This window comes from Psychrobacter sp. UBA6739, from assembly GCF_002453835.1.
GTDB classification, from domain to species: domain Bacteria; phylum Pseudomonadota; class Gammaproteobacteria; order Pseudomonadales; family Moraxellaceae; genus Psychrobacter; species Psychrobacter immobilis_A.
Window position 1 is genome coordinate 24,473 of the sequence record NZ_DKHR01000053.1, and the last position, 85,530, is coordinate 110,002.

At 42.6% G+C, this 85,530-nt stretch carries 69 protein-coding genes, 3 tRNA genes and 1 pseudogene; 38 read left to right on the plus strand and 35 right to left on the minus strand.

Features of this window, described 5'->3' with window-relative positions:
* Nucleotides 1-44 precede the first annotated feature (44 nt).
* The 5 genes from B2575_RS11245 to B2575_RS11265 all read right to left on the minus strand — a co-directional run bounded on the left by B2575_RS11245 (nt 45) and on the right by B2575_RS11265 (nt 6,220).
* The gene (locus B2575_RS11245; protein WP_296242094.1) at nt 45-1,460 is read right to left on the minus strand and encodes an FAD-binding oxidoreductase; all 1,416 of its coding nucleotides are present in this window, start codon (nt 1,458-1,460) and stop codon (nt 45-47) included.
* A gap of 185 nt (nt 1,461-1,645) precedes the next feature.
* Nucleotides 1,646-3,307: an ABC1 kinase family protein gene (locus tag B2575_RS11250; RefSeq protein WP_296242095.1), complete on the minus strand. Its 1,662-nt coding sequence runs from the start codon at nt 3,305-3,307 to the stop codon at nt 1,646-1,648.
* A 137-nt stretch (nt 3,308-3,444) separates the two neighbouring features.
* Nucleotides 3,445-4,149 carry a ubiquinone biosynthesis accessory factor UbiJ gene (locus B2575_RS11255; protein ID WP_201605006.1) on the minus strand — a complete coding sequence of 235 codons (705 nt, stop codon included), beginning with the start codon at nt 4,147-4,149 and terminating at the stop codon, nt 3,445-3,447.
* Nucleotides 4,150-4,267: 118 nt separating this feature from the next.
* The gene (ubiE, locus tag B2575_RS11260) at nt 4,268-5,428 is read right to left on the minus strand and encodes a bifunctional demethylmenaquinone methyltransferase/2-methoxy-6-polyprenyl-1,4-benzoquinol methylase UbiE (protein WP_045451207.1); all 1,161 of its coding nucleotides are present in this window, start codon (nt 5,426-5,428) and stop codon (nt 4,268-4,270) included.
* Nucleotides 5,429-5,509: 81 nt separating this feature from the next.
* A complete protein-coding gene (locus B2575_RS11265; RefSeq protein ID WP_296242097.1) occupies nt 5,510-6,220 on the minus strand; it encodes an FFLEELY motif protein in 711 nt (236 codons plus the stop codon).
* Nucleotides 6,221-6,473: 253 nt separating this feature from the next.
* Between B2575_RS11265 and B2575_RS11270 the strand changes: the two genes are divergently transcribed.
* The gene (locus B2575_RS11270; RefSeq protein WP_296242099.1) at nt 6,474-8,102 is read left to right on the plus strand and encodes an ATPase; all 1,629 of its coding nucleotides are present in this window, start codon (nt 6,474-6,476) and stop codon (nt 8,100-8,102) included.
* A gap of 608 nt (nt 8,103-8,710) precedes the next feature.
* Entirely contained in the window at nt 8,711-10,318 is a 1,608-nt protein-coding gene (locus B2575_RS11275; RefSeq protein ID WP_045448242.1) for an inorganic phosphate transporter, read from the plus strand.
* A 120-nt stretch (nt 10,319-10,438) separates the two neighbouring features.
* Here the strand turns inward: B2575_RS11275 and B2575_RS11280 are convergent, their stop codons facing one another.
* Nucleotides 10,439-12,082, minus strand: a complete 1,644-nt coding sequence (locus B2575_RS11280; protein ID WP_413786955.1) for an aminotransferase class I/II-fold pyridoxal phosphate-dependent enzyme — start codon at nt 12,080-12,082, stop codon at nt 10,439-10,441.
* A gap of 649 nt (nt 12,083-12,731) precedes the next feature.
* Here B2575_RS11280 and msrB point away from each other — a divergent pair.
* The 4 genes from msrB (at nt 12,732) to B2575_RS11300 (ending at nt 14,302) form a co-directional block, all read left to right on the plus strand.
* Entirely contained in the window at nt 12,732-13,157 is a 426-nt protein-coding gene (gene msrB / locus B2575_RS11285) for a peptide-methionine (R)-S-oxide reductase MsrB (RefSeq protein WP_045451213.1), read from the plus strand.
* Between the two features lie 151 nt (nt 13,158-13,308).
* Nucleotides 13,309-13,794, plus strand: a complete 486-nt coding sequence (locus B2575_RS11290) for a glutathione peroxidase (RefSeq protein WP_045451216.1) — start codon at nt 13,309-13,311, stop codon at nt 13,792-13,794.
* A 304-nt stretch (nt 13,795-14,098) separates the two neighbouring features.
* Nucleotides 14,099-14,174, plus strand: a tRNA-Val gene (locus B2575_RS11295).
* A 51-nt stretch (nt 14,175-14,225) separates the two neighbouring features.
* Nucleotides 14,226-14,302 (plus strand) — tRNA-Asp (locus tag B2575_RS11300).
* A 286-nt stretch (nt 14,303-14,588) separates the two neighbouring features.
* Here B2575_RS11300 and B2575_RS11305 read toward each other — a convergent pair.
* Together B2575_RS11305 and B2575_RS11310 are read right to left on the minus strand one after the other, a co-directional pair.
* A complete protein-coding gene (locus B2575_RS11305; RefSeq protein WP_296242102.1) occupies nt 14,589-16,070 on the minus strand; it encodes an ATP-binding protein in 1,482 nt (493 codons plus the stop codon).
* A gap of 1 nt (nt 16,071) precedes the next feature.
* Nucleotides 16,072-16,839, minus strand: coding sequence for a heavy metal response regulator transcription factor (locus B2575_RS11310; protein WP_296242103.1), 768 nt, complete (start codon nt 16,837-16,839; stop codon nt 16,072-16,074).
* A gap of 206 nt (nt 16,840-17,045) precedes the next feature.
* Here B2575_RS11310 and B2575_RS11315 point away from each other — a divergent pair, with 206 nt between their 5' ends.
* From B2575_RS11315 to copM, 3 genes are all read left to right on the plus strand, one after another.
* Complete coding sequence (locus B2575_RS11315) at nt 17,046-17,654, plus strand: DUF411 domain-containing protein (RefSeq protein WP_238035238.1); 609 nt, start codon at nt 17,046-17,048, stop codon at nt 17,652-17,654.
* Between the two features lie 76 nt (nt 17,655-17,730).
* Entirely contained in the window at nt 17,731-18,198 is a 468-nt protein-coding gene (locus B2575_RS11320; protein ID WP_296242104.1) for a DUF305 domain-containing protein, read from the plus strand.
* 125 nt (nt 18,199-18,323) lie between these two features.
* Nucleotides 18,324-19,058, plus strand: coding sequence for a CopM family metallochaperone (gene copM / locus B2575_RS11325; protein WP_296242106.1), 735 nt, complete (start codon nt 18,324-18,326; stop codon nt 19,056-19,058).
* 258 nt (nt 19,059-19,316) lie between these two features.
* Here copM and B2575_RS11330 read toward each other — a convergent pair whose 3' ends face one another.
* The 10 genes from B2575_RS11330 to B2575_RS11375 all read right to left on the minus strand — a co-directional run bounded on the left by B2575_RS11330 (nt 19,317) and on the right by B2575_RS11375 (nt 34,632).
* Nucleotides 19,317-20,030 (minus strand): GAD-like domain-containing protein, encoded by a 714-nt coding sequence (locus B2575_RS11330; protein WP_296242108.1) that lies wholly within the window; start codon nt 20,028-20,030, stop codon nt 19,317-19,319.
* A gap of 283 nt (nt 20,031-20,313) precedes the next feature.
* Nucleotides 20,314-21,519: a hypothetical protein gene (locus B2575_RS11335; RefSeq protein WP_296242110.1), complete on the minus strand. Its 1,206-nt coding sequence runs from the start codon at nt 21,517-21,519 to the stop codon at nt 20,314-20,316.
* Nucleotides 21,520-21,553: 34 nt separating this feature from the next.
* Nucleotides 21,554-22,660: a hypothetical protein gene (locus B2575_RS11340; RefSeq protein ID WP_296242112.1), complete on the minus strand. Its 1,107-nt coding sequence runs from the start codon at nt 22,658-22,660 to the stop codon at nt 21,554-21,556.
* Between the two features lie 157 nt (nt 22,661-22,817).
* Entirely contained in the window at nt 22,818-23,342 is a 525-nt protein-coding gene (locus B2575_RS11345) for a hypothetical protein (protein WP_198330575.1), read from the minus strand.
* Nucleotides 23,339-23,770, minus strand: a complete 432-nt coding sequence (locus B2575_RS11350; RefSeq protein WP_045451239.1) for a hypothetical protein — start codon at nt 23,768-23,770, stop codon at nt 23,339-23,341. The genes B2575_RS11345 and B2575_RS11350 overlap by 4 nt, the downstream gene beginning before the upstream one ends.
* Nucleotides 23,771-23,772: 2 nt before the next feature.
* On the minus strand, nt 23,773-26,631 hold the full coding sequence (locus B2575_RS11355; RefSeq protein ID WP_296242115.1) for a DUF2345 domain-containing protein: 2,859 nt from the start codon (nt 26,629-26,631) through the stop codon (nt 23,773-23,775).
* A gap of 172 nt (nt 26,632-26,803) precedes the next feature.
* Nucleotides 26,804-27,640, minus strand: coding sequence for an OmpA family protein (locus B2575_RS11360; protein ID WP_296242117.1), 837 nt, complete (start codon nt 27,638-27,640; stop codon nt 26,804-26,806).
* Between the two features lie 117 nt (nt 27,641-27,757).
* The gene (tagF, locus tag B2575_RS11365; protein WP_296242118.1) at nt 27,758-28,738 is read right to left on the minus strand and encodes a type VI secretion system-associated protein TagF; all 981 of its coding nucleotides are present in this window, start codon (nt 28,736-28,738) and stop codon (nt 27,758-27,760) included.
* Nucleotides 28,735-32,781, minus strand: a complete 4,047-nt coding sequence (gene tssM / locus B2575_RS11370; RefSeq protein WP_296242120.1) for a type VI secretion system membrane subunit TssM — start codon at nt 32,779-32,781, stop codon at nt 28,735-28,737. Before tssM ends, tagF begins: the two co-directional genes overlap by 4 nt.
* A 66-nt stretch (nt 32,782-32,847) precedes the next feature.
* The gene (locus B2575_RS11375; RefSeq protein ID WP_296242121.1) at nt 32,848-34,632 is read right to left on the minus strand and encodes a hypothetical protein; all 1,785 of its coding nucleotides are present in this window, start codon (nt 34,630-34,632) and stop codon (nt 32,848-32,850) included.
* Nucleotides 34,633-35,058: 426 nt separating this feature from the next.
* Between B2575_RS11375 and B2575_RS11380 the strand changes: the two genes are divergently transcribed.
* The 4 genes from B2575_RS11380 to icmH all read left to right on the plus strand — a co-directional run bounded on the left by B2575_RS11380 (nt 35,059) and on the right by icmH (nt 39,109).
* Nucleotides 35,059-36,108: a M15 family metallopeptidase gene (locus B2575_RS11380; protein ID WP_296242123.1), complete on the plus strand. Its 1,050-nt coding sequence runs from the start codon at nt 35,059-35,061 to the stop codon at nt 36,106-36,108.
* Between the two features lie 31 nt (nt 36,109-36,139).
* Complete coding sequence (locus tag B2575_RS11385; protein ID WP_296242124.1) at nt 36,140-36,826, plus strand: hypothetical protein; 687 nt, start codon at nt 36,140-36,142, stop codon at nt 36,824-36,826.
* A 9-nt stretch (nt 36,827-36,835) separates the two neighbouring features.
* Nucleotides 36,836-38,182 carry a type VI secretion system baseplate subunit TssK gene (gene tssK / locus B2575_RS11390; RefSeq protein WP_296242126.1) on the plus strand — a complete coding sequence of 449 codons (1,347 nt, stop codon included), beginning with the start codon at nt 36,836-36,838 and terminating at the stop codon, nt 38,180-38,182.
* Between the two features lie 114 nt (nt 38,183-38,296).
* Nucleotides 38,297-39,109 carry a type IVB secretion system protein IcmH/DotU gene (gene icmH / locus B2575_RS11395; protein ID WP_296242127.1) on the plus strand — a complete coding sequence of 271 codons (813 nt, stop codon included), beginning with the start codon at nt 38,297-38,299 and terminating at the stop codon, nt 39,107-39,109.
* Nucleotides 39,110-39,368: 259 nt separating this feature from the next.
* Here the strand turns inward: icmH and B2575_RS11400 are convergent.
* Nucleotides 39,369-39,444 (minus strand) — tRNA-Asn (locus B2575_RS11400).
* A 300-nt stretch (nt 39,445-39,744) separates the two neighbouring features.
* Nucleotides 39,745-40,947: a pyridoxal phosphate-dependent aminotransferase gene (locus B2575_RS11405; RefSeq protein ID WP_296242129.1), complete on the minus strand. Its 1,203-nt coding sequence runs from the start codon at nt 40,945-40,947 to the stop codon at nt 39,745-39,747.
* A gap of 542 nt (nt 40,948-41,489) precedes the next feature.
* On the opposite strand from B2575_RS11405, the gene B2575_RS11410 reads away from it, so the two are divergent.
* The 9 genes from B2575_RS11410 to B2575_RS11450 all read left to right on the plus strand — a co-directional run bounded on the left by B2575_RS11410 (nt 41,490) and on the right by B2575_RS11450 (nt 49,735).
* Nucleotides 41,490-42,227, plus strand: coding sequence for an SDR family NAD(P)-dependent oxidoreductase (locus B2575_RS11410; RefSeq protein ID WP_296242130.1), 738 nt, complete (start codon nt 41,490-41,492; stop codon nt 42,225-42,227).
* Nucleotides 42,228-42,287: 60 nt separating this feature from the next.
* Nucleotides 42,288-44,003, plus strand: a complete 1,716-nt coding sequence (locus B2575_RS11415; RefSeq protein ID WP_296242131.1) for an NAD(P)/FAD-dependent oxidoreductase — start codon at nt 42,288-42,290, stop codon at nt 44,001-44,003.
* 41 nt (nt 44,004-44,044) lie between these two features.
* On the plus strand, nt 44,045-45,025 hold the full coding sequence (locus tag B2575_RS11420; RefSeq protein ID WP_296242133.1) for a DUF1365 domain-containing protein: 981 nt from the start codon (nt 44,045-44,047) through the stop codon (nt 45,023-45,025).
* 83 nt (nt 45,026-45,108) lie between these two features.
* Nucleotides 45,109-46,602, plus strand: coding sequence for an SAM-dependent methyltransferase (locus B2575_RS11425; protein WP_296242135.1), 1,494 nt, complete (start codon nt 45,109-45,111; stop codon nt 46,600-46,602).
* Between the two features lie 101 nt (nt 46,603-46,703).
* Nucleotides 46,704-47,114 carry a DUF2177 family protein gene (locus B2575_RS11430; protein ID WP_055123835.1) on the plus strand — a complete coding sequence of 137 codons (411 nt, stop codon included), beginning with the start codon at nt 46,704-46,706 and terminating at the stop codon, nt 47,112-47,114.
* Between the two features lie 126 nt (nt 47,115-47,240).
* Nucleotides 47,241-47,786: an acyl-CoA thioesterase gene (locus B2575_RS11435; protein WP_296242137.1), complete on the plus strand. Its 546-nt coding sequence runs from the start codon at nt 47,241-47,243 to the stop codon at nt 47,784-47,786.
* A 361-nt stretch (nt 47,787-48,147) separates the two neighbouring features.
* Entirely contained in the window at nt 48,148-48,699 is a 552-nt protein-coding gene (locus B2575_RS11440; protein ID WP_422662642.1) for a cation diffusion facilitator family transporter, read from the plus strand.
* Nucleotides 48,671-49,015 (plus strand): hypothetical protein, encoded by a 345-nt coding sequence (locus B2575_RS11445; protein WP_296242141.1) that lies wholly within the window; start codon nt 48,671-48,673, stop codon nt 49,013-49,015. Before B2575_RS11440 ends, B2575_RS11445 begins: the two co-directional genes overlap by 29 nt.
* A 15-nt stretch (nt 49,016-49,030) precedes the next feature.
* Nucleotides 49,031-49,735, plus strand: a complete 705-nt coding sequence (locus B2575_RS11450; RefSeq protein ID WP_296242143.1) for a DUF2059 domain-containing protein — start codon at nt 49,031-49,033, stop codon at nt 49,733-49,735.
* Nucleotides 49,736-49,926: 191 nt separating this feature from the next.
* On the opposite strand, the gene dps is transcribed toward B2575_RS11450, so the two are convergent.
* Complete coding sequence (dps, locus tag B2575_RS11455) at nt 49,927-50,409, minus strand: DNA starvation/stationary phase protection protein Dps (protein WP_045451268.1); 483 nt, start codon at nt 50,407-50,409, stop codon at nt 49,927-49,929.
* A 371-nt stretch (nt 50,410-50,780) separates the two neighbouring features.
* On the opposite strand from dps, the gene uvrB reads away from it, so the two are divergent.
* The 4 genes from uvrB (at nt 50,781) to B2575_RS11475 (ending at nt 56,453) form a co-directional block, all read left to right on the plus strand.
* Entirely contained in the window at nt 50,781-52,892 is a 2,112-nt protein-coding gene (gene uvrB, locus B2575_RS11460; RefSeq protein WP_025652097.1) for an excinuclease ABC subunit UvrB, read from the plus strand.
* Between the two features lie 239 nt (nt 52,893-53,131).
* Nucleotides 53,132-54,208 carry a pyridoxal phosphate-dependent aminotransferase gene (locus B2575_RS11465; RefSeq protein WP_296242146.1) on the plus strand — a complete coding sequence of 359 codons (1,077 nt, stop codon included), beginning with the start codon at nt 53,132-53,134 and terminating at the stop codon, nt 54,206-54,208.
* Nucleotides 54,209-54,745: 537 nt separating this feature from the next.
* Nucleotides 54,746-55,798 (plus strand): pyridoxal phosphate-dependent aminotransferase, encoded by a 1,053-nt coding sequence (locus B2575_RS11470; protein ID WP_296242147.1) that lies wholly within the window; start codon nt 54,746-54,748, stop codon nt 55,796-55,798.
* Nucleotides 55,799-56,075: 277 nt separating this feature from the next.
* Complete coding sequence (locus B2575_RS11475; protein WP_045451279.1) at nt 56,076-56,453, plus strand: hypothetical protein; 378 nt, start codon at nt 56,076-56,078, stop codon at nt 56,451-56,453.
* A gap of 137 nt (nt 56,454-56,590) precedes the next feature.
* Here the strand turns inward: B2575_RS11475 and B2575_RS11480 are convergent, their stop codons facing one another.
* From B2575_RS11480 to B2575_RS11490, 3 genes are all read right to left on the minus strand, one after another.
* On the minus strand, nt 56,591-58,255 hold the full coding sequence (locus B2575_RS11480) for an alkaline phosphatase D family protein (RefSeq protein ID WP_201604994.1): 1,665 nt from the start codon (nt 58,253-58,255) through the stop codon (nt 56,591-56,593).
* A gap of 153 nt (nt 58,256-58,408) precedes the next feature.
* Nucleotides 58,409-58,798 (minus strand): hypothetical protein, encoded by a 390-nt coding sequence (locus B2575_RS11485; protein WP_045451282.1) that lies wholly within the window; start codon nt 58,796-58,798, stop codon nt 58,409-58,411.
* A 195-nt stretch (nt 58,799-58,993) separates the two neighbouring features.
* Nucleotides 58,994-59,227, minus strand: coding sequence for a hypothetical protein (locus tag B2575_RS11490; protein WP_045451284.1), 234 nt, complete (start codon nt 59,225-59,227; stop codon nt 58,994-58,996).
* A 282-nt stretch (nt 59,228-59,509) separates the two neighbouring features.
* Between B2575_RS11490 and B2575_RS11495 the strand changes: the two genes are divergently transcribed.
* Complete coding sequence (locus B2575_RS11495) at nt 59,510-59,746, plus strand: hypothetical protein (RefSeq protein WP_201604993.1); 237 nt, start codon at nt 59,510-59,512, stop codon at nt 59,744-59,746.
* Nucleotides 59,747-60,027: 281 nt separating this feature from the next.
* Here B2575_RS11495 and B2575_RS11500 read toward each other — a convergent pair whose 3' ends face one another.
* Nucleotides 60,028-60,543: a hypothetical protein gene (locus B2575_RS11500; protein ID WP_055123847.1), complete on the minus strand. Its 516-nt coding sequence runs from the start codon at nt 60,541-60,543 to the stop codon at nt 60,028-60,030.
* A 313-nt stretch (nt 60,544-60,856) separates the two neighbouring features.
* Between B2575_RS11500 and recJ the strand changes: the two genes are divergently transcribed.
* Nucleotides 60,857-62,686, plus strand: coding sequence for a single-stranded-DNA-specific exonuclease RecJ (recJ, locus tag B2575_RS11505; RefSeq protein WP_296242148.1), 1,830 nt, complete (start codon nt 60,857-60,859; stop codon nt 62,684-62,686).
* A gap of 73 nt (nt 62,687-62,759) precedes the next feature.
* On the opposite strand, the gene B2575_RS11510 is transcribed toward recJ, so the two are convergent.
* From B2575_RS11510 to B2575_RS11540, 7 genes are all read right to left on the minus strand, one after another.
* Nucleotides 62,760-63,425 carry a trimeric intracellular cation channel family protein gene (locus B2575_RS11510; RefSeq protein ID WP_045445303.1) on the minus strand — a complete coding sequence of 222 codons (666 nt, stop codon included), beginning with the start codon at nt 63,423-63,425 and terminating at the stop codon, nt 62,760-62,762.
* Between the two features lie 257 nt (nt 63,426-63,682).
* Nucleotides 63,683-64,318: a trimeric intracellular cation channel family protein gene (locus B2575_RS11515; protein WP_296242150.1), complete on the minus strand. Its 636-nt coding sequence runs from the start codon at nt 64,316-64,318 to the stop codon at nt 63,683-63,685.
* A 136-nt stretch (nt 64,319-64,454) separates the two neighbouring features.
* Nucleotides 64,455-65,609 (minus strand): multidrug resistance efflux transporter family protein, encoded by a 1,155-nt coding sequence (locus B2575_RS11520; RefSeq protein ID WP_296242152.1) that lies wholly within the window; start codon nt 65,607-65,609, stop codon nt 64,455-64,457.
* A 61-nt stretch (nt 65,610-65,670) separates the two neighbouring features.
* Nucleotides 65,671-66,402 carry a 7-carboxy-7-deazaguanine synthase QueE gene (queE, locus tag B2575_RS11525; protein ID WP_109589178.1) on the minus strand — a complete coding sequence of 244 codons (732 nt, stop codon included), beginning with the start codon at nt 66,400-66,402 and terminating at the stop codon, nt 65,671-65,673.
* 241 nt (nt 66,403-66,643) lie between these two features.
* Entirely contained in the window at nt 66,644-67,465 is an 822-nt protein-coding gene (gene dapD / locus B2575_RS11530) for a 2,3,4,5-tetrahydropyridine-2,6-dicarboxylate N-succinyltransferase (protein ID WP_060491477.1), read from the minus strand.
* Between the two features lie 143 nt (nt 67,466-67,608).
* Nucleotides 67,609-68,565, minus strand: a complete 957-nt coding sequence (locus B2575_RS11535; protein ID WP_296242157.1) for an alpha/beta fold hydrolase — start codon at nt 68,563-68,565, stop codon at nt 67,609-67,611.
* 135 nt (nt 68,566-68,700) lie between these two features.
* Complete coding sequence (locus B2575_RS11540) at nt 68,701-70,434, minus strand: amidohydrolase (protein ID WP_296242158.1); 1,734 nt, start codon at nt 70,432-70,434, stop codon at nt 68,701-68,703.
* A gap of 535 nt (nt 70,435-70,969) precedes the next feature.
* On the opposite strand from B2575_RS11540, the gene arsS reads away from it, so the two are divergent.
* From arsS to B2575_RS11560, 4 genes are read left to right on the plus strand one after another with little or no spacing between them, the layout of a single operon-like run.
* A complete protein-coding gene (gene arsS, locus B2575_RS11545; RefSeq protein WP_296242160.1) occupies nt 70,970-71,968 on the plus strand; it encodes an arsenosugar biosynthesis radical SAM (seleno)protein ArsS in 999 nt (332 codons plus the stop codon).
* Between the two features lie 12 nt (nt 71,969-71,980).
* The gene (locus B2575_RS11550) at nt 71,981-72,829 is read left to right on the plus strand and encodes a DUF547 domain-containing protein (RefSeq protein ID WP_296242162.1); all 849 of its coding nucleotides are present in this window, start codon (nt 71,981-71,983) and stop codon (nt 72,827-72,829) included.
* A gap of 30 nt (nt 72,830-72,859) precedes the next feature.
* Nucleotides 72,860-73,579, plus strand: coding sequence for a TIGR04283 family arsenosugar biosynthesis glycosyltransferase (locus tag B2575_RS11555; RefSeq protein WP_296242163.1), 720 nt, complete (start codon nt 72,860-72,862; stop codon nt 73,577-73,579).
* Between the two features lie 34 nt (nt 73,580-73,613).
* Nucleotides 73,614-74,252, plus strand: coding sequence for a TIGR04282 family arsenosugar biosynthesis glycosyltransferase (locus tag B2575_RS11560; RefSeq protein WP_201539941.1), 639 nt, complete (start codon nt 73,614-73,616; stop codon nt 74,250-74,252).
* A 114-nt stretch (nt 74,253-74,366) separates the two neighbouring features.
* Here the strand turns inward: B2575_RS11560 and mtnP are convergent, their stop codons facing one another.
* On the minus strand, nt 74,367-75,266 hold the full coding sequence (gene mtnP, locus B2575_RS11565; protein WP_296242167.1) for an S-methyl-5'-thioadenosine phosphorylase: 900 nt from the start codon (nt 75,264-75,266) through the stop codon (nt 74,367-74,369).
* Between the two features lie 510 nt (nt 75,267-75,776).
* Between mtnP and B2575_RS11570 the strand changes: the two genes are divergently transcribed.
* Genes B2575_RS11570 through B2575_RS11580 form a run of 3 tightly spaced genes read left to right on the plus strand, consistent with a single transcriptional unit; the run spans nt 75,777 to nt 79,399 of the window.
* A complete protein-coding gene (locus B2575_RS11570) occupies nt 75,777-76,796 on the plus strand; it encodes a TAXI family TRAP transporter solute-binding subunit (protein WP_296242169.1) in 1,020 nt (339 codons plus the stop codon).
* The gene (locus B2575_RS11575; protein WP_296242171.1) at nt 76,777-77,337 is read left to right on the plus strand and encodes a DUF1850 domain-containing protein; all 561 of its coding nucleotides are present in this window, start codon (nt 76,777-76,779) and stop codon (nt 77,335-77,337) included. The genes B2575_RS11570 and B2575_RS11575 overlap by 20 nt, the downstream gene beginning before the upstream one ends.
* Nucleotides 77,338-77,347: 10 nt before the next feature.
* Nucleotides 77,348-79,399, plus strand: coding sequence for a TRAP transporter permease (locus B2575_RS11580; RefSeq protein WP_414707437.1), 2,052 nt, complete (start codon nt 77,348-77,350; stop codon nt 79,397-79,399).
* 126 nt (nt 79,400-79,525) lie between these two features.
* Here the strand turns inward: B2575_RS11580 and lipA are convergent, their stop codons facing one another.
* Complete coding sequence (gene lipA, locus B2575_RS11585) at nt 79,526-80,569, minus strand: lipoyl synthase (protein ID WP_296242175.1); 1,044 nt, start codon at nt 80,567-80,569, stop codon at nt 79,526-79,528.
* A 174-nt stretch (nt 80,570-80,743) separates the two neighbouring features.
* The gene (locus B2575_RS11590; protein WP_201502426.1) at nt 80,744-81,154 is read right to left on the minus strand and encodes a carboxymuconolactone decarboxylase family protein; all 411 of its coding nucleotides are present in this window, start codon (nt 81,152-81,154) and stop codon (nt 80,744-80,746) included.
* A gap of 485 nt (nt 81,155-81,639) precedes the next feature.
* Between B2575_RS11590 and B2575_RS11595 the strand changes: the two are divergent.
* The 3 genes and pseudogenes from B2575_RS11595 (at nt 81,640) to B2575_RS11605 (ending at nt 85,455) form a co-directional block, all read left to right on the plus strand.
* Nucleotides 81,640-84,157, plus strand: a pseudogene (locus tag B2575_RS11595) (bifunctional aconitate hydratase 2/2-methylisocitrate dehydratase).
* A gap of 189 nt (nt 84,158-84,346) precedes the next feature.
* Nucleotides 84,347-84,802, plus strand: coding sequence for a DUF805 domain-containing protein (locus tag B2575_RS11600; RefSeq protein ID WP_296242177.1), 456 nt, complete (start codon nt 84,347-84,349; stop codon nt 84,800-84,802).
* A 206-nt stretch (nt 84,803-85,008) separates the two neighbouring features.
* Nucleotides 85,009-85,455 (plus strand): PACE efflux transporter, encoded by a 447-nt coding sequence (locus tag B2575_RS11605; RefSeq protein ID WP_296242179.1) that lies wholly within the window; start codon nt 85,009-85,011, stop codon nt 85,453-85,455.
* Nucleotides 85,456-85,530: the final 75 nt, after the last annotated feature.

Consider the following 85,530-nt stretch of genomic DNA (forward strand, 5'->3'; position numbering starts at 1 on the left):
AAACGTAGGGGCATTTTTTAGGCTTTGATCTCTTATAAGCACCATTAAACAGTGGGTAAAGTTTCAGGCCATATTTTCCCAGGATTCAGAATATTTTTGGGATCAAGGGCGGATTTAATTGCTTGCATTAGTCCCAATGCATTTCCGTGCTCTTGCTGCATATATTTTAGCTTGCCTTGTCCAATACCATGCTCACCGGTACAAGTACCGTCCATTTCTATCGCGCGGCTGGCTAAGCGGCTGATGATGCCGTCAGCGATAGCAACTTCTTCGGGATTATCAGTATCGACCAATAATAATACATGAAAATTCCCATCGCCTACGTGTCCGACGATAGGCCCAATCATGCCCGATGCTTCGATATCTTTTGCCGTTGCGCTAACGCATTCAGCCAAGCGCGAAATGGGTACACAGGCATCAGTTGATAAGGCGCTGGCTTCAGGTCGTAGGGCGGAGCTGGCATGATAAGCGTTATGCCGTGCTTGCCACAGCCGTTTACGTTCGGCTTCATTGGTATCCCAAGCAAAGTCTGTACCACCAAACTCTTCAATGATATCGCTAAACATTTCTGCTTGCTCAGCGACGCTAGCATCGGTGCCATGAAACTCTACAAATAGCGTTGGGGTCTCAGTTAAGTCAAGGTTGGCATATTGATTACAGGCTTTGATTTGCATGGCATCAAGCAGCTCAATCCGCGCAATCGGCAAACACATTTGAATGGTCAGCATCACCGCCTGACAAGCCTCTTCAATCGTTGGAAAATGACAAATACCACTGCCGATACATTCGCTAATTCCGAATAATTTGAGCGTTACCTCAGTAACAACACCAAGTGTCCCTTCTGAGCCTATCATCAGTCGGGTTAAATCATAGCCCGCGGCAGATTTTTTGGCACGGGTACCAGTGCGGACAATCTCTCCACTAGCGGTGACTATCTCAAGCGCCAGTACCACGTCTTTCATCGTGCCATAGCGTACCGCATTGGTGCCTGAGGCACGAGTGGCGACCATACCGCCGATACTGGCATTGGCACCCGGATCTATTGGAAAAAACAGTCCTGTATCACGTAAATAGTGATTGAGCTGCTCACGTGTGACGCCTGGTTGTACGGTCACCGTCAGATCTTCATTATGTACCTGCAATATTGCATCCATCGCGTGCATATCGATGCATAATCCACCATATGGCGCATTTAATTGACCTTCTAAGGATGAGCCAATACCAAATGCAATCACTGGCATTTGATACTGATTGCAAATCTCCACCGCAGCTGCTACCTCGTGCTTATCTTGTACTGTCAAGACGGCATCGGGTGGCTGATTGGCAAGCCACGTCATCGTATGCCCATGCTGCTCACGTACCGTTATATTGGTAGTAAGTTGTTTACCGAAACGGGTTTGTAAGGCAGCAATAGCCTCGCTGTGGTCTTTTTTAGCAATTGATATTTTAGAGGTAGACATGGGTGACTCCTATACAGAGTGTCTTTTTTACCGAGCCAATGAGAAATGAGACAATGTAAAAACTAAGCTCTCACTCACTTTAAATGTCACTAAAAAGCAATGAAAGTGAGTGAGAGCTTATTGAATAAAAATTAGATAGTAATGGCTATTAACCAATACTTATTTTTATTAAAAGTAACAAAGCGTTAGGCTAAAATACGCCAAACGACAACCAAAATAGCCAATATATAAAAGATAGGCGAGAGCCAGCCAACAACCTGTGTTGCAATGGCAATGAAAATGGCAAAACCTGACAGTGCTAGCCAATCTCGGCGTCGATCATTAAGCATATCCGCACGAATTTGTTGTATTTCTCGCAGTTGACTGTCTTGGCGTGATCCTTGAGAAGCAAGGCTTTGTAAGCCTTGATCCAGTAGCTTTGGAATATCAGTGGTCGATAATAAAATCTCTGGTAACTGCTGACGCAAGTGTTGCAAATTACGCATCGGATCGAGCTGCTCTTTAATCCAGCTGCTTAAAATCGGCTTGGCAAGTGACCAGATATCAAGGTCAGGATACAAGTCGCGACCAAGCCCTTCGACATGAACCAAGGTTTTTAGTAGTAGCATGAGTTGCGGCGGGATACTCATATGGTGACGACGGGCGATATCTAAAATTTGCATTAAAACACCAGCAAAGTCGATATCATTGATAGACTTTTGTAGCATTGGACCAACCGTGCGTTTCATATCGCGCATCAAGGCATGCTTGTCTGTATTTGGTGGAATCCAGCCAGCTCTACTGACGATATCAACCATCGCCGTAAAGTTGTTATTCATCACCGCCAACAGCATGCGTGCCACAATGAGCTGATCGTCTTTTGATAGCGTACCCATGATGGCGCAATCAAGTCCGATATAGCGTGGTTCATGCCCTAAGTCAACCGCTGCCATATCTGCGGTGAGTGTTTTAACCGGCGGCGTCTCTACAAACACATTACCTGGATGCATATCGGCATGGAAGAAGTTATCGCGGAATACTTGGGTAAAAAATATCGTTAAGCCTTTTTCTGCTAGTGCTGCTCGGTCATAACCAAGTTGATCAAACACTGCAACTTGCGAGATAGGAACGCCTTGGATACGCTCCATGACCATCACATTTTTGGCAGAATCATAGACTTCTGGTACATACATCAATGCCGAACCCAAGAAGTTGTTGCGCATCTGAGTGGTATTGTCTGCCTCTAAGGTCAAATCCAGCTCGTTTAACATCACTTGGCGATAGTCTTCGACAATATCGACGATATGGATGGCACGTGCCGCTTCAATACGCGCTGATGCCCAATTGGCCAGCTCACGTAGTAGCTCAAAATCAGCAATGATGGTGGTACGGATATCAGGACGCACCACTTTTACCACCACTTCACGACCATCATGCAATGCAGCAGTATGTACTTGGGCAATAGAAGCCGCCGCTAGAGGTTTGACATCAAAGCGTGCGAACAAGGTGCCAATCGATTGACCAAGACCGTGTTTAGGGTCTTGGATTTGGGTAATGGCCACATCAGAATTGAAAGGTTTGACTTTATCTTGTAGCTGAACCAATTGCTCGATAATCTCAGGCGGCACTAAATCGCGACGCGTTGACAGCAGTTGGCCAAGCTTTAAAAACAGCGTGCCCATGTCTTCAAGCGCATATTTAATCGCATTGGTTTGGTGTTTTTTACCCCACGCCGCTGGATGCAGGCGAATCAAACGCGCCAAAGGTTGCAGCTGTGGCGCGTCTTCGATAGAAAGATGAGTATCGATGCGATAAGTTGCGGCGATACGCCAAAGCTCAAGTAAACGGGCGCGATGAGATAATAGCATGAGGTATGGGTACTCTAAAGAAAGTCGAAAATAGGGTGGGCACTGCACTTATTTATAAACTGTGCTTATCTATAAATTGCACTTATCTATAAACAGTGCTGTCGATAATAGAATTTAGCGATCATCGACGACAACAGTTATTGATGAAACGAGTTATTGAGAAAACGTGTCTGTTCATCTTTGATAGCAGCAAGTTTGGCCTCTTCACGTTCGACATCAGCCCGCAGCTTTAACAGTTGCTGCTTAAGATCGTTTACTTCTGCTGCCTCGATAGGATCAGGAGCACTATTACCTGCCACCTCATTAGCCCAGTCGCTGACATCGTCAAAAGCGCGTTTGGCACTATGGCGCCAGCTGCCTTTAAGCTGTGAGATAAGTAGATGCAACTGATTGGCCATCGGCTTACCAATAAATGGCTCAAGCTGTCCTGCAACATCTGGATCGAAACCTGCGACCAGTTGTTTGAGCTGCATGAGTACCTTGTAATCACCCGCGATAGGCAGGTTGCCCTCAGTGCCACGCATCAGATTCAGCAGTTGCGCTGGGTTATCTACAGTAATGGTACAGTCTGGGCGACTATGACCAATCCGTGCGCGCTCCATAGTGGCTTGTTGGTGCTCGTTCATCGCGCCACTTTGCTCAAACACGCTGTCTGTTGTCACCGGCTCAAAACGCAAACGCTCATGAGTGAATAAAATATCCAAACGAATCTCAGGCATGGCCATATTGAGTCGCAACACTTTGCCAGCAAGCGGTGCCAATCCTGATTTGGTAATTTCATCACTCGCAATAGCAAGGTTAATCAGCTTTTCGGCACCCGCCAAAAGTAGAACAGTCAGCATAAGGCTCTCGCATAGTCAGTTGAGCGCCTTAAAAGAGCGCATCATTTGTAAAGGTCAGTTGCCACCACTTTACGTGATGGCATGTCTATTACTATGTAATGTAATTCAAAACTTAATCTTACGCTTTAAAGCCGCGATGGACAGCGACAATACCAGCCGTTAAGTTATGATAATCACAATTTTCAAAGCCCGCTTGCTGCATCATTTGTTTCAACGTCTGTTGATCAGGATGCATACGAATCGATTCGGCCAAGTATTGATAACTCTCAGAATCATTGGCAATCAGCTTTCCCATAATAGGTAAGGCGGTAAATGAGTATAAATCATAGGCTTTAGACAATGGCTCAAATACAGGTTTTGAGAACTCCAAAATTAATAAACGACCACCTGGCTTCAGCACGCGATACATCGATTTGAGCGCTGCGTCTTTGTCCGTGACATTACGTAGGCCAAAGCTGATAGTGACCAAATCAAAGCTATTGTCATCGAATGGCGCGAGTGTTTCTGCATTGGCCAATACAAAATCGACGTTGTTGCAGCCAGCATTGATTAAGCGTTCACGACCGACTTCTAGCATGGCGGCATTGATATCTGATAACACTACATGGCCATTTCTACCGACTTCACGGCTAAAAACTTTGGCTAAATCACCTGTACCACCAGCGATATCAAGCACATGCTGACCCGCACGCACGCCTGATAAGCTAATGGCATAACGCTTCCATAGTCGATGAATACCAAATGACATTAAGTCGTTCATGATGTCGTATTTTTTGGCAACTGAGGTAAAAACATCGGCAACGCGCGCTTGCTTTTCAGCTTTATTGACAGTCTTATAGCCAAAATGCGTTTCTTCATTACCGTCAGTATCAGGCGTATGTGGGTTATTGATGTCATCACGTTGATTAAAAAGCGTTTGTTTGGCGGTTTGTGTTTGTGCAGATACATTGTCTACATGGTTGCTATTAGCGTTGTTGCTGATATTGTTACTGGTAGTATTATTTGGCATAGTGGTTTGTTGGCCTTGTGGCGTTCCCGTTGGTAGGTCTTGGACTTGTGTAAAGTCATTTCTCTTGCTGTTTTCGACGCCAGCATCAATACCTGTATTAAGCGTGGTATTAGTTTCATAGCTTCGACGTGCTTGTACTTGTGACGTAATATTTTGATTGTGGGTGATGCTATCTCTGACCAATTTATCTTGCAGGTGACCATTAGTCGTGGTGTTGAGCGCTGGCTTTTGGTCAGAGTGAGCGGTGTTGTTATTGGTATTATCGGTCATAGCATTATCCTGTTATTCACTTTTATGATTATTGGTTTGCAAGGTATAAAATAGCAGCTAACCAAGCAAATGATGCGTCTATCATACACCAAACGTCATTGGCTTACCGCCATTATCCGTCTCATGAACACGGTCAATAATCTCAAGTTCACGCTCACAAAACGGTTCAATAAAGCCGCTGACACTTTTTAGTGGTTTCATCGCTTTAAAGCCTGAATCGATAAATTCATACAAAGGCTGATAGTTGTAACGGTAGGCGGTGCCTTTAGCCAAGGCAAAGGCTTTTTGCAACATAAAAGAGTTTATATATTTATCGGTACGATAGCACACCTCTTTTAAATGACCGATTTGGATACGTCTGGTGTCGGCTTCATTGACTACGCGATAGGCGTTCAGCATGCTGTCTTCGTTAACGGCTAAATCTTGAGACAATAGCCATTCAGCTAAATGTAAATCTAGCTCTATCGCTAAGATAGCTGCTTGTATCGCCATGCTGCCAGTCTCTAAAGCCGCTGCTGGCGCAAAACGTTCAACTTTTTGTGCTTTAGGCACAATGCGTTCTAACTGTTTGGCCAATAATTTAAACTCATCGCCGCCATACAATTGTGTCAAAAAATAATCTGCCATCAGCTGATTTTGAGGTTGCTCAAACAAGGTTTTATGAGTGTTTTGAATACGATCTCGTTGCCAAGCTTGCACTTCACTAAGTTTATCGTTTAGTGCCAAATTTTCATGATAAGGCAGTGCCCAAAAACGGTTCAAATGTTGTTGTAAGTCGGCTAAAGAGGCCATGGTCAGTAAACCTGCATAAAAGTAAAGAGGGTTAAAAGGTTGCGAATAAAAAGCTCAGGATAAACCATGTTTTATACTTTTGGTTTTTGTATTTATAGAGCGTAATTACAGCATGTGTCTGAGATTGTGTTCACCTTAAAAGAAAATAAAGCAGAATACAAATGTCAAACTGTTACATAGCAGCGTTATTTACCGAATTGCTGCAATGCTATGATGACGCTAACACGCTTTCAATCATAGGATGATGACAGTTATGAGCAAAAATAATAAGACGACTGAATCCACCGCACCACAAGCGCTAAGTGCACAGTTTAGTGAGCAAATTGTTGATGAGCGCCTAACCCCCAATCCCCTGAGCCAGTTTTCTATGGACAACGATGCACTGAGATTGGCACTGGTCACGGCCCAATATGCTCTACGAGCAACGCGGCAGCAGACGCCGCCAATCCTCAATAAACCAACAGGGCTATTGGTATTGGTCAATGGTATGGAGCAGGCAGGCAAGGGCACTGCTGTCAAGCAATTGCGCCAATGGGTAGATCCTCGACTACTTAAAGTTGAGGCAACCGTTGGTGATTGTCCCTTAGCGTATCAGCCGATTTGGCAGGCACATACCAAGGCGTTACCTCGTCATGGCGATGTAATGGTTTATTTTGGCAACTGGTATGCTGACCTGCTTTATAGCGTCATGCGTATGGCAACGTCAGACAACGACAAAGCGTTACCGATTGCGCAATGGCAAGCCTATTTACAGCAGCAGCTTATTAAGCTACAAGCATTCGAACAAGATTTAGCTGCCAATCAAACCCGACTGCTTAAATGCTGGTTCCATGTCGATATCGAAACGTTGCAAGCGCGACTGAATGACGATGAAGCCGATCCGCAGTTTTTATACCAAATTGACTGGAATAGTAAAAAAGTTATCGAAACCTTTAATCAAGTGGCTACCGTTCTGCTACGCCAGCAAGATGATTGGATCATCATTGATGGTGATGACAAGTCAGATGCGGCTGACCACTTTTGCCATGAAGTGCTACAAGCGATGCAAACCGCGCTAATGAATAGTAAAAAAAATACAGTAAAAATCTCTGATAAATCAAAGGCTAAGAAGCAAGCTCAGCAAGCACTCAAATCAGCAAAGTTTGAACCTGTAAAAATTCCTAAATTTTTAAAAGATATCGATGATGCAGAGATTGATAAGTCGGACTACCGTGATGCGTTGGTAGAAAAACAAGTTCGCCTTGCCCAGTTGCTGCGTGCGCGCAAAGGGCGTCATATCGTTTTTGCCTTTGAAGGAATGGACGCTTCTGGCAAAGGTGGCGCGATCAAAAGATTGGTGGCGCCGCTCGACCCACGCGAGTATCAAATTTATAATATCAGTGCGCCAATGCTATATGAGCTGCAACATCCTTATCTATGGCGTTTTTGGACCAAACTTCCGAACGAGCAAACCGACCGTATCAGCCGTATTGCCATTTTTGATCGGACTTGGTATGGGCGCGTTTTGGTTGAGCGCATTGAGGGTTTTGCCACGGATGAGGAATGGCAGCGTGCTTACGATGAAATCAATCGTTTTGAGGCGGATTTAGCCGCGGCGGGGACAATCGTTATCAAATACTGGTTGGCTATCGATAAAAAAGAACAGCTTAAACGTTTTGAGGCACGTCAGGAGACACCGCACAAGCAGTTTAAGCTGACGGACGATGACTGGCGTAACCGTGATAAATGGTCGGATTATGTGCAGTCTGCGGCGGATATGCTGGCACGTACCGATACAGAGTACGCACCGTGGTGCGTCATCGCGACCAATGAGAAGCGTCAAGCACGTTTGGATGTTTTAGATCATGCGATTAAGCAACTATCAGCGGTGTGTGGCAGCTGATATGCGATTGGTCATTATTATATATTTAACGTTAAATAAATTCAGGGAAAGAGAGTATAATGCGGCGTTACAGCAGGATGTTTTCTAACACATATGCTGGCAGTTACAAATCTTGCAATATCATCATGCATTATGCGCTTATATTTAATATAATAGGCGCGTAATAGCTCCTGCTGTGCACTAAACTCACTGAGTGAGTAGCGTGTTTTATCCTTTGACACAGACATTTTAATCACTCTGGTTAATAAGTTTGGTAAAGGTTCTTACAATAGCAGTTATTAGCATCAAAATTATTACTACGACATCTCTAAGCCGCAAGCTGCTGTAATCAGACGATTTGGCAATATTCCTTGCGGCTTTGTGACATATTGAGTGATGTGTTTTACCTTATTTACTATCTTTACGTACAATAAAATACGAGTAAATATAAGGTAAGCGCTAGGGTAAAGCACCAAGATAGCAGTAAGAAAAACCGTTTTTTAGCAAGCATATTGCGCGTTTCATATACGTTATATTAATGTCAGAAGCTATCACGAGCATTATTAATAGCCGCGCAATGTCATCAACCGCCTATAATTTCAATCAGCTTACGCAGGACGTATCAACGTATGGGTATTAGCAACAGTTCTACAGAGCCAGTCAAATCAGTCGGTTCTATGAGAATAAATCTATTTTTTGCCATTTTACTGATTGCGATGACCGCCTACTTTTTGTGGTGGGGTCTAGATTACACGATGCGTCAACAGACGACGCTATTTATTGTGGCTACTGCTTTTGGTGTCTTTATGGCATTCAATATTGGTGGTAACGATGTCGCCAACTCCTTTGGTACCTCAGTAGGTGCAGGGACATTGACCATTCCACAAGCGTTGGGTATCGCAGCGATATTTGAAGTGTCCGGAGCCGTACTGGCAGGTGGTGAAGTCACCGATACCATTCGAAGCGGCATTGTCGATTTAGATGGTCTTTCAGTAACGCCCAACCAATTCATTTATGTCATGCTGTCAGCGCTCATCGCTGCCGCATTTTGGCTGTTATTTGCCACCAAAAAAGGTCTGCCCGTTTCGACCACGCACGCCATTATTGGCGGCGTTGTTGGTAGCTCTATTGTATTAGGTATCACGTTAGGTGGTACTGAAATGGCATTGTCAACGGTGAATTGGAGTACGATTGGCACCATCGCGATTTCTTGGGTATTATCACCGCTATTGGGCGGCGTTTTGTCCTATGTATTATATGGACAGATTAAGAAAAATATCATCGAATATAATGATAGAACAGAGGCGCACATTGCGACTTTGAAAGGCGACAAAAAAACCTTAAAACAAAACCACAAAGAATTTTTGGACGGTTTAACAGAATCAGAACAACTTGCCTATACGTCAGCGATGTTGCGTGATCAAGAAATCTACAAAGATGATGATTGCGATGTTGAAGATTTAGAGACTGATTATTATAAACAGCTTTATGAGATTGAAAATGAACGCAGCAACCTTGATACGCTAAAAGCGTTGAAGCAATGGGTTCCTATCATTGCGGCTGCAGGCGGCGCGGTCATGGCCTCTTTGGTCATCTTTAAAGGTCTAAAGAATGTCAATAATGGCATGACGACGCTGCAAGGCTTTTTAATCATGGGTATGATCGCGGCGCTAGTGTGGCTTGCGACCTTTATCTATACCAAGAGTATCCGCGGTAAACATAAAGAAGATTTGACCAAAGCGACGTTTATTATGTTTAGCTGGATGCAAGTCTTTACCGCCTCTGCTTTTGCCTTTAGCCATGGCTCAAACGATATTGCCAATGCAGTCGGTCCTTTTGCCGCGATTATGGATGTTATCCGTACCAATAGCATTGCGACTGAAGCCGCTGTACCACCTGCTGTCATGCTGACCTTTGGTGTTGCGCTTATCGTTGGTCTTTGGTTCATTGGTAAAGAAGTCATTCAAACGGTTGGTACAAATTTGGCAAAAATGCATCCCGCTTCTGGTTTTTCAGCTGAATTGGCTGCGGCTGCAGTGGTTATGGGCGCATCAACCATGGGGCTGCCCGTCTCAAGTACGCATACGCTAGTTGGCGCGGTACTTGGTATCGGTATTGTCAATAGAGACACCAATTGGGCGTTGATGAAACCTATCGGTTTGGCATGGATCATTACTCTTCCTGCAGCAGCGGCAATGTCTGCAATCAGTTATATCATTTTGGTCAATATTTTTTAACACGTACGCTTATTAAGGTTTTTGCTTAAATCTTATTTAACGTTATTTATAAGCAAGTTTCAAATAAAAAACGCTTATCAGTATCATGCCGATAAGCGTTTTTTTATGTCAAATTAAGGTCTATTCGGTACCAAATTGTTTGCGTTTTTTGGCAAAGAAGCGATCTAAGCGGTCCATGGCATCTTCTAAATCATGTAAGTTTGGCAAAAACACCAAGCGGAAATGATCGGGCTTATCCCAGTTAAAGCCTGTTCCTTGCACCATTAATACATTTTCTTCAACAAGCAAATCCATCATAAATGCCATATCATCTTCGATAGGGTAAATATCAGGATCCATCTTTGGAAAGCAATAAAACGCGCCTTGTGGCATGGTACAAGAGATACCTTTGATCGCATTAAGCCGTGACACAGCCATTTCACGCTGCTTATATAAGCGCCCACGCTCTGACGTGAGCTCTTTCATGCTTTGATAGCCACCCATTGCCGTTTGGATGGCATACTGACCTTGGACGTTGGAACACAAGCGCATAGACGCTAACATGTCCAAACCTTCGATAAAGTCAGTGGCATGGTGTTTTTTGCCAGACACCATCATCCAACCTGCGCGGAATCCCGCGATACGATGAGATTTAGATAATCCATTGTATGAGAGCACCAGCACATCATCAGTCAAGGTGCTCATTGGGGTGTGTACCATATCATCATAAAGAATACGATCATAAATTTCATCGGCCATGATGATTAAATCATGCGCTTTAGCGACCTCAATAATTTGTTTGAGTAATTCATCACTATAAAGTGAACCCGTTGGATTATTAGGGTTAATCACCACGATACCTTTGGTTTTAGAGGTGATTTTAGATTTAATGTCCTCGATATCAGGATGCCAATTGTCGTCTTCATTACAGCGATAATGTACCGCTGTGCCGCCAGCTAGGTTCGCCGCTGCCGTCCAAAGCGGGTAGTCCGGCATTGGGATAAGCACTTCGTCACCATCATTCATCAAAGCCTGCATGGTCATTACAATCAGCTCAGAAACTCCGTTGCCCAAATAGACATCACGGACATCAACTGCCGATAGCAACCCTTTTGATTGGTAGTACTGTAGGACGGCTTTACGCGCTGAAAAAATCCCTTGCGAGTCGGAATAGCCGGTCGCGTCTGGTAAATTCATTGCCACATCGCGCAAAATCTCATGCGGGGCTTCTAAACCAAAGGGGGCTGGGTTACCGACGTTCAGCTTTAATATACGTTTGCCTTCTGCTTCCATCTTATTGGCTGTTTGTAGTAGCGGGCCGCGAATGTCGTAGCAAACATTTTGTAATTTATCCGATTTTTTTATTGTGTTCATAGTGTGACCACTCATAGGGTTATTTTGTGAGTTTGTATCTATAGTAGGAGTTGTAGCTGTTTGATTGGTTTGGGAGTCACGCATCTTGTCAGTTTGAGCGGATGACGTATTTTGACTATTCTTATTATGAGAATGAGTGCTTTCACTCACTTCTTTATTATTATCACTGTCGTTTTTTAGTTCACCGCGTAACAGATAGCCTTCGCTGCAGCCTAAAATGTGTGCTAGCGTTGGTAGTTTAGATGACACAATGCCATTGGTGCCACGCTCCCAATTCGAGATAGCACCGCGACTGACTTTTGCGCCTGCTGCGGTCATGGCTTGCGCTAATTGCTCAGCAGTCAGCCCTTTATCACGACGTAGCTGTACCAGTCTTTCGGCTTGTGTGCTTTTATTTTTGTCATCAGCCATAATCATTCAAGCCTTTATTATTCATTAATTGGTAATAGAGAGAAGGAAAGCAGGCATTTGTTTTAATTAAGCCTTAATGCAAGATATTATTGCATTATCAGTATCAATGCAAGCTGTTTTTAAGGAAGATGTATTTATCAATGCAAGAATAACTTGCATTGATAGTATTATAGTTACCTCATTGCTACTCTACTAGGGCGTGTCCTTATTTTAAAAATGGTAATAAAAATGAGATAAATTGTCGTTAAACAAGGAAAGTAGTGCAAATAATATCGAGATATTGCTAAGCTATTTGACGATGTTTGGCAAAATTTAGCCATTTTTAGCTCATTTAGAAGATAATCGATTGAATTGAGGACACGCCCTATATATCAAACTTCTTTCAGAGAATCATTGTCGTGGCTACATCTATATTCATTGATACGTTAAGAAAATTTGCTGTATTTTATTTATCATAGCTTTTTCAATACCTTACACTATCGCTTGTTTATGATAGTTTTCTTGTAATGTATACCTTGAATATTGAGTGGATAAACAATAGATAAAGCCCATCGTTTTTATAAAAATATGGCGATAAAGTGTTAGTTAATAGCAGATAAAAGCTAATGCTAATGGATGAGATAATACATACCCAAATTAAGGATACATTATGCAAGACAATCAACTTAGCCAAGAAGAGATCAGCCAATTAACAGAAGCTGATTGGAAAGAGCGTTTGAGTGCTGATGAATATCACGTGATGCGTGAAAAGGGTACAGAACGCCCATTTACGGGCGTCTATAACGATGCGACTGATGACGGTATTTATCGCTGCAAAGGCTGCGGTGCGAGCTTATTTGACTCAAGCAATAAATTTGATGCCAGCTGTGGTTGGCCAAGTTTTGACCAAGGAGTTGATAACAGCGCTATCGAGGAGCATGTGGATAATTCGCTGGGCATGACGCGGACAGAAGTGACCTGTAGTAACTGCGGCGCACATTTAGGTCATGTCTTCCCTGACGGCCCAAGCGAGACGACGGGGATGCGCTATTGCATCAATTCTGTGTCTATTGATCTAGATAAATCTGACAAGTAATCGGTAGAACAAGTCGCTTAAATTGTTTTAGAATCATGGCAAAGAAGTGCGATATGCTTCTTTGCCAGTTATTAGAACTATGAATGTTATTGAGACATGAGCACGGCTTAAAAAAACCAAAATAATAAATTAATCAATTTAAGGACAAATGATGAGTACTATTTATGATTTTACTGCTGAGCACATGGACGGAACTGTACAAGCCTTTGCTGATTATCAAGGTAAGATGTTATTAATCGTCAATACCGCCAGCAAATGTGGGTTTACGCCGCAATTTGAAGGTTTAGAAGCAATATATCAGCAATATAAAGATCAAGGATTGGTCGTTATTGGTTTCCCTTGTAATCAATTTGGCGGGCAAGATCCAGGCAGTAATGAGGAGATTGGCGCATTTTGTCAAAAGAACTATGGTGTCAGTTTCCCAATGATGGCGAAGGTTGATGTCAATGGCAAAGACGCTCATCCTATTTTTGATTGGCTCAAAGAGCAAAAGGGTGGCGTATTAACAGACGGTATCAAATGGAATTTTACTAAGTTTTTAATTGGTAAAGATGGACAGGTCATTGACCGCTATGCGCCAACCACCAAACCAGAAGCCATAAAAATGGATATCGAACAAGCATTAGCCAGTAAATAGGGTCATGCTTGAAAATTTATTGGTTTTTTATAAAAATATAAATCCAATGAAAACATAGGCTTGTCAGATTAATAAATAAAAACCTATAAAATAGGTTAAAAAAATGAAAATACTGTTTGACAGCCATGTGTAAATCTATATAATACACACCCACAGCAAGGGGACTTAATTAGGTTCAATGTTGTTAGAATTTTTACTGACTTAAAGCGTGACAACTTTAAAGATTAAACTTTCTATAAAATTCCTTTTAAGGAATTTTAACTTACGAAGCTAAAATTGCAGTGCAATTTTTTAACGCTTCTCAGGGTGATTAGCTCAGTTGGTAGAGCGTCTGCCTTACACGCAGAATGTCGGCGGTTCGAATCCGTCATCACCCACCACTCTTTTTAGCGAGTGTCTCTGTAATAAGAGAAGATGCTAAGACGACCTAAGCAGCGGTAGTTCAGTTGGTTAGAATACCGGCCTGTCACGCCGGGGGTCGCGGGTTCGAGTCCCGTCCGCTGCGCCATATTTAGTAAAAAGCTAAAACAAATTTAAACTCTCGAGTTTAAGCAAGTTTCGCCTCAAACATAATTTTGTTTGGGGTTTTTTTGTGTCTAAAATTCTTCTTACGGCCTTTATCTATAAAGGTTGGCTTTTTTTCCCTTATCAACTCTTAGGGACTAGTCTATCTTAGATAAAGTATTCTCTATAAGTTTGGTTGCATACATTCTATCTTTTGAAAATCGCTGATCACCTCCTTGCTGACCACCTGCTCGGTGACCAAACGGTGACTATTCTCGATTAAACACGTCCTATGATTCTTTTAATAACTGTACGTTAACTTGAAAGTAATACTCATCCTTAATGGTAATACTGACTTTGCCGTTATGGGCATTGACGATTGCTTGTACGATGGCCAATCCTAGTCCTGTGCCCGAGTGCTGATTATTGGATTTGTCATGACGATAAAAGCGTTCAAACAGTCTATCTGCTTCCGCCTGAGTTAGAGGCGTCTGCAAGCGATTAGTGATGGTGATGTTTAGCGAGGGCTGCTGAGCCGTTTCTCTAAGGGCGTGAGCGTTATGTTTTATGAGGCTAGCAGTCTTAGAAACGGCGGTAATAGTAATGATACTGTCGCTGGCGGCGTAGTAAACCGCATTGGATATCAAGTTGGCAAACAGCCTTTGTAACAAGCTCTCATCCCCTAATACCACATCAAATGCCCCTTTTTTCTCAAAAGAGATACCGCGCTCTTCGGCTATCAGCTCAAAATAATCGATGAGCTTAATTATCAGTGAGTCAGTATCGACAAGATGACGTTGTGAATCGTAAAGACCTTTTTGAGTTTTTGCCAGCAATAGCATATTGTTAATTAGCAGGGATAGTTGCTTGAGCGTGTCGTGTTGATGATGTAGCTGCTCGACATATTCTTGATGGTCTCTAGGTTTACTGAGCATCACTTGAGTTTGAGTACTTAATGTTGCCAGTGGTGTGCGCAGTTCGTGAGCAATGTCATCTGAAAACTGTGATAATGAGGCAAAGTTATGTTCGAGTTTATCCATCATGGCATTATAAGCGTCAGCCAATGGTCGCAGCTCGCTTGGCATTTCAGAGACGATGATTCTATCGTCTAACTGCTCGGCGTTGATACGTGCCATTTTTTGACTGATGGTCGCTAAGGGGGCGAATCCTAAATAGACGCTAAAAGCCGCCACTGATACTAAGATAAAAGTGATCGCAATAAGTATCAGAATAAGATGGCGATTAAACTGGGCAAGGTATTGATGATGCACATCAATCGGTAGCGCGATTAATGCCAAGCGATTAGAGTGCTCAATGACCAGCGCGCGATAATGACGATGATTAAGCTGCAAGTCAAAGGGTTGATCGCGGTGCTGCTGCCATAGTTTTTCGACCAATTGGGAGTCATTGAGTTTATCAATAAAATCCTTTGGCTGACTATTAATGACATGTCCATTATGGTCAGTGATAATTGTTTTGACTTCATAATCTGGTCGAAAGATATCTATCACGGATGATGCTGTATTGGCGAGATGAGCAGGGTCGGCAAGGTTGTTAGAGCGCTGATCATCCGATGTCACCTCTGTCATATACTGTCGTAAATTAAACGCAGCATGAGTCAGGATCTCTGAGTCCATTTGTTCAAAATGATCATTAACCGAACGCTGTATCCATATGTACAAAAAAGCTTGAGATATCAGCACACATACCGTTAATACTAGGGTAGTGCGCCACAGTAATGACAAGCGTCGATGCTCAGATTTATATGCCATGCTATTTCACTTCAATGTGGTTGAGTTTAGAAACCTTATTAGCCTCATTACTCATATCAATTCTAGTTTCATTATTGACTGTAACGGCGCTATTGTCCGCTTCTAGTTTATAGCCCATACCGCGTACGGTATGAATGAGCTTATTTTCAAAGCCATCGTCGATTTTACTGCGTAAGCGTCTTATCGCCACATCAATCACATTGGTATCGCTATCAAAATTCATATCCCATACTTGTGAAGCGATGACAGAGCGGGGCAATACTTCGCCTTGATGCTCAAGTAAAAACTGCAATAGCGCAAATTCTTTGGCCGTCAATTTGATAGAACCCTTATCTCGATGCACGCTACGTTTAGCGATATCCAGTTTTAAATCAGCGATTTGAAGCACTGTGCTGGCGTAATCTGCTTGATTGGCACGGCGTAGTAAGCTTTTGATTCTGACCAACAGCTCAGCGAACGCAAAAGGTTTAGTGAGATAATCGTCACCGCCAATCTCAAAGCCTTTTATGCGGTCGCTAAGGTCATCTTTTGCGGTCAAAAATAATACAGGGGTGGTGTTACCAGCAGCGCGATAATTACTGACCAGCTCAAAACCACTGACATCAGGCAGCATCACATCCATCACCACGACAGTGAAGTCCTCAGTCATCAGAGCATGATACCCATCTAAACCTGTGGTTTTATGCTCAACGATAAAACCTGCCTCGCTTAAACCTTTTTTAATGTAGTCGCCAAGTGATAACTCATCTTCGACTAACAATACTTTCATAGCATACTCGCGCCAATTATTTAGGATGAGATCAATATAAAATGTCTCTATTGTTATCAATCATAGAGGAATACTGGTAATAAACCTATGCTCAGTCTAGAAGATGACAAAATTGTCATCTTGGCGTCATCTGACTGTCAGAGTGGTTATGCTAGTTTGGCTTCAATACATCCTAATTTTAATATTCAACACCATGAGAAGCCTCTATGATGCCTTTTACCGTTAAGTTTGTTCGAGGGTCAGCGGTCTTATTAACTGCTGCCATATTATCAGCATGTGGGCAATCTGACAGCAATGCTTCTAATGCCAGCCCCTCTACTGCCAATGCCGCTAACGCCAGCAGTGGTGAGGCAAACGCTATACAGAGTAGGCAAACAGTGACAGAGACACCAGCCAACAACCCAGACCTGCTCAAGAACGTGTCAGCCACTGTCTATAAAGATGCCAATTGTGGCTGTTGTAAAGAATGGATAGGGCACGCAGAAGATAATGGGTTAACGACAACTGCCCATGATGTTGCAGACTTGTCATTATTTAAAGAGCGTTACGGTGTGCCTGCTGAGCTGCGTTCTTGCCATACCGCCGTTACCAGTGATGGTTATGTCATCGAAGGTCATGTTCCTGCCAAGTATGTGGCTGAGTTTTTGCAAAATCCACCAAAGCAAGCGATTGGTTTGGCGGTACCGGGTATGCCCGTCGGTAGCCCTGGTATGGAATATCAAGATAAGTTTATGCCATACCAAATTATGCAAATCAATAAAGATGGCACAAACCAAGTATACGCTGAGATTGAGTCCGCAGAGCAGCAGCTATAAGTTAATACTTTAGATAGTTTTTTAAATTTCAGCTACTTATTGTAGTACTGATTGCAGCATTGATGGAGACTGACTGATGAATCATGCAGAGCAAAAACAGATGAACCCTTATGTAAAGTTTACCCTCATGATTCTGACGTCTACCGTGGTGATGTATATCATGATGTACTTCAATACTTATGAGTGGGATCATATTTATTTTAGTGAGACCAGAGCCTATATGGCGCTATATATGGGCGCAGGCATGACAATGATTATGCTCGCCTTTATGAGCAATATGTACAAGAAAACTAAGGTCAACTTAATGATTTATGGTCTTAGTGTGCTGATGTTTGCCGTGGGTATCTGGGGCGTCAGATCTCAAGCAACCGTCGATCAAGTGGATTGGATGCAGGCTATGATACCGCATCATTCAATTGCGATCTTAACCAGCTCAAGAGCCGATATAGAAGACCCTAGAGTACAGCAACTTGCTGACGACATCATCGAAGCACAAAAGCGTGAAATTAAAGAGATGCAGGCACTGATCGAAGCATTAGAATAAATAGCCTTAAAACACACTGCTCTTAGTACATAAATTAAATGATTTTTCCAACTGGTGGATCTTAGCTGATTTGCCAGTTTTTATATGAACCATAACTACCAAACGATCGTAATTAAGGATCTACCATGAAAATGATAAGAAACTCACGTCTTGCCATGCTTGCAGTTAGTGTCAGTGCCATGATGATGCTTAGCGCTTGTCAGCCGACGAATGAGGTAACAGAGGCTAGTGTCAAAGACGAGGCGGCTCCCGTTAATAATGCTAAAGCAGACACTAGCGCGATGGATGTGCATGCAGGTCATGATATGTCAGGTGATGCGATGACGGGCATGCATGGAGAGTATAATGACTCTATGACTAAGATGCATGATGAGATGATGGCAGGCATGGCATACAACGATCCCGATGCTGCCTTTGCTCAAGGAATGCTCGGTCATCATATGGGTGCTGTTGATATGGCAGAGATTCAGCTAAAGTATGGTAAGGATGCAGAAATGCGTCAGTTGGCACAAGAGATTATTGACGCTCAGAAAGCTGAAATTGAGCAAATGCAGAACTGGCTTGCCAACCATCCTAATGCTGCTGAGCCAACGTCTGATACTGAAGCCATGCAGACAGCTTATGCTAAAGGTATGGATACGATGCATAGTGAAATGATGGCAGGTATCGCTGACCCTAACCCAGATATGGCATTTGCTCGTGGTATGTTGCCGCATCATATTGGCGCAGTAGATATGGCAAAAATACAGCTAAAGTATGGCAAAAATGAAGAAATGCGTCAATTGGCACAACAAATAATTGACGCGCAGCAGCCTGAAATTGAGCAAATGCAAAACTGGATAGCTAAGCACAATAGTTAAATTGAGTGCTTAAGAATGGAGGTATTTTAGATAAAAAGCAGTGTCTTATATTTCTTAAGGTACTGCTTCTTCTACTTTATATTTTTTAATCTTCTCTAAAATTCCGCCATTGTCTGTATCAATATTCGCGTCGCCACCTTTGTCGACCATAAGCCTTAAAAGGTTGAGTCTCTTAGGTACGCCATTAATATGAGTAAGACTTGCTAGGATAATATAACTGTGTTTAAACCACCCGAAGGTGGCTTATGTCACTATGAATCATTTCAAATTATCTAAATCAGGCAAAGTTGAAGTATCTTCAATGCCAAATGCCATTTGTCCCAACTTCTTAAAGTCTATGTATTGGATTTCAATCAAGTCGGGTAAAAGATTGAGATGTACAAAGATATTCATCTTATCTATATTTTTGATAGAAGCATTGTCACTAATCGCAAGGGCAGGGACAAAGCCAAACATTTCATCGTATTCAAGTGCTCCAAACTTTTTCACGCAACGGTCAAATAGTGGTTTACCGTTATTGTCTTCCATATCTGTATATTCAATCTGTTTAAACCCAAAAAACATAGCTAATTCTTGATTAGATTTTCCATACGCTATTTCTTTTGCATTACCTTTCTTTTGGTATATCCAACCTAGAGTAGGAGTGATTTCAAATGTGAATCCTGATTTTTCACCCCAAACGTATAATTCGCCAAAGCCACTTCGAGCGATCACATAATAGTTATCTTGCCTCATAACCTCATCGCCGAGCCATGTAGTCAGATCTTCTTCGTAGTCAGCTGGATTGACTATCCAAAATAAGCCTTTTTTAAAGCGACAAAACCCTAAACGCCCCCAATAGAATAGAAGTCTATTAGGTAATTTATCCTGATAGTAACTTAAGGTAGCTTGATCAACAGGTTTTTGCCAGCCGGGTTGTTCAAATTTTTCTAAAAAGTAATCAAATCCTTCGTCTATAATAAAGTGACTCATTTTTCTATCCTTTAGATGTTTACTTGTACATATTAATCAGTGTCAATGATATTTGTTGGTAGGTGTTGGCTTGCTATTTATTATTACTGTTTTCTAATGCCTTATTAATTGCCCTGTGGTCGTTTAATTCTCTATCAAGCCCTAGTTGCATCAAAGTAGCAGGATGATACTGGTAGTTGTCCTGTTTGTTATTGGAGCTCGAGCTTGAGTTGAGAGTCATAAATATAAAAAACCACCCGAAGGTGGCTTAAGTAAAATAATAACAAACTAACCTTTCTGACTGTCAAACTGTCAAACTGTCAAACTGCCAAATAACCTCACCCCAATTATTGTGAGGGTAATCGGGCATGATATCGCCCTGCTTAAAATAGGCTCTACTATCTTTCTTGGCAGGTGTGAACCAGTAGCCTGATTTAGGACAAGGCTGACCAGCTAGACAACGTCCTTTGGCTTGACTGGTAATTTCGGGTTTATTAGGCTTGGTTTTGTCTTCATAGTAAGGCGTCATATCTTCACCTGCCTCTTGACGCTCAATGAACTCTTCATAAGTAATTTTATAAGGGTCAATAGAGATAAATTTACTGGTGTCGATACCTGTTTTCTCTAATATCAGAGGGAGGGTGGAGTCGGGTTGATCTTGTTGAATTTTTAATCCCATATTGATGGCAGAAGTCTCATTTTCTAATCTCCAAGAGGCTATTTCTGGATGAATTTCTGGGTAGGTATCCTGCCATCTGATTCTATCCTCAGAGTCTAAATTGGTTTGAATTTTCTCTAATTCGTCATAGACATCTAAACTAATAAGATAATGACGATTACCAGTAGATGGATCTGTTTGTCTATTTATCCTAATGTCCATATAGATTTCTGTGCCATATCTTAATCGCCATAGCTGTAGATCATTAAGTTGCATCCATTCTTTAAAAGTAAGTGGGTAACTGTAATCAAGATATAGTTCTGAACCTTCATCTGTCGTTGCAAATGTAAAACTGTCTTTGGCAGTCAACCTAGGAGCGCTATTTGAATGCGCATACGTCCAACCTTTATCTTGTAGTTCTTTAAAAAAAGACATCATTTTTTGATAGGCATCTTCGTCTGATATACCGTTGTCTGTCTTATCGAAGAAAAAATCAACTGTAATTTTATTCAATCCTCTCTGCTCGCTAGTTACCTTATCCATAGCTAAAATAGTGACAACTTGGTCAATATTGAAACTACCGTCAGAATAATGGAAAATTACTTTCCCCATGTTGCTTGTTGGAAAATCATAACCCTGAAAAGTAACGCCCATAGGTTGAGCGTCGCCTTCTTGAAAAGCTTTATACTCAGGGTTGGCATCGTATAACTCTTTAGCAGTCATGTTTAATGAAATTTCTAACGGTTTGTCAGGCATAGCAGTCTCTTTTTCTGCTTGGCAGGCAGTAGCTAAAAAAAGAAAGCTAAAGCAAATCAGAGTAATGAAAATTTGTTTAAATATAATACCAAACATGCCTTAGTTGCTTGAATAATGGGATTTTATAGCCTTACCCTTGTTCACCTTCAAACTGCCAAATAACTTCGCCCCATTGGTTGTTAGGGTAATCAGGCATGATGTCACCTTGCTTAAAGTAGGCACGACTGTTCGCTTTTGCTTGAGTGAACCAGTAGCCTGACTTAGGGCAAGGCTGATTTGCTGGGCAACGCCCTTTGGCTTGACTAGTAATTTCAGGTTTAGTGGTAGGCTGGTTCTCATAATAAGGCGTCATATCTTCACCCGCCTCAGAACGCTGCATAAACTCTTCATAAGTAATTTTATAAGGGTCAATAGAGACAAACTCACTAGTATCTATGCCTGTTTCTTTAAGTACTAGTGGTAAAGTATAGTCAGGTTGGTTTTGCTGAATCTTCAATCCCATTTTGATAGCTTTAGTCTCGAAAAAAAGTCTAGCTTCAGGAAGTCCATCATAAAGCTTACTATATTCTTTAGGCAAAGATTCATCATAGTTATTAGGGATTATTTGTTTTATTAATTCCAACTCATCGAAAACATCTAAGCTAATCAGGTAATGATGGTTGCCTGTTTCAGGGTCACTTTGCCTATTTATTCTAATATTCATAAATACATCTGTACCATGTCGCAGTTGCCATATTTGTAAATCACTGAGCTGCATCCATTGCTCAAAGTTCAAAGGGTAGGTGTAATCAAGATTAAAGTCACTTCCACCTTCTTTTGTGGCAAATGTAAAGCTATCTTTAGGGCTTAAACGAGGTTCACTTAAACTTTTAGCATAAGTCCAACCTTTATCTTGTAGCTGTTTAAAGAAAGACATCATTTTTTTATAAGCGTTTTCGTCTGATATACCGCTTACTTTATGGTTGAATAAAAAGCCAAGATTGATTTTTGAGAGTTTGTAATTTGCTTGTTTGTTATCGTCGTAAGCCAAGACTGACATAACACCGTCAATACTTAACTCACCATTAGGATATTTAATAATGACAGTAGGTTCTTTATATCTTGGAAAATCATAACCTTGAAAAGTAACCCCCATAGGCTGAGCGTCTGCTTCTTGGAAAGCTTTATACTCAGGGTTAGCACCGTATAAATCTTTAGCAGTCATGTTTAATGAAATTTCTAAAGATTTATCAGGCATATTAACCTTTGTTTTAGCTTGGCAAGAAGTAGCTATTAATATGATAAAAAAAGAAGTAATGAACCTTAATCGCTTCAACATATCTATCTACTCATTCAGATCAAACATCAAAGTGCACTGCTTCTTACTTATTGCTATTCTAATTTCTATCATTAAGTCAATCGATTTTTTGGCTGTTATAAGATTTTAAAGCATCATATGTTTTAACCGCATCAAAGCTTGTGTTTAAATAACCGATTGACTTTAGTTGTAACATTTCTTCTGATGTTAAATTTGAAATATTATTTACTTTGTCTATTATATGACTGCTGACTATTTCTTCAGAAATTAAACGTGCTCTCTTTCGTACTGCGGAGCTTTTTGCCTTATCTGTTGATAAAGCTACAAAATATTCAAGTGGAGCTGCACCATTTTTAAGCATACATATCTTATAGTTGATATCTGAACGATATAATATGTAATCTTTAACTTTTTTTATGTCAATTTTACTTATCTTCTTTAAAGTACTTTCATCAGGTAAAGTTCTGTTTTTTTCTTCAGCAGTGCATAGATCTATAGTGTTCTCGTACTGTTCTATTGCTGATTCTAGAGTAAGTTTATCTTCTAATTGTGTCTCTGTTTTAGCACAAGCCGGTACTGAAAATATGATTAATATTAATGAAAAGAATATAGTTTTTTTCATGGTATACATCCATCGTAAATAGATCTAAAGAATTTAATTTCATCGTTACTTGCTCCATCACTTTGAAGGTCAATGACAGCCATACCTGCTATGTCTTCAACTTTTCGTCGAGTTATCTTACTCACGTCTCTCATACCTTCTGCAAGCATTATCCAGTCTGTTGATTTTACTGCAACTTCTGCATTTAAAGTTGTTCCGCCTATAAAGACAGTAGCTACTCCTCCTATACCTAAAAATCTTGTTAGCCAGCTACCAAGTTTAAGACGAGAGTTAATATCATCTAAATATTCAGATCCCTTTGCACTGAGCACTAAATTCTCAAATACAGGACAAGATTTTAAATTTTTGTTCCCCTTTGTAATCTTCACCTGTTTAGTTTTACCATCTAAAGTAGTTTTATCTGTAGAATATTGAGGCGGTTTTTGCATAACTAATAATCTCCATTCGTTGATAGATAGAGGTGAACATTAAAGTTTTCTTCAAGTGATGATACAAGGTTTTCAGTTTCACCCTCAGCATTAGTGATTCCAAAATAAATTAACTCTTTTACCTCAGATATTGCACGATAATGAACATGACTATAGGGGTTACCATCATCATCAGTAAACTTAAATTTAGTTTTATAAAGCTTAATAGATCCCCAAGGGTCTTCATTTCTTAGATGTACTTTAATCTTATTGGAGTCAGAACTATAAAAAGTCTCAGTATTTCCCTCAGCATCAGTTACACCCTCGAATGTTTCTTTTGTATTCTCATTAATAGCAATATATGGTGTATTGGTGTAGGCGATATCATCATCGTCAGCGAACTTAAATTGCGCTTTAAACATCGCACCAGCTATCAAACTCGGCAACCCCGCCAAACCCATCCCATCCCTTCCACCCCCAGCTTTACTATGCTTACCAGCCTTCTCCGTAAACTGCTTTGCGGCTATCGTAATATTTGCGCCATCCAAAGTGATACTTGCACCACCAGCGGTAAGTGTAATTTTATTCGTCGCTACTATCTCAACCTCTTTGGTCGAGGAGGCTATATTGACATCTTGCTTAGCCGTGGCTTCAAGCTTACCCGTATGGGCGGAGAGGGTGATATTCTCTTTGGCATTGGTCATGCTAAATTGACCATCGGCTATGATATTTAGAGACTCGCTACTGACTTGGTTATGACTCTCCCCACTACTGATCATCATATCTTGCTGCGTAGTACTAATCATCTCACCCATACTTCTGTGAATCAGCGTATCGTCACTGGCATAAGCACTGTATGCTGCGCTATCGATTAGCGTGTAGGGCATCGTTTGATGGGTTTTGGTTTGCTGTTCCTCTGCGATAGTCTCAAGCTGCGTCTTAATCGCTTTGTGGTCATTGACATGACGTCCAAGCCCTGTCGCCAATTGTGTTAAACGTTCGGCTAAGTGCTGACCGCCAAGACCAGTTTGGGTCAGAGTCGGGGTGTGCTGCTGGTAGTTATGCTGTCCAGATTGTGTGTGAGTTTGTGGTTGAGTGGATAGAACGAGTGCTTCACCAGACTTAATATTGATTTGCGCAGTGGTAGTGGCACTAATACCTTGGCGCTTAGCACCATCTGTAGCAGGATTGATAATCCCCATTTTTAGACTGGCGGATATCCCAGAACTGTCTACTTTTAGCTGAGAGTAAGCTTGTTCTGTACGGTGGTCAGTCATCCATTCAGATAAACCATTGCTCGTGTTGCGATAACCGCTTTCAATCGCTTGTTCGTTGTCCGTGGCAAATAGGCTAGGGCGAGTCGATGACAATAAACTGCCAGTATTAATCAGATGCTCGCTATCACCGATAGACTGCATCAGGGTTTGGTCATCCGCTCTATGGGTGAAGTGGGTGCCATAGTTAGCGCCAGCCTGAGCCTCAAGGCGACTGATAGGCTGGGCAGGGCTATCCAGTAAATAGCTGCGCGTGGGCGTCATATGGTTACGGCTATCCATCTCATTTTGCATTTCGGTGATACCCGTCATCGGCGGTAGGGCATGTCTGCTATATAGATGACCGACCCATGAGGTATCAGCGGTAATGAGGCGCAGCTGAGTCAAATGAATGCCAGCTGCTAATGTTGACGCATGACGCTGTTGGTGGCGTGAGCTTTGGGTCAGCCCTGTGACATGCGCTAGACTATTGCGAGCCAGATGCACGATATGGGTAGCACGGTAGTGCTGATTGAGCGCACTGTGATCGACAAGCATAAAGGTATCAGCAACACTCAAATCCGTAGCATGGGCTAGAGCATGATAGACGCTATATTGACTTTGATGACTGTTTGCCACGATGGTTGCTTCGTCTATGGTTTCAGTATCTGTTACTGGCGCAAAAGCAGCAGGCGTGTCTAATGTGAGTGTGTAGTTATTCGAATGGCTTATGTCATCAGAGTTACGGCTCATCGCAACGTCAGCGGACTGCGTTGGGTGTGCAACACTGCTGCTATTAAAACGCTGCATCGTTACTGAGTTTGGCTGGGTGATGACCTGCTCACTCAATGCCAATACTGGTGCATGGACACGGTCATGTAACACTTGCTGGTAACGCAGCGCGCCAATATTTAAGCTAATTCCATCGCTATCACTTGGACTGTGCGATGTAATAACGAGCTTTGGTGGACTATGCTCGTCCGTTTGCTCATGGCGTAGATAGGCTGTCAGCCCTTGACGCGCGAGCCGCTCGCAAATATGTGTCCAGTCGCTTATTTGCCACTGGGTCATGCGTGCTGATGACCAGTTAGCATCTTCACCATTGTTGCTGTCATCGATTATTTCTATATCCAGCGTAGCCGTGCGCTCTGCTACCATCGCTTGTACGGTCAAATGAGTATCAATATGACCGCGTATATGCTGATGCAGACGATAAGTGATGGGCTGGGCGAGCAAGCGATAATAGCCGTAGCTGCCATCATGATCTAGCTGATGCACAGCCGTTATATACAGATGGCGAAAGCTTAGGCCACTTGGAATATTAAAGCTCAAGGTCAGAGGGCTACCGATGAGATTGGTTAATGGCGTAAAGGGAGGGTGATGCCGCTCATGGATATAAACGTGTAGCACATAAGTGTCGATACCGTGCTGCTGGTATTGGCAATTACCATTGGGGTTTAGTTGAGCAATGATATCGGCTTCATCAGCGCTATGCATGAGCTTATCTTGCCACGCACGATGAGCATTGATGTCTTGGCGAGCGCTCGGATAGGCCGCTTGAGTGCTGCCTTCACTGGCATAGAGCCGATCAGGGTGCATAGGCAGCACGGTATTGGTCAAGCGTAGCATAGTTATGTCCCTATTTTTTTAGCGGTGGCTCTCTTTTAGCATTGGCATTTTTTGTAGCATCGATATCTCTAGTAGCAATGACAGCATGCTTTTCAGCATTATCAATCCAGCTATCAGCACTTAACCGTCACTGTTTAGTGAGCATTATCGTCATACGTTCTACATAGCGATGTTATTCATTAAGGGTAAATTCGATACGGCGATTGCGAGTGCGACCTTCTTCGTTGTCGTTACTAGCGATAGGGTCTGAGTCCCCTTTACCAGTAGTACTGAGGCGAGACGCATTGATATTTCGACCGATCAAGTATTGTTTGACTGCTTCTGCACGCTTATTTGATAGGGCAAGATTGGCGGTAGAATTGCCGACATTGTCGGTATGACCGGTGATAAGAACAGGCTTATCACCGACCCGCTGTAACACCCCTGCCATATCGTCTAAGATACCGAGGCCCATCGGCGTTAGATTGGTGCTACCAGACTCGAACTCGACAATACGGTTGCCTAAAGTCTCGTCTATGAGGCGTTGTTCACCTTCTACCACGACCAGCTGATTTTCTAATTGATAGAGATCAGTTAGGCGCGAGTGAATACGATTTTGGATGGCTTGCTTTTGTTCAAGGCTGCTTACCTTGCCATGTAAGCTAATGGTCGTCCCATGAATGTCGATACGCCCTTGACGAATGTTAGAGATATCGCTATCAATGATAGTCGTGGCTATCTGTTGCCAGTTGGTTGGTATACTGATGTTCGAACGTACTTCGATTTCATCTCTGACGGGTTTATCAGGATACTGTGCTTTTAGCTTGTCGAGCAGTTGCTGTTTGTCTGAGCTGGTAGCGACCACACCCTTGATGACCACTGGCACATTTTGTGAATTATTTGTCACATGAGTGTCGTTATGTTCTGCAAATACAACGGCGCTCATAGGCAGGGTGATAGCGGCGGCTAATAGCAGGTTTTTCGTGTGATTTGTTCGCTTGGGTGTTGTTATTCTAGAGAGGACTTTCATTCAAGTACCTTTTTAATCTGTCTATTATTGAGCAGTGACTAATTGCAGGGGTATGATGCATGGCGGCTACTATCAGCTATCAGCTGTTACGAATCAGCAGTTATCGTGAGCCATTATTTATTGTGCTAAAAAAGTTTTTTTAAACAATTGCCTAGTATCATACAGATATAAGTTGTCTTGTAACAATACTTTATTAAACCGTGTCAATCCAATGTCTTCATCGATATAGCCTTGAGTCCAGTAACTATGAGCGATGACCACCCAATCTTCAGGATAAGTTTTTTCACTTTCTGATATTTGCTTGAGTATACGTCCATCGGGTTTAGTAAAACTCATGAGCAGGCGATAGCAATTAGCGACACGATATAAGTAGGTATTCAAGTAGAGCTGGTGTGGCTGATAAAAACCATTGATGAGATCGTGCCAAAAAGTGGCCATGTGTATCGAGTTTTCTCTATCAGAGGTAAGTGACCAGCAGATGGCTTTATTCAAGCCATGGAAACCCTTAGTAAAGGTCGGTAAAAATAACAGGCCAGTGGCAATGATTTGCTGTATCAGCTGCGCTTTATCGATGTTCATTAAGATCGCTATATCATGCAACGTAGTGGTATTGATAAAATCATAGTAGTAAGTACTGGCATTGTTATCGATGCTGAGTTGGCTATGGTTGAGGTGCTCCATAAGATCGCTATTGTCAGTTTTGGATTTTGCCATACTCAAAACTTCATAAGTGTCATTCCAAAGCGCTGATGACTTGACGGGCAGATAGTTCATCCAGTTTTTCGGTTTATCGAGATGAAGCACGCCAAAACCTATCAATGGGTAATTTCTATAGCTACTATCGTGACTAGGGATCAAAACACCGGTGATAATCTCATTAGCTCTAGTGTCGATATGACTGAAATTTAAAAAGGCAAAGTTATGATTGCTGACATTGTCTATCGGAATTCCGCTAAATACACTTTCCGACACGGCTAGCGCTTCGCTGACCCATTCATCAATGGCATTGGTCTCAGAGATATGAGCGCGCGCCCGGACAAAGTCCCCGCGAGCAGGCAATTTTCCAAAATATACTAAAGGCAAAGAGTCTGGAGTCATGGCGTTTGCTCCTGCTGTTCAGTCACGGCTGAACGATCATCAGTAGCCGTCGTGGTATCAGTAGGCGGTTGTACTGGTGGACTATTTTCACTATTGGTATTAGGGGCTATAGTAGATACGCGGGCTGGCGGCGTGACATTGCTTGTATTTTGCTCGCCAGTTGGTACTGGCTGATTGGTGCCAGAACCTGCATTAGGAGTATCGCCATCAACAGCATTATCATCAGAAATTGGCCTTGCTGTACGTGTGACACCAAGGGCAATAATCTCCTCTGGTAGTTTCATGCCGGTAAAGGGATTGGTAGAGCGACCTTGACCGGTAGTGGTACTACTACCACTGCCGCTGATGATTCTAAAGCGTACAGAGACAGTGATGCCGTCACCAGCCCATGCCATTTCAAAGATATCATTGCCGAGTTCAGTACGGCGTGCACTGTTAATCAGCTTTTCTACCCCAAAGCTACCTGCTTCTTCAAAGACAGTAAAGTCTCTGCCATCATAGTCTTTGGCTCGAATACTGGCACCAGGTTGGCTACTTGGGTTCGGCCATACAAACGTTGTCCACGCTTGGGTTCCCATGCGATAACGCAACTGCTGACCATCGACCACAATGGTATATTCAGTCAAACCGCTGACGGGTAATGGCATGATTTGAAAAGTGGTTTGATTGGCAGCGCCACCAGTATTATTCGCACCAGCAGCACCTGGGCTATTACTACCCGTATAATTGGTAAAGTAACGGCCAAAATCAGCGACAAACTGCGGATTAAGACCCAGACCTGCACCATTCCAGATTTTACTGGAGATTTGATCGCCGCGGCGAATGATAAAGGGCGATAACGTTTCGTTGACGAATCGCGCCACATAGCCATCTTCGCCGAAGAATTGACCGATCTCTGCAGGCGTCGCTTCTAAGTTTGCATTGGCGGTAAAGGGATACTTACTGCCTAAATTATCGAGGAAAGGCTTATAGACCTGCGCTTTCCAAACTTTATTAATCTCTGCCTTGGTAGGCGTCAGCAGCATATTAAATGAACGAGTCAGTGGCTCACTCAACAACGGACGAACCAGTTGTTTTATTTCAGAGTTGGCTTGACTTAGGATCTGCTCATCTAATATCTGTAGAGATTTGGTTAACTCTGAGCCTTCGGGGCTGAGGGTTTGTGAGGCAAACAACAAGGCATCAGGGCCGATGTCGTCACTACGAGCGATATTGTTAAAACGGGTTCTGATATCGCCTAAACTGACTAAATAGCTATCTAATAATGACAGATCCTGATTTTCTTCTCTTGGCGTTACTAGCGCATGTATAGAGGAGAATTCTTGAGCAATCACACCTGAGCTTGCTTGTGCTACAGGCGCGGCGTTACTAGAGCTACCACCATTATTCATCGCTGCTTCTGCTTGCCGCAGCTCAGCAGGGCTTTGACGCAGGATGGTTTGCTTAAACCAATTGACAAATGAGCGACGAGATTCGCCACCATTGCCAGCTGCTTGATTAGCCGCTTTATTGTCCCATTGAGTTTGGCGATCTACTGTCTCAAATAGGGTTTTTAACGGTGACTCTGTGGCATTGGACAGCTGATTTAATAAGACCGCATGATCATCGAAGCTTGTGCTATCCCGAACATACACTTGAGATAAAAAACGTTTCCATTCACTGATATATTCTTGCTTATAGCGATTGACCAGATATTGTCTTATCTGTTCAGGACTGCCTGTCAAGGTAAGGTCATCTTGGCTACTGGTGGCCAACACCCAATCATCGGCGACCACTCTCGTAGTGGCAGCTTTATCAATCTCATCACTGACGAAAGCATCCCATGCCTCTTTAGTAAAAGTGCCTGAAATGACATAACTACCAAGCAGTGCTTCATTAGCATTGTTTTGCGTAATCTGCGCAACCGTGACCGATGGGAAACGGGCAGATGCACGCATTTTAATCTCAGAGTAAACCCGCTCACGAGCAGGTTGGCCTTTGCTAACTTTGGATAAATTGCTACGGGTTTTGTCTATCAGCCCTAAGTCATTTTGGATCAATGGAAAGGCGGGGTCGTCGACATGAGCCAAGGTAAAACTCAAGATACGCTCAGCTTGGCGAATCATCTTGTCACGCGGCATGTCAGCGCGATTGGCTTCGAGCCAGTTGCGCCAAAAACGGGTCATCTGATCACTCAAATGACTGGCCTCTAAATTGTCATGATTGCCAAGCATGAGATAAGCCTTGAGCGCATTATAAGCATCTTCAACGTCTGTGGGGTCCGACTGGATATAAGCATCATTAACGGCAGCATCAGAGGTGCCATCAGTGCTTGAGTCTTCTGTACGGACTTCTAATTGATCGGCATTGGTATTTACTTCGGTCAAAAACGTTTCGATATTTTGTTTGGTTGGCGCTAAGACGATAATGCTGATGCCGTTATAATATTCTGCTAGCAATTTCTGCTTAAGCTTATCGCCTTGATAGAGGCCAAATCTCAAAGACAGCGGCTTGTCGTCTTCATAGCCTTCAAGCTGCTCGATTCGACTTTGTAGAATATTGAGCGACTCAAGCTGCGATTGTAAATCACCGTTAGAATTTTTTTGTAGCGCTGCGACTTGCTGTAAGTCAGCCACGACACGCTCAGTGAGCTGTTTATTATTGGCATAAGACCATGTCCACAGACCGACAGCCGCACACAAAGTCACGACAGCAGCTAGCGTCGCAAGCGCACGATGACTGCGCTTGTGTCGGTTTTTATGCTGCTTGACCAAATGCTTGTCTTTTAAAATGACTTTAGAAAATAGATCTTGTAAAAAATAGGGCTTGTCTGCGGCTTCTTGCTGCGCATTGAGCGGTATCGCAGGTGGGTGCAAATCGTAATTTTGTACCATTTGCAACGTCATTTGGCTACTAACTTGCCCGTCCTGCAAGGCGCTGGTAAAGTAAAAGCCACGCAATATGGGCTTAAATTGGAAAGGGTTGTCCTCAAACAACGCATGCATCAGCGTCCGTATCATGGGACGTAATGACTGAAATTCCATTGGGAAAGTCATTAGACTGGGAGATACCGTGCGCTGATGACGTAAGGATAGCTTAGTGGTGCTCAAATCTTTTAGACCATTGACCAATACGCCAAAATGCTCTTCGAATACGTCAGTGATATTGATGTTTTCTGGGTCTTCAGGGTAGGGGATGGTCGCGCCCCATACTTGGCTGCGCTCTTCTTGCTCATAGTCATTAAAGAAGTCACGGAAGCCTGAAATCAAATCCATTTTAGTAAAGACCACATAGACAGGCGCATAAACTTCTAACTGTTCAGTTAAGTCTTGCACACGGCTGCGCAGATTCTTGGCCAAATCCAACGCATAGTTTGGGTCATTTTTGGTGAGTTCGGCGATACTAACCGCGATGATGATGCCATTGATCGGTGCTTTAGGTCGATTCTTTTTGAGTAGGCTTAAAAACGACAACCATTCTGAGCGATCTTCTTCATAAACGGAGTAACGTCCAGCGGTGTCGAGCAAGATACCTTCAGTCGAAAAAAACCAATCACAGTTACGTGTACCGCCGACGCCTTTAACGGATAGCTTGTTACCTTGCTCCATAAAGGGGAATTTTAAGCCAGAGTGTAGCACTGCAGAGCTTTTGCCTGCCGCGGGATTACCAATGACCATATACCATGGCAGCTCATATAACGCCGCTTTGCCTGTTTGATCGCCTATCTTTGATTTGCGAATGGTTTTAATGGCCTCTTGCATTTGCTGACGTAGCGCTTGCACTTCTTGAGCGTTTTCATCTTTGGCCACATGAAGGCTATCGTCACCTTGGCTCTCGTTGCCATTATCCTCCACTAAGTTTGCCAGCTCATCTGAGGCAAGCTTACGTTTTTTCCACAGGTAATAGCCAAGCGCCCCCAGCACCGTACATGTGATTAGGACGCCAATGATTATGACAAAGGTTTTAATAGTCACATAATCATAAAGTAAGACTAGGGCGACTATGAGCCCCAGCGCCAATAATACTCTTGGGTTATAGATAAGATGAAAAAACCTTGAAAACATGCGTGCTACCTAGTATGAACTTAAGATAATAAAACGAGTATTTACCACGACAAAACACTATTAAAACTACGACTCAGATATTTGAGAAGAGTGTAGCAACCAAAGCATATTGCAGTGCTTATGTTGAGTAATTAGAAATGATCTGTCTGACTCTTGTTGGTCTTCTTTGGCTAAGTCAATGAATAACGATAAGCTGATGAATGGCTTCAACCAATTATTCAATGGCATATAATGCCCTAAATGATGCTCATTTACTAGAGCGCCTTGTGCTATAAATGCTTCAAGAAAGCTCATATACGTTGATAAGTCATAGGGCTGCTTTAATGGATTAATGTCAGACATAGCGGTAATGGTCATGTCTGTTATAGCAACATTAGTCTTGTATTTTTCTTTGCTGTTGATGTCAGACGATTTTTTTGCGGACTTTACTGTCTGTTTATCAGTGGTTTCTAGCGTGGTCGTATCGGTCGGTGACAGTGAAAGCATATTGTCTATTAATAGGTTTTTGATAGTCGTTAAATGATTCAAATAGCGACGTTTATCACTCAAAAGCTCAGTGCGATGAGCTGTAGCTATCTCCGTTAATAAAATACGGGTACTAGCGTCAATATTGAGTAGCTCTTGAGCCGCTTGATTCGAGAATAGCAACAGCGCACCCGCCTCAGTAGGAATGACATTGGTCATTTGCTCAGCATACAAATGAGTGTCTAACCATTCTTCACTTATCTGTGAATCTGCAATGAGAATTAAGCAAAGATCAGGCGCAGTTGATTTAGATAAAGGCAGCAGATGTCTATGGATGAATTCTGTAGGTGTGGCAATGGTGCTATTGTTAGCGCTATTATTTGCTACGGTGTTTGCGACGTCAGTGCTGTCAGTTATGATGGTCGTAATAGCAAGCCGTGTATCAGGAATACCGTAAGCTGCTAACTGTTCTTTTATGGTCGCGATCAAAAATGCTGAATCGGCGCTGGCAGGTAAGCATAAATAGATAGGAAGATTGGTTAAATGACCAGCAGAGGCTGCTGTCATTTTGTCATCACTGTTCTCTTTACGGCTGTTATTTTCACTACTTACTTCGTTGGCACTCACCAAATAATGTTGCTGCCATTCGGGATGAATATGAATGGCTGCGTTGGACTGAGTCGTATCCTGTTGGTGATGTTGGTAAAAGTGTTCGGCAAGGCTAGACAGCATCTCCTCGCTCAAGACTAGCTGCTCATAAATTAATGCCTGTAAACGCAAGGTAGTATCATTTAACGCGGCTTTACGTTCGGTAACTCTCTCACCATCGAGATGGCTGTCTAAACTAAGGTCTAAATCACTGTTCGAATCTAAATAACGGTCTGAATAGCTGTCGTCAAATTCTGAATCTGCTGAATAGGCATCAGACAGACTAGGATATGGTAGTGCGGATACATCAGGGAGTCTTGCAATCGGTTTGACTAACATTGGCATACCATCAATATCTGTCAAATCCTCGCTCAATACGGTTAGGTCTGCGTCATTGTCCACCACTTCAGACCAACAGTCTCCTTCTGGTAGGCAGACACGGCTATAGATGAATAACTGATAAGTATTGGGCGGCTTAATAGCGTCTGTTTTATCTGTTGTTCCATCAAGTATCTCTGGTGAATCGGTTGTTTGTTTATCCAGTTTTTTTTGCCACCATGAGAGCGCCATGATAGAGCCAAGAAACAATAAAGGGATGGTAACAAACCATAGTAATAAGCCAGATGAGGTCAGCTGTCGCGCATTGTCTTTAAAGTACATCCAGACCAAAATGAGATACAACACCAAAATCATGACTAAAACAGATCGGCCGTATGACAGTATTTTTTTTGCGCCCACTTATTTAAACTCCCTATTTGTTGGGTTGTTATTATGATTATTACCATGTAGACAAGCTTTGCGATCCAAATTTTATGATATCTATAAGCTTGTTTTTACTATGCTAGTTAACTTTATTTGTCTTATTTATGATTCGGTTGTAATGATAGGAGTCGCTTTGAAAATGTCGTTAAACTATAAAATCGATAACCAGTAAGCCTTCTAAGCCTTCTAAGCATTATTAAGTGAATTTTTATAATGAAATGGTATTTTTAAGCTGTCTATAGATAAGCTAATGGATAGAAATAAATAAAAATTAGTGTAATTAAGTTAGCTTTATTTTAAAAGGAGATGATTTGTCTATATAATACTGACGAAATCGTAATTATCAACGCCTGTTTATTATTATTTTGTTTTTATCGTCTCAACTGTCGCTGACGCTTGCCTATGATTTACTTGACTGTATCGGTCTTTACATTGCTCTCTATCCTCATGATGGTCATGCTTTTTGATCGGCAGCTATGTGGGCGACTATTAGATAAAGTAATGGTGTTTTTTCATCGATTGTCTAGCCTAAAATTCAAGCGTCCATCAATAAAGACACCAAAGAAAGCATTTGATTATCGTATCAAGCAGTTTATTCGTTTTATTTCAGATATAGATGTTTCTCGTATTCCAGTGATATCGGCATTGTCTTTTTTGATTGTCATGGCAACGGTTGGATTGTGTTATGCCCTGATTACCAATCATTCTCTGGAGGTTTATCATGCCAACGATACCGTGGCTAGCACGACAAATCTGCAAATCAGTCAACTACTCATAGGAGAGCGTCTGCGTCCGCCGTCGCCTCCGCCAGAGGAGCTGTTTGCTGAACTAGAAGCCGAGGTTGCAAGCTACCAAGCTGACAAGACAGAGGAAGGGTATTGGCCGGATAATCAGACAAATATACCTCAGACTGATAGGCCGCTAATGCTCCCTGAGCCTGACTTGTCTGACTTAGACACGCAAGATCATAGCACTGGCTATTCAGGTGACATGTTGGCTGCACATCTAAACAATGGTCATATCAATATCAAAAATGCTGACCGTAATTGGCAAAAAATGAACTCAGATTTTGTTCAACGGCTGTTGACTGTGTATAAAGTAATGAGTGACCAATATGGCTATGACATGGTGCTGTTAGAAGGCTATCGTAGCCCTGCAAGGCAAGCAAGACTATTGAAAAAAGGGACTCATGTAACGAAGGCAGGATCATACAAGAGCTATCATCAGTTTGGTTTAGCGGGCGATAGCGCCTTTATCAGAAATGGTAAAATTGTCATAAGCGAAAAGGATCCTTGGGCAATGCGAGGCTATAAATTATATGGTAAAGTAGCCAAATCTGCCGGACTTGTGTGGGGTGGTGATTGGCGTATGATGGATCTTGGGCATGTTGAGCTGCGCAAAAAAGGCGTGCTCGGTCGCCCAGAAATGGCTGAGATTTTGACCAGTCAATAATGATAATAACAAGCTAAGGTAAACTGAAAGTATGAATAAATGTATGACATTGCCAGTATCATTAATCGCTGCTACTTGCTTGCTAAGTGGTACGATCGCCGGATGCAGCACTGATAAGTTGAGCAAGTCAAATGGCAAGGTATCGGCATTGGCAGGCGAGCCTCCTACTATAGATGCCATGAGCCATATCGTTGATAATGGCAAAAATAGTGCTGATCTGCAAAGTCTAAAAGCACAGCTAGAACTGCAGCAACAGCAGCTGGCGACCATGAGTGCTGAGCAGCAAGCATTACAAGAAAAACTGAAGCGTCAGCAGATTACTCTAAATATCAAACCCACCACTAATGCCAATGCAGGGCGTACCAAAGTAGGCACAGCAAGTACTGCCTATATCGCATTTTTGGAAGAAGAGAGTCAGTTTACGGATATTGAAGCACTGGCGGCCAAAGAGATCAGTATTATCCCAAATCGTGAGAGCAGTCTGACTGTGAACATTCCACAAGACGCGCGCTTTATCGCTATTAAAGTGGGGCTGAGATATACCAAAAAGCGCTCACAGTTTCTTATCCCACTTGCCAGTCTCAATTTTGATACGCCACTGGCGATCAATATTGGTGGATGCGATGTCAGCATTACTGAGGGTGTTGACTCAGCACTGGCACCTACATTTACCACCAAACTTAAATATTATCAGCAGCCACTAGTCAGCTGTTCTTAGGAGATTGTCTTGAGTAAACACAGGGTATTATGGGGAGAAGGGTTGTTTTTGCGACCCCAACATTTTCAGATTCAAGACACTTATCATGACTCGCAACGCGCTTTGAGTATGATGCTGGTGCATCCTTATGCTTATGGCGTATCTGATGTTCAGATTGATAAGCAACTTTTGGAAAGCAATTTACTAAGTTTTCAAAGTATTTATGCGGTATTGCCAGATGGCACGATATATCATGCGCCTCGTACTGACACTTTACCGAAAGCCATTACCTTAGATACCCAAGACAATGGCGATGAAGTTTTCGTATTTTTGAGTTTAGAGATTGTCCATAGTGGCGGCAGCAATATACAGACGGATCGTAGTGACAACCCAACACGCTATGTAAGGGGTGCTATTGAGGCACAAGATCTATATAGCCAAGCGGCTGAAGCAGTCATTGACGTGATTAAACTGTCGCCAAGTTTGCAATTAAGCCATTCTGCGCAAGCGCCTAGCCAAGATACCGTGTCCTTATTGGTAGCCAAGCTCGTGCGCACCACTCAAGGCATCTATCAAGTCGATGATGATTATATCGTCCCAAGTGTGCATATTACGAGTAACCCTGCGCTTATTGGTCACGTATATCGTTTGATGACGATGATTAATACCAAGTCTACGTCACTGTATGACCATCATCGTCAATCTAACAATGACTTACTGGAGTTTCGCTCCTCAGATATTGCCTCTTTTTGGCTATTGCATACGCTAAATACCGCATACTCTCAGCTCAGTCATTTATATAATAATGCCAAACTACATCCAGAACGCCTTTATGAAGCATTATTAAATGTCGCCAGCCAATTGGCTACTTTTAGCTCATTATATAAGGTGGGCGACTTACCTTCTTATCATCACGATAATGCTAATGACTCATTTGTCAGTATCATTTTAATCATTCGTGAGCTACTCAATACCGTCATTGCCAGTAACTTTATTTCGATTCCATTACGTCAGAATAAGCCATCTTATTATACAGGCGAGCTAAGTAGTGACAAGATCACGCGTGGCTCACAGCTATATCTGTCTGTTAGCTCATCATTGCCGATGCACGAGCTCATCGACATCGTACCACGCCGATTTAAAATTGCGACGCCTGACTCAGTAGAGAAACGTGTCTTATCAGCGCTGCCAGGCTCTTCTATTTCACATGTCAGCCAAGTACCCAGTGCGATACCAGTGAGACCAGGCTTTAGCTACTTCACCATCGAACCGGTAGGCGAGCTATATGACGAAATGCTCAAATCTGAATCTATCTGTATTTATGTGCCAAATGGCTTTGATGATTTAAAAATAGAGCTGATGGCTATCGTACAGTAGTTCTTTTTGTCTCTAGAGGTGCTGAGGTTGCAAGATGAGTATGCACTAGGGCGCGCTCTCATTTTGAGGACACGCCCTCAATAGTATTTGAAATAATAAGCATTAGGAATAATCATGTCAGGGAATAATTCAATGGGTTCTGCACCTTCGTTGTTAGATTCAGGCGAGGTGGCTTCAAAGGTCTCAGCAACTGGTCTAGATAAGCGTATCAGTAGTCAGTCGCTGGTAGACATCATGTATGACGGCTTTTACTTGGTGTTTTTATTGCGTAATCATTATTTCAGTACAGAGCCGCGACAATTTCGTCAAAAAATATATGATTTTTTAGATAAATTCGAGATGAATGCGCGCAAAAAAGGATTTCTGTCAGAAGATATCCATGAAGCCAAGTATGCGTATTGTGCGTTGATTGATGAGACCATCATGACCTCGCAAGAGACCGAGTTTCAAACTCTCAAAGATGCTTGGGAGCTAAATCCTTTGCAGTTGGATTTATTTGGCTCACAAATTGCTGGTAATGAATTCTTTGAGCGTTTAGATGGGCTACGCGAGCAAGGAGAGAGGCGTCTGCCTGCTCTGGAGGTCTATCACTATGCGATGCTACTTGGTTTTCAAGGGAAGTATCGTTTAGAGGCACCAGAGAAAATTCGTTATCTTATCTCACGCTTAGGGGATGAAATTGAGCATCTACGGGGTAATAAGAACGAGTTTTCGCCATTTTGGGCGATACCCGACCAAATCAAACACACGCTCACGAGCGAAACGCCACTATGGGTCATACTCACGGTCATGGCAGTGTTGTTGACCGCGATATTTGCGACCATGTGGCAGTTTACCAATAGTTTCTCTAATGAGCAGCTGTCAGCATACGACAATGTGATTCAAGAAAACAAAGAGCAAGCTCATATCTCAATTTTCCTACCTTAATTATTTTCCTTACTTTAAATGCTAACTTCTTTAACAGTTTTTATTTCAGCTGCGTACGTTGTGCTGAAATAAAAACCGTTAGGACAGCAAGGTAATGGGTGTTATATCGTTGGCTACTTATTTTTCTACTGAGTTTTATATAAGTTTCTTCATGCCAATAAAAACAATAGCCATAAAAAAACCCTCATCAAAGAGATGAGGGTTTTGGCAAATGCCATAAATGAATTAAAGATAATTCAAGAAATTTACAACTAAAATGTGGCTCTCCAACCTGGGCTCGAACCAGGGACACACGGATTAACAGTCCGTTGCTCTACCAACTGAGCTATTGGAGAATAAGCTGCAAGTATTTAAAACCTTACAACGAGCCTTAGAAGCCTCTAACGAGTTCTTGCTAAGTGGGGCGTATTCTAGCAAAAATAAAAAATACGTCAAGCCTTTTTTGCATAATTATCAAAGATAATTATTTTAATAAGGGGATAAGGCGTCTTTTGAGGTTTTTTGCCAAAAAATCCAACAATTATGAGATAAATAAAAAAGACGCCACATAGAGGATAGGTGGCGTCTTCGTTTATAAGCACATTTCTAAGCACATACTTAAGCGTAGTAATTTTAAGACAGTGGCTGTTTATTTATTATTCAGTAATGTCTAAATCAGCAACCGCTTTTTCGATACGTGATAAGGCGTCTTTTAGCGTTGCTTCATCAGTCGCGTAAGAGATGCGCATATAGCCACCAAGACCAAAGGCGTCACCAGGCACCACTGCAACGCCAACTTTCTCTAACAACCATGCTGAAAATTCAGTACATGATGACAGACCAGCGGCTTTGATGAGTGGTTTGATATCAGGATACACGTAGAAAGCGCCATCAGGACGCAGACAGGTAATACCTTTAATCGCGTTCAAACCATCAACGACTAGATCACAACGCTTTTCAAAGGCTTCTACCATTGGCGTGAGCACGCTTTGATCGCCACTGATAGCGGCTTCGGCAGCCACTTGGCTGATCGATGTTGGGCATGAGGTTGACTGTGATTGTACTTTTTTCATCGCCCCAATCAGCTTGGCAGGGCCACCAGCGTAACCAATACGCCAGCCAGTCATCGCATATGCTTTTGACACGCCATTTAAAGTAATTGCCCGCTCTTTTAGCTCAGGTGCTGCATTCAGAATATTATAGAACTTATCGCCCGTCCAGCGGATGTGCTCATACATGTCATCTGACACAACATAAACTTGTGGGTGCTTTTTCAGCACGTCAGCGATGGCTGTTAGCTCATCCAACGTGTAAATCATACCTGTTGGGTTAGAGGGGCTGTTTAGTACCAGCATTTTAGTTTTGTCAGTGATGGCGTCTTCTAACTGCTCAGCGGTGATTTTGAAATCTTGCTCAGCAGGGCATTTGACGATGACTGGCACACCTTCTGCTATGATGACCATGTCAGGATAGCTGACCCAGTAAGGTGCCGGAATGATGACTTCATCACCTGGATTGATAAAGGCTTGCGCAAGGTTAAAAAACGACTGTTTACCACCGACTGATACCAGGATTTCATTGGGCTCATAGCTGATGTTGTTATCACGTTTGAACTTCTCAATGATGGCTTTTTTGAGCTCTGGCGTACCATCGACAGCGGTGTATTTGGTAAAACCGTCATTAATGGCATCGATTGCTGCTTTTTTGATGTGCTCTGGCGTATCAAAATCAGGTTCACCCGCACCCAGACCGATTATGTCTTTACCAGCTGCTTTTAGCTCTTTGGCTTTATTGGTAATCGCTAGCGTAGGCGATGGCTTGATGTTGTTGACGCGGTCAGAGAGTTGCAATTCGCTCATGAGAGATCCTTTTTATAGTGGAGTGGGATTGGTGAAGCACTATCATTAATTGTATAACGTTTGAGATATCATTAGGACAGGATATCAGGCAGTTTCAAAAACTGTCGCAAGGGAAGTTGATTTTTGAAAATAAATAACCGTTAATAAACACAAGCGCTTTTAACAGGTTGGATATTTCCATGATAAATACGTTGACTAATCAGCCTTTTAATTCAAATATATTTTTGATTTTTAGTATTGTAGCATGCCGTAATTAGGCTGTCTTATAAGGCTAGTAACATAAAACGACAGACCTAAGAGCAATTTTTCCAGTGCGCGAGAGTAGACAGGTTCAGTCAATTGAGAGATGCATTGATTGCGAAACCACAACAATAAATCGATAGCCTTGCGCTATGATTGTTTAGATTTAATAAATAAAATGGATGATACCTTAACAAAAAAAAGGTTAATGCCATCAGCTGACTAAAGATGATAAGCAAGTATTTGACACCTGAATGCATGGTAAGTTTTGTGCTATCAGCACAAATAAAAGGACGTTTACGATGACTGACTCTACTAAGAAATTACATATACTTATTACTGGCGCGACGTCGGGTATTGGCAATCAATTGGCAAAAGACTATTTACTAGACGGTCATCATGTCTATGCCGTTGGTCGAGACGATAGCGCATTGGCTGAGCTTGAGTCATTAGGCGCAGAAACGGTTGACTTAGATCTCATGGATCGGGATAAAGTTATCGACGCTTTTGAAAAAATTGAAGAGGTTGATTTGGCGATTTGTGGCGCTGGCATGTGTGAATATTTGGACATGCCAAACTTCGATAGCGCCTCTTTTATGAAAGTGATGTCGGTAAATATGGGTACGTTGTCACATGCTATCGAAGGGATATTGCCAAAACTAATCGCCTCAAAAGGTCGCTTGGTTGGCATTGGTTCAGCATCTGCTTATGTGCCATTTGCTCGTGCCGAAGCTTATGGCAGCTCAAAGGCTGCCATCCATTACCTCATGAAAACTTTGCAAATTAGCCTTGCACCGCATGATGTGTCGGTAAGCTTGGTCGTGCCTGGTTTTGTCGAGACGCCAATGACTAAGCAGAACGATTTTCCCATGCCCTTTATCCAAACAACAGCGCAGGCAAGCCAAGCTATTCGTGATGGTATCGCGAGTGGTTGCGACGTGATCGAATTTCCCAAAAAGCTCACTTTACCGTTAAAGGTATTGGGTACGTTGCCAGATTTGGTGTGGCAGCAAGTCAGTGAAAAAATCAATAAAAAATAGCTTATTATATTGAAAAACGGCTAAAAATAAATTACTAAAAATATGGAAAGGAGCGCATCAATGCTGTTTAACCGCCGTAAACGTAAGAACCTAGAGACAATCTCTCATGAAGCCAGCAGCCTCTCAAAACAGACGACTAACGTTCAAGCTAAAAAACGTATTGCTATCATTGGCTCAGGTGTATCAGGATTGACTTGCGCCCATTATCTGGTGGCGCAACATGAAGTGACAGTGTTCGAGGCTAATGATTATATTGGCGGTCATGTAAATACCATCGATGTGGCGCTACAAGACGGCAAAAAAGCAAAGAGCAGCAATGTGGAAAACAGTGCCATAGATACTGGCTTTATCGTCTTCAATGAGCGTACTTATCCCAATTTCTTTCGTCTACTGCATGAGCTACAAGTGCCGTTTCAATCGACTGATATGAGCTTTTCGGTAAAGAATACAGCGCGCCATTTTGAATACAATGGTCACACGCTCAATACTTTATTATCGCAGCGTAAGAATGTTTTCAATCCAAAGTTTTGGCAATTTATCAAAGATATTTTACAGTTCAATAAGCATATCAAGCAGCTACGCCAAGACTACGAAATGGCACGTACTAAAGGGCAAGATGTTAGTGTTTTTACTGAGCAAACACTGGGCAGCTATCTCACAGAAAAAAGTTATGGCAAGCTGTTTATAGATAACTATTTGCTGCCAATGGTTTCTGCCATTTGGTCAACCAGTCTGCATGAAGTGCAAGACTTCCCACTGGTGTTTTTTGCACAGTTCTTTGACAATCATGGCTTGCTTGATGTGGTTAATCGTCCGCAGTGGTTTACGATTAGAGGTGGCTCAAAACAGTACGTCAATAAGTTGATTCCACGCTTCATCAAAGCGGGCGGTGAGGTGAGAGTAAACAGTCCAGTCCAGTCTGTGGTTCGAGATGGTGAGCAAGTATTATTGACGGTTAAAAATAAAAGCATTACTGACAACAATATCGAAAGCTTAAACGAAAAATTGGTATTTGACGAAGTTATCTTTGCTTGTCATGCAGACACCGCGCTCAAAATTTTAACAGACGCCAGTAAGGATGAAAATGAGGTGCTGAGTCATTTTCGCTTTACCAAAAATACCGCCGTACTGCATACCGATGTCAGTGTCCTACCGAACAAGCCGTTGGCATGGGCCAGCTGGAATTATCTGATTGATGAGAGTCTCGCAAATCAAAAAGCGCAAACATCAGCAAAACCAGTGCTGACTTATCACATGAATATTCTGCAACGCCTGACCAAAAAACACAATTATTTGGTTACGCTGAATCCAGAAACCGTTCATGAAAATATTGATGATAAGCACGTCATCAAGCGCATCGATTATAGCCATCCTGTGTTTGATAAAGCGATGATTAAGGCGCAAAGCAGATGGTCGAGTATCTCCGGTAACGACATGCACACACATTTTTGCGGTGCCTATTGGTTTAATGGTTTTCATGAAGATGGCGTACGTAGTGGTCTACGTGTCTGTCAGGCGCTCGGTCATGATATTGCGATAAAGGACGAGGTTGATCCGACTCATCTGCCTGATGCCGAGAGCGCACATACGCCGTTTCGTTATAAAGACCTACCGGTAAAGGCAGATAGCAAATTGCGCACACTTAATAAGCGTGAGGTGGTCACGGCGCTCACCAATCAGGAGCTGATTGAGTACATTGAACGTTTACAACCGCCTGTTAAAAATGATGAACAAAAGCGAAAGCGTCGCTTATTTGGTCGTCATAACGTGCAGTGATTTTAGCAGTGAAATCAACGAACACTATTGAAGAGAATGCTATGTCTATTGAAACCGACACGCCTAATAAGCTGTTACCCCATCAGTTGTTCCATGGGACGACTTGGCACAGTCGGTTACTGCCAAGTGTGCATAAATTTGCGTACCCATACCGTTATTGGGGCATCAATATCAGCGCATTGGCTAAAGGGCTGGAGCTTCCTGAAGTAAGTACAGGTATTAGTAGCAAAAATAAGCTTTTAAAAAAGTTGCTTTCAAAAGGACGGCTGGTCAAAAGATTGCCATTATTTTCAGCAAAGAAAAAAGCCTTGCAGCAGTTTTGTCCTGATGATTACTTACAAGGTCTACCTTTACAAGAGTCAAATAGCCTAAGTAATTTATCAATGAGTAATAAGCAGGATAACTGTCGTTCAAATTCTGTTCAGACACTTAATCATCGCTTGAACCAAGCGTTTACTGAGCAAACGGGGAGTGAGCCAACAGGCGATATTATTGGAATGCTCGTTTGCCGCAATGCAGGCATATATTTTAGTCCAGTCAATTTTTACTTAGGTTTCGATGAGCAGCAGATGCCGTCGCATTTATTGGCTGAAGTCTCTAATACACCATGGGATAAGCGCCATTACTATGGGTTTACACTCAATGGTGCGAATACTGAATTTTGTCATAATAAAGATTTTCATGTCTCACCTTTTAACCCGATCGATCAGCTATATCGTTGGCAGGTTAAGGTAAAAAAGCAGCCGGATAATTGCTTGCAAGTTCGTATTGCTATCGATATCAGCGATGAGCGCGGTGAGGTATTAAAAACGGGTATAAAAATGGCTGGCGTTCCAATGACCGCCACAACGATTCGCAACAGTTTGCGAAAAAGTCCGCTAATGAACATGACCTCTGTAACCCGTATTTATTGGCATGCTTTCAAGCTTTATGCGATTAAAAAAGTGCCTTATATTCATTATGATGAAAAACTGGCCGATAGCCAACAGAACAAAGCACCGACTCCAAAAGATATTCTTTGATAGTTGAAGGGCTAACGATCAGCCAAAGAAATTTATCAGCTTAACGCTTAAGCATAGAGCATTTAAACAAGGATGAATATACGATGTCAGCACGACCAACCGACCGAGCACCCGTTTCGACATTAGCAAAATTGACCGCACAGATGAGTAAGGTCGTCAATGAGCGCGCCATTTTTCAGCCAGTCAGTGCGGGAATGAATCAATTGGCAAGAAAACTCATCTTCCGCGCATTAGCGCATATCCAGTTTGGTAGCCTGACTATAGTCGAAGCATTCGATGAGCAAGCACCTAATACCGTCAGCTTTGGTAAAGTATCCGATAGTGTCGCGAGCAGTTCGGCAGTGGGTCGCCATTCACTACACGTCACCTTGATGATTCATGATCCTACTGTCTATCGGCAGCTGTTGCTTGGCGGCTCTATTGCGCTAGCAGACAGCTATATCAATGGTGAGTGGGATACGGACGATTTGACCGGGCTGATTCGGTTGGCAGCGCGTAACTTGGCGGTGTTGAATAAGTTAGAAAATCGCTTTGCAGGTGTGAGTAAGGCTTTTGAAAAAGCGAAGCATCGGCTGCGCAGTAATGATCAGTCTGGTGCTAAGTCCAATATTTTAGCGCATTATGATTTGGGCAATGATATGTATCAGCGTTTTTTGGACGATACGATGATGTATTCAGCGGCAGTCTATCGTACGCCTGATGTATCACTGAGCGCAGCGCAGCAGCATAAACTGGCGCTCATTTGCCATCGATTACAATTGACGCCTGATGATCATGTGATAGAAATTGGCACAGGGTGGGGTGGTTTTGCTATTTATGCCGCCACACATTATGGCTGTCACATAACGACGACGACCATCTCTGACGCCCAGTATGATGAGGCGCAGCGCCGAGTCGATGCGGCAGGGCTGTCCGATAAAATTACCCTGCTGAAGCAAGACTATCGTGAGCTGACAGGGCAGTATGACAAGCTGGTCAGTATCGAAATGATTGAAGCCGTTGGGCACGAGTACTTACCGACGTTTTTTGCCAAATGTAATAGCTTGCTCAAACCCACAGGGCTGATGGTGCTGCAAGCGATTACTTTTAACGATCAACACTACCAAGATTATGTTAATTCAGTCGATTTTATCCAGACGCACATTTTTCCTGGTGGTTGTTTGCTGTCTAATCAAGAGCTAAACAATCAGTTTGCTGAACAAACCGACATGGTCATCAAGCAGCTACATGATTACGGTTTTGACTATGCTCATACCTTGCGCGATTGGCGTGCGGCGTTTATGGCACAGCGTGAAGAAAATAAGGGGCTTGGTTATGATGATGCCTTTATTCGCTTGTGGGATTTTTACTTTTGCTACTGTGAAGGTGGGTTTTTAGAGCGCACCATCGGCGTGGTACAGTTGACCGCAGTGAAGCCGGATAATATTGATGTGATGCATTTCTCTGATTTGTCTTCTCATGACACTCTCACCGATGAGCAAAGCAGCCGCCTGATTCACGATATTATGAATTCTAATGAAAGCGGTAATGCCAACAGTGATGGCCAAGACGCCTCCAAACGAAACATAGCGTCTTAACAAGTTGCGTTTCAAAAGGTAGTGTCTTAACAAGCACTGACTTAACAAGCGATGATGGAAATAAGCTGGGATTAAAAAACGCTAATTAAAAGGATGTGGTTATGGGTTATGTATTTATATATCTGGCTGCTGTGCTTATATTTTTGGGTATTGACGCAGTTTGGCTCAAGACTATGACGGGCTTATTTTATGAAAAGCGTATCGGGCATCTGCTTGCCGATGAGCCAAACATGATTGCTGCTGGCGTGTTCTATATGTTTTATCTACTGGCTCTCTGTATCTTGATTTTATATCCACAAATCAAAGCAGGCGCTTCGATTGGTCATATATTCTTGCTTGGTGGCCTAATAGGGCTGATGGCCTACGGTACTTATGACTTTACCAGTTTAGCGTTGTACAAAGGTTTTACACTGGATACAGCGTTGGTTGATTTTGCTTGGGGCGGTATCTTGACAGGTTCAGTGAGCGCCATTGTCGCTTGGCTTGCTTATCGTTTTCATTGGTTGAGCTAAAGTTAAATAGCTTAAGATTTACATAACCTAGACCATTCAATGACAGAGTGCCGTTTGTGCTCTCTTGTGAGCTGCTGTATAAATGATACTTACTATCAACACGCCCTAAATAATTCAAGGATTTTTATGCCGCAATACAATACCAGCTCGACTGCCAAAAAAGCCCCATTAAATCATGAGCTATATATGTCGATACTTATGACGCCTGATATGGCGAATTTTATTGGCAATGTGCATGGTGGTGATTTGCTTAAGATGCTAGATCAAGTCGCTTACGCTTGCGCCAGTCGCTATAGTGGTAATTATGTGGTGACGCTATCTGTCGACCAAGTGATGTTTCGTGAACCTATATATGTTGGCGAATTGGTTACCTTTGCGGCAAGTGTTAATTATGTGGGGAATACTTCGATGGAGGTCGGCATTCGCGTCGAAGCAGAAGACGTTCGAGCCCGTACCGTACGCCATACCAACAGCTGCTATTTTACGATGGTCGCTATCGATGATAATGGCAAGCCCACACCTGCGCCGCCACTTGATATCAAAAATCCCATGCAGCAATGCCGCGCTGATGCCGCACTAGAGCGTAAAAACCTGCGTCTGGAAAGCTCACATCGACCCAGTTGTGATATCGGAGATATGATTGGTGAGCTAGCTAATCCTCATGATCGTTAAGATGAATAGACCCTGTATAGTCAGTTAAAATGCTTTCAATATACGGTCTATTAATCTGGTTAAATATATATATATCTGCGTTCAAAAAGCCTATATCGAGATTATTATGAGCTTAAAACCATCGGAAGCCGAGTCACCTACTCCTATTTCTCATCAGCCAGCGCCGCGTAATAGTCGTGCTCGAGGCACTGGTACGCTCATTAAAGACGCCACTTCTGATAGTGATTCTCACTCTGTATTAGACGGTTCTGCTAAGTCGGCACCCAATAAAGACAAGCAACATTCCGCTTCATTGGTAACAGTATTAATTGCTGTTGGAGCCAACATTATCATTGCGATTGCCAAAACGGTAGCAGCATTTATGACGGGCTCTGCTTCTATGATCGCAGAGTCAGCGCATTCGTGGGCAGATGCAGGTAACGGTACTTTATTAATTGTCGCCGAGAAAAAGGCGATCAAACCTGCTGATGAAAGCCATCCCCTCGGCTATGGCAAAGAAGCTTATGTCTGGTCGATGATTGCCGCTTTTGGTGTCTTTATGGCAGGTTCGATTGTCTCCATTTATACCGGTATCACCGAGTGGAATGCTGCGAAAAGCGAGACCAACTATACCATCGGTTTCATTGTATTGGCGATTGCGTTTGTGCTCGAAGGGTTTTCGTTAGGGCAAGCTTACTTACAAAGCAAAAAGCATGGTGAAGCGATAAATGTTAGTGCCATTGGCTATGTGGTCGATACGTCAAACCCAACTTTACGTGGTGTATTCTTTGAAGACTTGGCAGCTGTCATTGGCTTGGTTGTCGCTGCTGCTGCCATGGGTATGCATGCTTANNACGGGACAGCCGTTTTGGGATGCGCTCGGCTCTATCATTGTCGGAATATTATTGGGTGCGGTAGCCATCTTTTTAATTAGCCGTAACCGTGACTTTTTGGTCGGTTATAAAGTATCAGAGAGGATACATGGCTATGCATTGAGCGAGTTACTCAATCATCCAGATATCGATAGTGTGTCGTACTTACATTTGGAGTGGGTGGGACCCAAAAAGATATTTATGGTGGCAGCAGTCGATATCGCTGGTAATCAAAAAGAAAAAGAGATTGCCCAAAAATTCGAAATTATTGAAAGTCAGTTCCGTGCGAATCCTTTATTTCAGGAAGCTATCCTGACATTATCTGTACCCAATGCTGAAACTTTGAGCTTACCCAATAGTTATAATCAAGATGCCTGATAAAGAGAAATCAATATGAAACTAAGTCTTCAGTCTGCTATAGAGAGCCCTGTTGGGCGTTCAATCATGGTTCGCTCATTAAGTATGGCCGTTGTCACTATTAGCGCAGTAGCCAGTCTGACTCAAGCACAGGCTGAGCTGGTAATTCATAATGAGCCTGCTCAACAGCAAAGCGTAAGTATCAATAGAATAAGTGCGAATAGCGCTTCTATTAACAATAATACTTTTATGAATAATATCTCCCCAACAGATACGTCTATTGTGAAGCTGATGGAAGTGATGCACATTGATGAGCAAATAGAATCTATCGTTAACGGGCAACAAGCGGCTATTAATGCTATCAATGTACAAACGCAAAATCGTACTGAGTCAGTAGGTGATGGTAACTTAAATAAACGTCAACAGGCGCTACAAGAGCAGATTCAAAAAGTGCTGGGTCAATATGCCAAGATAATGACCAATGGTATAGGCAATGCTACTGACAAACAGACGTTGACGCAAGCATATATTAACGCAGCAAAAACTTACTATACGCAAGCGGAAGTTGATGCTCAAATTGATTTTTATGATACGGTGATGGGTCAAAGTATCTTGTCGAAACAGCCACAGATTACAGCGGCATTTCTAAAGCAATCTTTGCCTGAGGATACCAGTGAGACAGAGGCGCAGCTGGGTGAGCTTTTACCGCAGATGCAACAAATAATCCAAGGTGTTTTTTAACTGATAACTGACAATTTATCTACTTTAAAGCCCGTTTCTGAGCGCGAATCTTAAAATCATTACACATAAATCATTACACATAAGTTAGTACACACAAAAAAGGTCACTATAAAAGTGACCTTTTTTGCTGATATAGACTGTCTTATTGATATACCTGTTTTATTGGTATAACTGGTTTGAGTACAAAGATATTATTTCTTTGGTGCATTGGCACCGATGAACCATGCATCTTTATCGACAGTACGGCTTATTTCCGTTAATAGGTCAGCGGTATCTTCGTCACCCGCATCACCAGCAGCATCAATCCCTTCACGCAATGATGCCGCAATGGTCTTATAACGATTGGTAAGCTCACGAACATGCTGATCGACTTCAGTAATATCAGTCGGATAAGTCTCTAAAATAGAGTCCTCGACCACACGTTTAGAAATACCATTGGCTTTACCACCAAGGATAACAATACGCTCAGCGACCGTATCATAAGCTTCAGTTAAGCGACCATAAGTATCATCTAATAATTGATGAACACCGATAAAGCCAGTACCTTGCAAATTCCAATGACATTGCTTACTGTCCATACTCAAATCAATGAGATTCGCTAGATTAGCGTTCAATAAGTCGATCATTTTCTTTGCGGTTGCATCATCTATTCCACTTGCGTAACGTTCTCTCATGTTCTACTCCGTTATGTGTATTATTTTAATGAAAATCTCATTTGTTGTTATTGGTATTTTACTAATGAACTACTTGTTGAGTCGTTATAAATAATAGCAGCTTAAATGAAGATTGAAAGCCTCAAGCGTTAGGCTTTATTAGGTGGTCGTGTAATGAGTTTGTTAATCATGAAAAGCTTTGTAAATTTAGCGGATGCTGTGTGCGTTTTTTATAACGAAGGTACTATTTATTCGTTAGAAATAGGGCGTGTGACGTCATATCTAGATGCTAGTATTGTAAGAAGAGATGACAAGATAAAACCCTTAATTACCTTTAAAAACCCTAGCTTAGACCCCACATTGTTATAAACCTTCAGAAGAAGAAAGCCATTATGCGTATGCCCGAACCGCGCTCATCGCGTCAGTTAAACCAATTGGCCACTCAGCTCCAAGGCGAAGCTGAAATTAGTGGTGTCAATGCGTCTGGGACGCAAATATCAAGTCGTGCTTTTGAGATGGTCACAGAATTTGAGCCAGCAGGCGATCAACCGCAAGCGATTGAAAAGCTCGTCAACGGTATCAATTCTGGTATGGATGAGCAGTTACTACTGGGAGTGACGGGTTCAGGTAAGACCTATACCATGGCAAAGGTCATCTCTGAGACGCAGCGTCCAACCATTATTATGGCACATAACAAAACGCTTGCCGCGCAGTTATATGGTGAGTTTAAGTCATTTTTTCCAAACAATGCCGTTGAGTATTTCGTCAGTTATTACGACTATTATCAGCCGGAAGCCTATGTCGCGGCGAGTGATACCTTTATTGAAAAAGACAGTGCCATTAATGACCATATTGATCAGATGCGTCTGTCAGCGACGCGCGCACTATTAGAGCGCCGTGATGCGATTATTGTTGCTTCGGTATCGTGTATTTATGGTTTGGGTGATCCAGAAAGTTATTTAAAAATGCTGCTGCACGTCGTCGTTGGGGACAAAATCGATCGCACTGCTACCATTAAGCGCCTCGTTGAAATGCAATATACGCGCAATGAGCTAGACTTTGGACGCGGTACGTATCGGCTGCGTGGTGAGCTGTTAGATATTTATCCTGCTGAGTCTGAGCAGCTGGCGGTACGTGTGCATTTATTTGATAATGAAGTGGAGAAAATTACTTGGTTTGATCCATTAACAGGTAAGACGGTACGTAGCGTGCCACGTATTACTATCTATCCAAAATCGCATTATGTGACGCCGCGTAATAAACTAGAAGCTGCCAGTCATACCATCCGTGCTGAGCTTGAGCCACGTTTAGAGTATTTCCGTGAAAACAATAAACTGATTGAAGCACAGCGTCTTAAAGAGCGTACTCAGTATGATCTTGAGATGATTCAACAGCTCGGCTACTGTAACGGTATCGAAAACTATTCGCAGCACCTCTCCGGTCGTCCATCAGGAGAAGCACCGCCGACCTTATTTGACTATATTCCAGAAGACGCACTGCTGTTCCTTGATGAGTCACATGTCACTGTTTCGCAAATCGGTGCAATGTATAAAGGCGACAGATCACGTAAAGAGAACTTGGTCAATTATGGCTTTCGTTTGCCAAGTGCGATGAACAACCGTCCGATGAAGTTTGAAGAGTGGGAGCGTATCAAGCCTAAGACTATTTATGTGAGTGCCACGCCTGCGTTGTATGAGCTAGAGCACAGCGAGCAAGTCGTTGAGCAAGTCGTGCGTCCAACGGGTTTGATTGACCCTGAGATTGAGATTCGTCCTGTATTGACGCAGGTCGATGATGTGTTATCAGAGATTACTAAGCGCCGAGAAAAAGATGAGCGCGTGCTGATTACCACGTTGACCAAGCGCATGTCAGAGGATTTGACCAGTTATCTGAAAGAGTACGATGTCAAAGTGGCCTATTTGCATTCGGATATTGATACCGTTGAGCGTATGCAAATCATTCATGAGTTGCGGACTGGCGTGCATGATGTACTGGTCGGCATTAACCTATTGCGTGAAGGGTTAGATATGCCAGAAGTGTCATTGGTCGCGATATTTGATGCCGATAAAGAAGGCTTTTTGCGTTCTGAGCGTGCACTTATTCAGACCATCGGTCGTGCTGCGCGCCATATCAATGGTAAGGCTATCCTTTATGCTGATCGTATTACCAACAGTATGCAAAAGGCGATAGACGAGACCGACCGTCGCCGTGAAAAACAAGTGGCATTTAACCTTGAACACAACATCACACCAAAAGGGGCGCGTCGCAGTATTACTGATAAAATCGATACGGGTGACGATCAGAATGCCAATGACAATCAAGTGATTCCTATCAAGAGCAATCTACCTGATGTCGATATTAGTATCTTACGCAGTCCTGATTTGCTGGCGAAAGAAATCAATCGTCTTGAAAAGCTCATGAAGCAGATGTCGCGTGATTTGAAGTTTGAAGATGCTGCAAAAACGCGTGATAAAGTGCTAGAGTTAAAGGCGCATTTGATTTAGATGGTTATTTGAACTGCCGTTAATATCAGTTTGTATCTAACAAAAAGGTGAGTTGCTAATGGCGCAGCTCACCTTTTTTATGGTCTTCTTATGACTAAAATAGCCTCGCTTTTGTTCAAGATTATTAATAACTAATAATTGGTTATATCAAAACTTGTGTTTATACTAAATGCCCCTTAATATGATATCAATGAGCAATATGAACTTATAACAACGGACGTTGAGGCACATAATCCATCATGCAAAATAATAAATTCTTAGAATTAAATGCGAATGAAAACTCACTAGGTATGGCAGATTCTGCTAAACAAGCTATTATAGAATCTTTAGGTGAGGGCTTTCGTTATCCAGATAATCCACGCGCGGCGCTCATTAGCAAAATTGCCACCATCCACGGGGTGGCAGAAAACCAAATCTCCTTAGGCAATGGCTCGACTGAAAATATTCGAGCTACCTTACAAATGTTGCAAAACAAAGCATTAAAAGAGGGCAAGCAGTTTCAAATGGTGATTCCTGTGCCAACGTTTGATTGTGCAGAGATGTATGCAAATTCTATTGGCGTGCCTGTGGTCAAGATACCACTAACCGCTGAAAACTATGATTATGATTATGATTATGATTATGATTATGATTATGATGAGCTACAAAAAGCCGCTGACGATTTTGATGGCATCAGCCTACTTTATATTTGCAATCCAAATAATCCAACGGGCATCATTACATCAACGTCAAAGCTCAAGACTTGGGTAAGTAATGCACCAGATAACCATTACTTCTTGCTAGATCAAGCTTACTTGGAGTACGTATCAGACCCAAGCTTTGAAAGTGGGATTGAGTGGGTGAAACAAGGGTTATCAGACAACCTGATTGTTATCCATACTTTCTCAAAGTTATGTGCCTTAGCAGGTATGCGAGTGGGCTACGCAGTTTCTAACCCGCAAGCTATTGAGAGTGTCGAAGCGTTTATGTCTATGGACAACACCAACTTGTCAGGTGCGGTTGCTGCTATTGCGACGTTAAATGATGCCAAGTTTTTAGCGCTCAGCTTGCGCAATACCAATCAGTCGCGCCAAATGATTGAGACAGTATTAGACGATCTTGGATTGCGTTATTTACCTTCACAGACCAATTTTATTTTTCATGAGATAAAAGGTGATTTAAAAACTTATATCGATAGAATGCGTGACCATGGCATCAAGGTTGGTCGCGAGTTTCCACCTATTACAGGTTTCAACCGTCTAACACTTGGCACACCTGACGAGATGGCAGCATTTATTAAAGTATTAAAGCTGTTCCGTGAAAAAGGCTGGGTCTAAGTAGTGCATTAAAAAATTGCTAATTTGAAATATCGATAAACTAACAAGACTAGGGCGTGTCCTCAATTCAATCGATTACTTGCTAAATGGGCTAAAAATGGCTAAAAATGGCTAAATTTTGCCAAAAATCGTCAAATAGTTTCTTAATATCTCGATATTATTTGCGCTACTTTCCTTGTTTAACGGCAATTTATCTCATGTTTATCACCATTTTTAAAATGAGGACACGCCCTAGTATTAGCAAAGTGATTTGCCTATAGGGTGGCTCTTTTTTATTTAACGGCTACTATCAATAAATGAGCATCTTACTCATAACAGCTGCTAACGAGTTTCATCGCTCAGAGCGCTTGTAATCAGGGTAAATGCCACTTACCATAACCATTATTATCCGAATGCATCTCACCATCCATATATAAACCCTACTAAATAATCAGAGTAGCAAAAAAGACGAGCGCAAGTGCTACGTCCGCTGGCTGAGCGAGTTTGACATTGTTCATCGCATATTTGGTATGGGTATCAATTAGGCGTATTACTATTGTGTTTACCAATCCATTAATAGAATTAAACTCTAACGAAAACTCACTGGGTATGGCAAAATCTGCCAAAAAAGCGGTTATCGATGCTTTAGATATCGGCTTTCGTTATCCAGATGACCAGCGTGCAGCCTTAATCACTAAAGTTGCGAAAATTAATGACGTGACTGAAAGTCAAATATCTCTAGGTAGCGGCTCCAGTGAGAATATCCGCACGGTCGTACAAATGCTGCAAAACAAAGCGTTAATAGAAGGCAGAAACTTCCAAGTAATTGTGCCGCACCCAACCTTTGCTTATGCGGAACTATATGCAACCTCTATCAATGTGCCCGTGGTAAAAGTAGCACTGATACCTGAAAGCTATTCTTTTGATTTACAAAATATGCAAAAAGTGACTGATGATTTTGATGGTATAAGCTTGTTTTATCTCTGCAATCCCAACAATCCTACAGCGACGATTACTGACACAGATGAGTTAAAAGCGTGGATAGGAACGGCACCAGACCATCATTATTTCTTGCTAGATGAAGCCTACTCAGAATATGTCACTGACCCAAGTTTTGAGAGTGGGATCACGTGGATAAGAGAGCAGCGCTCAGACAATATTATCGTGGTTCGGACTTTCTCTAAACTGTGTGCGCTAGCAGGTATGCGTGTCGGCTATGCAGTTGCCAGTCCGCAAATGATCACTGAGCTAGAGGCGTTTATTTCAGTGGATAACACCAATCTGTCTGGTGCTGTCGCCGCGATAGCAACTTTGGATGATGAGGCGTTTTTGGCATTGAGTTTGCATACTGCCAATCAATCGCGTCAGCTGGTTGAGCAGACGTTGGATGAGCTTGGACTACGCTACTTACCATCACAAGCCAGCTTTATATTTCACGAAATCAAAGGCGATGTACAAACCTATATCGATAGGATGTGCGACCATGGCATCGCTGTTGGTCGCGAGTTTGCGCCTATCACTGGCTTTAATCGCTTGACGCTTGGCAGACCTGATGAGATGGCAGTGTTTGTTGAGGTGTTGAAATCGTTTCGTGAGAAAGGCTGGGTGTGATTAAGCCAGATAGAGTAGTTTCATCATTAGAAAAGGGGAGTTGCCTAGTTTGCCACTTCCTTTGTTTATTGCAATAGGATAAAGGAGCTACAGCTAACATTCTATTTTTACCAACATCAAACGCAGTTTTACATATCCTGTCTTAAAAAATATCACGTCATCTTATAGTATTGATTCATAAAGCACGAATGAACAAGCAGCAGATTACATGCTGGACAGTGGCTGTAAAATCAGGTGTGCTAACGTATATTATAATTTTAAGGTCAGGGATATATCCATGTTTGATATCAAATCATTTTTTAAGAGAGAAGTAGAAAAAAAACTCATCAATGTAGATGATTATATTTTTATGCCTGAGCGAGTAGAGATGGAGCTGGAGGGCGGAATACTAAATTGTGTACTCAACAGTGATGGTCGAGTCGATATCTTTTATAGTAAGCAAGGCGTGACAGAGGTCGGCTCGGCATCACGTAAGCATCCCTTTACGGCATTCGAAACTGAACTATATCATGGCGTTTATGATGACGTTATTAATGATTTGATCAAAGAAGTAGACAAGATTATTGATGGCTCTTCTAAGTATTTTAGCCGCAGTAAAATACTGCCTTTTACAGCAGCTTTGTCACAGAATCCAGTTGACAAAAACAAGTTATAAGCCAAGTTAATAAGATAAGTGATGGTACAAAGACTTAGCAATAAAAAGGGTGGGTTATTTATAACGCACCCTTTTTAATTTTTATTCTCAATGAACATTACTTTGATGCTTTAAGTATCTAGTGCAGTTAACGATACTTATATTTTCACCCCGACAGCTTTATTTGCAGCAGCTAATACAGCGACGTTAGTGATAGGGCGAGATTGTTCACCCTCTATTAAATGATTCGCCTGTGCTTGAGTGAGCAAGCTTTTGGCAAATCTAGTACTGTCATCTCGTGTTTTTAAGGTATTAGTATAATACCATTCACACTGAAACGCCTGCTCGGTGATATCTAACAGCATATAGCCGTGATCAGTTTGGTTGTTGAACTTCTGATGTGGATTGGCTTCTGGCCCAGCACCTTTTTCAGGAAACGCGAGCGAGGTTAGAGCAGGGCAGACGAATTCGACAGCCAGTGATCCTGAACCTGTGCTTGGATTATAGCTGTCCCCATCAAACGGATTTTTGCAGACATCAAATGCAAATGAAGCGTGATAGTCGCCAGTTAGAACGACTGTATTATCGATATTATTATTTTCAATGAAATTGAGCAGACGATCGCGAGCACTGGCGTAGCCATTCCATATGTCTCCCGAGTTGGTGGCAGATGCACCTCTGAATGGAGCTAAAATGACTTGCTGCCCCAGTATCTGCCATTTGGCATCGCGGCGTTTGCCTGCCAGCATGTTTAGATGAAGCCAGTTCTCTTGTTCGACTCCCAATAGTTGGCGTTCAGGCTCATTACTGGCAGTAGCATCAAGCTTTTCACGGCCAAATATACGTGTGTCCAGCATATTCAAATCAAACAATTTACCAAACTCGAAGCGTCGATAAATCCGCAGCTGGCTGTCTAGCTCGTTGCTGCTATCATCACGGATAGGCATCCACTCATGATAAGCTCGAACCGCTGACATCTTGCGCTCTATATAGCTGCCTTTGCTTTCAGTATGGAACCCAGCACCCCCTTTCCATGAGTTATCTGCAATTTCATGATCATCCCAAACGGCGATAAAAGGGTGCTGGCGATGGCATTCTTGTAAATCAATATCAGTACGATAACAGGCATAGCGACGACGATAATCTTCTAAACTAATAATCTCATTTTTGGGGTCTATCGGACGTTCTTCTATTAAGGATTGATCACGATAAAACCCTTCTTGATATTCGTAGATATAGTCACCTAAATGCAGTACGGCTGATATATCGGCTTGCTTAGCGATATGTGCATAACCATTGAAGTAGCCAAATCCATAGTTCGAGCAAGAAACCACGGCCAAGCGCACACGGTCTACTTGATTGGCTGGTAAGTTTGGTTGCGGGATAGTACGAGTGCGACCAGTGGGCGAGATATAACCCAATGCTTGAAAGGTATAGTAATAGGTCGTATTAGGCTGTAGAGACTTGGGATCGACTTTGATAGTAAAGTCAGATTCAGAGGTGGCTAACGCTCTTCCTTGAGCAACGATTTTTTTCATCTCTGGGTCTGTTGCGATAGTATAGCCAACAGGGATGCTCGTGGCACTGATACTGCCGTCATTGGTAATTCGTGTCCACAGTATTACTCTATCCTGTAGAGGGTCACCACTGGCAATACCATGCTTAAAAGGTGAGGCGCCTTGATAACCCAAGTCATCTAAGACGTCCAATTTATCACTCTGGATATTTTCATCGTCGTCTGATGAACAGGCGCTCAGCTGAGTCAGTAGAGTGCCAGCCACAGTGACTTGACCACCTAATTTTATAAACGCACGTCTTTTCATTTGTCATCCTTGATATCAAGTGAATTCCATTTCATTTACACCTAATTTATACGAATAGGCTGGGTTAAGCAATCGCTAACCCAGCCTGTGTCAATATTAATATCAACGTCAAAAATACATTGTCAAAACTGTGCTTCGCTACTTATTACAAGTTTATTTCATAAAACTGGTATAGCAGCTTTGTAGAGATTTTGCGACGACTTTCGTGACCAGCTGTGTGCGATATTGCGAATCGATAGCAGCATTGCCCAATTCAACGAGTGTCACTTGTTGCGGCGCTTGCTCACTGACGCAGCCACAAACATTACTTTTTACAGCTTCTTGTTGTGTGTCGGTCATAGCCACGCTAGCCACACGCCAAGCAGTTTGCTTTTCAATCTGACTGCGGCATTGGTTATCAATCGCTGATTTAAAGACATTCATACCAATCTCATTTGCAGTACCGATAGCAGTACCTGCATTATTATTCATGCCACCAGTCGTTGTGCATCCAGATAGAGCGAGGGTAGCGAGCATAGCCGTTGATATTAAGATTTTTTTCATGGGTCTGATCCTTTAAGATTTTTATTGGTTTTAAGGTTTATGCTTAATAGAAACTGGCATTTGGTAGGAGTTGATGTTTGCTAGTTGACATGTGTTTTTTCCAAGCAGGTCGTATATTATCAGCAAAACTTATCAATAACACCACCAACTATTATTAGTATTGAATAAAGCTTTTTTTATCAAAGCTTGACGTTATCAATCCAGCCACGCATAAGGGTGATAATATGCATAGGCTTTATAACCAATATAGCCGATAATCATCAATAAACCACCGACGATAAATAACCAAGTGGTGAGGTGTTCCCACGAACAATCATCAAAAAGGTCATTGAACGCCGCAGAAATACTGGCGATGAAAAGAATGAGGCAACCCAATAGCAATATCAGTGTTGAGGTGAGCTCATAACCATCTATTCTAAAGTTCGGCATACCATAATCCAAGAATAAAATTCATCTTACTTTAACGATTTTAATCAATAAGGGAGGTGAATTGTTCATGAAGTATTGCTATATTTGGTGGTGGTTTTTGCCATTTTCCACTGTTAATGCTATGCATCGAGATATCATGAAACATACATGGACAGGAATATTTATTTCATCAAAATGGGTTTCCTAAATTCAATTAGAGATTCAATGAATAAAAAGCTATCAATACCCTGTCTTTTAATTGCTTTGACACTCAGCCTGTTTTTTATCAGGAGTGTATATGTGATGTCTGATTATCACGTACAGCAGTGTCATTGGAAAGGCTCTACATCAAAAGTTATGGGAGATGGATTTAGTTTTGATAACGATGTTCGGCTCGAAGATGGCGTAATTCTCATAAACAACAAACCAGCGGCAAAAATAATGGTTAGAAAGTATCGTCCTTATGCAGATAACATCATTATAATTAGTGACATAGAGTATTCTGAGTTAGAGATGTATTATGAAAAAGGCTGTTATTAAATTGAAAAATTAAACCCATATATGCGTAGCTCAGCACAAAAAAACCAGCTAAGGCAATAGCTCTTAGCTGGTTTTATTTTATAAAGTTAGGGCGTGTCTTCAATTCAATCGATAAATCTCTAAATGGGCTAAAAATGGCTAAATTTTGTCAAACGTCGTTAAATAGCTAGGTAATATCCCGATATTATCTGCACTACTTTCCTTGTTTGACTGCAATTTATCTCATTCTTATCTCCATTTTTCAATTGAAGACACGCCCTAGTGTCGGTTTTTTAACTGTTTTAGACATTTTTACCGTGTTGCTTTTGCTGAATGTCTTTTGCGAGTTTGTAGCACTCATTGATGTGGTCATTGGCGATTTTTTTGAAAATCATATAGCCCATTGTAGCAGCAACCATTTGACCTCCCAGTGGGATAAATTTCGTTACTTGTTTGGCAGCGATACGACCACCAAAGCCTTGTACGGTCTTTTTAACAATACCACGTGTCGCCATCAACCCTGCAAAATCGACAGTACGATCTTTTAATGCACCCCAATGAATGGCTCGTGATTCTAAATCAACTGCCGCCTTACGATCTTCAAGTAAGCCGAATCGCTCGCTAATGTCAGGTAATAGTTGAGTAAGCATACCTGCATCTACTGCGACATCAAAAAATGGTACAGGAACAATGGCAACACCAGCAGAATATTTGGCGCGTTTTTTGACCAACTTTTGACATTCCTTTTTTACTTGTTCAAGATCCAAGCTAGGGTCAATGGTATTTGGTAGTTTTTCAGCCAGTGGTGTGGTTTTCATAAAGCATCCTTATAAATGGTTAAAATAAAAAATCAAATCTCAATAGATAGCAAGTATCTCAGTTGCTTACCATTTTATGGATTTCTGAGCGGCATACAATCATTGCTTTGTAGCAAAATGCAGAAAAATGCAGTCGCTATACACCGTTTTTGTAAATGAAATATTATGCATATTATATGCACAGCGTATGAATTATTTGCTCTATGCTAGTATTAAAATATGGCTTATCACAATGTACTGCAACAAAAAACGATAAACTAAGCCGCCAAAAATTGTCATTGTGACCCTCTGCTAAAGCCAGTAGAATATGCACATGCTAAATTTAACCCCCCGTTATACCAGCACTCGCATCGACGAGTTGCCCGCCGCGTTGCAACCACTTGCCGCCCAGTCATTGACGCTTGCCCGCCTGTATGCAGGTCGCGGCATTACTCAGCCTGATGAGCTAGAGACGCAACTCTCTGCGCTATTGCCAGCCGAAATGCTACATGGTGTCACCGAAGCAGTGCGTCTATTAGACGTCGCCATCGATGACGGTCAGCGTATCCTTATCGTGGGTGATTTTGACTGTGATGGTGCGACCAGTACCGCATTGATGATGCGCGCGCTTACAAAAATGGGCGCAGTCGTCGACTTTTTAGTGCCCGACCGTTTTAAGTACGGCTATGGTTTGACACCAGAAATTGTCGAATTGGGTATTGAGAAGTATGATCCTGAGGTGATAGTGACCGTCGATAACGGTATCTCAAGCCATGAAGGCGTGGCTCGTGCGCAAGCCGATGGCATCACCGTGATTATTACTGATCATCATTTGACGACTAAAGAAACACCGCCTGCGGAGGCTGTGGTTAATCCCAATCAGCTCGATTGTCACTTTAGCAGTAAAGCGCTCGTAGGAGTGGGCGTGGCATTTTATGTGCTTGGACGCTTAGCCAAGCTGCGCCGCGAAGCCGGTAAATCTACCGTGCAAGTGAGTCAATATTTGGATTTGGTGGCATTAGGGACGATTGCCGACGTTGGGGTGCTTGATAAAAACAATCGCATTTTAGTGCATCATGGACTGGCGGCTATCCGCCAAGGGCGCTGCTCGCTCGGTATCTTGGCACTCCTTGAACAAGCAGGGCGAGATCCTAAGCAGTTGCAGGCACAGGATTTTGGGTTTGTCTTAGGACCTCGTATCAATGCCGCTGGTCGTATGGACAATATGCGCATCGGTATTGAGTGTTTGTTGACGGATGACTGGAGTACGGCGCAGCGCTTGGCGCAAGAGCTTGAACAGTTAAACCGGACGCGTCGGCAGGTAGAAGGTGAGATGCGCGCGCAAGCGGATAACATCGTACAGACATTAGCCGCTGCGGATACAGACGTGGACGATGAGACTACAGCAGATAATCATGACAGCGGCGATGTTATTATTCAAAATAGATCTGAGAAAAAGACGAATAATAATCGTAAACGCAGTATCGTTTTATACCAAGATGATTGGCATCAAGGCGTCATCGGCATCGTCGCTGGACGGTTAAAAGAAAGTCATTATTTGCCAAGTATCGTCTTTGCGCCCGCGGATACAGAGCGTACCGCTGAAGATGACCCTATCAAAGGCTCGGCGCGTTCTATCGCTGGCGTGCACATTCGTGATGCGATTGAGCAGGTTGCCGAGCGCCATCCTGATTTAATCAGTCATTTTGGTGGTCATGCGATGGCAGCAGGCTTAACGATCAAACGCCGTAACTTTGATGGGTTTGTTATGGCTTTTAATGACGTCATGGCACAGATGGATAATGAGGTGTTTGCTGAGCAAAAATTCACTGATGGCGCGTTGCAGGCGAGTGACTTTAGCTTGTGGTTTGCTGAATACTTAGCTGATGCCAATATTTGGGGTCATGGCTTTGCACCGCCAATATTTGATGGGGTCTTTGAAGTCTTAAGCTTTAAGATATTAAAAGATAAGCACCTTAAACTGTCGCTGCGTTACCCTGATGTACAATATCCAATTGAAGCAATTTATTTTAACTTTGATAGCGAGATATGGGATTATCGTGCGGAAAAAGTGCATGTATTATTTCAGCTAGACATCAACGAGTGGAACGGCAAACAAAGTCTACAGTTGATGGTAAGGGATTTAGCAGTCATACAGGAATGATGGCAGTATCTTATTATAAAATACTCAACCAGTAGCAAATATAGCGTCGACTTTGTTTAAGGTTGACGCTTTTTTAGTATTTCCATTCGATGGTTGGAAACTGCCAGTCATAACGAATGGCGAGCATGCGTAAGGTAAAAATCGTACTCATAGTAGCGATGTCAGCAATCCAAGCTGTCACACCCAGATTGTGTAGTGCGAAATAGAGGATGCCGCCAGCCAAAGCTGCCGAAATATAAATCTCTTGCTGCAACACCAGCGGAATCTCATTGCAGATCATATCGCGGATGATACCGCCGACAATAATGGTGATCACCCCAAGTAATAACGCCACGGGCACATTTGCGCCCATACTATCGGCAACCTTGATACCGATTAAGGTAAAAACTGACAGTCCAATAGTATCTGAGAGTTTGAGGAACTTATTAACGCGTTTAGAGTTGGGGTGAAAGAATATTTGCATCACTAATGAAGAGATGGTGATAACAGTCAGGTAGCTCATATCCACCATCCAAAATAGGGGATGGCGATCTAAAATGACATCACGCACAGTGCCGCCACCGATAGCGGTGACAATAGACACCAGTAAACAACCAAAAACATCGAAATTTTTGTGTTTTGCCAGTATCGTGCCTGAAATGCTACAAGCGATAATACCAATCATATCAAAAAGGTAAATGAGAGAGCGTGGGTCAAACGTAGTGATTAGTGCTGAAGGGTTCAATGCGATAGCCAGCATGAGCAAGTCTCACTAAGTTTGTATGATGATTGTCTGATTATTATAAGCCAATGCAGTAGAGCTTAGGGCGCGTCCTCATTTTAAAAATGGTGATAAACATGAGATAAATTGCCGTCAAACAAGNNAGCGCAAATAATATCGAGATATTAAGAAGCTATTTGACGATGTTTGGCAAAATTTAGCTATTTTTAGGCCACTTAGAAAGTAAACGATTGAATTGAGAACACGCTCTAGTGTTTAAACCATATATATCGGTCTTATTTCACCAAACGTATAGAAGGCAGGTGCCAATCAAAACGCAATGCTAGCATCCGTACAGCAAAGATAACGCCCAGCATAATAAATTCATTCAATCCAGCATTTACACCCAAACGATCAAGCAGCAGATAAGTGATCGAACCTACAATACTAGCAGAGATATAAATCTCGCGTTGAAGTAACAGTGGTATCTCATTACAGATGATATCGCGTAGCAGACCACCAATAATAGCCGTCCAAACCCCCATCATAATAGCGATAATAGCTGACATATCTTGTGTCAATGCTATCTTAAAACCGATCACGCTAAAAGCTGCCAACCCAATGGCATCGAACAGCTTCAATGTCTTATCAATCTTATGATACAGATGAAAGAATATTTGTAAAATAAGCGATGTGACTGTGATGACGATCACATAATTGAGGTCAGTCATCCAAAAGAGCGGATGACGGTCTAGCGCCATATCACGTAGTGTACCGCCGCCGATAGCATTGACCATCGCAACCAAGATACAGCCAGCAATATCAAAGCCTTTGTGCTGTGCCAGCAGTGTACCTGCGATCGCACAAGCAATCACACCAACCATATCTAATAAATATAATAAAATATCAGGAAAAATTAAATCATTAACCATGATTATATTACCAATATAATGGCCATCAAAATAGATTGGCTGGGCTGGGCTGGGCTGGGCTGGGTTAGATTAGGTTAGTTTTGAAGTTGCTTATATCAATAATTTAAATAGAGTTAACCTAACTTTAGGTAGTAGTTTAGCCATCTTTTGCAAATAAAATAAGCCCAATGATAATCAGAGCAATACCTATTAAGCCCATCGCTGATGGCAAAGTATTATTGAGCAATAGCATACCGCCAATTAAGGCAAATATCACTTCACTTGCCTGAGTGGCATCAACCCCAGCCACTTCGCTTGAAGTTTCCGCTTTTTCACGGGCATATAAAAAGATACTGGTTGCCGCCACACCTGCCAATAGAGCCACAAGTAAGGTATTGAATACCTGCTTAGTATCAGGCAAATCCGGATGAACGACAAGACCCAAAACCAACCAAAATGGCAGACTGCCCAAGGTCATTAACCATACTTTGTTAAAGGCATTTTGTAGGAGGGTGGTTTTGATAGCAGGTATACGTGCGATTAAAGTTTGCAGCAAAGAGCTCGGCAAGGTTTGAGCAGAGTGGTTAAGGTTTAAGGAATCGACCGCGTCCGCCGTATAACTCATATCGGCTGACAACGCAGGTGCTTCTGTAATAAGTGAGGTGGTTTTTTTACTAATCTCGTTGGCTTGGATATCACTTTTTTGAGTGCTAGTAGGCTCGGCACTACGCTTGCGAGCGTTGTAAGATACCTGCCAAACCAACTGATTACCAATGGGATAGCTAAAGGCAGCCACTAGGGCAGGCACGGCACCATAAAGCAGCATATCTTTCATAGGCACTGCATCAGCATCTAGCAAAGAAGCGGCATGCAGTCCTTCACTGATATTGACCAGTACCACACCAGCAAATACTAATAACGCATATGCAATGAATTTTTTATCAAAACGTTGTCCGAATGCTAGCAAAACGAGTAGACTTGCGACCACGGTAAACATAAAAGTCGCGGCAACTACCCAGCCTGCGACATGATCAGCCGCGTAACAGATTCCTGTATAAAAAATTCCAAAACCAATACTGCCCGTAATACACCAAAAGCCCCAATGTTGACGGAATATAGTCATCAGCTCTGTAATACGCCCAAAACCATGCTGCATAATTATAATAGCCGTGAGTATTAGCCACATAAATGCATAGCGAAGGCTAGCTGACCAAAACCAATGCCCACCAGCCGCACTCATAACTTCGTTCAACACAAACGTCGAGCTAAAAAATGCCCCCGATAATAAGCCCAGTAAAATGAGTTTGACCATAGCTATATTTCTATCCTTGGGTCGCTATTTATGTTGAATATCCATTTAGATAATTAGACTATTATTTGCCTTTAGCATCTGCCCAGATGATTTTATGCAGTTGCAATTGGAAGCGTACGGGCAGCGCGTCAGCCAACATCCATTCTGCAAGTTCGCGCGCCAACACAGGTACATCGGGGCTGACTTCTTCGTCGATATCCTCTGCGACATTAAACATCGGCGAAAACCAAACCGTATCGACCAATTCATTTAATTTATGCTCAGACAGTTTGGTTTTCGCCCAGTCGTAATCTTCACGATTCATAATGACAAATTTAATTTGGTCATGCTGAGTGAGGTGGTCGAGATTTGACCATAGATTCTTATCGACTTCGCCTGAGCTTGGCGTTTTGAGATCCATGACTTTACTGACCGCTTTTGGCACGTTTGCTACCGTGAGCGCGCCTGCGGTTTCAAGCGAGATTTCATAACCGTCGCTCAGTAAGCGCTTCATTAGCTCAATGGCGTTCGGCTGAGCTAAAGGCTCGCCGCCAGTCAGACAAATACGCTTGCAAGGATAGCTTTTGATGGTCTCTATAATGGTTTCTAGCGACTGCCGCTCGCCGCCAGTAAAGGCGTATTCAGTATCGCAATAGACACAGCGAAGTGGACAGCCAGTCAAGCGTACAAATATCGTTGGCAAGCCTGAGGTCAGCGCTTCACCTTGCAAAGAATAAAAGATTTCTGTCAAACGTAGACCTGCTTCAGGGTCAGTGACAGGAATGGCGGCGGTGCGTAATAGTGATTCACTCATAATATGTCAAATACAGTTAAAGATTGATAATGGGATGAGGCATTTATCAATGGTAATAAAAAGGCAGGTTCTGGTATGGGCGTTTTGCGTTTGGATAAAGCCAAACCAAAAAAAGGGATTATAACGCACCACCCTCTATTAAGCTGCAAAAAAGACGCTGAAGTTTTCTTCAGCGTCTTTAATAAAGAGGATCTGTCGCTGTCCGTACGGTTTGGGTACGAGACTCTAAGTATTAAAAATACTAAGCTAAACGCAATAGCTCATTGACTGATGTTTTAGCGCGGGTTTGTGCATCGACTTTTTTGACGATGATAGCAGCATATAAGCTATGCGTACCATCTTCTGATGGCAAGCTACCCGGTACGACAACAGAGCCTGCTGGTACACGGCCACGATGAATCTCACCAGTTTCGCGATCATAAATGCGCGTTGATTGACCGATAAATACACCCATCGAGATAACAGCGCCTTCTTCGACGATTACGCCTTCAACGATTTCAGAACGCGCACCGATGAAGCAATTGTCTTCGATGATAGTTGGATTCGCTTGTAATGGCTCTAATACGCCGCCGATACCAACGCCACCTGATAAATGCACATTTTTACCAATTTGGGCACATGAACCCACGGTCGCCCACGTATCTACCATCGCGCCTTGATCGACATACGCGCCGATGTTGACATACGACGGCATCAATACTGCACCAGCTGCGATGAAAGAGCCTTTACGAGCAACGGCTGGTGGTACAACGCGTACGCCTGATTCTTTAAACTGTGCTTCGGTCCAGTTGGCAAATTTAGTCGGAACTTTGTCATAGAATTGCACATGTTCGCCCGCTGCCTGAACATAGTTGTCGTTTAAGCGAAAAGAGAGCAAGACGGCTTTTTTTGCCCACTGATTGACGACCCATTCGCCATCCTTTTTTTCTGCAACGCGCAATGTACCGTTATCTAGTTGCTCAAGCACTTGATTAATAGCATCACGCACGTCCTGTGGCATCGTGCTTGGGCTGTATTCGTTGCGTTTTTCAAAGGCTTGTTCGATGGTTTGTTGTAATGACATAAAGGCTCCTAAAGTTAGTGGAAGGTAAAGCATATATTATCGTTAAATAACTCGCATGACTTGGCGTAAAAACTTGCTTGCCGTATTGTCGCTAATTTGGCGACTTTTAGCAAACGAGTTAACTGCCAGGATGAGCGCTGCTGTTAATTGTCTGAGCTATGGCTTTCTATCCATTCTAAGATATCTTCATAAACGGTTTGGTGGTCTTTTTCATGCAAAGGCTCATGACGCATGTTTGGGTAGAGTTGGATATCTACTTGACTGAAATTTTGCTTGTTTAAGCGCGTGACAATTTTGCGGATGCCGTTGCCCATATCTCCGATAGGATCATCTTCGCCGCTGATAAATAGCATCGGGAAGTTTTTTGGGATAGTCATTGCCCAGCCTTTGTTTAAGCCAGTTTCCATCAGAAAGAATAGTGTCATAAAGCCATTATTGGTGAAATCAAAGCCCGTTAAGGGATCTGCTTCATAGGCTTCAATGGCAGCAGGATTTTCAGTTAACCATGCAAATTCTGATGAAGAGATACGATCTTCAAGCTTACTATTCAAGACTTTATTCATCACCTTGGCAAACATTGTATTTGGTTTTTTAGGTGCTACTTTTGCCAGTACTTTATTGACTGGGAGTAGCACTTTAATCAAGGGGTTGGCATCTGCTGTACCCATCAAAATAGCACCTGTGAAATTGTGTGCATGGTGCTTTAGGACATTACGCACAATAAACGAGCCCATAGAGTGACCCATTACAAAGTGCGGCACGTCAGGATGGCGGTTTTTTAAGCTATCTGCCATGACAATGACGTCTTTTAGCAGGGACTGTACTGGATGCTCTTCACCAAAAAAACCTAAATCTGCTGATGTTTTGACGGTCTTTCCATGTCCCAAATGGTCATAAGTTGCCACTGCGATACCATTATCCGCTAAAAAATGAGCGAAGTCTGCGTAACGTCCGCTATGCTCTGCCATACCGTGAACAATCAGTAACGTGGCTTTTACCGCTGTGTTTTCATGGCTTGGTTCAAAAAAATTATGATGCAAGTAATGAATATTATCGGAGGAGAGAATGTGGTCGTTACCTGTATCGGTGTTGGTACTCATATAGGGTTCCTTAAACAGTTTTAATGAATGTTTTTAATAAATAGCTTTAATGGTTCATCATCTTAATGAATAGCAGGCATGACAATTTGAAATCGCCTGCTAAAATTTGGCTTATTATACGGCGCTTACCATGAACTATTGTACTGGACGTTGGTAAATCGTTTGACCTTCTTTAATGGTTGTGATGACTTTGATGTCTTTGAGCTTGCTTGTCTCTATGGTTAATGGGTTGGCATCCAAGATAACCAAATCAGCCAGTTTCCCTGGCGTCAAAGTGCCTTTGCTGTCTTCTTCAAAATACTCATAAGCAGCATTGCTGGTAATGGCTTTTAACGCTTGATACGGCGTCGCTCGCTCATTTTTACCAATGATTTTACCTGAGCGTGAAGTGCGATTGACTGCTGACCAGACTAAAAATAATGGGTCAACAGGTGTCACTGTGTCATCAGAGTGATTGGTGTATCTAAGTCCCATTCTATCAGCAGTGGCAATCGGGCTTGAAAAGTCGGCACGTTTTTTACCTAAGTTTTTAACGTGTACGTCTCCCCAAAAGTAAGTATGGTTGGTAAAGAAGGACGGCACCATATTGTATTTTTTGAATGCGGCAAGCTGATCAGGTCGGGCAAATTGAGCATGAATGGGCACAGTACGGCGATCTTTATCAGCTGCTTGACCAGTCTTTTTGACCGCATACTCGTGTGCCTTGATGAGCATATCGGTTGCGCCATCACCATTATTATGGATAAAGAGCTGATTGTCACGAGCATAGGCTTTGACAAACATCTCGTTCAGTTCATCTGGGCTGACACTTGGTAGACCGCGGCAGTCCTTTTCACAATCTGGAACTGGCGTGAGATAAGGTTGGCTAAAATAGGCGGTCTTGCCTTGTGGCGAGCCATCTGCAACGATTTTGGTACCCTGTACTTTAAAACCGTTTTTATAGGTTTTCCATACGAAGTTTTTATCAGCCAAATTCTCATCTAAGTCACTCACTCCTGCCAGTGCGACCAAGTCAATTTTAAGTTTACCTGCATCGGCTTGTTTTTGAAAAAACTGAATGGTATTACGAGCTGTCGAACCGTTATGCGCCGTCGTTATGCCATTCTTTGCATAATAATCTTGCGTCTGCTCAAAGAATTTGCCTTGATTCGGCGCTAACACTTCTAGCATATTGCGCACGAACGGATACATCGCCGTTTCTTGTACGAGACCGTTTGGTTCATTAGAGCCTTTAATTCGAGCAATATTACCGCCTGCTGGATTTTCACTGTTAGCAGTGATGTTCATCATGGCAAGCGCCTTACTGTTTGCGACGCCCATATGACCACTCGTGTGTTGTAAATACACTGGATTGTTTGGCAATACTTTATCAATTTCGCTTTTAGTCGGATGACGCCCCTCAGCGAGCTGAGTTTCATCATAACCCCAACCAAAGATCCAGTCGCCATCAGCAATGTTATTGTCCACTTTATAATCTTTTAGCGTTTGCATCATTTTGGGAATACTATCGACTTGACCGATGGGCGGCGGGTTGAGATTGACCTGACCCATGGTGTTCGACACCATATCAAAATGACTGTGCGGATCGATAAAGCTGGGTAATAAGGTTTTATCTTGTAGATTAATCTGTGCGGCATTTTTATATTTCGATTGCGCCTCTTGTAAATTGCCCACATAGGCAATCTTGCCCGCTTGGGTGACTAAGGCTTCAGCCATTTGTGGCTGATCGCCCTCCATCGTGATGATGTTGCCATTGTAATAGACAGTTGCTGAGTTGCTCATATCCTCGGGCGCGGTCTGCATGGTAGTGCAACCTATGACACTCATTAATCCAATGCTCAGTACAGTTGGTTTTAGTAATGTGCTCATATTCATTACGTTATCCTTAAAGGTGATTTGATGCTTACATCCGTGTGTCATAAGCATTGGTACGTGGTGGGCTTTCTATATTCTAAAAGTATTCATATTTTATCAGTGCATGTTGTTTTAAAAGATATGAATGTTGCAACCAATTTAGCGATAAAGCCTTGTGCGGTCAATGCTATTTAAGAGTTTTGCACTGACAACTGTGGCATTGCCAATTGGAGGAGAAGGTCGATCTATAAATCTGCTGAATATAATATCTTAAAAGCCAAATTGACAAGTGCTGTATGACATCCTACGAGACGTCATGCTCATTTGGCATAAAAGATGAAAATCACGATATTAGTTGTCAATACCGTTCCACAATCAGGTATGATTAATTAGATAAAACGTAAAGTGACAAGACTGGAAATGAGATGATAATTTTATGAAATAGTCATAAAAAGCAATTGCTTGCGTGTGAATTTTTCTTTTTTTAACCTTTTATTTTTGCGTCATCCTTTTTGCTTTAGAGGTGCTACCAACGGGGTTTTATACCATTATGAAATCAACTATCGAATTACTCGAGCACACGGATTTCCCAGCGATCAAACGTCGTGAGTTAACCACGCTACAGGTCAATATGGGTTACTTATGCAATATGTCTTGTGTGCATTGTCATGTGGCTGCCAGTCCTTACCGCACAGAGATGATGTCGCGTGAGTTGGTTGAGTTGATTCTAGAAGTCTTGCAAGCACAAAATATTGAGACGCTTGATTTAACGGGCGGTGCGCCTGAGATGCATGAAGACTTTAAGTATTTAGTCACAGCCGCACGTGCCTTGGGTGTAAAAGTAATTGATCGCTGTAATCTGACTATCCTGATGGAAGAAGGCTTTGAGGACATGGCACAGTTTTTGGCAGACAATGCGGTCGAAGTGGTGGCTTCAATGCCCTGTTATTCATTAGAAAACGTCGATAAGCAGCGCGGTAAAGGCGCATTTGATGACAGTATATTGGGACTGCATAAACTCAATGCCTTAGGTTATGGCAAAGCTGGCTCAAACTTAACGCTTAATCTCGTCTATAATCCGCAAGGTGCCACGCTGCCGCCCAATCAACAGCAGCTTGAAGCAGATTATAAGCACGAGTTAAAAGAACATTTCGATATCGAATTCCATCAGTTATTTGCCTTGACCAATATGCCGATTCAGCGCTTTGGTGCGGTGCTATTGGCTAAAAACCAATTTCACCCCTATATGGATTTGCTCAAAGCCAATTATGTGGCCGCTAATTTGACCGAAGTCATGTGCCGATCGACCATCAGTGTCAATTGGTTAGGAGAACTGTTTGATTGTGATTTTAACCAGCAATTAGAGATTCCGGTGCCCAACAAATCCCGTCGTCATCTAAGCGATTTGTTAACGCAAAATTCTGCTGGCGATGACATTGCCATTGCAGACCATTGCTATGGCTGTACGGCAGGGCAAGGAAGTAGCTGCGGTGGTGCGCTAGAAGAAGAGACAACAGATCGGACGATAGAAGAAATATCCTCGATTTAACCGGAGTCAATCATGTCAGTATTTAATAGTACAAGACTTAATAGTAAAAGCCTTTTTTTAAGCAGTGGTTTATTAATCAAAACGGCAGTGACCACTTCTATCCTGTTAGCCAGTATGGCAAGTTATGCGGATTTTAATCACAGCACTTGGGATAGTTTACTGAATAAAAACGTCACCATGACCAATGGTGGCAAAGCCTCAGTCGTTAATTACAACGGTATGAAAGCGGATCAAAGCAAACTTGATAGCTACATGGCGGCGACTGGTAAAATCAGCCAGTCGGAATTTAACGCTTGGAGTAAAGATGAGCAATTGGCATTTTTGATCAACGTCTATAACGCTGGCACTGTAGAGCTAGTCTTGACTAAATATCCTAACATCAAGTCGATTAAAGATATTGGTGGAATATTTGGTTCGCCATGGAAACAGGATTTCGTCACGCTATTAGGCAAGAAGCGTTCGCTTGATGACATCGAGCACAATCTAATCCGTGGCTCTAAACGCTATAACGAACCACGTATTCACTTTGCCGTAAATTGTGCGAGCATCGGCTGTCCTGCGCTATTAAATGATGCTTTTACAGGGAGTAAATTAGATAAACAATTAGAGCAAGTGACGAGTAAATTCCTCGCGGATAGCAGTCGCAACCGTCTCAAAGGTAATACGTTAGAGGTCTCGCCAATTTTTAAATGGTATAAAGAAGACTTTGAGACTAGCTGGCGCGGTACTAATAATTTAGAAGGGTTTTTGGCTCGTTATAGTTCTTCCTTGGGGCTTAACAAGTCGCAAACCACTGATCTAAAAGCGGGTAAAATGAAGATTGGTTATACCGATTACAATTGGAGCCTTAATAAGAAATAATGGTAACAACAAGTAAGAGTACTGCTAACTATGACGGCTATTGCGACGATTTCTATTATTATTCCAGTGCTCAATGAGGCAGATAATTTGCCTTTATTGTTTGATAATATCAACAAGCTAAATCCAAACCCTCAGCAAGTGATAGTGGTCGATGGTGGTTCAAACGATGATTCTATTGGCATAATCCGCAGTTTTATTAATGAGTTAATGCTTGATAATGATCGTAAAATTGATTGGCAAATGACTGAGTCTAAAGCAGGACGCGCGCTGCAAATGAATGCAGGCGCAGCGTTAGCAACTGGTGAGGTATTGCTTTTTTTGCATGCCGATACGAAATTGCCAATGGATGCTATAGAGAGTGTTTCTGAAGTGATGAAACGGGCAGAGTGGGGACGTTTTGATGTGCAAATAGCCAGTCGTCAACCGACACTGCGATTGGTCAGTCAAATGATTAATTGGCGCTCACGGTTGAGCGGAATCGCGACAGGCGACCAAGCTATTTTTATTAGCCAGTCTTTATTTAAGCAAATCGGTGGCTATCCTAACCAAGCGTTGATGGAAGATGTCGAGCTTTGCAAACAGTTAAAAGGTATTGCTAAACCTGCTTGTTTAAAAAGTAAAGTCATCACATCAGCAAGACGCTGGCAACAGCACGGCACTTGGCGGACGATTATTTTGATGTGGCATCTACGCTTTGATTATTGGCGCGGCGTATCGGCTGATAATATCAAAGCGCGTTATTATAAATAAAAGAATAAGCTCTTACAAAGAATAAGCTCTTACCATGAATCAAAACCAACAAACTTGCATTATTCTTTTCGCCAAGTTCCCCGCACAGGGCATGGCAAAAACGCGCTTGCAGCCAGCTCTTGGTATTGAAGGTGCCGCGCAAATAGCGCATAAACTACTATTGCATAGTATAGAGCAAGCCGTCGCTACCGGCTTTACGGTTGAGTTATGTGTCAGTCCTGCGCCAACTGATCCATGCTGGCAACTGCTTAATTTGCCTGACTCACTGCATTGTTCAGCGCAAGCAGAGGGAGACTTGGGTTTGCGTATGTTAACCGCCAGTCAGCAAGCATTAGCACATTTCGAGCACGTTATCTTGATAGGTACGGACTGTCCTAGTCTTACAACCATTCGTATTCGACAGGCTGCCCAGCAGTTAGAAACACAAGATAGCGTCATGATTCCCGCTTTTGATGGTGGCTATGCACTGTTTGGTTTTAAGCAAGTTGCTGCTCGCTTATTTAGCAATATCGAATGGAGTACGGCGAGCGTCGCAAAGGTTACTCAACAGCGTTTGGCAGAATTGAGCTGGTCTGTAGCGTTGTTAGCGCCTTTGCCTGATATCGATGAGCCTGAAGATTTACAGTACCTGCCAAATGGCTGGCTTGATGGTTATAAAGTTATTAAGAATTGAGAATGCCTTATCATTCGAGGTTTTTAGGTATGAAAAAGCCATCGAGCTATTTTGTTGACCCTATTAGGTTGATTATAGTTTGATGGCTTTTTTGTTGACCATAAATGCATACTGCTAAGGCAATAATGCTGAAAGTCTATTTTTAGTCTCTTCACTCATCGCCTTTACTGGCGTGACTAACGCTTGAGCTAAAGCCGTATGGGCAATAGAGTCGGGCTGTTCTACAGCGAGTATGGCGACCGCCTGCTTAATCACTGCTTGAGCGTTTTCAGCATTTTTCATTAGATTTCTTATGGCATAATCGGCGCTGACATCCTCTTCGGTAGGATGCCAACTATCAAAATCTGTGACCAATGCTAGCGTCGCGTAAGCCATACTCGCTTCACGAGCAAGCTTAGCCTCTGGCATATTGGTCATACCGATGATGTCAGCATTCATTTGGCGATACCAGTGTGACTCTGCACGAGTGGAAAACTGTGGCCCTTCGATACAGACATACGTGGCTTTTGCATGACATTGACCTTCGACTATCTGCGCATGAACATAAGCACGCGTTAGAATATCCGCGACTTTAGGACATAAAGGATCAGCCATCGCGACGTGTGCCACTGCACCTTCCCCAAAGAAACTACTTTTTCGATGCTTAGTCATATCGATCATTTGATCGGGAATGACCATATCTAAGGGCTTAAGCGCTTCTCTTAATGAGCCCACTGCCGATACCGAAATGACGTAACGTACGCCCAAGGTTTTGAGGGCATAAATATTGGCACGATAAGGCACTTCGGAAGGGGTGAATTTGTGACCTTGACCATGACGAGTTAGAAAAGCGACCGTCACGCCATTCAATTCACCTAAGACAATATCATCAGAGGGTTTGCCGTAAGGTGTCGATATGCTGACACTACGTTTATTGGTTAAATCTTGCATCTGATAAAGACCACTACCGCCAATGATGGCGATATCAGCAGATACCGATACTGCCGCTGACTTTTCTACACTAGATATTGTCATAAAGGTTTTCCCTGTTTTTAGAGTAATAGATAACGTTGCCAAGATATGTGGTGACGAATTTGTAAATTTAGAAGGGATCTACTTTAAGTGAGCTGCCTTACAAGACAACCGCTTAGGGTTTATATATAAAATATAATCAATCCTACAGTATGATGAAAATGCATTAAGAACGACCATTGAGTCATTTTATATCAGTATTTTTTGGTCAAATAACCTCGTTTGTATTTAGATGATTATAAAGGTTTACAATAGACACAGACTTTGTTTAAATGAACTGTCTAATGAAACATTGTTCCGCATAGCAAAACTATATTTGGCTATTAATTCATTACAAGAACGGCTGCGCCTTTACTTAAATAGCTTCGCATACAAAGTGTGAGTGTAGAGGGAATCTGGATGGCAGTTTATTTATAGCAAGAATTGCTATATTATTACAGGTCTGTAACGCATTACTATTGATATATTGGTGCCGTTAAGTGTATTAACTCGATTATTTCAAGGATGAATTCAATGCTCAACTCTCTAAAATCCCCGTTACTTTTATCAGCAATGTTAAGCGCCACTTTAGGTCTGACGGCATGCTCATCACCAAGTTCAGAAAGTACTGACAGTACGGCAATAGATAGCGCTGCTACTGACACTGCTGCCGACAAGCTTGATACCAAGTTTCTTACCATCGCCACTGGCGGAGCATCTGGCCCTTATAACATCATCGGCACTTCATTATCAGAGGTCTATGTCAAAACCTTTGGGGTCAACTCAAAAACACAAACTACTGGGGCTTCAGTCGAAAACGTCAACCTATTAACCCAAGGTAAAGTCGACATGGTATTGGCGCTCAGTGATGTAGTCACCGACGCGATCGAAGGAAAAAACAACTTTGATAAGCCGATAACCAACATCCAACAGATTGCAGTCTTGTACCCTAATGTGGTGCAAATTGTCACCACCAAAAAATCTGGCATCAAAAATATTGAAGACTTACGTGGTAAGCGCATCGCTGTGGGCGATCAAGGCTCTGGCACAGAAGTAAATGCTCGGACGCTATTAGAAGGGTTTGGTATCATATATGATGATGTGACCGTTGACTATTTAGGCTTTGCGGAAGCAGCGGACGGTATGAAAGCGGGTAAAATTGAAGCAGCTTTCTTTAGTAGTGGTCTGCCAAACTCTTCATTGATGGAGCTAGAGCAGGGCTTAGACTTACAGTTGATCACCATCAATCAAGACAAGCTAAAAGAAATCATTGCGACTAAGCCTTACTTTAAGACTTTTGAGATTCCTGTTGGCACTTATGGCAATGACGCCGCGATTCCAACCGCAGCAATCATGAATGCTCTATTGGTTAGCTCTGAGTTGTCTGAAGCAGATGGTTACAAGCTGACCAAAGCGTTATTTGACAATTTAGACGGTCTAAAAACAGCGCACCAAGCGGCTAATGATATTAGCTTAGCAACCGCTCGTGAAGGTATGGTCGCACCTATCCATCCTGGCGCTAAAAAGTACTATGATGAGCAATCAGCTAAATAAGCGTTTAGGGTTATTGATTGGCGTGGCAGGCATTGCCGCGCTGGTTTTTTTTACGCTATGGCATCTCTTTGTCCGTCAGCCTGTGGTGGAAGTGCGTGTCGCAGGCGTTGATGGTGCTAATGATAAAGTTTGCTACTTTGTCGAGCCAAATTTTCAATTGCGCTGGATACACTCTGTAGAAAAACAATGGTGGGAAGAGCAATATCAACGTATAGACAGCAGTAGTACAGAAGACGCTGAATTGCTGCTGACCACCACTTATTTTGAAGCTTTTGGGGCGGGTACACCCTCAACCGAAGCGCTTGCTCCCATACAAAAACCTGGCTATCTGGGTTATCAAATCAATGAGAAATTGCCTAAGCTTAATTGGGTGGTCTCACGGCTTACCAAAGGTGAGATTGACTATGGTAACTACCAGATGCTCATTCATCGCTGGGTGCCAGACTATTCTGAAGTAACGATCATGCCGACAACGTATGGTTTCATTGATAGATTTAACAAGGATTTGTGTCATGAACTCCCAAGTGATGGATCACAATAATGTGACAACGATGTCAGATAACCATATCAATAACGACTTGCCTATACATTCCAACACGGATGCTGATACTCATATTGACGCTGAACTTGAGGTGCAAGCCCACAATAAAGCCATATTAGAAAAGTATGATAGAGAATCCATCACAAGGCACATCACTCAAGGGCCAGTGAAGTATTTTATCGCTGGACTTTGCATTTTATATTCACTGTTTCATTTATATATCACCTTTAATCCCATGCCAGCGCTGCTACAGCGCTCTGTACACGTGGGCATTGGTTTTGCCTTAATTTTCTTAATTTTCCCCGCAAGTAAAAAAAGCAGCCGTCAGCGCGTGGCATGGTATGACTGGATATGGTTTGCCCTGTCATTGTCTGGCATGGCTTATCTCATATATGAGTATCAAGATATCGTGACCTCACGTGGCGGTATGGCCAATCAGATGGATGTGATATTTTCGCTGATTACAGTGGTCTGCGTATTAGAAGGCAGTCGCCGTATCACAGGTTGGATTTTACCGATATTGGCAGGGATATTTTTGGCGTATCCGTTAGTCAGCCATTTGGACTTTATGCCAGACCGGTTACTGACTCGTCCTTATGACATGGGTGATATCTTTGGTCAATTATTCTTAAAAACGGAAGGTTTATATTCTGTTGCGATTGGTGCATCGGTCACTTTTATCTTCTTATTCATTCTTTTTGGTGCATTCTTAGCGCGCTCAGGGATGGGACAGCTGTTTAATGATTTGGCATTGGCAATCGCGGGTCACAAAAAAGGTGGTCCGGCAAAAGTAGCAGTGATTTCTAGTGGCTTTATGGGTAGTATTAATGGCTCTGCTTTGTCAAACGTGGTCAGTACTGGTGCCTTTACCATTCCACTCATGAAAAAGGTTGGTTACCACAAAGATTTTGCGGGTGCCGTTGAGGCAAGTGCCTCTGTTGGCGGGCAAATATTACCGCCAATTATGGGCGCGAGTGCCTTTATCATGGCGGAGACAACAGGCTTGCCGTATAGCACAATTGCGTTGGCGGCCTTATTGCCAGCGATATTGTATTATCTGGGCGTCATTGCGCAGGTGCATTTTCGCGCTGGTCGTCGTGATCTAAAAGGTATCGCTAAAGAAAGCTTGCCAGCCGTGAAAGAAGTGTTAAAAGCCCGCGGTCATATGCTGCTACCGATTGTATTTTTGATTTTCTTATTAATCAGAAATGTGCCCGTTGGTTATGCAGCGGCTTATACCATTGGTTTTACTGTCATGGTCAGTATGCTGCGAAAAGAGACCAGAATGGGTTTCTCTGACATTTTGGGTGCATTAGAAGATGGCGCACGCCAGTCGCTCGCGGTAATGGCTGCTTGTGCAGTCGTCGGTATTATCATCGGAGTCGTGAGTCTAACCAGCTTTGGAACGGTGATGACCTCATCAATTGTCACACTTGGTGCAGGTTCGTTATTTTTCACGCTCATTTTGACCATGCTTGCCTCGATGGTATTGGGCATGGGACTGCCGTCTATTCCTGCCTATATTATTACAGCAACGATGGCAGCACCAGCCTTAGCTGGTTTTGATATTCCAATTTTGTCGGCGCACATGTTTGTTTTCTACTTTGGTATTTTTGCCAATATTACACCGCCTGTGTGTCTGGCAGCCTTTGCTGGTGCGGGTATATCTGGTGGCGATCCGATGAAGACAGGGTTCTTATCGCTCAAACTGGCACTCGCCGGATTTATCGTGCCGTTTATGTTTATCTATAGTCCAGCGATGTTAATGATTGATCCTACTGGGCTTGCGGTAACTGCTAAGGACTTCCCGCTACCACCTATTATCGATATTATCACGGTAGTATTGACGTCAATTACGGGTGTTCTCGCACTTAGTGCAGCATTAGAAGGTTATTTTAAAAGCGATATGAGCCCAGTAACACGCGTTATTTTGGCAATCGGAGCTTTGCTGTTAATCTATCCTGGAATAACGACTGGTCTAGTGGGTGGCGTGATCGTTATTGCTATCGCCATCCTTAATACTAGAAACAGTGGCGAGCCAACGCCCACTTTAACCATTTAAGACGTTGCGGTTGAAGGTTTTAAAAATCTATTAAAGCTAAAAAAAGGGTGAATAACATAAAATGTTATTCACCCTTTTTACATGCTCAGCTTAAGTTTTAAGTATTAGCTCATTAAACCCCGACACTTAGCAGCCAAGTTTGCCTTCTGCTGCCAAGGCTTTTTTGCTACGAATCGGTGCAGGGCAGTCTTCGCCGTAATATTGACGATCGGCAAAGTAGCTTGAGCGTACCATTGGGCCTGCCCAAATGTTAAAGAAGCCGATTTTTTTACCATAGTCCATATAACGCTGGAACTCATCTGGATGGACGTAACGATCGACAGGCGCGTGGTTTTTACTGGGTTGTAGATACTGACCAACCGTAATCATATCCACATTATGTGCCTTTAAATCGTCAAGTAGCGCATAAATTTCTTCTTCAGTCTCACCAAGACCGACCATAAAACCACACTTGGTCGCGATATCAGGACGGCGCTCTTTATAGAGCTTGAGCAAATCTAACGAATGCTGATAGTCAGAGCCTGGACGGAACGCTTTATACAGGCGAGGCACGGTTTCGATGTTATGGTTAAAGACATCTGGCGGTGTTTCAGTTAACAAGTCTAGCGCGATATCCATACGACCACGGAAATCAGGCACCAATATTTCAATGAGGCAATTCGGGCTAAGTGCGCGAGATTCATTGAGCACTTCAACGAAATGCATCGCGCCGCCATCTTTTAGATCGTCACGATCCACAGAGGTGATTACCGCATACTTAAGCTGCAAACCTAAAATAGTCTCGGCAGTGTGACGCGGCTCATCTGCATCTAGCTCATTCGGACGACCATGACCGACGTCACAGAACGGACAGCGACGGGTACAGATATCACCCATAATCATAAAGGTCGCGGTGCCATCAGCGAAGCACTGCGGCAGGTTAGGGCAGGCCGCTTCCTCACAAACGGTATAGAGCTTTTGCTCGCGCAAGGTGGCTTTGATACGATCTACTTCAGCGGGCGAGGACATTTTAACCCGAATCCAATCTGGCTTTTTCTTGGCCTCGATGGTCGGAATCACTTTAATTGGGATACGGGCAACTTTATCATAGCCACGTAGTTTTTCGCCTTGGATGGCTTTTTTAGGTTTGACCTTAGCAGCAGGCACATGTGTTTGTACGGCAGTTGTCATAATAAAGTATCTCTTAACCCTTTATAGTATAAGGGTTTATGGAATTATTAGAATGTGTTGTGAGTGAGGACATTATAGCAGAAACTTAGGGGCTAATTTTCAATGAATAATGTTTAACTGATCATTTTGAGGTGGATCATTAAGGCTACTATGGTTTGTCTCGCAACCATAGTTTTAAATATCTATATCAATATCCAACTCATTCAGGATTTCTATGGCAGCACGAAACGCTTCTTGAGTAGCAGGTGCCCCGCAATAAGGCAAGCTGTGCATTAATACTTCTCGAATCTCAGCGACACTTGCGCCATTATTGATGGCACCTCGAATGTGCCCTTTTAGCTCAGTGGGGCTTTTTTGCGCAATTAAAAAAGCGATGGTGATTAATGAGCGATATTTGCGTGGCAATACTGAGTCATCTTGCCATGTGCTGCCCCAAGCGTGCTCAATAATCCAGTCTTGTAATGGTTGGGTAAATCCAGTCGTGCTGTCAAGCGAGCGTTTGACATGTGCCTCACCCATTACTTCGGTGCGAACTTTCAGACCGTTTTGATAATTAGCGTTGCTCTTTATATGGCTGTTTTCCATATGGCTGTTTTCTCTATTTTTGTTTTCCATTGCACTACTATCCATATCATCATCCTTAATGTTTATTCGTTTAGTATATGGTTAATAAAAGCTGTTTTTTCAAGCGTTATTTTTCTAAGTGATATTTTCTCTAAGCTATCGTATCAAGATGATATTTTATCAAATAATATCCTACAAAGCGTCTAGCAGTCACAGCGTATTTATTTACTCATAAATCGAGGGGTGCTTGACTAAAATGACAAGCTGTATATCGATTGTGCAAGGCTGCTCAATCATATTGTTGATGGTACTATTTATATAATAAATGTTCAATATGAGCCCTTTATAACCGCTTTATGAGCCTTTTAAAGGCTGAGCCATTAACATTTAGGGCGTTTTAAGCTATGATTGCACCAATAATTATTCCATCTAGTATATAGACGCAGGCGGTCATGCTGACTACCCACGTAATGTACTAATACTCCCAACTGACGAGGACGACTATTGTGTTAGAAGCTTATCGTAAACATGTCGAAGAACGTGCTGAGCTAGGAACGGTTCCGCTACCATTGAATGAAAAACAAGTAGCAGAGTTGGTTGAACTACTAAAGAATCCACCAGCAGGCGAAGATGCGTTCTTGATGAACCTGCTAGAAAACCGTATTCCTGCTGGCGTTGACCAAGCGGCTTACGTTAAAGCAGCGTTTTTAGCAGCGATCCTTAAGGGTGAAACCTCTTCACCACTTATTAGCAAGCAAAAAGCCGTTCAAATCCTAGGCACGATGCAAGGTGGCTACAACGTTCAACCATTGGTTGCGGCACTGGATGACGCGGAAGTAGCACAAGATGCTGCTGAAGCGTTGAAAAAGACGTTACTGGTGTTTGACGCGTTCAATGACGTGACTGAAAAAGCAGAAGCGGGCAATGCTATCGCTAAAGAAGTGGTTCAATCTTGGGCTGACGCTGAATGGTTCTTGAACCGTGATGCTGTACCAGAAAAGACGACTTACACGACGTTTAAAGTGACTGGCGAAACCAACACCGATGACTTGTCGCCTGCTCAAGATGCGTGGAGCCGTCCTGATATCCCGTTGCATTCATTGGCTATGCACAAAAACTCTCGCGACGGTATCACTGCTGACGAAGAGGGCGTTGTTGGTCCAATGAAGCAAATCGAAGCACTAAAAGAAAAAGGTCATCCACTTGCTTATGTTGGTGATGTGGTTGGTACGGGTTCTAGCCGTAAGTCTGCGACCAACTCAGTATTGTGGCTCATGGGCGATGATATCCCTAACGTGCCAAACAAACGTGGCGGCGGTCTCGTATTAGGTAACAATATCGCTCCTATCTTCTTTAACACCATGGAAGATTCTGGCGCATTGCCAATCGAAAAAGTAGCCGTTGATAACCTAAACATGGGTGATGTGTTTGACATCTATCCTTATGAAGGCAAAATCACTAAGCATGATTCAGATGAAGTGTTGTCTACGTTCAAATTGAACTCACCAACATTGCTTGATGAAGTTCGTGCTGGTGGTCGTATTCCATTGATCGTTGGTCGTGGTTTGACCAATCGTGCTCGCGCATACATGGGTCTTGGACATTCAGATATCTTTGCTAAGCCAGAAGAGCCAGTTGATACGGGTAAAGGTTTTACCCTTGCACAGAAAATGGTCGGTAAAGCTTGTGGTCTAGAGGGCGTACGTCCGGGCATGTACTGTGAGCCTAAAATGACGACTGTAGGATCGCAGGATACGACTGGTCCGATGACTCGTGATGAGCTAAAAGATTTGGCTTGCCTAGGTTTCCAAGCAGACTTAGTCATGCAGTCATTCTGTCATACGGCGGCTTATCCAAAGCCAGTTGACGTTGAAACTCAGCACACACTACCTGACTTTATCATGAACCGTGGCGGCGTAAGCTTACGTCCAGGTGATGGTATCATTCATAGCTGGTTGAACCGTATGCTACTTCCAGATACCGTCGGTACTGGTGGTGACTCGCATACTCGTTTCCCAATGGGTATCTCATTCCCAGCAGGTTCTGGTCTAGTAGCATTCGCAGCAGCGACTGGTGTTATGCCACTTGATATGCCTGAATCTGTCCGTGTCCGCTTCGTTGGCGAACGTCAAGCTGGTATCACGTTGCGTGACTTGGTTCATGCGATCCCTTATCAAGCGATCAAAGAAGGTCTATTGACCGTTGATAAGAAAGGCAAAATCAACGAGTTCAATGGTCGTATTTTAGAGATCGAAGGTCTAGAAGACTTGACCGCTGAGCAAGCATTTGAGTTATCTGATGCCTCAGCTGAGCGTAGTGCTGCTGGTTGTACCATCACTTTGTCTGAAGCATCAGTGACTGAGTATTTAAACTCAAACATTACACTACTTAAATGGATGATCTCAGAAGGCTATGGCGATGCGCGTACGATTAGCCGTCGTATCGAGCAGATGCAAGAATGGCTAGCAAACCCAAGCCTATTGCGTGCTGATGCTGATGCAGAATACGCCATCGATATGACTATCGATATGAGCACTATCAAAGAGCCTATCCTTTGCTGCCCGAACGATCCAGANNGCTGCGGGTAAACTGCTACAAGACGTACCAGCAGGTAGTTTGAAAACTCGTCTATGGATTGCGCCGCCGACTAAGATGGATGCGCGTCAGTTGATGGAAGAAGGTTACTACAACATCTACGCGCAAGCCGGCGCTCGTACTGAGATGCCAGGTTGTTCACTATGCATGGGTAACCAAGCACGTATCGCACCGAAGTCTACGGCGGTATCAACCTCAACTCGTAACTTCCCGAACCGTCTCGGTCAAGGTGCTAACGTATACCTAGCTTCTGCAGAGCTTGCAGCCGTAGCAGCGGTACTTGGTAAATTGCCAACCAACGAAGAATATCAGCAGTACGCTGGTATGCTTGATAGCATGGGCGAGGAAGTGTATCAGTACATGAACTTCGATCGTATGGATTCTTATACTGAAGAAGCCGACAAAATTAACGTTGCTCAATTGACCTAATCTTGGTTCAAATTTAAGCCAAACGTTTTTAAGTTTTAAAGAAAAACCCTGTATCGTCATGATGCGGGGTTTTTTGTTATGTTACAAGTTCAAAAATATTAATAAGTCTTTGCAAACTTTTATTGAGTAATTATAATGTAAGCTGCTCATTAATTCTTAATCAGCGACTTTCACCTTTAGAGACTAAAAATGACAAATCCGATAGAAAGTAGAAGTATGCTTGATAAAGCGACGCCGCCACCTTTGAATAACTCTGTAATGAATAATAATCATAGCGCTGAAGCAAACTATGGCATCATCGACTGGTTCAAAAAAGGCTTGAGAAATTATACCAATTTCTCTGGTCGCGCAAGGCGCAAAGAGTATTGGTATTTTTTTCTAGTACAGATGGGAGTGGTCATCATTGCTATGATACTAGATGCCATCATATTCAGCTCAGAGACAGGTTTATTTTATATAGTCGCAGCGCTGGGTTTATTTCTGCCTGGGCTTGCCGTGACTATCCGCCGCTTACATGACACGAGCCGCTCAGGATGGTGGTTTTTGATAGGCGTTGTCCCACTGATAGGCTCCATTATACTACTGGTATTTTTAGCAAGCGATACCAAGCCTGAAATCAATCAATGGGGCCCGCCAGCAAAATAATCCGTTTGAAAACAGGTGCCAATCGTTAATAGAATTGCTTATACCTGTTTACAAATGTGATAACTGATTTTTTAACCTATCTTCTGTATAATACAAGGGCAGGCGGAAACCGTGGCTCTGTACTGAATCTATCTTTTCTATCTCGGGACGGACCGATACTTTGATAGGCACTTTTTTGTTTACGCTTAAGTGCTTTGGAGTCTTGGTTGATTACTTTATCCCCACTCAAACGTCGTATCGTCTATGTGACTATTTTCGAGCTTATCGCTATCATTTCTTCTACTTTCGTATTGATGAAGCTGAGCGGTAGCGACGCGGCAGAATCCTTACCAGTTGCTGTGATGGTCTCATTTGCAGCGGTGATTTGGAACTTCTTATACAATACAGCTTTTGAAGCGTGGGAACGTCGCAAGCAGGTGGCAAAGCGTACCTTACTCATTCGCAGTGCGCATGCTTTAGGATTTGAAGGTGGATTGGTGTTGATTTGCTTACCACTTTATATGATTTGGTATGATGTTGGCTTAATCAAAGCTTTTATGATGGAGGCGGCGTTACTGCTATTTTTCTTGGTTTATACCTTTATTTTTACCTTGGGTTTTGACAAGATATTTATCTTACCGCATTACTATAAAAACGTCTCTGCTTCTTCATAAATACAGAGATTAATCGTATTAAATGACCCAACAAAAAGGCTGCTATTAGATTAGGCAGCCTTTTTGATGATAGTG

Bases quoted from the DNA above. Each gene is read 5' to 3' on its own strand.
- B2575_RS11245 (WP_296242094.1), bottom strand. From the start codon at position 1,460: ATGTCTACCTCTAAAATATCAATTGCTAAAAAAGACCACAGCGAGGCT.
- B2575_RS11250 (WP_296242095.1), bottom strand. From the start codon at position 3,307: ATGCTATTATCTCATCGCGCCCGTTTACTTGAGCTTTGGCGTATCGCC.
- B2575_RS11255 (WP_201605006.1), bottom strand. From the start codon at position 4,149: ATGCTGACTGTTCTACTTTTGGCGGGTGCCGAAAAGCTGATTAACCTT.
- ubiE (WP_045451207.1), bottom strand. From the start codon at position 5,428: ATGACCGATAATACCAATAACAACACCGCTCACTCTGACCAAAAGCCA.
- B2575_RS11265 (WP_296242097.1), bottom strand. From the start codon at position 6,220: ATGGCCTCTTTAGCCGACTTACAACAACATTTGAACCGTTTTTGGGCA.
- B2575_RS11270 (WP_296242099.1), top strand. From the start codon at position 6,474: ATGAGCAAAAATAATAAGACGACTGAATCCACCGCACCACAAGCGCTA.
- B2575_RS11275 (WP_045448242.1), top strand. From the start codon at position 8,711: ATGGGTATTAGCAACAGTTCTACAGAGCCAGTCAAATCAGTCGGTTCT.
- B2575_RS11280 (WP_413786955.1), bottom strand. From the start codon at position 12,082: ATGGCTGATGACAAAAATAAAAGCACACAAGCCGAAAGACTGGTACAG.
- msrB (WP_045451213.1), top strand. From the start codon at position 12,732: ATGCAAGACAATCAACTTAGCCAAGAAGAGATCAGCCAATTAACAGAA.
- B2575_RS11290 (WP_045451216.1), top strand. From the start codon at position 13,309: ATGAGTACTATTTATGATTTTACTGCTGAGCACATGGACGGAACTGTA.
- B2575_RS11305 (WP_296242102.1), bottom strand. From the start codon at position 16,070: ATGGCATATAAATCTGAGCATCGACGCTTGTCATTACTGTGGCGCACT.
- B2575_RS11310 (WP_296242103.1), bottom strand. From the start codon at position 16,839: ATGAAAGTATTGTTAGTCGAAGATGAGTTATCACTTGGCGACTACATT.
- B2575_RS11315 (WP_238035238.1), top strand. From the start codon at position 17,046: ATGATGCCTTTTACCGTTAAGTTTGTTCGAGGGTCAGCGGTCTTATTA.
- B2575_RS11320 (WP_296242104.1), top strand. From the start codon at position 17,731: ATGAATCATGCAGAGCAAAAACAGATGAACCCTTATGTAAAGTTTACC.
- copM (WP_296242106.1), top strand. From the start codon at position 18,324: ATGAAAATGATAAGAAACTCACGTCTTGCCATGCTTGCAGTTAGTGTC.
- B2575_RS11330 (WP_296242108.1), bottom strand. From the start codon at position 20,030: ATGAGTCACTTTATTATAGACGAAGGATTTGATTACTTTTTAGAAAAA.
- B2575_RS11335 (WP_296242110.1), bottom strand. From the start codon at position 21,519: ATGTTTGGTATTATATTTAAACAAATTTTCATTACTCTGATTTGCTTT.
- B2575_RS11340 (WP_296242112.1), bottom strand. From the start codon at position 22,660: ATGCCTGATAAATCTTTAGAAATTTCATTAAACATGACTGCTAAAGAT.
- B2575_RS11345 (WP_198330575.1), bottom strand. From the start codon at position 23,342: ATGAAAAAAACTATATTCTTTTCATTAATATTAATCATATTTTCAGTA.
- B2575_RS11350 (WP_045451239.1), bottom strand. From the start codon at position 23,770: ATGCAAAAACCGCCTCAATATTCTACAGATAAAACTACTTTAGATGGT.
- B2575_RS11355 (WP_296242115.1), bottom strand. From the start codon at position 26,631: ATGCTACGCTTGACCAATACCGTGCTGCCTATGCACCCTGATCGGCTC.
- B2575_RS11360 (WP_296242117.1), bottom strand. From the start codon at position 27,640: ATGAAAGTCCTCTCTAGAATAACAACACCCAAGCGAACAAATCACACG.
- tagF (WP_296242118.1), bottom strand. From the start codon at position 28,738: ATGACTCCAGACTCTTTGCCTTTAGTATATTTTGGAAAATTGCCTGCT.
- tssM (WP_296242120.1), bottom strand. From the start codon at position 32,781: ATGTTTTCAAGGTTTTTTCATCTTATCTATAACCCAAGAGTATTATTG.
- B2575_RS11380 (WP_296242123.1), top strand. From the start codon at position 35,059: ATGATTTACTTGACTGTATCGGTCTTTACATTGCTCTCTATCCTCATG.
- B2575_RS11385 (WP_296242124.1), top strand. From the start codon at position 36,140: ATGAATAAATGTATGACATTGCCAGTATCATTAATCGCTGCTACTTGC.
- icmH (WP_296242127.1), top strand. From the start codon at position 38,297: ATGTCAGGGAATAATTCAATGGGTTCTGCACCTTCGTTGTTAGATTCA.
- B2575_RS11405 (WP_296242129.1), bottom strand. From the start codon at position 40,947: ATGAGCGAATTGCAACTCTCTGACCGCGTCAACAACATCAAGCCATCG.
- B2575_RS11410 (WP_296242130.1), top strand. From the start codon at position 41,490: ATGACTGACTCTACTAAGAAATTACATATACTTATTACTGGCGCGACG.
- B2575_RS11415 (WP_296242131.1), top strand. From the start codon at position 42,288: ATGCTGTTTAACCGCCGTAAACGTAAGAACCTAGAGACAATCTCTCAT.
- B2575_RS11420 (WP_296242133.1), top strand. From the start codon at position 44,045: ATGTCTATTGAAACCGACACGCCTAATAAGCTGTTACCCCATCAGTTG.
- B2575_RS11425 (WP_296242135.1), top strand. From the start codon at position 45,109: ATGTCAGCACGACCAACCGACCGAGCACCCGTTTCGACATTAGCAAAA.
- B2575_RS11430 (WP_055123835.1), top strand. From the start codon at position 46,704: ATGGGTTATGTATTTATATATCTGGCTGCTGTGCTTATATTTTTGGGT.
- B2575_RS11435 (WP_296242137.1), top strand. From the start codon at position 47,241: ATGCCGCAATACAATACCAGCTCGACTGCCAAAAAAGCCCCATTAAAT.
- B2575_RS11450 (WP_296242143.1), top strand. From the start codon at position 49,031: ATGAAACTAAGTCTTCAGTCTGCTATAGAGAGCCCTGTTGGGCGTTCA.
- dps (WP_045451268.1), bottom strand. From the start codon at position 50,409: ATGAGAGAACGTTACGCAAGTGGAATAGATGATGCAACCGCAAAGAAA.
- uvrB (WP_025652097.1), top strand. From the start codon at position 50,781: ATGCGTATGCCCGAACCGCGCTCATCGCGTCAGTTAAACCAATTGGCC.
- B2575_RS11465 (WP_296242146.1), top strand. From the start codon at position 53,132: ATGCAAAATAATAAATTCTTAGAATTAAATGCGAATGAAAACTCACTA.
- B2575_RS11475 (WP_045451279.1), top strand. From the start codon at position 56,076: ATGTTTGATATCAAATCATTTTTTAAGAGAGAAGTAGAAAAAAAACTC.
- B2575_RS11480 (WP_201604994.1), bottom strand. From the start codon at position 58,255: ATGAAAAGACGTGCGTTTATAAAATTAGGTGGTCAAGTCACTGTGGCT.
- B2575_RS11485 (WP_045451282.1), bottom strand. From the start codon at position 58,798: ATGAAAAAAATCTTAATATCAACGGCTATGCTCGCTACCCTCGCTCTA.
- B2575_RS11490 (WP_045451284.1), bottom strand. From the start codon at position 59,227: ATGCCGAACTTTAGAATAGATGGTTATGAGCTCACCTCAACACTGATA.
- B2575_RS11495 (WP_201604993.1), top strand. From the start codon at position 59,510: ATGTCTGATTATCACGTACAGCAGTGTCATTGGAAAGGCTCTACATCA.
- B2575_RS11500 (WP_055123847.1), bottom strand. From the start codon at position 60,543: ATGAAAACCACACCACTGGCTGAAAAACTACCAAATACCATTGACCCT.
- recJ (WP_296242148.1), top strand. From the start codon at position 60,857: ATGCTAAATTTAACCCCCCGTTATACCAGCACTCGCATCGACGAGTTG.
- B2575_RS11510 (WP_045445303.1), bottom strand. From the start codon at position 63,425: ATGCTGGCTATCGCATTGAACCCTTCAGCACTAATCACTACGTTTGAC.
- B2575_RS11515 (WP_296242150.1), bottom strand. From the start codon at position 64,318: ATGGTTAATGATTTAATTTTTCCTGATATTTTATTATATTTATTAGAT.
- B2575_RS11520 (WP_296242152.1), bottom strand. From the start codon at position 65,609: ATGGTCAAACTCATTTTACTGGGCTTATTATCGGGGGCATTTTTTAGC.
- queE (WP_109589178.1), bottom strand. From the start codon at position 66,402: ATGAGTGAATCACTATTACGCACCGCCGCCATTCCTGTCACTGACCCT.
- dapD (WP_060491477.1), bottom strand. From the start codon at position 67,465: ATGTCATTACAACAAACCATCGAACAAGCCTTTGAAAAACGCAACGAA.
- B2575_RS11535 (WP_296242157.1), bottom strand. From the start codon at position 68,565: ATGAGTACCAACACCGATACAGGTAACGACCACATTCTCTCCTCCGAT.
- B2575_RS11540 (WP_296242158.1), bottom strand. From the start codon at position 70,434: ATGAGCACATTACTAAAACCAACTGTACTGAGCATTGGATTAATGAGT.
- arsS (WP_296242160.1), top strand. From the start codon at position 70,970: ATGAAATCAACTATCGAATTACTCGAGCACACGGATTTCCCAGCGATC.
- B2575_RS11550 (WP_296242162.1), top strand. From the start codon at position 71,981: ATGTCAGTATTTAATAGTACAAGACTTAATAGTAAAAGCCTTTTTTTA.
- B2575_RS11555 (WP_296242163.1), top strand. From the start codon at position 72,860: ATGACGGCTATTGCGACGATTTCTATTATTATTCCAGTGCTCAATGAG.
- B2575_RS11560 (WP_201539941.1), top strand. From the start codon at position 73,614: ATGAATCAAAACCAACAAACTTGCATTATTCTTTTCGCCAAGTTCCCC.
- mtnP (WP_296242167.1), bottom strand. From the start codon at position 75,266: ATGACAATATCTAGTGTAGAAAAGTCAGCGGCAGTATCGGTATCTGCT.
- B2575_RS11570 (WP_296242169.1), top strand. From the start codon at position 75,777: ATGCTCAACTCTCTAAAATCCCCGTTACTTTTATCAGCAATGTTAAGC.
- B2575_RS11575 (WP_296242171.1), top strand. From the start codon at position 76,777: ATGAGCAATCAGCTAAATAAGCGTTTAGGGTTATTGATTGGCGTGGCA.
- B2575_RS11580 (WP_414707437.1), top strand. From the start codon at position 77,348: ATGTCAGATAACCATATCAATAACGACTTGCCTATACATTCCAACACG.
- lipA (WP_296242175.1), bottom strand. From the start codon at position 80,569: ATGACAACTGCCGTACAAACACATGTGCCTGCTGCTAAGGTCAAACCT.
- B2575_RS11590 (WP_201502426.1), bottom strand. From the start codon at position 81,154: ATGGAAAACAGCCATATAAAGAGCAACGCTAATTATCAAAACGGTCTG.
- B2575_RS11600 (WP_296242177.1), top strand. From the start codon at position 84,347: ATGACAAATCCGATAGAAAGTAGAAGTATGCTTGATAAAGCGACGCCG.